We start from the raw sequence: 115,343 nt of genomic DNA on the forward strand, positions 1-115,343 counted from the left end.
CAGCTCATTGTACCGGCCATTGTAGCACGTGTGCAGCCCAAGACATAAGGGGCATGATGACTTSACGTCGTCCCCACCTTCCTCCGAGTYGACCCCGGCGGTCTCCCGTGAGTCCCCAGCACCCCCAAAGGGGGCCTGCTGGCAACACGGGACAGGGGTTGCGCTCGTTGCGGGACTTAACCCAACATCTCACGACACGAGCTGACGACAGCCATGCACCACCTGTACGCCGGCCACAAGGGGGACCCTGTCTCCAGGGTTTTCCGGCGTATGTCAAGCCTTGGTAAGGTTCTTCGCGTTGCGTCGAATTAAGCCACATGCTCCGCTGCTTGTGCGGGCCCCCGTCAATTCCTTTGAGTTTTAGCCTTGCGGCCGTACTCCCCAGGCGGGGCACTTAATGCGTTAGCTGCGGCACGGACGACGTGGAATGTCGCCCACACCTAGTGCCCACCGTTTACGGCGTGGACTACCAGGGTATCTAATCCTGTTCGCTCCCCACGCTTTCGCTCCTCAGCGTCAGTATCGGCCCAGAGATCCGCCTTCGCCACCGGTGTTCCTCCTGATATCTGCGCATTTCACCGCTACACCAGGAATTCCGATCTCCCCTACCGAACTCTAGCCTGCCCGTATCGACTGCAGACCCGGGGTTGAGCCCCGGGCTTTCACAACCGACGCGACAGGCCGCCTACGAGCTCTTTACGCCCAATAATTCCGGACAACGCTCGCGCCCTACGTATTACCGCGGCTGCTGGCACGTAGTTAGCCGGCGCTTCTTCTGCAGGTACCGTCACTTGCGCTTCTTCCCTGCTGAAAGAGGTTTACAACCCGAAGGCCGTCGTCCCTCACGCGGCGTCGCTGCATCAGGCTTGCGCCCATTGTGCAATATTCCCCACTGCTGCCTCCCGTAGGAGTCTGGGCCGTGTCTCAGTCCCAGTGTGGCCGGTCGCCCTCTCAGGCCGGCTACCCGTCGTCGCCTTGGTGAGCCGTTACCTCACCAACCAGCTGATAGGCCGCGGGCTCATCCTGCACCGCCGGAGCTTTCCGCCGCCGCCCATGCGGGCGGCGGCGGGTATCCGGTATTAGACCCCGTTTCCAGGGCTTGTCCCGGAGTGCAGGGCAGATTGCCCACGTGTTACTCACCCGTTCGCCACTAATCCGCCCCGAGGGGCTTCATCGTTCGACTTGCATGTGTTAAGCACGCCGCCAGCGTTCGTCCTGAGCCAGGATCAAACTCTCCGTGAATGTTTTCCCGTGATCGGGAGAGCACCACGAGAGCGGAACCACCGGAGGAATGATCCGGCGGTTCACAGCGTCCTCGCTGTGTTTCTTCAAAGGAACCTCGTCCCGGCCGGACGGCCGGAGACGGGGTATCAACATATCTGGCGTTGATTTTTGGCACGCTGTTGAGTTCTCAAGGAACGGACGCTTCCTTCGTACTCACCCCTGCGGGTTTTCCTCCGGGCGCTTCCCTTCGGTGTTCCCAAACTCTATCAGTGTTTTTCCGACCCCCTGACCACCACCCTGCAGGCATGCAGAAGATGATCTCGAGATAAGATCTGATGAGTTGGGCTGCCGAGAGTCAGGGCGCGCGTGATCGCATCGCTCAGCCCCAGGCAGGTCCCCGACTGTACATGGGGCCGCAGAGCGGGTGCAAATCGCTGCGAGATGTGGTCTAGACCTCTAATTGGTCCTCTCGCGCAAACCGGTACTACCTATGACATACCCTGCATCACAGTGCACCGTCCGAGATAGGCAGTGACGGGCTCCTATAGATCTCCGCCCCTGGGAGGCTTCCCATGACCACCGTGACGTCCCCGCTCGCAGGACGGGCCATCGGACTGGAATCCGTGCCCGATCCCGTCTTCTCCGGGGCCATGGTCGGCCCGGGTACAGCGATCGACCCCGTACGGGAGCCCTCCGCAGTCGTCTCCCCCGTGGACGGTGTCATCGTCTCCCTCCACCCGCATGCGTTCGTCGTCGTCGACGAGAGCGGGCACGGCGTGCTGACGCATCTCGGCATCGACACCGTGCAGCTCAACGGCGAGGGCTTCGAGCTGCTCGTCAACAAGGGCGACACCGTGACCCGTGGTCAGAGCATCGTGCGCTGGGACCCTGCCGCCGTCGAGGCCGCCGGCAAGTCCCCGGTGTGCCCGGTCGTGGCTCTGGAGGCCACCGCGGATGCTCTCTCCGAGCTGCGCGACGACGGCGAGGTGAAGGCCGGCGACAGTCTCTTCCTCTGGAAGTGACGTCGGTGCCGTCCTCATTGACGGCAAGCAGGGCAACCAACCCGGCGGCGTGAGCCGCCGCACTATCGGAGACGGGTGAGATGGAGACAATGCTGCGAGGCGTCGGCGTGAGCCACGGTGTGGCGATCGGCGAGGTTCGACACATGGGAACGGCCGTGCTCGAACCGCCGGCCAGGCAGATCCAGGCGGAAGAGGCTGAGCGTGAACAGGGGCGCGCCCGCAAGGCCGTGGAGGCTGTGGCGGCCGATCTGATGGCGCGCGGCAATCTGGCGGGCGGTGAAGCCCAGGCGGTCCTCGAGGCTCAGGCCATGATGGCCCAGGACCCCGAGCTGATGACGGACGTGGAACGTCGTATCACCGCAGGCAGCACCGCCGAGCGTGCGGTGTACGACGCGTTCGCCGCGTACCGCGAGCTGCTGGCCGCCGCCGGTGAGTATTTGGCGGGCCGCGTGGCCGATCTCGACGACGTTCGGAATCGGATCGTCGCACGGCTGCTCGGGGTACCGATGCCGGGTGTCCCGGACAGTGACGAGCCGTACGTCCTGGTGGCTCGGGATCTGGCGCCGGCGGACACGGCCCTGCTGGACCCCGCCCTGGTGCTCGGCTTTGTGACTGAGGAAGGGGGGCCCACCAGCCACAGCGCGATCCTGGCGCGGGCGCTCGGTGTGCCGGCCGTGGTGGCCCTGCCGGGTGCGGGTGAGCTCGCCGAGGGGGCGATGATCGCGGTGGACGGCAGCACCGGTGAGATCTTCGTGAACCCGAGCGAGGAGAAGAAGGGGCAGCTCGAGGCTGCGGCGGCCGCGCGCAGGGCGGCGCTGAACGCGTCGACCGGGCCCGGTGCGACCGCGGACGGTCACACGGTGCCGCTGCTGGCGAACATCGGCGGTCCGGCGGATGTGGCGGCCGCGGTCGAGGCGGGCGCAGAGGGCGTCGGTCTCTTCCGCACCGAGTTCCTCTTCCTGGACGACAGCAAGAACGCTCCCTCCGAGGAGAAGCAGGTCGCGGCCTACCGTCAGGTGCTCGAGGCTTTCCCCGAGGGCCGTGTGGTGGTGCGCGTGCTGGACGCGGGCGCGGACAAGCCGCTGGACTTCCTCACCCCGGCCGATGAGCCGAACCCGGCGCTGGGTGTGCGTGGTCTGCGGTCACTGCTCGATCACCCGGAGGTGCTGCGTACCCAGCTGTCGGCGCTGGCCAAGGCCGCGGAGGGGTTGTCCGTCCAGCTCGAGGTGATGGCCCCGATGGTGGCGGACCGTGCCGACGCCAAGGCTTTCGCCGACGCGTGCCGTGAGGCGGGCCTGCGTGCGAAGTTCGGTGCGATGGTCGAGATTCCGTCGGCCGCGTTGCGTGCGCGCTCGATCCTGCAGGAGGTCGAGTTCCTTTCGCTGGGGACGAATGACCTCGCGCAGTACACGTTCGCCGCGGACCGCCAGGTGGGCGCGGTGTCCCGGCTGCAGGATCCGTGGCAGCCCGCGCTGCTCGACCTGGTGGCGCTGTCCGCCGAGGCGGCGAAGGCCGAGGGCAAGAGCTGCGGTGTCTGCGGTGAGGCCGCTTCCGACCCGCTGCTCGCTTCGGTGCTGACCGGTCTGGGTGTCACCTCCCTCTCCATGGGCGCGGCGTCCATCCCTTATGTACGGGCGGCGCTGGCGAAGTTCACGCTGGCGCAGTGTGAGCGGGCCGCGGCGGCGGCTCGCGCGACCGACAGCGCCGAGGAGGCCCGTAGGGCCGCTCAGGCAGTGCTGTCGGGCGAATAGCCGACCGCGGCAGGCCGCGCCCGACCGGCTGCTTTTCGTGAGGGGCGCTCCAGGTTCTGGAGCGCCCCTTTTCCTTCCCTTTCCTTCCCTCCGATTCCCCTTTTGCGTTTCCCTTTCGTTTTCAGTGATGGTGGGTCGGGCTCGGGCCCTCGTCCGCGAGGTCGGGCGGCTCGCAGTAGTCGACATTGGACTCGGGCGAGATGAGGTCTCCGGATTCCACGTCGGTGCAGTAGGCGTCGAAGACCTCTCCCGCAGTGAGGGGTTCGAGGCCGTGGGCACGCAGCCGCCAGCCGTGGATGCGGTCGGCGGTTCCTGGTGCGGTGGTCCGCATGACGAGTCCGCCCGGACTGTCGGTGGCGAGGCCGACCGCCAGCACCGTGGTGAATTCGAGGAGCTCGGCGTCGTCCAGCTCCATGTGTCCGTCGTTGTCGTCGGCGTGCAGGACGGCGACCAGGGTCTCGGGCGGTCCGGCGACACTGCAGACGAGGTGCCGGTTGCCGGGTCCCGCGGTGTCGAGGATGCGGACGATCAGCTGGGAGGCGCGGGCGAAGGCCTCGCGGCCCAGGTCCTCACCGCACGAGGCGCAGGCGCCGAGGCGGGCGAGGAGTGTGGTCGCGTACTCCCAGGTCGCCCGGCGGACCGCCTCGTCGACGAGGGCGGGCAGGAGGTCGGCCAACGGCTGCCCCTCGTAGGGGACGGTGGGGCCTGTGGCCGCGAGTTCGGCGGTGAAGCGGGTGCGGCTGGTGCGGCGGTCTGGGTCGAGGCCCGTGTGCGCGCAGAATGCCGCGTACTCCTCGGGGTCGAAGAGGGCCAGTGTGGTGTGGTTGCCCTGCAGGGCACGTGTCCTGAGGACGGCCTCCACGTGTTCGAGGTACGTGGCGTGGTCGTCGAAGACGAAGCTTCGGTAGTGCCGCATGGCGCGGAAGTCGTGCTCGTCCGTCAGCACCCCGATGGTGCCCGCGATTTCCCGGTGCAGGACACGTCGGACGGTTCGGTGGTCGGTGTACGTCATGTCTCCCCCTGTACAGTCGATCAATGCTCACTCACAGTAACCGGGGGCACTGACAACGGCGTCCGGCGGTGACGGTGAGTGGGCGGAACCGCGCCGTGCCGCCACCACGGGCGGCACGGTGGGAGGAGGTCGTACCGGACCGGTCGGCAACCGGCCGGCCGGCGTCCGGGGGTCAGGTGCGTTGGCGGGCCAGGTCCTCGTAGAACGTGAGCAGGTCCAGGTTGTCGACGGACCCCGGGTTGACCGCCTTCTCCAGCGGCGTGCCCTGGAGAAGGCGTTTGACCGGCACCTCGATGCGCTTGCCGGTCAGGGTGTGCGGCACCCCGGGCACCTCGATGATCTCGTCCGGGACATGGCGCGGCGACAGTTGCTCACGGATGGTCCGCTGGATGAGCCCCTTCAGGTCCTCGTCGAGCACGGCGCCCGGTGCCAGGTGCACGAACAGGGGCATCCAGTAGCCGCCGCCGGACTGTTCGACGCCGATGACGAGGGATTCCTTGATCTGGGGAAGGCGTTCGACGGCCTCATAGATGTCCGCCGACCCCATGCGGACGCCCTGGCGGTTGAGCGTGGAGTCGGAGCGGCCGTGGATGACGACGGAACCGCGCGAGGTGAGGGTGATCCAGTCGCCGTGCCGCCAGACGCCGGGATAGGTGTCGAAGTAGCTGTCGTGGTAGCGGCTGCCGTCGGGGTCGTTCCAGAAGTGGATCGGCATGGACGGCATCGGATTGGTGACCACGAGCTCGCCGACCTCGTCGGTCAGGGGTTTGCCGCTCGGGTCCCAGGACTGCAGGTCGGTGCCCAGACCGGGGGCCTGCAGCTCGCCGATGTACACGGGGAGGGTGGGTACGCCCCCCGCGAAGCAGGAGCAGACGTCCGTACCGCCGCTGACGGAGGCGATCCACAGGTCGGCCCCGCTCTCGGCGAACTCGTCGTGCAGCCAGCGGAATCCGTCGGGCGGCAGGGGGGAGCCGGTGGTGGCGACGCACTGCACCGCGGAGAGGTCGAAGTCGCGGGAGGGGTGCACGTCGGCCTTGCGGCAGGCCATGACGTACGCGGCGGAGGTGCCGTAGAAGGTGGCGCCGGTGCGTTCGGTGATCCGCCACTGGGCGCCCGTGTCCGGATAGCCGGGACTGCCGTCGTACAGGACGATCGTCGTTCCGGTGAGGAGGCCGGAGACGAGGAAGTTCCACATCATCCAGCCGGTCGACGTGTACCAGAAGAAACGGTCTTCCGGCCCCAGGTCGCAGTGCAGTCCGAGCTGCTTGAGGTGTTCGACCAGGATGCCGCCCTGGGACTGGACGATCGCCTTCGGCAGTCCGGTGGTGCCGGACGAGTAGAGCACCCACAACGGGTGCTCGAAAGGCACCTGCTCGAATGCCGGTTCGATGTCCGCGGAGGTCAGGGGCGACCAGTCCAGCGCTCCGTCCGGGGTGTCGGTCCCGAGCAGGGGGATGTGCACGACCGCGCGCAGGGTGGGCAGTTCACGGCGCAGTTCGGCGACGACGTCGCGGCGGTCGTGCTCCTTTCCGCCGTAGCGGTATCCGTCGACGGTGAACAGGACGACCGGTTCGACCTGCTGGAAGCGGTCGAGCACGCTGCGGGCGCCGAAATCGGGCGCGCAGGAGGTCCACACGCCACCCACCGCCGCGGTGGCCAGGAAGGCGACGACGGCCTGCGGGATGTTGGGGAGGTAGCCGCTGACGCGGTCTCCGGGACGTACGCCCAGGGCACGCAGCTCGGCGGCGAGGGAGCCGACCCGGCTGCGCAGCTCGGCCCAGGTGACGGGCCTGGGGTCATGGGTCTCGTCGACGTACAGGAGCGCCGGCTCGTCCGCGCGGGTCGCCGCCGCGCGGAGGGCGTGTTCGGCGTAGTTGAGGGTCGCACCGGGGAACCACTGGGCGCCGGGCATCGAACGGTCGCCCAGCACACGCGCGTAGGGGGTCGAGAAGCGGACGTCGAACCACTCCGTGACGGCCTTCCAGAAGGTTTCCGGCTCGTCCACGGACCAGCGGTGCAGTGCCGCGTAACCGCCCTCGGCGGGGGCGCCGTGCCGTTCGGCGGCCCATGCCTGGAACGTGGTGATCCGGGCCTGGGCGATGCGCTGCGGATCAGGCTGCCAGAGCGGCTGGGGGTTCTCGGTCGACATGGGCGGCTCCCGGACTGTGCGCGTCGTGTGCGTCCTGCGCGCACGGGCTGGGGTGTGCGCGTGACGCGGCTGACAGGAACGATGCCATGTGATCGTCTTCCTAACCAGGGTGTGCCTCCGCAGTCCGTGTCGTGAAGATGTGGTCCGACCGTGGGTGAACGGCAGTTGAACGACACTCGTGCGAAGTGCACGCAATGGCAGGGTGAGCACCATGGACGGTCGTGGCCTGGTGCGTTCGGTGAGATCGGTCGGCTCGGTGAGCGCGGCACGGGGGTTGCGTACCGTACGGGCAGCGTGGCGCAGGCGACGGGCCGACGCCACCGGGCTGCCACCCCGGGGGACGGAGCGCGCACGGACGCCCGGACAGGTGCGGGAGGTGGAGCCTGGGCCCGGGGGCGGGATCGTCCGGTTCAGCCGCTCCGAGCTCCGGATCCTCGTCGCCGTGAACGGCGCCGTCTTCTGGGGCTGGGACGGGGCGGCTCCCGAGCCGTCGTACGCGCTGGCCGGCCGCTGTCCCGATCCGGATCCGCGGGCGGTGCTGGAGCCGGACACGGACGGCGGCTGGCGTGTGGTCGCCGAGCGGGTGACGGTCGTCGTCTCACGGCTCGGCTCGGTGGAGGTGCTCACCCCGGGAGGCGTGGTTCTGCGGCGCGATCTGCCGCCGCGCTGGTGGGAGCCGGTGGGACCGGTGGGAGGGGGCACCGCGCGCTGGATGCAGCGGTCGGAGGTGCGGGCCGACGCCCGGTTCTTCGGGCTCGGGGGGCGCGCCTTCGGACCGTGGCTGCGGGACGGCACCTACCGGCTGTGGAACACGGGCCCCGGTCGCGCCTTCGGGTCCGGTGACGGTCCGCTCCCCGTCATGATGCCGGTGCAGCTGGTGGTGGCCGACGCGGGCACGCATCTCGCGTTCCACGACAGTTCGTGGGACGGCACGGTGACACTGCGGGAGGGCGTGGAGGGCGCCGGCTCCGGGCACGACCAGGTCGGGACGAGCACGCTGCGGATGGACGGGGGCCCACTGCGCTGCTGGGTGATGGTGGGTACTCCCTCGCGGGTGCTGCTCGCCTGGGGATCGCTGACCGGTGCCCCCGCGCTGCCGCCCGCGTGGGCCTTCGGCCATCATCACGCGCGGTGGGGCCAGGGTGGCGAGCAGCAGGTGCGGCGGACCGTCGCCCGCTACCGGGAGCACGGGCTGCCGCTCGACGCCGTTCATCTGGGCGTCGACCACCACGACGCGCACCGGGTGTTCACCGTCGACCAGGAGCGGTTCCCGAAACTGCCGGCGCTCGCCGACGAGCTGCGGCGGGACGGGATCCGGCTGGTGTCGGTCGTCGGCCCCGCGGTCGCTGCCGAGGGCGGCAGTGCCGTGCACGACTCGGGGGCGGCGCAGGAGGCGTTCGTGCGGGACGCCTCGGGAGAGGTCGTTCAGGGCGTCTCCTGGCCCGGAGACGTGGTGTTCCCGGACTTCACGCACGCGCGCGTGCGCCAGTGGTGGGGCGGTCTGTACGCGGAGCGACTGGAGCAGGGTTTCGCGGGTTTCTGGCACGACATGAACGAGCCGACGTCGTTCACCGCGTTCGGGGAACCGACGCTCCCCCGCTCGGCACGGCACGCCCTGGACGGGCGGGGCGGCGATCACCGCGAGGCGCACAACGTGTACGCGCTGTGCATGGCCAGGGCGGCCTACGAGGGGCTGCGGACGCTGGTGCCGCAGGAGCGGCCGTTCGTGTTCTCGCGCTCGGGGTGGGCCGGTATGCAGCGCTACGGAGGGACGTGGTCGGGGGAGGTGGCCACGGGCTGGGCCGGACTGCGGGCCTCCCTGGCCCTGGTGATGGGGCTCGGGTTGTGCGGTGTCCCGTATGCGGGGCCGGATGTCGGCGGGTTCGGCGGGGACCTGTCCGCGGAGCTGTATCTGCGGTGGCTCCAGCTGGGTGCCCATCTGCCGCTGTTCCGCACGCAGGCGGGTGCGGGGAGCAAGGAGCCGTGGGAGTTCGGCGCCGAGGTGGTGCGGCGCGCGCGTACGGCCCTCGTCGGGCGTCGCCGGCTGCAGCCGTACTTCGTGACGCTGGCGCATCTGGCCCGGCGCACCGGGGCTCCCTGTGTGCGGCCGCTGTGGTGGTCGGCGCCGGAGGAGCGCGCGTTGCGCGACTGCGGGGACGCCTTCCTGCTGGGTGACTGCCTGCTGGTGGCACCGGTGCTGGCCCCGGGGGTGGGACGGCGTACGGTGCGGCTGCCCGGTGGGCGCTGGTACGAGTCGGCTACGGGACGGGCGTACGACGGGCCCGCCCAGGTGCTGGTCGACGCGCCCCTGGACCGCATTCCGGTCTTCGCCCGCGCGGGCTCCGTGATTCCCGTGCGCGGGGAGGACGGTGGGCTGGAGTTGGAGGTGTGGGCGCCCGTGAGGGGGCGGACCGGGGGCGGGACGGTCGTCGCGGATGTCGGCGACGGCTGGGAGGAGCCGGAGATCGAGCGGTACGGCGTCCGCTGGGCGGGAGCCCGGATCGTCGTCGAGCGGGAGGGTGCGGACGGCGCCCGCGAGCTGCCCTACCCGGTGCGGATGCGCGGGCTCGGGCCGCGCTGAGCCGTGCCGGGTCGGGCCTGGGCGGGCTTGGAGTCAGATGTACCGGCCCTCGAACCAGGCGCGTGCGGCCCGCGTGTGCAGCGGGAAGGCGAGTTCCTCCGCGCGGCGCAGCAGGTGCCGGCCTTCCGTCTCGTCCGTGGCGGCGAAGGGCGGCAGGCCTTCCGCGGGACGTTCCGGAAGGAGACCGAACAGCAGGAGGTGTCCGTCGGGCGAGCTCATGGCGTCCGCGAGTCGCACGTCCCGGCTCGCCGCGTCGATTCCGGTCTCCTCCCGGAGTTCGCGTACGACGGCCTGGCGCCAGTCCTCCCGGTCGTCGATGTACCCGCCGGGCAGGGCCGTGCCTCCGCGCGCGGGGGCGATGGAGCGGGTGATGACGACCAGGGCGGTGCCCTTCGTGTCGTACACGGGTTGGAGGGCGACCGCGACCGGCAGCGGGTTGCGATAGGCGACGGCACCGCATGCCGGGCAGTCCCGGGGCCAGCCGGAGACGCCCGCGCCGAAGGGCGTGCCGCAGCTCGAACAGTGCGAGTCCGGCACGGGGTCGAGGGCCGGGCCGGGGGTTCGGTTTCTGGACACGCGCGGACTGTAGCCGATCACGGCGGGGGCGTCTTCGGGGGCCGCTCACCAGGCGGCTTCGGGGAGCGCTCAGTGGTGACCGGTGAGCGACCCGCGGGACACCGGGAAGTCGAAGTAGGTGTCCGGATGAGCCTCCGGCTTGAAGGTGTAGTGCCACCACTCCTCGGCCAGGTTCACGAAGCCGAGGCTCTCCAGGGTGCCTTTGAGGAGCAGCCTGTTGGCCCGTTGTTCGCCCTGGATGCGGGGGTCGAGGGTGTGGCTGAGCGTGTCGAAGCAGTCGTAGCCGGTGCCCATGTCGACCGAGTTGTCGGGGAACCGCTGGTCCTTGGCCGCGAAGCAGGGGGTGAGGGGCTGTCCCGGGTGGTACGGCCGGGTCGGCTCGGCGGGGAGCCGTACGACGGTGAGGTCCACGGTCGAGCCTCGGCTGTGGCCGGACTTCTCCGCGATGTAGCCGTCGGCGAACAGCCGGTTCTTGTCGACGTTCGGGTAGAACTCCCCCTTCATCGCCTGATCGTCGAGGTCCTTGGCCCAGCGCACGAAGTGGTCCACGGCGCGTTGTGGCCGGTAGCAGTCGTACACCTTGAGGGAGTAGCCCTGTCGCAGCAGCTTGCGCTGGGCCTCGTGGAGGGCCCGGGCCGCGGGGCGGGTGAGGATGCACAGGGGCTGCCGGTAGCCGTCGATGCGCTCGCCCACGAAGTTGTGCGGGGTGAAGTAGCGCATCTCCTGGATGATCGTCGGGTCCACACTGTTCAGCGCAACGAAGTCCTCGGGTGCCTTGGGTTCCGGCTTCTCCGGAGCGGATGCGGCGGGAGCGGATACGGCGGTCGTGGCCGTCAGGGCGGCGAGCGCGGTGATCAGGGCGCGCACCGCGGCGGAGAGTCGTGTCATGTCTCCTGCATCTATCAGGAGTGGAATCCGTCGGGAAGCCCCCTGCCTTGCTCCGGTCACCCGTGACGCACCACTGGCGGCCGTCGCGCTGCTGCCCGCCACCGCGTCGTCGGGGCGGGTGCGGGCCCTGGCCGAGACCCGGGTGGAGGAGGCCCGGGACTCGATCCGCTGACCCGGCTGCCGGGTTCGGGCACGATCACCGGCGAGGTGGACCGGCGCATCGCGGGCGGCGGGGCCTTCGCGCTCAGCCGACTGGACGTCGACCACTTCGAGCAGGTGAACGACGGCGCCGGCTTCGCGGCGGGTGTGACACGTCCGGGCGCGCTTCAGACGGTGACGGTCCGGCGGCGCTGGGCCGCCTGTGCCATGGCGTGCTGGACGACACCGATGAGCACCTCCTTGACCGACTCGCGGTCCCGGGCATCTCCCATCACGAGCGGTACGTGCGCGTCGAGGTCGAGGGCCCGGCGGACGTCCTCGACCGGGTAACGCGGGGCTCCCTCGAAGCAGTTGACGCCGACGAGGAACGGTATGGATCGCCGCTCGAAGTAGTCGACGGCCGCGAAGCAGTCCTCCAGCCGCCGGGTGTCGGCGAGCACCACAGCCCCGAGGGCGCCCTCGGCGAGCTCGTCCCACATGAACCAGAACCGCTCCTGGCCGGGAGTTCCGAAGAGGTACAGCACCAGATCCTCGCGGAGCGTGATGCGGCCGAAGTCCATGGCCACGGTGGTGGTGTTCTTCGCCTCCACGCCGCTGAGGTCGTCGACCGGGCGCCCGGCCTCGGTGAGCAGTTCCTCGGTGCGCAGCGGTCTGATCTCGCTGACCGCCCCGACGAGCGTGGTCTTGCCCACGCCGAAGCCACCGGCCACCAGGATCTTGAGCGTGACGGGCTCGACCGGGGGCTTGCCGCGCTCAGAACGCCCGAAGATCATCGTTCTTCTCTCCTGCTCGGTGGGGATCGGGCGGTGGACCGTATCCTCCACCGCCGGGGGTTTCGATGACGAGTACGTCGTCGGCGCGGACGTCCGCCGAGTCGCTTCCGCCGAGTTCGGTGACGCTGCCGTCCGCATGGTCGACCCGGTTGGCGCCGGGCGCGCCGGGCGCGCCGCCCGCCATGCCGTACGGGGGGACCCTGCGGTGCTGGGACAGCGTGGAGACGGTCATGGGCTCCAGGAACCGGATGCGGCGGACCGCTCCGTCCCCGCCGCGCCATCGTCCCGCGCCGCCGCTGCCTGCGCGCACGGCGAACTCCTCGAGGCGGACGGGCAGCCGCCACTCCAGGACCTCGGGGTCGGTGAGCCGCGAGTTGGTCATGTGGGTCTGCACGACGGACGCTCCGGGGAAGCCCTCTCCCGCGCCCGAGCCGGAGGCGACGGTCTCGTAGTACTGGTGGCGGGCGTTGCCGAAGGTGACGTTGTTCATGGTGCCGGAGCCCTCGGCCTGGATGCCGAGCGCCGCGTAGAGGGCGCCGGTGATGCTCTGGGAGGTCTCCACGTTGCCCGCGACGACGGCCGCCGGGGGCCGGGGCGCCAGCATGGAGCCGGGCGGCACGATGATGCGCAGCGGGCGCAGACAGCCGTCGTTGAGCGGGATGTCGTCGGCGACCAGGGTCCGGAAGACGTACAGGACGGCCGCGTTGACGACGGAGAAGGGGGCGTTGAAGTTGGTGGGGAGCTGTGCCGTGGTGCCGGTGAAGTCGATGGTCGCGGAGCGGTTCTCGCGGTCGACGCGCACGCGCACGTGGATGACGGCGCCCGAGTCGGTTTCGTAGGTGTACTCGCCGTCGTCGAGGGCGTCGATGACGCGCCGTACCGCGTCCTCGGCGTTGTCCTGGACGTGCCGCATGTACGCCTGGACCACGTCGAGGCCGAAGTTCTCGATCATTCGGCCGACCTCGTCGACGCCCTTCTGGTTGGCGGCGATCTGGGCGCGCAGGTCGGCGAGGTTGGTCTGCGGGTTGCGGGAGGGATACCGCGCTCCGGTCAGGAGGCCGAGTGTCTCCTGCTCGCGGAACCGGCCGTTCTCGGCGAGGAGCCAGTTGTCGAAGAGGACGCCCTCCTCGTCGATGGTGCGGCTGTCGGCGGGCATGGAGCCCGGGGCGATGCCGCCGATCTCGGCGTGATGGCCGCGTGAGGCGACGTAGAAGAGGACCCTCCGGTCACCCTCCGTGGTCTCGCCGTCCACGGTGCCGGGGGACGCGGTGTCGGGGGACGCGGTGTCGAAGACCGGGGTGATCACGGTGACGTCGGGGAGATGGGTGCCGCCGTGGTACGGGTCGTTCACGGCGTAGGTGTCGCCCGGACGCATGGCGGCACCGCGCCGCCGGATGACCTCCTTGACGCCGGTGCCCATGGATCCCAGGTGGACGGGGATGTGGGGGGCGTTGGCCACCAGGTTTCCGTCCGGGTCGAAGAGGGCGCAGGAGAAGTCCAGGCGCTCCTTGATGTTGACGGACTGGGCGGTGGACTCGAGGCGGGCGCCCATCTGTTCGGCGATGGACATGAAGAGGTTGTTGAAGACCTCGAGCAGAACCGGGTCGACTTCCGTGTCGAGGTCGGAACTCCGCGTAACCGCGACGCGTTCCATGACCAGATGCCCGTCGTCGGTCGGCGAGGCCCGCCAGCCTTCGTCGACGACGGTCGTGGAACCGGCCTCGGTGACGATCGCCGGGCCGGAGACGGTCTCCCCGGGGGAAAGGTCCTCGCGGTGGTGGAGGGGGACGTCGCGCCAGGTGCCGCCGGTGTGGAGGCGGACGGATCGCGCAGCGGTGGAGCGGCCCCGGTAGGGGGCGAGGGTGGAGAGATCGGGGGGGTCGGTGATGCCGGTGGCTTCGACGGAGAGGGATTCGACGACGATCGGGCGGTCGAGCGTGAAGGAGTACGTGGCGCGATGACGTTCCTCGAAGGCGCGGCGCATGGTGTCGGCCCCGGTCAGTTCGACGGTGAGGGCGGTGTCGGTGCCGTCGTAGCGGAGTTGGGCGCGACGGGTGACCTCGATCCGGTCCTCGGGGACGTCCTCGGCGAGGAGTTCGGCGCGGGCCGCCGCTTCGAGGTCGTCCGCGGTCCGGTGGACGCCGGGCATCGCAGCGGGCTCCAGGGGTGCTTCGGTGGAGCGTTCACGCATGGCCGTGGTGTCGGCGAGGCCGATGCCGAGTGCGGAGAGGACACCGGCCGCGGGTGGCACGAGGACGGTGCGGATACCGAGGGAGTCGGCGACCATGCACGCGTGCTGCCCGCCCGCACCGCCGAAGGTGGTGAGGGCGTAGCGGGTGATGTCGTGGCCCTTCTGGACGGAGATCCGCTTGACCGCGGCGGCGATGTTGGCGACGGCGATCCGCAGATAGCCCTCGGCGACCTGTTCCGGGGTGCGGTCGTCGCCGGTCCGTTCCCGGATCTCGCGCGCGAGGGTGGTGAAGCGGTCGCGGACGAGTTCGGTGTCGAGGGGCTGGTCGCCGTTCGGGCCGAAGACCGCCGGGAAGTGGTCGGGCTGGATGCGGCCGAGCATGACGTTGGCGTCGGTGACGGCGAGCGGGCCGCCGGCCCGGTAGCAGGCGGGGCCGGGGTCGGCGCCCGCCGAGTCGGGCCCCACGCGGTAGCGGGAGCCGTCGAAGTGGAGGACCGAGCCGCCGCCGGCGGCGACCGTGTGGATGTCCAGCATGGGCGCGCGCAGCCGCACGCCGGAGATCTGAGTGGTGAAGACGCGTTCGTACTCCCCCGCGAAGTGCGAGACGTCGGTGGAGGTACCGCCCATGTCGAAGCCGATGACCCGGTCGTGGCCGGCGAGCTGCGACATGCGGGCCATCCCGACGATGCCGCCGGCCGGACCGGACAGGATGGCGTCCTTGCCGCGGAACTGCGCCGCTTCGGCGAGGCCGCCGTTGGACTGCATGAACATCAGCCGTACCCCGTCGAGTTCGTCGGCCACGTGCTGCACGTAGCTGCGCAGCACGGGCGAGAGGTAGGCGTCGACGACGGCCGTGTCCCCGCGCGGGACGAGTCGCATCAGAGGGCTGACCTCGCTGGACAGCGAGATCTGCGGGAAGCCGATACGGGCGGCGAGTTCACCGACCGCCTGCTCGTGAGCGGGGTGGCGGTGGCTGTGCATGCAGACCACGGCGACGGCCCGGATGCCGTCGGCGTGGGCCTGGCGCAGCGGCCCGCTCAGGGAGTCCAGGTCCGGGGCCCGCAGGACGGTGCCGTCGGCGGCGATGCGTTCGTCCACCTCGACGACCCGTTCGTACAGCAGCTCGGGTAGTTCGATGCGACGGGCGAAGATGGCGGGTCGGTTCTGGTAGGCGATGCGCAGGGCGTCCCGGAAGCCGCGGGTGACGACCAGGAGGGTTCGTTCGCCCGTGCGCTCGAGGAGGGCGTTGGTGGCGACCGTGGTGCCCATGCGTACGGATTCGACGGGTTCGCCGGAGCCGGCCAGCAGTTCGCGAATGCCCGCCACCGCCGCGTCGGCGGCGGCGGCCGTCCCACCGGAGCGGCGTCGGGAGGGCGCGAGGGCCGGGTTGTCCGAGAGGAGTTTGCGGGTGAGCAGCCGCCCGTCCGGGCGGCGCGCGACGATGTCGGTGAAGGTGCCGCCTCGGTCCACCCAGAACTGCCAGCCTGTCACGTCAGTACCCCGCTTCCGCGCCGCTCACAGCGCTCGGAGGCCGTTGATCACGTCGCGCAGAATACTCTCGTCCGGCAGTTCGGCGGGGGGAACCGGCCGGTTCACGTGGACGGATTCGAGGTCGACGAGATCTCCGACGAGGACTCGTACCACTCCGGTCGGCAGGTCGAGTTCCGCGGCGAGTTCGGCGACGGTCTGCGGCGTGTCACGGCACAGTTCGAGGATGTCCACGTGTTCCGGGGAGAGGGTGGGGTCCGCCTCCGGATCGTCCGCGTCGGGTTCGGTGACGACCACCGCGATCAGGTCCAGGCGGTGCTGGGCCGCACTCGAGGTGCGGCCCCGCGTCATGGCATACGGACGGACGACCGGTCCGGCCTCGTCGTCGAACCAGTGGCTTCTTCCCTCGCCGTCAGCGCTCATGTCATCCCACTACCCGCCCGGGGGCAGATCGGTGCGTGGTTCGGCGTCCAGATGCGGACCGACCCGCTTCACGAGAAGGGTCATCTCGTAGGCGACCTGTCCGACGTCCGAGTCGGCGTCGGCGAGGACGGCGAGGCAGCTGCCGTCTCCGGCGGCCGTGACGAACAGGAACGCCTCGTCGAGTTCGACGATGGTCTGGCGGACACCGCCTGCCTCGAAGTGGCGGCCCACGCCCTTGGCGAGGCTGTGGAACCCGGAGGCGACGGCGGCGAGGTGCTCGCTGTCCTCGCGGGTCAGTTCCCCGGACGCCCCCGTGGCGAGGCCGTCGCCGGAGAGCACGACGGCCTTCCGTATGCTCGCGACGCGGTCCACCAGGTCGTCGAGGAGCCAGTTCAGCTCCCCCTTGCCGCCTTCGGCGTGACCGGTCGTGTTCGGTGCGGTCATCGACCGTCCCCCTTAGTCATCCTTGATCGTTCCTCGTGGTGCTGCCCCGCCGGGGCCGTCGTCGGCCTCGGCGTTCTCGTCGCGGCCGCGCTGCCAGCCGCGCTGGAGCGAGGCCATGCGGCTGCGTACTTCCTCCGCGTCCCGTTCGACGGGCCGGGATCTTTCCTCGTTCCGTGGTCGCGTGCTCCGTTTGAGCTGTGGGGCGAGGCTGGCCTGCCGTACACGTCGGGGCAGCGATCCGGGGTCGGGCCGGTCGTCCGCGTCCTGCGGGCCGTCCGCGTACTGCGGGGTGCTGCCGGGCTGGGACTCCGCGCTCCGTCGGCGGACGGGCAGGGGCGGCGGTGCGGGCTCCTGCCCAGGGTGGGCGGAGGGGGTGCCGGTGTCGTGGTCCGTCCGCTCCCGGCGGACGTGCTCGTCGCCGACCGGGCGGCCGTGGGAACTGACCAGCTTGGGGACCCTCCTGCGGGGCAGCGGAGCAGGGCTGTTCATCTGCCCGTCCGTGTCCCTGTCCCTGTCCGGTCCGTCGCGGTTCTCGGGAGCCCGCTGATGCGGCTCACGCCGACGGCCCGGCCGCTCGTCCTTGGTGCGGGCCGGGGAGCGCCGGGGGCGGAACAGGCCGCCGTGTCCGTTGCCCTCGTCGTCCTCGTCCCCCGGGGCCCCCGGACAGTCGTCGAGGGCGTCCAGGTCGACGGGGCTCTCGAGTTCGACCGGCCCGTCCAGCAGCGAGGCGGGCAGTCCGGGCAGTTGTACGGACACCTGGGACAGCGCGCGACGGCGGTTCTCCTCTGGCTCCTTGTCCTTGGCGCGCCGGGGCCGGTCGAGGCGGAAGCCGACTCCATTGGTGTCCGGGATGTCGTCCGTCAGGAGCGCGTCCGGGATGAAGACGACCGCGGTGGTGCCGCCGTAGGGGGAGGGCTGCAAGGAGACCCGGACGTTCTGCCGCTGCGCGAGACGGCTGACCACGAACAGTCCGAGCCGGTCGGTGTCGGAGAGTTCGAACTCCGGGGTCTCGGCGAGCCGCAGGTTGGCGTCCAGCAGCGCTTCGGCCGCCATGCCGAGACCGCGGTCGTGGATCTCCAGGGTGAAGCCGTTGGCGACGCGCTCGCCCAGGACCTGGACGGCGGTGTGCGGTGGGGAGAACACCGTGGCGTTCTCCAGGAGTTCGGCCACGAGGTGGGTGAGGTCGGCGACGGCGGGGCCGGTGACGGCGACCCGCGGCAGCCTGCGGACCTCGATGCGCTCGTAGTCCTCGACCTCGGCGACGGCGGCGCGCACGACGTCCATGAGCTGGACGGATTTGCGCCACTGCCGGGAGGGTGCGGCCCCGGAGAGGATGACCAGACCCTCGGCGTGCCGGCGCATGCGAGTGGTCAGATGGTCCAGACGGAACAGGTCGGCGAGTTCCTCGGTGTCCTCGGTCCGGCGCTCCATGCTGTCCAGCAGAGTGAGCTGCTTGTGCAGCAGGACCTGGCTGCGGCGGGCGAGGTTGACGAACACCTCCGAGACCCCGGAGCGCAGTTCGGCCTGCTTGACGGCCGCCTCCACGGCCGCGCGCTGCAGGGTGTTGAGGGCCTGGCCGACCTCGCCCATCTCGTTCCTGTCGTACTCCAGGCGGGGGACCTCGGTCTCGATGTCGACCTGTTCACCCGCCGAGAGACGGCGCATCACACTGGGCAGTCGCACGCCGGACGCCTCATGGGCCTCGAGACGCAACTGCCGCAGGTCACGGATGAGGCCGCGGCCGATGCGCACGGACAGGACGAGGGAGACGAGGAGGGCGGCCAGTCCGAGGACGCCGGCGACGACGGCCCGGGTGATGACGCCCATGGCGACCGGGTGGACGCGCTCCTGATAGCGGTCGGTGGCCTGGTCGTTGAGGGTGCCGAGTTCTTCGAGCACATGGCCGGCGGCGGTGTCCCAGCTCTTCGCGGTGATTCCGTGAGGCGGTCCGGTGCCGGAGGAGACGGCCGCCTCCTCGGCGACGCGCAGCGGAGCGGACGCCGCGTTCTTCCAGAAGCTCTCGTAGCGGTCCCGGTCCGCAGCCGGCAACTGCGGCAGAGCGATGTCGTACAGCAGCCTGCGCTGGGCCACGAGGTCGGAGATGTCGCGTACCTCCGCTCGGGACAGCGTGCCGACGACGAGGGCCGAGCCGAGCAGGGCGTCCTCGCGGGCGAGGAGTTCACGGGCGCGGCTGAGGTTGAGGAGGGCGCGGCCCTGCTGGCCCATCTCCACGTTGTCGATGCCGTCGAGGGAGGTCAGGAGGGCATAGCAGGAGTCCACGAGAAGGTTGTACTGGTTGAGGGCCTCGACGCGGTTCATCGTGCCCTGCTCGACGCTGCCGCGCAGGGAGTCGATGCCGTCGAACGCGTCCAGGACAGCGGTGAGCCGGTCCTCGCCGCCCGTGCTCAGCCCGTCGCGGACGTCGGGGTCGCCCGCGTTCTCACGGACCTTGGCGATGGCGCCGTCGGTGGCCGTGCGAGTGGTGCGGAGCGCGGAGAGCGTGTCCGAGGCCCGCGGATCGGCGAGATGGACGAGGGTCTGGCGGCGTTCCTGCTGGAGGGCGCGGACGGTTTCCCCAATCGGGTAGCCGATGTCCTCGACCGCGGCGGAGACCCGAAACAGCTGAGTGACCGACCGTCCCGTGAATACCGTGGCGAAGCCCCAGATCGCCGTCAGGGACACCAGCGGCACGAGAAGCAGCGCCACGATCTTCCGGCGGATGGACTTCCCGCGAAAGCGCATGGACTCCCCCAGCTCGGCCCCCACCGGCAGGGGGTACGCATGTACGTCACCAAACGGCGCGAGCCTACTACTGGCGCACAGGTAACTCGAAGAATCTTCCGGAGGCAGAGCTTCCGTACGAGCCCGGGAGGATGAGGAGTTGTCCGCTTATTGAGGGAGATTGCTTCCCCGAAACCGGTGGCGGCCCGAAAGCCCGTTCCGGCGGGCGCACGCGGACATTTGGCCGAAATTTTTCGCCGACAGGGAATCTTCATGACTCGCCGCTCGTCCTTCTATACAGGAAATGGGGGGGGCGGAATCGGCCCCAGGAGCCGCACCCTGCACCCGGGCGGCGTAAAACAGCGCAAGCCGGGCAGCCGTAGGAAGATCGGGGCTTCGGACAGGGGTGAGCGGTCCGCCGAGGGTGGGGAGCGACACGGTGATGGGCACGGCACAGCGGCAGGAGACGTCCGGGAAGGACGCGGCCGCACAGGACACGGCACGGCGGGACACCGATGCGCGGGATCTCGGCGTTCGGAGTGAGCGGGAACCCGCTCAGGAACGGTTCCACTACCGGCCGTTGTGGATAGAGGAGTCGGCGAAGCGGCGCAGGCTGCCCGACCCGGTGCGGACGGCAGCCGTGCGGGCGGTGCTCATCATCTCGGTGACGCTGATACAGGCCATGGTGGCGTTCCTGTGCACCTTGGCCGGGTCGTGGCTGGCATTCCCCATGGTGCTCAGCAGCATCGCCAGCACCGTGGTCGCCACCTGGGCCGCGCTCGATGTCTGGGTGACGCGCCAGGTGTGGAACCAGCGCAACGGCGTGGTGTCGGCACCGAGCAGCACCGCCCGGTCCCTGCGGCGCGAGCGGCGCAGGGCACGACGTCAGGCCCAGGCCGCGGAGCGGGCCCAGAGGCGCATACGCCGACAGGGCAAGAGGGAGCAGTTGTCGCACCCTTGAGGGAGCCGAAGTCGTCGAGTGGGCGAGCACCGACCTGTGACCACGAAAGCGGCGAGCCCGAAGGCCCACCCGTTCGCCGACTTGTGCCGGTCAGGCCTTGGCGTACGCCCAGCCGCCGCAGCTGTACGGGGTACCGCTGGATGTGCCCTGGAGGCAGGCGCAGAGCTGGAGTCGTAGCGCCATCGGGCGGAGACGCCGTGGCCGTCGCTCTTCATGTCGAGAGTTGATAGCCGAATGTCTCCGTGCCGCCGACCACGTCCGTCTGCGACTGTGGTCGGCGGCACGGGTCTCCGGCTCCGACGCCGCTACGAAACGTGAGAGCGAGCACGTTCTCCCTGTCACAGGCACCGCCTGCACCCACGCCGCGGAGCCGCGTACCGACACGGTCCCGCGCCCCTAGGGGGTTGCAGGTGCCGGGCGTTTGAACATCCGGGTGGCCGTGATCTCGCTGTGCACGGCTTCCCCGTCCGTGGCCTCCTGGGGCAGGCCCGGCCGCAAGTGCTCCTCGACGCTGATGTACTTCAGGCCCGCCCTCAGGTCGGCGTCGTTGCGCAGGCGGATGACCAGCGGGAACTCCGCCAGTGCCGTCGTGTCGAACAGGCCTGTGGTGTAGAGGAGCTGCACGCCGAGCGCGTCGGCGACGGCCCGCTGGAGCTCCAGCAGGTAGGTGGCGTTGGCGCGGCCGATGGGGTTGTCGAGGAACAGGGTGCCGGCGTGCCGGTGCCGCTCCCGACCCCGGTCGTTGGAGCGCAGCGCGGCCATCGTGCAGTACAGGGCGATGGCCGCGGTGAGCAGTTGCCCTCCGGAGAACACATCGCCCATCTGCCCGACGGGGACCCGCTCGGCGCGCAGTACGGCGTCCGGCTTGAGGATCTCGACGGCGACGCCCTTGGGCCGGAGGGCGGCCGCGACTCCACGCAGCAGCAGGGACATGCCGTCGCGCCGCAGATCGGAGTTCTTGCGCACGGCCGCGCGGGTCGCCTCGTCGATGACCTCACCGAGCCGTTCGGTGAGGGTCACCTGGTCGGGTTCCTCGAAGCGGATGCGGAGGAATTCCTGCCCGGACCACTCGCCCAGCCCCTCGGGCAGCCGGGACAGCCGCTGCGCGGAGCGCAGGGTGGCGAGGGCCGACTCGACGAGTCCTCTGAGCCGGTCCACGATCGAGTCGCGGTTGCGTTCCAGCTGTTCGAGCTCGTCGGTGAGGACCCGGAGCCGGGGCGCGAAGGCGTCCGCCCACTTGTGGGCGTGCTCGGGCAGCGCGGAGGCGGGCAGTTCGCGGATCTGCTGCCGCGCGGGGGTGCGAACCTGCTCGTAGCGGGTGGAGTTGGCGTGCCGGACGAGGATGTCGCTCGCCTCGCGCACCGCGGACTCGGTGGCGGACAGATCGGCGGCGCAGCCCCGCAGTGACCGGCGGGCTTCCGCGGCGGAGCTGCGGGCCTCCGCCAAGCTGCCCGGGTAGGGCTCGGGCCGCTCCGGCTCCTCCTCGGACGCGTGATCACGCAGCAGGTCGCGGAGCATGGCGGCGATCTCGTCGAACCCCCCGGCGGCGTCCTCCGCGGCGTGGTGCGCGTCGAGGAGTTCTCCGTGGGCCTGCCTGGTCCGGTCCAGCTCCTCCGTCCGGGAGGCCAGTTCGGCCGTGGCGGTCCGCAGCAGCGCCTGTGCGTGTTCGGCGTCGCGGGGCACCAACTCCTCGGGGAGCCCGGTGTGTTCCTCGCCGTCCTCGGGCGCGAGCCGCTCCGCCTCGCCGCGCAGCCGTCCGAGTTGCTCGCTCGCGCTCGACATACGGGTCTCCAGGAGCTGCACCAGCTCCTCGGCGCGGGCCGCGGCGGCCTGGCGACTGGGACCGTCCGAACCGTCGGGCGACTGGAGCAGCTGCTCCGCGCGGGTGCGGACCTTGTTGCTCAGCCGGTCCAGCTCCGCGCGTGCCGCGCTCTCGTCGCTCTCGGCGCGGGCCTGCTCGGCGCGCAGATCGGCGCCGACGCCGACCTTCTCGTAGACCTGGGACGCGGCCCGGTACGCCTCGCGCAGGGCGGGCAGGGAGATCTGCGGCGCCTCGGTGCCGTCCTCCGGTACGTCGTCGGGGGCGCCGGCGATCTCGGAGCGCTCGGCGCGCAGCGCCCGCGCGGTGCGCCGGGCGTCGTCGGCGGCCCGCTGCGCGCCGCGCCGGTCCTCGTCGGCTGCCCGCGCGCGCTCCAGGCAGGCCTGGGCGCCGGCCTCCGCCTCGGCGGCGTCGTCGGCCAACTCCCGCAGTTTGGCCTGCCAGCCGCCCCGCTCGCGCAGCCGGAAGGCGAGTCCCGCGAGGGCGTCTGCGGCACGTCGGGCCTTCTGCGCGGTCTCCTGGCGCTCGTCACGCACCCGGGCGGCCTCGGCGGCGGCCTCCTCGGCCTCCGCCCGTACGGCGCGTGCCTCGGCGAGTTCCGCCTCGGACTCCGCCGCGAAGGCGCGGGCATCGTGCGCCGCGCGGGCCAGTTCGGCGAGCCGGCCGGGCGGGCAGCCGGTACGCCAGGAGGTGAGCCGCGCGGTCAGCTCTCGGTCCTTGGCGAGCCGCGCCGCCAGCGCACGGATCTCTTCGTCCCGCGCGGCCGCCCGGACGCGCAGCGCCTGCCGCTCCTCGTCGGCGGCGTGCTCGTCGTGCATGGCCGGGTTCGGCGGTACGAGGAAGACGTCCCCGGTGTCCGCGTCCGGCGCCGGGGTCGGCGCGAGCAGGGCGGCGGCCGTGCCGACGGCGACCGTGGACCGGGGCAGCAGGGCGGCGTCGCTCAGGGCCGCGCGGGCGCGGGTGTGGGAGTCCGGGTCGGTGATGATGACACCGTCGACCAGTTCGGGGCGGGCGGCCAGCACGCGTGCGTGGTCGGCGGGGTCGACGGCCTGGGCGAGATAGCGCCAGCCGGGCAGGGCGGGGATGCCGTGCTCGCCGAGGTGCTCGACCGTGGCCAGCACGTCCGGGCCGGGCGGCAGCAGTCCGCCGTCTCCGAGGGCGCCGAGGATGCGGGCGTCGTCGGCGGCGGCGGTGCGCAGTTCGAACAACTGGCGTTCGGCGGAGGAGACCGCGTCGTCGAGCAGTTCGCACAGGTCGTCGGCGAAGCGGTCCAGTTCCATGGCGGTGAGGGTGCCTTCGGCGGGGCCGCCGTCCGGTTCGGCATCCGAGTCGGGACGGGGCCACGGGACCGAGGGGCGTGCGTCGGTGGCGGTCAGGCCCAGCAGCTCGGCCGGCCGTTCCTCGGCGGCCAGGGCCTGTGCGGTGCGAAGTTCGCTCTCGTGGGCGCGGTCGGCTGCCGTGGCCGCGTCCGCCGCGCGGGCGGCGGTGAGTTCCGCGCGCGCCTGGGTGGCGACGGCCTCACGCGCGTGCTCGGTCGCCCGGCGGGCCGCCTCGCGGGCCGAGTCCCAGGCGGCGACCGCGGTCTTCTCCGCGTCGCTGGCCGCGAGGGCGGCGCGGGCCGGGTCGGCGTCGGGGGCACTGTCGTCGAGCCAACCGGCCCGGACGGCCTCGGTGGTCTCCTGCTCGACCTCGGTGAGGCGCTGCCTGAGGTGGCCGATCTCGCTGCGGGCCCGCTGTGCCTCGGTGGCGGCGGCGGTGGCGTCGCGGTGAGCGGCGTCGCTGACCTCCTGGAGGGCGGCGGACCGCTCCTCCTCCTCGTTGGCGAGGTTCTCGGCGTTCTGCGCGGCGGTGTGCAGGGCGCGTACGAGGTCGACGGCTGCCTTCGCTCGGGCGGCCAGCGCGGGTGCCGCGTCCCGCTCGGCCTCCTGGATCGCGGCCGAGACCCTGGCGGCCCGGTCGGCGGCGGCGCGGTGGCGCAGCGCTGCCTCTGCGGCCTGCCACGCCGAGTACAGGGTGCGTGCGTCGGCGAGTTCCCGTTTCTGGGCGGCAGCGGACTTCTCGGCCGCGGTGAGCGCCAGGGAGGCGTGCCGGTAGGCGATCTCCGCCGAGATCAGTGCGCTGTGTTCGCGTGCCGTTCCGGCCTGGGTGACGGCGTGGGCGGCGGCGGTGACGCGCTGCGCGAGGTCGGCGGCGCGGGCGCGTTCCTGGTTGCCGCGCGCGGAGAGCCTGCGGGCCAGGGTGCGGGTGCGGCGTTCGGCCGCGGTGTGGATCTCCCGCGCCTGGGTGCGGGCACCGGCCGCTTCGACGATCCTGCCGAGCAGTTCGACGGAACCGGCGGTGAAGTCCCGTTCGGCGATCAGCTCGGCGCGTCGGCCCAGCTTGTTGCCGAAGCCGCCGACCAGGTCGGCGAGTCCGTCGGTGTCACGGGTGTCCGTGACGGCGCGCAGCAGCAGATCGGTGAAGTCCGAGTCCTTCTTGACCGCGAAGAGGCCGGCTGCCTCGCCCTCGTCGGCGTTCATTTCCCGCTGGTAGCGGAAGAGTTCGGGGTCGAGTCCCAGATCGCCGAGGTGCTCGGTCCAGCGCTCGTGGGTCTCCTCCCAGTGCACCTCCAGGTGCGGATACGTCCTGCCTGCCTCCGTGAGGGCGTCCCGGAAGCCCTTCATGGTGCGGCGGCGGCCCCTCGCGCCGGACTGGCCGTCGGCAGGCGGCCGTACGGCGGTGGCCTCCGCGACGGGAAGGTTGTCCAGGCTGAGTCCCGGCCCGGGCCGCAGCGAGTACCAGGCCTCGGCGAACTTCCTCGGGTCGTTGGAGACCTGGCGGCCACGCCATTCGCTGGCCTTGCCGACGACGACGCACTCGCCGGTCAGCACGTGCTGCCACTCCAGCGCCACGTGTCCGCAGTCGTCGGCCAGCAGGAACTTGCGCAGCACGCCGGAGCTCGCGCCGCCGAGGGTGTTGCGGTGGCCCGGGAGCATCACGGAGAAGATCAGCTTCAGCAGGACGGACTTGCCGCCGCCGTTCTCCAGGAAGAGCACCCCGGCGGGCGCGGGCCGGCGGGGCGGGCCCACCGGCTCCTCCGCGAAGAACTCCGCCTGCGTCGGCGCGGGTTCGGGCACGGTCTCGCCGACACCGCGCAGGTCGAGCACGGTGTCGGCGTAGCGCGCGCCGGCGGGCCCGATGGAGTAGAGGCGGACCCGGGACAGCTCGTACATGGCGGACTCTCGAAGTCTTCGGCAGGTCGGGGTGGTTCGGAGACGGGGACGGGAAGGAGGGGCGGGAGGGGAGACGGGGACGGAGGCGAGGACGTGCGGCGGCAGGGGACGGCTCAGACGGAATGGAACGGCAGGCCGGCGCCGGCCACCAGTTCCAGGTCCTCATCGCTGTCCGCGGGCAGCAGGGTCGGGGTGCCGTCGGTGACCGGGACGACGCCCAGCTCCAGTAGTTCGGCCATGGCCGCACCGCCCGCGAGGTCGCGCACCTGGAGCTGGTAGCGGGCCGTCGTGCGGTAGGTGCCGCCGTGGTCGTCGCCGGTGCGCTGCAGGAATCCGGAGTCGGTGAGGAACGTGACGGCCTTGGCGACGATGCCGGTGGTCGAACCCGCGAGCCGGCGTGCGTCCTTGGTCGCGCCGGTCGCGCTGCGTCTCGCCCAGACCCGCCAGGCCGTCTCCAGCCCCGGGGCGTCACTGGCCGGGTCGGTGTTCTCGCCCTGTTCCGCGGCCCGCTCCTCCAGACGGTGGCAGGCCTGGCGTACGAAGGCGTCGACGCCGTTGACGGTGACCCGTCCGATGTAGGCGTCGTCGGCGAGGTCCTCGGGACGCGGGAAGGCCATGACGGCGACGGCGAGGTGTGCGAGCCCGTGCAGGAACCGGTCGCCGCCGTCGGCGGAGGTCCGCCGCGCGTAGTCGCCCATGCGGACGGCGAACACCGAGTCCTCGGCGGCGGTCACGGCCATCCCCGCGCGCGGGGACACCTCGAGCACGATCAGGCCGAGGCCGGTGGCCACGGCGTCGGCGAGGCGCGCGAACGGCGGGTCCTCACGGTAGCGGCGCAGCAGGTCCGCGTACTCCTGGTCGCGGGCCGGCTGCAGCTTGGGCTGGAGGCCGAAGGCGACGAGCCGCGCCGCGTCGGCGGCGTCGGCGGGTGTGACGGCGGCGCTCGCCGGTGCGGTGGAGGGCTCCGCCTCGCTCCACTCGGCATGCTCGCTCACGGACACGGTTCCTCCTCGCGCTGGCGAACGACGGTGACGGCGGCAACGACGGTACTGGCGGCCTGCCCGGAGCCGGCGGCCTCCGCAGGCTCCCCGAGGTCCGGCGGAACGCCCATCAGGCCGCCTCCGTCCGGTCCGCCGCCATCCCCGCCGCGTCCAGCAGGGCCGTACCGACGATGAGGTCGGCGCCGCCGAACTCGGGGTCGTCCAGTTCCACACCGTCGTCCACCGCGAAGAGCAGGCGCCGCTCGCCCTGGCGGTAGGCGGTGCCGACCGGCGGGCTGGCCGCGTGGACCGCCAGCAGAGCCACCAGGTACGGGAGTTCGGGGTCCTGGCGGCGGGCCTCGGCGAGCAGTCCGGACAGCCGTCGGGGCGCGTCGGCCGGCAGTTCCAGCAGGGTGGTCGCGGCCGTCAGCTGCTCCTCGGTGAAGCGGCTGTCGTCCGGTGTGGCGATCAGGTCGGGTTCCGGCATCTCGGCGCCCAGGTGCTCCCGTTCCACCGCCGGGGTCAGCAGGATGTCGACGAGGTCGGCGACCCGGACGGACACCGGTGTACGCAGCCCGGTGCCGCGGGCGAAGAAGGCGTCGGTGATCCGCACCGCCTGCTCCAGGGGCAGGGGGAGCAAGGGGGAGAGGAGGTGTCCGTAGAGGTCCGTGCCCGAGGTCGAAGCCGGCGTGGCGAAGGCCTGCCGGTCCTGTTCGGCCCGGAACAGCGGGCCGGCCTCCAGCAGCCGGGACTGCAACTGGGTGTGCCGGCGGATGCAGTCCTTGACGATGTCCACCAGCTCGGCGGCCCTGCGTTTGTGCTCGGGGTCCTCCGATTCGTCACGGGCCTTGCGGATGTTGGTGAGGATCGCGTTCTCATGGCGGTACCGGTCCGCGACGTGGTCCAGGGCCTCGGCGATCATGTCGGGAACGGCGCTCAGCCAGTCCACCGCGCGTACATTGCGCCGGGTGGCGTCCAGGGCGCGGCGCAGCGATTCGGAGTACTGCACGGTCCGGTAGCGGGCCTGCTCGGCGGCGAGCTGGGCGTCGGCGAGCCTGCCCCGGTTGATCAGCACCTCGAGTTTGACCTCGGCGGCGATCTGGGCACTGGTGACATCGGTGTCCAGGGCACCTACCAGGACGTTGACCGCCTCGTCCGTGGTCCGCAGGTAGACAGTGCCGCCGGGGCCGGGGACCTCCTCGATCAGCTTGAAGTCGTAGTCGCGGCGGACATAGCTGCCGTCCGCGCCGAGCACGCCGTACACCGCGCGGAAGCCGCGGTCGACACTGCCGACGTTGATCAGGTTCTCCAGGACCCAGCGGGCCACCCGCTCGTGCTCGGCGGCCGGTCGGCGGGGAGCCTGGGCGGTGATGCGCGGGACGAGCCGGGCGACTATCTGGTCGTGGTCGGCACCGGTGTCGAAGTCCATGTTCAGCGTGACCAGGTCGATGGCCGCCAGGGCGACCTCCGCCATGCCGTACACCGAGTACTCGCCGGCCAGATTGGCCTTGCGGGCGTCCAGGTCGTGCAGCGGCGCGGTGCAGGCGAGTGCGCGCAGCCGCCGGGCCAGCCCCTCGTCGGCCGCCGGGCCCGGCGCGGGCCGCGGGCCCGCGCTGAGCTGGGGCGGAGCACTGTCCGTCGATGCAGGTGAAGTCACGGTGCACAGACTAGGTCCTCGGTCTGACAACGGCCCAAACGACGCAGATGCACTCCGGTGTCACGGTCGTCACACTGCTCCGAGCCCACAGGGGCCGCCGGGGCCCGCTGACGACCCGTTCGCTCCGGACGCGGTGCGCGTCGGGCGGCGCGCGGCCGGACCCGTACCAAAAGGGCCCGGCCCACCTCATCGCCGCACGGCGACCCTCACTGCCGTGCGGCGCCCCTGAACCCCGGGGGCTCCCCCGCCGTCAGCGCGGCCAGTGCCGCCGACACCGCGGCGGAGCTCCGCAGATCGAGCCGGACGCTCGTCCCGCGCGCGCGGTGCCGCAGGTCGTCGGCGGCGAGCGCGAGGAGCTGGGGCAGCAGGTCGGTGCACCGACGGGCCACCCATCCGGTGCCGGCGGTGGCCAGCCACCACAGGCTCGCCGCCAGGGTGGGTGCCGCGGACTCCGGCTCGGGCGAGGGCGCGGGTCCGGGGGCGAGACCCCGTTCCGCCAGCAGCGCGTGGAACCTCACGGCCAGTTGGCGGTGTCCCCGCTCGCCCGGGTGCATCCGGTCCGCACTCCACATCGCACGGTCGGCGACCCAGTCACCGTCGCTCGCGTGCAGGTGCACCGCGCCGTACCGGTCGGACAGCGCGTGGACGACGGTGTTGAGCGCGCGCTGCCGGCGGGCGAGCGGCCTGGCCAGCGCCCCGGGCAGGCCCATGGTGCCGCCGGGGTCGGGCAGGCACGCGGTGAGCAGCACGGCGCCCTGGGCCGCGCAGGCCGCGTACACCTGGTCCAGCTGCCTGGCCACGGCGTGGATGTCGAAGCCCTGGCGCAGGGTGTCGTTGACCCCGACGACGACCGACACGAGGTCGGGCCGCAGGGCCAGTGCCCCGGGGAGTTGGCCTTCGAGCACGTCGTGCGTCTGCGCCCCGCTCTTCGCCAGGTTGGTGAACCGTACGGGCCGCTCGTCCAGCGACCCGGCGAGCAGCGCGGCCCAGCCCCGCCATCCGTCCCCGGCGCGGTCTCCGACGCCCTCGGTCAGCGAGTCGCCGAGGGCCACGAACCGCACGGGTCTCATCTCGGGCCTCCCCGTGCTGCGGACGCGGGCCGGACGGGCGCCACGCCGTCCGGCACGCCCTCCCGCGCGGCCGTCCGCGGGGCCTCGTGGGCGTCGAGGAACGCCGTCACGGCCGCTCCCCACCCGAAGCACTCCGCACGTGCGCGTGCCGCCGCGCGCCGCTCCGTCTCCGGCCGTCCCAGCAGGAGTTCGACGGCGTCCGCGAACGACTCCCCCCGGTCCTCCGCGACCGCCCCGGCGGAGCCGATCACCTCCGGCAGCGCGGACGAGGTGCTCGCCACCACGGGGGTGCCGCACGCCATCGCCTCCAGCGCGGCGAGCCCGAAGGTCTCCGCGGGCCCCGGCGCCAGGCACACGTCCGCGGAGGCCTGGAGCGCGCCGAGGAACGCCCGGTCGAGGACGTGGCCCAGGAAGACGACCGGCAGTCCGCGTTCCCGGGCGCGCTGCTCGAGCCGCGGCCGCAGCGGTCCGTCCCCCGCCACCACCAGCACCGCCCGCCGCCCGCGCCGCAGCAGTGCCTCCAGCGCGTCCAGCGCCGTCCCGGGCCGCTTCTCCACGGACAGCCGGGTACACGTCACCAGCAGTGTTTCCGCCCCGCGCGCGTGGCGGGCCCGCAGCCCGGGGTCGTGCAGCGCGGGATGCCGCTCCGTCAGGTCGACGCCGAGCGGTGCCCGTACGACGTTGCGGGCACCGATCCTGGCGAACTCCCGCTCGGCGAACTCGGTGGTGCACACGACACGCGCATAGGTGTGGGCGGTGCGGGCGTTGAGGGCGTCGGCGGTGCGCCGCGCGACCCCTTCCGGCAGCCCCCAGGTGCGCAGCACGCCGTCGGCGGTCTCGTGGGAGACCATGACCGCGGGTACCCGGGCCCGCCGCGCCCATCTGCCGGTCCAGCGCAGGGTCGTACGGTCGGACACCTCGAGCCGGTCGGGAGCGAGTTCCTCCAGCAGGGCGGCGATCCGCCGCTTGTCGGTGAGGACGCGGTAGCCGCCGGTGCCGGGCAGGAGCGGGCCCGGCAGGGTGATCACCCGCCCCTGCTCGGTCTCCCGGTCGCTCTCCCGCTCACCGGGAACGACGAGCACGGACTCGTGCCCCGCCTCCCGGTAGCCCCTGCCGAGCTCCCGCAACGCGGTGCGCAGTCCGCCGGAGGCCGGCGCGACGAAGTTCGCGAGCCGCACGATCCGCAGCGAGCCGTCGACACCCTGTGGGCGCCCGACGCCCTGCGGACACTCGACGCCCTGCGTGCCGTCGGCACCCGGCACACCGGTCGGCAGGGCCTCCGTTCCCACCGGCCCGTTCACGCCGCCACCGCCGTCCTGCGCCCGGCGAGCACATCCGTGTAGTGGCCGATCAGCCGGTCCCCGACGGCCGCCCAGGTACGGCCCTCGACCGTCGCGCGCCCCGCTGCCCCGTAGGCGGCCCGCCGCCGTGGGTCGGCGGCCAGCGACCACACCGCGTCCCGTACCGCGGCTGCGTCGCGCGGCGGCACCAGGAACCCGGTACGCCCGTGCGCGACCAGGTCCAGCGGGCCGCCCGCGGCGGGCGCGACCACGGGCACGCCGCTCGCCATGGCCTCCTGCACGGTCTGGCAGAAGGTCTCGAACGGTCCCGTGTGGGCGAAGACGTCCAGCGAGGCGAAGATCCTCGCGAGTTCGTCACCGGTGCGTCGTCCCAGGAAGACCGCGCCGGGCATGGCCTGCTCCAGACCCGGCCGGCTGGGGCCGTCGCCCACGACGACGACCCGCACTCCCGGCAGGGCGCTCGTTTCGGCCAGCAGCTCGACCTGCTTCTCGGGGGCGAGCCGGCCGACGTAGCCGACGATCAGCTCGCCGTTCGGGGCGAGTTCCCGGCGCAGTGCCTCGTCCCGCAGTTCGGGCCGGAAACGGGCGGTGTCCACGCCGCGCGGCCACAGTTTGACCCTGGGGACGCCGTGCTCCTGAAGGTCGCTCCGCGCGGCGCCGGACGGGGCGAGGGTGAGGTCGGCGGCCGAGTGCACGGACCGGATCCGACGCCAGGCCGCGGCCTCGCCCGCGCCCATGTACGTGCGGGCGTACCCGGCGAGGTCGGTCTGGTAGACGGCAACGGCCGGCAGGCCGAGACGCGAGGCCGCCGCCATGCCGCGCACACCGAGCACGAAGGGGCTGGCCAGATGGACGAGATCGGCCCGGTGCTCGGTGATTGCCGCGGTGACACGCCTGCTGGGGAGAGCGACGCGGACCTGGGGGTAGCCCGGGAGCGGGAGGGAGGGGATCCGGACGACGGGGCACGGGGCCCGGTCGTCGGGTTCGTCGCCCGCAGCGGTGGGGGCGACGACGACAGGGCTGTGACCGCGGTCCACGAGGTGCCGTGCGGTCTGGAGCGCGCAGTGAGCCACGCCGTTCACGTCAGGGGGAAAGGATTCGGTCACGATGACGACTCGCATACGGGTGTTCTCGCCGCGCCGGACGTGGCCACGTCAACGTGGATCTTTCCGGCCGGGGAACGTCCCATGAGCGTTGCGTCGCACACCCGCAGGGGTCGAACACCGGCCATGCGCTCCTGCCCAGCGGGACATCCGGCGTTCACACCGCGCGCCCCGGGCGGGTCACACGAGGGTCTCCCCGGGACCGATCCGGCTGCGTACGGCGGTCTGCACCTCGGCCTCCTCGGCCGGGTCGACGGCGAGCCGGCGCAGGCGCTCGAAGACTCGGGCGTCGCCGGTCTCTGCGTGCCGCGCGGCGATCTCGCGAGTGGACTCCTCGCAGTCCCAGAGGCACTCGACGGCGAAGCCGCTGCCGAAGGAGGGATCGGTGGCCGCGAGTGCGCGGGCGGCCCGGCCGCGCAGATGGGAGGAGGCGGTCTCCCGGTAGATGTGGCGGAGTACGGGAGCAGCACAGGTGATGCCCAGGCGTCCGGCGCCGTCGACGAGGGTCCACAGGGTCGGCGCGTCGGGGCCCTCGCCCCGTACCGCCTCGCGCAGCGCGGCGAGGACCAGGTCTCGGTCCTGCGCGCCGCCCCGGAGGGCGAGGACACGGCCGGCGGCGGCGCCCAGGGCGTCGGGCCGGTGGGCCCAGCGGCGCGCACGGTCGACGGCGGCGAGACTGCGCATGCGTTCGAACGCGTCGACGGCGGTCTCCACGACGGGCGCCGGCCCGGTGGCCACGGCGCCCTCGATCAGGGCGAGGGCGTCCGGATCATTGCTGTCGGCGAGGTAGCGCAGGGCGGTGCAGCGGGCCCCCTCGGTGCCGTCCTCGGCGGCCCGGACGATCTCGGGCCGGTCCTCCGGGCCCGCCACGGCGCTCAGGCAGCGGGCGGCCGGGACATGCAGGGCGGTGCCGCGTTCGACTCCCTGCTGGGCCCATTCGAAGACGGCCCGCACGCTCCACCCGGGACGGGGACCGGTGGGGCGCATCTGCCGCTGCCAGCGGTCGAAGCAGCCGGCCTCCTGGGCGCCGCGCACACGCGTGGCGACGGATTCGCGCGGATCGTCGGCCCACAGGCGCCAGGGCCGCGGCTCGAAGGCGTCGCGGACGGTGGCGGCCAGTTCGGCCTCGCCCTCGGCGTCGGTGGTGAACCGCGCGAGCACCGGGACGGCGAGGGCGCGCAGACCCGCGTCGTCGTCCCGGAGGGCGAGTTCGTCCAGGGCCCAGGCCCAGTTGGAGCCCTCGGCGGCGTACCTGCGCAGCAGGACGAGCGCGTCCCGCCTGCCGTAGGAGGCGAGGTGCCCGAGGACCGCGAGGGCGAGCCCGGTCCGTGACTCCTCGGTGTCGAGGATGTCCTCGGCCCCGAAGAGGTGCGCCTCGATCGCGTCCAGTTCGCCGTGCAGATCGAGGTAGAGGCGGGCGTAGTAGAGGGAGCGGTTCTCCACCTGCCAGTCGTGGCGCGGATCGCGCAGCACGCAGTGGTTCAGCGCCGCGAGCGTTTCGGAGCGCGGGGCGGTGAGCGCGTGCAGCGTGCCGTCGCCGCGGCCACGCTGAAGCAGGCCGAGCAATGTACCGCTGGGCGCTATGACCGGATCGAACATGGGAAACAGCCTCACATCAAGCGTCGACGCAACCGGGGACGTGCATTACCTGGCCGCGTGCCAACACGTCGGGGCGCCCGCCGTTTCCTGCTTGCTGTAGACCATCTTCCTCTGCCTCTCGTCGGTGGCCCGTGCGGGCCGCGTCACGGCCCGCGCGGTGCGGCAACACCTGCCCAGCCATCGCGTCCGTGAATCACGTCGTCATGATGACCCGGCGGTCACATCTGCCGCGACCGAATTCCGGCGGCCTCGTACCGCCTACTCCGTTTCCCGTGGTTTCCCGCGGTTTCCCGCGGTTTCCCGTGCCCTCGCCGGCCGGAGCGCCGGCGCAACGTCCGGTTCAGCACTCGGCCCGGCTTCGGCCCCCTGTGCGGTTCAGTGTTCACCGAACAGTTCGAGCAGTTCCGCGCGGCCGAACATCCGGGCCGTGTCGACTGCCGAGGGAGTGCCCGCGGCAGGGTCGGCACCACCGTGCAGAAGGGCCTTGACCACCTCGGTCTCGCCCTTGAAGGCGGCCCCGGCGAGCGGGGTCTGCCCCCGGTCGTTGATCCGGTCGGCGTCGGCGCCGCGCTCCAGCAGCGCGCGGACCACTTCGGCATGACCGTGGTAGGCGGCGAGCATCACGAGCGAGTCGCCCCGGTCATTGGTGAGGTCGGCAGGCACACCCGCGTCGACGTAGGCCACGAGTTCCCCGGTCCGGCCGCGCCGGGCCAGATCGAAGATCTTGGTCGCCAGCTCCACGACCTCGGGGTCAGGGGCTTCAGTCATATCGGCCGGACCGCCTCTCACCACGGATCACTCCGCACATCGGGGACAGGGTGTACGTCTGCGAGCGGTGCAGAGCCGTACGGGTGAATCGCCAGGGTACTGGCTCGCGCGGCACATGAGCCGACGTGCCCGAGGTAAGGATCACGGGGCACCCGGTCGGACACAGCCGGATGCGACAGCCCACGTCCGCCGGGTCAGGAACGGTCCGCACCGGTCCGCCGACCGGGCGAAACGCTCACCGATTAACCCAGTTGCACCTTTTGTCGTATAGATACATTCTGTGAGGATGGAAGTACTCATGGTGACTGTCCCCCATGAACCAGGAGAACTCACATGATCCTCTCGATCTCAGGCGTGGTCCTGCTCGGCATCGTCCTCTTCATCTTCTGCCGCAAGGACGGCCTGAAGCCGTTGCACGCCGTGGTGGCCCTGCTGTTCGGCTTCTATCTGGCCAGTACGGCCATTGCGCCGAGCATCAAGGCGGGCGGCGAAAGCCTGGCAGGCCTCCTCGGCGGAATCAGGTTCTGACCCACCGCACCCCCTCTCCCCGACGCACCCGCCCACCCGCACACACTGGAGGCAGCAGTGGCCCGGCGCCCCCTTCCCCACATCCTGAGGAACGGCGGCATCCAGCTCGCCCGGAGCCGGGAGCTGGCCCGGACGGCGGCCGACAGCGCCACGGACGTCCTCCATCCGCTCATCACGATCACGCGCGGACTGCGCCGGCTCGCCTCGGCCGGACGGCGCAGGTGGCTCGCCACCCCCAAGGAGCGGCGCGGAGCGCTGCTCTTCCTGGTGGCATCGGTGGTCCTGGTCGTGGCGCTCCTCCCCTACGGCCCCCTGCTCGCCGTCATCACCCTGATGGCGGCGGCGGCCTGGCAGGGCCGGGACCGTGCCCCGGCCACGTCCGACGGGCCCGACGAGTCACAGATCCAGCGCCTGAGGTCGCTGTACGAAGCCCTGGTGCCGTACTTCTCGTCCGCCGGGGATCCGGACCCCCTCTACACCCACGGCGGCGCGTGGGAGAACGCCTTCCCCGAGTACGAGTTCGACGGCACCGGCCGCATCACCCACCTGCTGATCAGCTATCCCGCGTACTACACCGACGGCGAACCGGAGTCCCGCGCCCGGATCGAGCACCTGCTCGCCGCCAAGTCGGGGCGCGGCCGCGAATACCACTTCGCCTGGGACGAGGAGGGCAACCAGCTCACGGTCCGCGTCCTCGCCCCGCTGCCCGCCGACATCGCCGCCCAGCGCTTCGTCACGTCCCCCGGCGAGACGGTCCTCGGTTTCACCGACCCCACCCGGGTGCGGCGGACCCTGCCGCTCACCCACGGCAAGGAACAGCGCGACGTTCCCCCCGTCGTCTGGCGCACCGGCATCCGCTCCGCCGAGCCCCATCTGCTGGCAGCCGGGCACCCCGGCAGCGGTACCTCCACGCTGTTGCGCTCCATCGCACTGCAGGCACTGGTCCACGGCGATGTGATGATCATCGACGGCGGCGGCACCGGTGAGTACGCGTGCCTCACCGGCCGGGACGGCGTGCTCTCCGTCGAGTGCGGCCTGGCGGGGGTCCTGGCGAGTCTTCGGTGGGCCGCGCACGAGACGGAGCGCCGCCTGATCGTCACCAACCGGGCCCACCAGGCGGGCGACCCGCCACCCGCGGACACCAGGCGGCCGCTCTGGATTCTGCTGGACCGCCCGAGCGCGTTCACGCACCTCGCCACCGCGGACGGCCGCGAGGATCCCCAGTCGCTGCTCCAGGTCCCGCTGCGGCACGGCCGCCCGGTGAACGTCACGGTGGTCGTCGCCGATCAGCTCGACAGCATGGAGGCCCTCACCGACGCGGTACGGCAGCACACCCGCGCGCGTGTCGTCCTCGGACCCGCGACACCGGAGCAGGTGGCGGCCGTCCTGGGCGCTCCCCCGCACACCACACCCGTCGAACACGTCCCCCCGGGTCGCGGCTACGCCCGTCTGGGCACGGGCCCGGTTCACCGGATCCAGGTGCCGGCCACGCCGAACCCGTACGACGACGCGACCAGCGACGCCCACCGGCAGGCGGTACTCGACCTGCTCCCGGCCCGGACGACTCCGGCGGACGCGGAAACGGAGGCGCGGACGCCCGAGCGCCCACGGCCGGTACCCGGCCTCCTGTCCAAGGCGCCTGTCGACGAGACCTCCGTGGACACGGCCCCGGCGATGGCCGACCGGCACACCTAGGACAACGTGCCCGCGGAGGCGGCCGTCGCCGAATCCTCCTGACCGCCCACCGCCCTCGAACACCGCGCGCAGGCGCCGCCCGTCCGCCGTGGCTACGCCACGAAGGAGCGCGGCACCTCCGCCCCCGACGTCCCGCCGGTCTCGACGATCCGTGCCGCCGCGGCCAGCCGTACCGCCGCCTCCTCGGCCACCGCGCCGCCCACGGTGAACGGCAGTCGCACATATCCCTCGAACGCCCCGTCGACCCCGAAGCGTGGCCCCGACGGCGCCCGTACCCCGACCCGCTCCCCCGCTTCGGCGATCCGCGACCCCGAGAGCCCACCGGTACGCACCCACAGAGTGAGCCCGCCGCGCGGGACCTCGAACTCCCAGTCGGGCAGCTCCCGGCGCACCGCGCCGACCAGCGCGTCCCGGTTCTCCCGGGCCTGCGCGCGTCGGATCTCCACGGCCCGCTCCCAGCCGTCCGTGCCGAACAGCCAGTTCACCGCGAGCTGTTCCAGTACGGGCGTGCCCAGGTCGGCATACGCGCGCGCGGCGACGAGACCGCGGATCACGTCGGGGGCCGCGCGCACCCAGCCGATACGCAGACCGGCCCAGAACGCCTTGCTCGCCGAGCCGACCGTGATCACCGTGGAGCCGGCCGGGTCGAAGGCGCAGACGGGGCGCGGCATCTCCACATCCGGATCGAGCCAGAGCTCGCTCATGGTCTCGTCGGCGACCAGCACCGTCCCCGCCGAGCGCGCCGCCTCCACCAGCCGGCGGCGCTGGTCCTCGTCGGCGAGCGCACCGGTCGGGTTGTGGAAGTCCGCGACGACGTACGCGATGCGCGGCGCCGCTTCCCGCAGCACCTGCCGCCAGTGGTCCAGGTCCCAGCCGGCCAGCCCCTCCGCCATGGCGACGGGGACCAGCCGGGCCCCGGCCTCCCGCATCAGCTGGAGGATGTTGGCGTAGGACGGCGACTCGACGGCGATGCGCTCGCCACGGCCTCCGAAACGGTGGCAGATGGCGTCGATGGCACCCATCGCCCCGGTCGTCACCATGATCTGCTCGGGCATGGTCGGGATGCCCCGCGCGGTGTACCGGTCGGCGATCGTCGCGCGCAGCGCCGGCAGTCCGGCCGGGTAGTCGCCGTGGGTGTGCGCATAGGGCGGCAGTTCCTCGAGGGCGCCCTGTACGGCGCGGGTGAGCCAGGGTTCGGGCGCGGGCAGGGCGGCGCAGCCGAGGTCGATCACCGAGCCGAGGGCCTCGGGGGGCAGCGGTTCCAGTCCCCGCGCGGGCACCGGGTTTCCGGCCGGCACGGCGGTCCAGCTGCCGGCGCCGCGTCGTGACTCCAGGAAGCCCTCGCCGCGCAGTGCCTCGTAGGCGGCGGCGACGGTGGTGCGGCTGACGGACAGGGCCAGGGCCAGTTCCCGCTCGGCGGGCAGCCGGGCGGCCACCGGGACGCGTCCCTCGAGCACCAGCAGCCGGATCCCGTCGGCCAGGGCACGATAGGCGGGCGGGCGGCGGGCGCCGGGGCCGGCCTGTCGGCCCTGCTGGGAGCCGAGCAGCCGGGCGAGCTGCGCCGCACCCACCGCCGAGGTCCACTGCGCCATCTGAATCAGTCCACCTTCCTCGAATTGGCCATGGATGGCATTCCCCTCCCTGCCACAGGGTGTCACGGGTCAGTCCACTTCCACCATGGGGGGTATGCCTTGTCCAGCCGATCGCCCCGGCGCGGGCATCTCGCACGGCGCCTGTTCCAGCTCTACACCGGACTGGCGCTGTACGGCGCGAGCTCGGCCCTGCTGGTCAGGTCCGGACTCGGTCTGGAGCCGTGGAACGTGCTGCACCAGGGCCTGTCCGAGCGGACGGGCCTGTCGATGGGCCTGGTGGTGACCCTCCTGGGCGCGGCGGTGCTGCTGCTGTGGATCCCCCTGCGCCAGCGCCCGGGCCTCGGCACGGTCTCCAACGTCCTGGTGATCGGCGCTGCCATGGACTTGACCCTGGCCGTGGTGCCCGAGGCGCACGGCATGGCCCTCCGCGCGCTGATGACGGTGTCCGGCATCGTGCTGAACGGCGCGGCGACCGGGCTGTACATCGCGGCGCGCTTCGGGCCGGGCCCGCGCGACGGGCTGATGACGGGACTGAATCAGCGCACGGGGGCGTCGATCCGGCTGGTGCGCACGGCCATCGAGGTCACGGTGGTCGCCACGGGCTTCGTCCTCGGCGGCACCGTGGGCGTGGCGACCCTCCTGTACGCGGTGACGATCGGCCCGCTCGCCCAGCTCTTCCTGCGGGTGTTCGCCGTCCCCTCGGCATCCGCCGGCCCCGCGGTCGTTGCCACCGGTCAACCGCACGGGGTGATACTGCGTCCGTGACCTCACGGATACGCCACCCCTACCTCGACCATCCCGGCCCGATCGCGTTCGCCCACCGCGGCGGGGCGGCGAACGGCCTGGAGAACACCGTGCGCCAGTTCCGGTGCGCCGTCGAGGCGGGTTACCGCTACATCGAGACGGACGTCCATGCCACGCGGGACGGCCGGCTCGTCGCGTTCCACGACGCGACCCTGGACCGGGTGACGGACGGGGCGGGCCGGATCGCCGACCTGTCGTGGCGGGACGTGCAGCACGCGCGCGTGGCGGGCCAGGAACCGGTGCCCCTCTTCGAGGAGCTGCTGGCCGCCTTCCCCGAGGTGCGGTGGAACGTCGACGTCAAGGCCGAGCCGGCTCTCCTGCCCTTCCTGGACCTGGTCGAGCGGACGGACGCCTGGGACCGGGTCTGCCTCGGCTCCTTCTCCGAGGCCCGCGTGGTACGCGCCCAGCGGCTGGCCGGGCCCCGCCTCGCGACGTCGTACGGCACGCGGGGGGTGCTGAATCTGCGGCTGCGCTCGTGGGGGCTGCCGGCCGCGGTGCGCCGGTCGGCCGTCGCCGCCCAGGTCCCGGAGGCCCAGTCCGGCGTCCCGGTGGTGGACCACCGCTTCGTGCGCACCGCCCACGCGCACGGGCTCCAGGTGCATGTGTGGACGGTCAACGAACCCGAGCGGATGCACCGGCTCCTGGACCTGGGGGTGGATGGCATCATGACCGATCGCATCGACATACTGCGTACGGTCATGGAGGACCGCGGCCTGTGGGTCTGAGACCCGCCCGGCCACTGAGCGCGTTCACGGGGAAGCGAGGGCACGGGTGGGCGACGACACCGTGCGACCACCGGTGGTGGACGAGGCGGCCGGCCGACAGTACGAGCAGCGCGGCTGGTACTTCTACGACTGGGCGTGCTCCGTGTACTCCACGAGCGTTCTCACGGTGTTCCTCGGCCCCTATCTGACGTCGGTCGCCGAGGCCGCGGCGGACGCGGACGGGTTCGTTCATCCGTTCGGCGTTCCGGTGCGCGCCGGGTCGTTCTTCGCGTACTCGGTGTCCCTGTCGGTGATCCTGGCGGTGTTCGTGATGCCGCTGGTGGGCGCCGCCGCCGACCGCACCGGCCGCAAGAAGCCGCTCCTCGCGGCCGCCGCCTACACGGGTGCCGCCGCCACGGCGTGCATGTTCCTCCTCGACGGCGAGCGCTATCTGCTGGGTGGCGCCCTGCTGGTCGTGGCGAACGCGGCGCAGTCCGTGGCGATGATGCTCTACAACTCCTACCTGCCGCAGATCGCCACTCCCCAGGAACGCGACGCGGTCTCCTCGCGGGGCTGGGCCTTCGGCTACGCGGCGGGCGCCCTGGTCCTCGTCGCCAACCTGATCCTCTACTCCGCCCATGACGGTTTCGGACTCTCCGAGGGCATGGCGGTCCGTATCTGCCTGGCGTCGGCGGGTCTGTGGTGGGGCGCCTTCGCCCTGGTGCCGCTGCGGCGGCTGCGCGACCGCCGCGCCCCCGCGCGGGAGGCGTCGTCCGCCCTGTCCGGTTTCCGGCAGCTCGCGGCGACCGTCCGCGACATGCGGCGCCACCCGCTCACGCTCGCCTTCCTGCTGGCGTACCTGGTCTACAACGACGGCATCCAGACGGTGATCTCACAGGCCTCGGTCTACGGCTCGAAGGAGCTGGGGCTCGGGCAGTCCACGCTCATCGTCGCCGTGCTGCTGGTCCAGGTACTGGCGGTGGTCGGCGCGCTGGCGCTGGGCCGGCTGGCCCGGATCCACGGGGCGAAGCGCACGATCCTCGGCTCACTGGTCGCCTGGACGCTGACGCTGGCCGCCGGGTACTTCCTGCCCGCCGGGGAGCCGATGTGGTTCTTCGTTCTGGCCGCCGGGATCGGCCTGGTCCTCGGCGGCAGCCAGGCTCTGTCCCGATCGCTGTTCTCCCACCTCGTGCCGCCCGGCAAGGAGGCCGAGTACTTCTCGGCGTACGAGCTGAGCGATCGCGGGATGAGCTGGCTCGGCCCGCTGCTGTTCGGGCTCACCTACCAGCTCACGGGCAGCTACCGGGACGCGATCATCTCGCTGGTGGCCTTCTTCGTCCTGGGTTTCGCGCTGCTCGCGCGGGTTCCGGTGCGCCGGGCGGTCGCCGCCGCGGGGAATCCCGTTCCGGAGAAAATTTAGTACTCGGCGCGAAAGGGCTGTAGTGTACGCGTTTGGCCTGCCAGGTGTACCGTTACTGCGCGTCAAAGATACCGAAACGCTGTGTTGCATCTGTCATTAGATGTGACAAACCGGGCGCCGGTGGGTACTGCACTGGTTGACAAGGCTGCGGCTACGACGGCGACACATGGCCCGGAACGGGAATCTTTACCGCCGACCGGACGTTGACCGGATGACGACGACAGCGACACCTGTCCTGTGGGCGACAAGCCCGGGAGGCACGATTCATGAGTGAGCGAGCTCTTCGCGGCACGCGCCTCGTGGTGACCAGCTACGAGACGGACCGCGGCATCGACCTGGCACCGCGCCAGGCCGTGGAGTACGCATGCGAGAAGGGGCACCGCTTCGAGATGCCCTTCTCGGTCGAGGCGGAGATCCCGCCGGAGTGGGAGTGCAAGGTCTGCGGTGCCCAGGCACTCCTGGTTGACGGCGACGGCCCCGAGGAGAAGAAGGGCAAGCCCGCGCGTACGCATTGGGACATGCTGATGGAGCGACGTACCCGTGAGGAACTCGAAGAGGTCCTCGAGGAGCGTCTCGCCGTTCTGCGCTCCGGTGCGATGAACATCGCGGTTCACCCCCGGGACAGCCGCAAGTCGGCTTGATCCCGACGGAGGATCGGACGGGAGCACAGCGCACAGCAGCACACAGGACCGCGGGCGCCGCACCACTTGGTGCGGCGCCCGCGGTCCTGTGTGCGTTCGGCGTCCTGTGTGCGTTCGGCTCGGCCCTCAGCGCGGGAGCGGCGGCCGGGGTTCCTGCGGGAAGTCGCCCGGCGGAGTACCGCGCTCGTCCCTGATCACCTCGCCCTGGACCACCTTGCCGTCGGGCCGGTGGATGCGCGCCTGCTGGAAGGCGCCGCCCAGGGAGCCCTGGGCGGCCTCGCGCAGCTTGCGCTCGAAGGTGCGCTCAGCATAGCGGCTCACGGCCTTCTGGACCGGGGGCACCAGCAGGAGCAGACCGACCGCGTCGGAGAGCAGACCCGGGATGATCAGCAACAGCCCGCCCAGCATCATCAGGCCGTTGCCCTCGCTGTTCGGCCGGGGCTCGGGCAGCACGCCGCTCTGTTGCTGCTGCAGCGTCTCGGTGAGGTTCTCGAAGGCACGTCGGCCGGCTCGCTTGATCACCACCGAGCCGAGAACCAGGCCGGCCAGCAGCACCAGGAAGACCACCAGCCCGTTCGACGCCCCGGCGAGGACCGTGAGCAGCCAGATCTCCAGCACCAGCCACGCGGCGACGCCGAGCGGCAGGGCGGTGCGCAGCCGGGAGCGCCGGGGCCGGGCGGGGTTCGGGGTCTGAGCGCCAGTCGTCATGCTCCCAGTCTGCCTGGCCCCTGCTCAGCACGGGATAAGCGGGATCGGCGGGACCTCGGGGCGGTGGACGCACGCGCGGCCCGCCCCTTCCGCCCAGCGGGCCCCTTTGCCTACCCGCCCTGCTTCGTCCGCTCGACCCGCTGCGACTGCTCGGTCCGTTTGGCGTCCTCACGTCCCAGGACCTTGCCGACCCTGTCCCCCACGCCCCACGCGGTGACCCGCCACAACGCCTCGACGACGATGTCGCGGCTCATCTTCGAGTCGCCGAGTTCCCGCTCGACGAAAGTAATGGGCACCTCGACGACGTGATAGCCGGCCTTGACCGCGCGACGGGCGAGGTCGACCTGGAAGCAGTAGCCCTGGGAGGCGACGTCGTCCAGACCGAGGCCCTCCAGGGTCTCGCGGCGGAACGCGCGGAAGCCGCCGGTGATGTCGCGCAGCGGCAGGGCGAGCGCCACACGCGAATAGAGGCTGCCCCCGCGCGAGATGTACTCACGGGACTTGGGCCAGTTGACCACCCGGCCGCCGGGCACCCAGCGCGAACCGAGCACCAGGTCGGCACCCTTGAGGGCGGTCAGCAGACGGGGCAGTTCCTCGGGCTGGTGGGAGCCGTCGGCGTCCATCTCGACGAGTACGCCGTAGTCGCGCTCCGCACCCCAGCGGAAGCCCGCGAGGTATGCGGCGCCCAGGCCTTCCTTACCCTTGCGGTGCAATACCTGGACGTGGTCGTCCGTGGCGGCCAGTTCGTCGGCGAGCCTGCCGGTGCCGTCGGGGCTGTTGTCGTCGGCCACGAGAACGTGGGCCTCGGGAACGGCCTTGCGCACCCGGCCGACGATCGCCTTGATGTTCTCCGCCTCGTTGTAGGTCGGGATGATCACCAAGGCCGTGCCGAGCGGGCCGAAAGTCCTCCCCTGGGCTTCCGCCGCGCGGGTCCCGTCGCCGTCGTTCACAACTGCCCCTTCATGTCATGTTCAGGGTCCCACCATAGTGGTCACAGCCTGCACCGACATGGCATGACGTTCATATGATGGTGCTAATTTCCGAAGATCGGGCAGGAGCGGGCCTTCACTCTGCGGAGAAGGTCCGAGTGCGGTGTACGGCGGATGGGGGCCCGGCGCCCTTCGGTCCGACCTGGGACCCGCCGGCTGCGAGTCGACCTGAAGCCGTTGTCTACTGAGCGCCCGGCCCCACCCGGGGCCACACCTTCCCGACCCACCGGAACGTTCCCTCGCGCCGCGCCGACGCTGAGCCTGGCTCCCGGTGACGGTGCCCGGTGCGGCACACCGTCCCTGACCCAGCGGCGCTGCCTCGAGTGGGCGGAACTTCCCCGGTCGGGCGTCCGATGGTGGACCCCGCCGAACCTAGCTTTCCCCCCGCTGCTTCCCGCCAACAGACGTTTGACCTGCGCAATGCGGTTCAGATGTCCGGCCGGCGAAGAGGATGCGCAGGTCGCGAGACGGGGGCTCGGCACGTGCTCGGCACCGGGCGGTCCGCGTAGATCACTCTCCCGGCCGTACGAAGACCGCGCGTCCGCCGACCACCGTGCGCCGACAGACGGGCAGGTCACCACCCGGGGTCAGGTCCGGCAGTCCGGGGGTGCCGGAGCGGGGGTCGGTGGACCATCGCGCCACCCGGTCGTCGGGTGCCTGTACGACGAGGTCACCGGTGCGCCACACGGCGTAGTCGGCGGGGGCCCCCGGCACCAGGACGCCCGCGTCGTCACGTCCGATCGCCCGCCAGCCGCCCCGTGTGTGTGCGGTGAACGCGGCCCGCACGGAGATCCGGTGTTCGGGCGTGCGGTGGAAGGCGGCGGCCCGGACGGTGCCCCACGGGTCGAGGGGCGTGACCGGGCTGTCCGAGCCGAAGGCGAGCGGGACACCGGCGCGCAGCAGAGCCGCGAAGGGGTTCAGGGAGCGGGCCCGCGCCACGCCCAGGCGCCGGGCGTACATGCCGTCCTCGCCGCCCCACAGGGCGTCGAAGGCGGGCTGGACGGAGGCGGTCAGGCCGAGTTCGGCGAACGCGGCGACGGTCTCGGGGGTGAGCATCTCGGCGTGCTCGACCCGGTGCCGGGCGGCCCGCACGCGCGCGATGCCCACCTTCTCGGCGGCGGCGCGCATCCCGTCGACCACCGCACCGTTGGCGGCGTCGCCGATGGCGTGGAAGCCCGCCTGGAGGCCCGCCTCGGTGCAGTCGACGACATGGGCGGCGACGGCGGCGGCGTCCAGGTGGGCGGTGCCCGTGTGGCCGGCGTCGGCGTACGGCTCGTACAGGCAGGCGGTGTGCGAGCCGAGGGCCCCGTCGGCGAACAGGTCGCCCGCGGCTCCGGTCGCGCCCAGTTCGCGGGCCTTGGCGACGTTCCGCTCGGCCCAGTAGCCGACGACGCGCGGGCCGCCGCCCTCTGCGGCGAGCCGCAGCAGGCCGGTGAAGTCGTCCTCGGAGGAGATCTCCGGGCCACCGCACTCGTGGACGGTGCCGATGCCCAGTGAAACGGCGTGGGCCAGGGCGGCACGCTGCGCCTCGGTGCGCTGGGCGGGCGTGACGGCGCCCAGGGCGGCGGCGCGTACGGCGTGGTGGGCGTCGCCGGTGAGCGGCCGGGCCTCGCCGGGTGCCTCGCGGGCGATCTCGCCGGTGACGAGGTCGAGCAGCGCGGTGGTGACGACCGCGGAGTGGACGTCGATCCGGCTGAGGTAGAGAGGGCGTCCGCCGGTGGCCGCGTCGAGTTCGGCGCGGGTCGGGGGGCGGCCGTCCGGCCAGCGGGACACGTCCCAGCCGTGGCCGAGCAGGACCCGGTCGGCCGGACGGGCGGCGGCGAACTCCCGTACCCGGACCAGCGCGGCCTCCAGGGAGGGGGCGTCGGACAGGTCGAGGCCGGTGAGGGCCAGTCCGGTGGCCGTGGTGTGCACGTGCGCGTCGGTGAACGCCGGGGTGACCAGCGCCCCGTCGAGGTCGATCACCTCGTCCACGCCGTCCGCGAAGGAGTCGGCGGCACCCTCGGAGCCGACCCAGGCGATCTGGCCGCCTTCGACGACCATCGCGGTGGCGAAGGGGTCGGCGGGGCTGTGGACCTCGCCGCGGCGGAGCAGGACGGTGTGCGGCGGGGCGGTGCGTTCACTCATGACCCACAGTGTCGCCCCTCGCGGGGCCGGGCCCACACCCAGGGCCGCCCTTCACGTCACGTCCGCACCGCTGCGCCCGCGCGCCGCACGTCCGGTCGTGCCGCGCACGCGCGGCGTACTCCCGCGCGGGTGCGGGTCAGACGCGCGGTGGACGGGCCTCGTACGGAGTGGACAGGACCACCGTCGTCCGGGTGGAGACGCCCGCCAGCGAGCGCACGCGTGCGAGCAGTTCCTCCAGTTGGCGCGGGGTGGCCACCCGCACCTTGAGGATGTAGTTCTCGTCGCCCGCGACACTGTGGCAGGCCTCGATCTCGGGCACGCCCGCGAGGCGGTCCGCGATGTCGTCGGGGGCGCTGGGGTCGAACGGCTTGACCGAGATGAAGGCGGTCATGGGCAGACCGACGGCATCCGGGTCGACGACCGCGGCATAGCCGCGGATGACGCCGCGCTGTTCCAGTCTGCGCACCCGCTGGTGCACGGCCGACGTGGACAGGCCCGTGGCCTTGCCCAGGTCTGTGTAGCTCATCCGCCCGTCCTTGACGAGCAGCTGCACGATCTGTCGGTCCAGCTCCTCCATGGCGCAAGAACCTACAGTGCCGTCGATCTCCTCGGATACCCGAGCTGTCCAGGGCATGCCCGGTTCGTGATGTGCCGGGCACCCGACCCGAGTCGTGCGGGGGACGGAACCGTCCGCGGGCGGCACCCCCGGGCGATGTGTGACGAACACCACACCCTTCGAACAGTCTCCGTGATGTTCTCGTGATTACCTCCGATGGAGGACGGGAAGTGCTTGCTGTGGTCGAGGCCGCAGTGCCTTCACGGCCCAGCCCGAGGGGGAGAACCCATGCAGAGTCTTAAGCGCCCTGGTCGCACCACGCCCAAGCGGCAGCAGCCCGTCGTCGAGCTTGTCCCCGAGTACGTCGACCCCGACGCTCTCGACGACGAACTCGACGCGTACGACACCTTCGAGATGTACCGGGTCGTCTGCCCGGACTGCGCGCAGCCCATCGCACTGCTCGCGGACGAGGAGGTCCTGCCGGAACACGCGCTGTGCGCCTCGCCGTGGAACCCGTTCGGGCTCACGGTCTGCACCGGCACCGGCCGCAGCGCCGACGAGGCCCGGCCGGCGGACGAGTCCGCCGCGCTCCAGGAGCAGGACGCCGCCCTGCTGTTGACGCTCCCTCAGGGGCTCGACTGGCGCACCCAGCCCTTCTCGCACGTCGGCGGTCCGGCTTCGCGCCCGATCAGGGTGCCCGTCATACGGCACCACGCCGCCTGAGCCGCCCCGGCCGGGCCGGGGCGGCCCGTCAAGCGCACCGCGACGGGATTCCGTGCGCGGTGCGTCACCCGGACGGGCGGCCGGACCGGACGTCCGCGAACGCACGCCCTATTCGGGCGGTCGGTGACCTGCCCGGTCGCTCCCGCGTTGCCCAGGCATGACGACCCCCACGCGCTCGACGACCGGGCGTCAACGCCGTGCCCTCGCTCCGCCGCCCGTACCGCAGCCCGCCGGGCACACCACCTCCCCGCCACCGCCGCAGCTTCCGGATCCGCCGATCTACCGCGATCTGATGCGGGCCTGGGCCGACAAGGGCCGCGCCCTGCCGGGCCGGCACGACCCGGAGTGGGCCCGGCTCGCGGCACCCTGGCGAGGAAGCCGGGTCAGCCCGTCGGCGGCCCCGCGAGATGGCGGGCGATGACCATGCGCTGAATCTGGTTCGTCCCCTCGACGATCTGCAGCACCTTGGCCTCGCGCATGTAGCGCTCGGCCGGGAAGTCCGCGGTGTAGCCGTAGCCGCCGAGGATCTGGACGGCGTCGGTGGTGACCCGCATCGCCGTGTCGGTGCAGTGCAGTTTGGCCATGGCCGCCTGCTTGGCGAACGGCCTCCCGGCGTCCCGCAGTCGGGCCGCCGCGAGGTACAGCGCGCGCCCCGCCTCGATCTGCGTGGCCATGTCGGCGAGCATGAACCGCAGCCCCTGGAAGTCGGCGATGGGCCGCCCGAACTGCCGCCGCCCGGCCGCGTACCCCAGCGCCTCGTCGAACGCCGCCTGGGCCAGGCCTATCGCGCAGGCCGCGATGCCGAGGCGTCCGCCGTCCAGCGCGGACAGGGCGATCGCGAAGCCCTGGCCCTCCTCGCCGATCCGCCGGTCGTCCCCGACCCGTACGCCGTCGAAGTGGACCTGCGCGGTGGGCGAGCCCTTCATGCCCATCTTCTTCTCGGGAACGGCGGCGCTCAGCCCCTCGGCGTCGCCGGGCACCAGGAACGCGGTGATCCCGCGCGGGCCGTCCTCACCGGTGCGCGTCATGGCGGTGTAGAAGTCGGCGATGCCGCCGTGCGTGATCCACGCCTTGGTACCGGTGATCGCCCAGCCTCCCCCCGCCTCGCGCACCGCCTTGGTGCGCAGCGAGGCCGCGTCCGACCCGGAGGACGGCTCGGAGAGGCAGTAGGCGCCGAGCAGGCCACCGCCGAGCATCGCCGGCAGGTGCTCGGCCTGCTGCTCCTTAGTGCCGTGGGTGGCGAGCGCGTAGGAGGCGAGGGTGTGCACGCTGACGCCGAGGCCGACGGTCAGGCGCGCCATGGCGAGTTCTTCGAGGACCTGGAGGTAGACCTCGTACGGCTGGTCCCCGCCGCCGTACGCCGAGTCGTAGGGCAGTCCGAGCAGTCCGGACTCGGAAAGCAGGGAGAAGACCTCGCGCGGGAAACGTCCGGCGTCCTCCTCCTCGGCCGCCTTCGGGGCGATCTCGCGCTGCGCGATGTCGCGGACGAGCGAGATCAGGTCCCGCGCCTCGTCCGTGGGCAGTTGCCGGTCCACCGGCTGCGGGGCGTGGTCGGACATGGCGACGCTCTCCTCCCTGTTCGGGCACATCGGCGGATGTGCGCCTTGGGTCGAGGCGGCTCCGCCGGGTGGTTCCGGTGCCTGGCCGATGCTGTCGCCTCCGGGTCTCGGAAGCTGCTGACCAGCCGCTGTGAGCTGTGAGTATGCCCGATCAACCCGAGCACGTCACTCGTTAACGACCGCTTACTCCAAGAATTTTCCGGACATCGAAACCGGTCCGCACCATCGGCCTCGTCGGCCAGTCCTCCCGCTGTTCCGCTCCGACAAATTCGCCGCGCTCATGTCAATCAACTTCCGCTTCCCCTCCCCATGAGGAGACACCGGATGCAATCTCCCGACGCACCGCAATCGCGGACGTCGGCGTCCCGGGCGTCGAGCCCGCGGACGCCGACGCGTCAGCCGTCGCGGCGGGCGGGCTCCGGGGCCGGGTGCGCGGGGTCCAGTTCCTCGATGGCGCGCATGGCCCCGCCGAGCATCTTCACCAGCAGTTCACGCATGGTCTCGCGGGGCAGTCCGGGATGGTCGATCCAGTCGAGAGTGGCGCCCTCGACGCTGCACACCCAGGACAGCAGACCCATCCGCGCCAGCGGCGTGATGTCACTGGTCCCGTAGGCGCCTTCGGCGATGGTCTCGACGATCACCTCGCGCACCCCGTCCCGGATGGCATGGACCTCGGCGTCGAAGCCGACACCGCCGCTGACGATCGTGCGGTACGCGGCCTGGTTGTGCTCGGCGTAGCGCAGATAGCTGTCGACAGTGCGGTGCACGCGCTCCGCGGGCGGCAGTTCGACGCCGCCCGCCGCGAAGGTGACCAGGCCGGCCACCGAGTCCTGGATGATGGACAGGTAGTAGCCCCGCTTGGAGTGGAAGTAGTAGTAGATCAGCCCCTTGGCGACACGCGCCTGACGTGCGATGTCGTCCATCGAGAGCGCGTCGTACGACGTGTCGGCGAACAGTTTTCGCCCGATGGCGATGAGTTCGGCACGGCGTGCCAGCGAACGCTCGGTACTGCGCGCGCCGGTGCGCACGGCAGGCTGCTGACTGATGTTCAATCTTGACCCAGGTTTCCTGCGGGGGCGGACCTCCGCAGTATGTCAGGTCGTCTCCCTGGTCAGGTCAGAGCATTCCGAGCCGGGTCACGAGCATCGCGACGACCACCACGAGAACCCATCCCATGATGTGCTCGAGGATCTCCGGGCCGTCCTCCTGGGGGCCGCCGGTACGAACGCCGGGGGCGGCGACAGGAGCGGTGACGGTGGCTGCGTTCGCGGTCATGGCTTCTCGCTGATCTCGATCTCGGTGGTGCGCGCTGGACCCCCGCGCGACGTTGTCCACCTTGCCACCGCCGGCGGCTTTTGCGGCCGAGTCCTTGGTCACACGGCGGGGCCCCGTGCGGCGGGCGGAGCCCGCCGCACGGACCGGTTCAGCGCACGCCGACGGCCGCGAGCGCCTTGCGCATGCGCGAGGTGGGACGCGCCGGAAAGTACAGGTAACAGACGCCGCCGGTGCCGGAGACGACCTTGCCCGAGGCGTTGTACCGCTTGGTCCTGAGCCAGATGTTCTCCCACTCGCGCCGCCGGTAGACGCGCCGGACGGCCTCATTGTCCGGGGAGGCCGGGTCGTTGGCGATCACGTCGCCGTCCTCGGTGAACCCGATCACGGTCATCAGGTGCCCGGACGTCCCGTACCCCGCTCCGGTCAGTTCCTCCTCGCGGAAGGACTGGGACGTGATGGCCGGGATGCCCGCCCCGATCAGGGTCTCCAGGTCGCTCAGCGAGCCGAGCCGGGTGACGACGCCCTGGAGGCCCTCGAAGGTGGCCGCGTAGGCCGCGTTGAACGGCCAGTTGCCGCAGCCGGCGTACTGGTGGTCGTAGGTGTGGCGGGCCGCGTGGCACACCTGCGGATCGGCGTAGGACGGGTCGACCCAGGCCAGTTGCTCCTCGGTGAGCCGGCCGCCCCAGTACTCGATGATCATCTGTGAGGAGGTCGGGCTGCACCAGGCCTCGCCGCCGTTGTCGTACTCCGGGTACTGGCCCTTGTGGATCTCCTGCGAGTAGCGCGGGACGATCAGCTCCCGGGCCGGGCCGGGCGTGGAGGCCGGGACGGTGAAGCGGTCGGGGACGTCGGAGCCCATCGCGCCGAGCCGCCACACGGTCGGGGTGAGTGCCGTCCCGGGACGGCGGTGGAGGGTCAGCCGCAGCCGGTACGAGACCAGGCGCAGCCCCGAAGCGGGGGCGTCGACGGCGAGGGTGTCGGTCCACACCGTGCTCCGGCCGTCGCTCTGGCCGTCCACCGAGGTGCGCCGGATGTCCTGGTCGCCGGCCGCCCAGCGGCCCATCACGTACCAGGGTGTGTCGGTGCCGTCCGTGTAGGCGCCCTTCAACTCGACCTGGATCCAGGTGCCGTCGGGGGTGCGCGCGTTCCAGGAGGCGATCGCCTCCGTCGCCGGCACGGTGAGCCGGTGGACGGGCGAGGTCCAGGTCGCGTACTCCCAGACAGCGGTGTCGCCGGTGTGCGGGTCGGTGTGGTCGGTGGTGCCCGCGGCCTTCGCGATCACCAGGCCGGGACGGACGCCCGCGACGGCCCTGGTCCCCTCGGCGGTGCCGCCGCGCCAGTCGCTGTAGGAGGTCCAGGCCCTGTTGTCCACGGGGCGGGCCCCCGCGGCCCGTTCGGGGTCCGCGGAACCGCCTGTCGGGCTTGCGGCGGACCGGCCGGTCGCGGTACCGGCGAACGCCGGGCCGGCGCTCGACGCGGCGGCGGCGACGGCCGCTGCGGCCAGAAGGGTTCTGCGGGACGGCTGTTCGGCTCTGCTCATGGGTGGAGGACCCCCAGGTGTCGGAGTCGGTGCAGGTCCGGAGCGCGGCGGGCCGTACGGCGTACGTCCACCGGGTGGAGCGGATGTCCGCCCACTATGAACACACCGGGGCCGACCCCGCCAGCACCCGGGACCGTGCCGCGCCGACCAATATGGGACTCGACCAATGGCGCGTACGGCGGCGGATCGCGGCACCGACGGATCGTTCCGGGGCGCGGGCGCCGGCCACCGGGTTCCGGTCGGGTTCTAGAGTGTTCGCGTCACCGTCTCTCCGCACGCCGTCCCGCCCCTCCCCAGGAATCAGCCATTCACGATCTCGTCTCCCGCATCCGCGGCCTCTCCCCCTCCTGCGGACCCGTCCGGCTCGTCGGTGTCGACGGGCACGCCGGTTCCGGGAAGTCCACGTTCGCCGGCCGGCTGGCCGGAGCACTGGGCGGCGCTCCGGTGCTGCGACTCGACGACATCGCCAGCCACCAGGAGCTCTTCGGCTGGACCGGACGGCTGCTGAGCCAGGTGATCGGTCCGCTCGGCCGCGGTGAACGGGCGTACTACACCCCCTACGACTGGCGGGCCCGCGTCTTCGGACAGCCGCACCCGCTGCCGCCCGCCCCGGTCATCGTCGTCGAGGGCGTCGGAGCGGGACGCCGGGCGCTGCGGCCCCATCTGGCGCTGCTGCTGTGGATGGAACTGCCCGCGGAAGCCGCCTGGTCTCGGGGGCGGGCACGGGACGGGGCGGAGCAGCGGGAGTTCTGGGAAGGATGGGTCGAGGCGGAGCACCGGCACTTCGCCGAGGACCCTTCACGCCCCTTCGCCGACCTTCTGGTGCGGGAGCGCGGGGAGCTCAAGGAGGGGTACGAGATACTCGCCGGGCCTGCCGGGACGGCTGAGCCCACCTCTCCACTCACGCACGGTGACGGGCCGCCCCCAATGTGCTGAATATGTGAAGGGCCTTGCCGAACAAGTCGCCGAAGTGCTTCAACTTCGCTTGACCAGGGGCCCGTACAGGTCTTACGTTCTCAATGTGCGGCCGTTCGGAGCCGCCCGCAGACGCGAAGCCCCCGGTTGTTCCCCCGTGATCGGGGGCTTCGTTCTGCCCTCGTCGCCTTTTCCGGCTGCCGAGCGGCATATGCCGATCACTCTCGGTCACAACACGTGTCGAAGCTCTCCCGCACGCCTCGATTCCTCGGCGGGTGCGGCACCCCTACGGAGGCGGCGCCACCGCAGGTACGATGCCTTCGGTGCGACCTACGGACGCCGCTTCGCGCACCGTGCAACTCCGGTCCGCAGCGCAGCGGTTCGCCTCACGGCAGCCGGCGGGCGAGGGCCGGTGGGGCGTACCGACGGGGCACGGTTTGTGGGGGAACGTGATGGACTTCGGCACGCAGGGCCCGCAGGCTCCGGCCGACCTCGCCTGGCTGCGGGGCGTGGACGCCTACACCATGGGCGCTTATCCGCAGGCCGAGGAGGAGTTCCGGGCCGCGGTACGGATCGACCCGGGGATGGCGGACGGCTGGCTCGGGCTGCACGCGCTGCGTGTCGACACGACGGCCTCGCTGCTGCGCATGTTCCGGCACCGGGACCGCTTCGGCGAACAGCGCACCCGGCACCGCCGTACCCTCAATTCCTGGTACTGGCTGGGCTGGTGGGTGCAGCCGGTGCTGGAGAGCCCCCGCGATCTGCTGCTCGCGCACGCCTCCCACTGGCTGGACGGCCGCCACGTCCCCGAACTGGACCGCGCGCTCGCCGGCCTGCCTCCCGTGGACACCGACCCGCAGGTCCGCTTCCTGCACGCCTGCCGCGCCTATCTGGTCAAGGACTGGGAGCAGTTGGTCCGGCACACCGACCCGCTGCACGGCGATCCGCTGCTCGGCATCGAGACGGGCCTGTTCGGCGGTATGGCCCGGGTGCGCCTGGAGATGTACGGGCAGGCCGAACCGCTGCTGTCGGCGGCCCTGATGCGCTGCCGCAGCGAGCAGCCGCAGCGCAAGGAGCTGCGGTACTGGCTGGCGCGCGCCCATGAGGGCACCGGCCGCAGCGCCGCCGCGGTCCCCCTGTACCGGGCCGTGCACCGTGTCGACCCGGCCTTCATGGACACCTCGGCCCGGCTCGCCGCCATCGCCGAGGGGGACGGCTACGACGACCCCGCCGATCCCGGCTCGCTCACGCTCGGCGGGGCGGGCCCGGACCTGCTGGACGGCCCGGACACACTCGACCCGCTGTTCGGCACCGAGGGCCGCGATCTGATGCTGTCCGAGCCGGACCCGCAGCCCGCAGCCCCGCGGCCGGCCCCGGGGCCTTCGGTGCGCGAGCGGACCGGCGACCCGGTGCCGTCACTGCCCACGGGCCCCACCGACCCCGCCTTACTGGAGGAAGCGCTCGCCGAGCTGGAGCGCATGGTGGGACTGGAGCCGGTGAAACGCCAGGTCAAGGCGCTGTCGGCGCAGTTGAACATGGCGCGGCTACGGGCCGGGCAGGGGTTGCCGGTGCAACCGCCGAAACGGCACTTCGTCTTCTCCGGCCCGTCCGGTACCGGCAAGACCACGGTGGCCCGCATCCTGGGCCGGGTCTTCTACGCCCTCGGGCTGCTCGGCGGGGACCACCTCGTGGAGGCGCAGCGGGCCGATCTGGTCGGCGAGTACCTGGGGCAGACTGCGGTGAAGGCCAACGAGCTGATCGACTCCGCGCTCGGCGGGGTCCTCTTCGTCGACGAGGCCTACGCGCTCTCCAACTCCGGGTACGGCAAGGGCGACGCGTACGGCGACGAGGCGCTCCAGGTGCTGCTGAAGCGGGCCGAGGACAACCGCGACCACCTGGTGGTCATACTGGCCGGCTACCCGGAGGGCATGGACCGTCTGCTCGGTGCCAACCCGGGACTGTCCTCCCGCTTCACGACGCGCGTCGACTTCCCGTCCTACCGGCCACTCGAACTCACCGCGATCGGCGAGGTGCTGGCCGCGGAGAACGGCGACGTGTGGGACGAGGAGGCGCTGGAGGAGCTGCGGTCCATCGCCGGTCACGTGGTGGACCAGGGGTGGATCGACGAGCTGGGCAACGGACGGTTCCTGCGGACGTTGTACGAGAAGAGCTGCGCGTACCGGGATCTGCGTCTGTCGGCGTATCCGGCGTACCCGGGCACGCTGACCCGGGAGGACCTGGCGACGCTGCGACTGCCGGATCTGATGCAGGCGTACGGGGAGGTGCTGTCCGGGCGGGGCCCACAGGATCCGCCGGCGCCCTGACACCGGCGGATCCCACGACGCCGGAGGTCAGCGGGTGAGCGCTCCTGCCGGGGCATCGTTCCTGGACTCGGTCGGTCCGGCGTCCGCCCCGGTCTCCGGAAGCGTTCCGGCATCCGGAGGCATCCCGGAATCGGGGGGTGCCCCGGTGTCCGGCCGCGCGCCCGGTGTCTCGCGGTGTGCCGGGTCCCGTACCTCGCCGACCAGCAGCTCCAGTACGTCCTCCAGGGCCACCAGACCCTGTGCCCGGCCGGACGCGCCGGCCACCTGGGCCAGGTGGGTGGCGGCGCGGCGCATCACGGTGAGGGCGTCGTCCAGCGGGAGTTCGGGTCGGAGGGTGGGCATGCGCCGCCAGAGCCGCTGCGGCACGGCCCGGTCGGTCTCCTCCAGGTCGAGCACGTCCTTGACATGCAGGTAGCCCATGAAGGCGCCGCTCTGTGCGACGACCGGGAAACGGGAGTACCCGGTGCGGGCGGTGAGTTCCACGATCCGTGCCGGGGTGGCCTCGGGGCCGACCGTCACCAGTGACTCACGGGGCAGCAGGACGTCCGTCACCGGGCGGGAGCCCAGCTCCAGGGCGTCCTCCAGGCGCTCGGCCTCCTCGGGGTCGAGGAGGCCCGCCTGCCCGGCGTCCTCCACCAGCCGGTTCAGCTGCTCGCTGGTGAAGGCGGCCTCGACCTCGGCCTTCGGCTCGACGTGGAAGGCCCGCAGGACGGTCTCGGCACAGGCGCCGAGTGCGGTCGTGACGGGTCGGCACAGCCGGGCGAACCAGACCAGGCCGGGGCCCAGCCACAGCGCGGCCTTCTCGGGGGTGGCCATCGCGAGGTTCTTCGGCACCATCTCGCCGATGACGAGGTGGAAGAAGACCACGGCGGCGAGTGCGACGACGTAGCCGAGCGGATGGATCATGCCGTGCGGCAGCTGGATCCACTCGAACACCGGCTCCAGCAAGCGGGCGACCGTCGGTTCGGCGACCGCTCCGAGGGTCAGCGAGCAGACGGTGATGCCGAACTGGGCCGCCGCCATCATCCGCGGCAGATGCTCGAGCCCGTACAGGACCTGGCGGGCCCGGGCGGTGCCGAGCGGTTCGATCTGGCTGCGGCGCACGGAGACCAGCGCGAACTCGGCGCCCACGAAGAATCCGTTGGCGAGGACGAGCAGGGCGGCGAAGAGGAGGTGCAGCACGCTCATCGGGCTGCCTCCACGAGTGGCGGCGGGGCCGCCTCGACCAGGCGGACGCGCTCGGCGCGGTAGTGGCCGACGCGGCGGACCGACAGCCGCCAGCCGGGCAGTTCCGCGTGATCCCCGACGGCCGGGATCCGGCCGAGCAGGTCGGCGACCAGGCCGGCGACGGTCTCGTAGGGTCCGTCGGGCACGTCGAGGCCGATGCGGAGCAGGGTGTCGACGCGGACGCTGCCGTCGACGTCCCAGGCGGAGTGGCCGTCCTCCTGCGGGACGGCGACGAGTTCGGTGGCCTCTCCGAAGAACTCGCCGTGCTCGTCGTGCTCGTCCAGGATCTCGCCGACGATCTCCTCGACGATGTCCTCCAGCGTGACGACTCCGGCCGTGCCGCCGTACTCGTCGACGACGACCGCGATGGGCTGCTCGCTGCGCAGCCGCGTCAGCAGCGGCCGGACGGGCAGGGTCTCGGGGACGAGCAGCGCCGGGCGGGAGATGTCGCCGACGGGGGTACGCAGCCGGTCCCGCGGGGGCACCGCGAGGGCGTCCTTGAGATGGGCCATGCCGACGACTTCGTCGATCCGCTCCGTGTGGACGGGGAACCGGGACAGGCCGGTGGCCCGGGTCAGGTTCACCACGTCCTCGACGGTCGCGGAGGACTGCAGGGCGCTGACCTTCACACGCGGGGTCATGACGTGCTGCGCGGTCAGCCCGCCCAGGGACAGGGTCCGTACGAAGAGGTCCGCCGTGTCCTGTTCCAGGGCGCCGGCCCGCGCGGAGTGCCGGGCCAGGGAGACCAGTTCGCCGGGTGTGCGGGCGGAGGCCAGCTCCGCGGTCGGCTCGATGCCCAGGGTGCGCACCACCCGGTTGGCCACGGCGTTCAAGCCGGCGATGACCGGGCGGAACAGGCGGGCGAAGACATGCTGCGGGCCGGCGACGAACCGCGCGACCTGCAGCGGCCGGGACACCGCCCAGTTCTTGGGCACGAGTTCGCCGATCACCATCTGCACGGCCGACGCCAGCAGCATGCCGATGACCACGGCGATGGTGGAGACGGCGCCCTCGGGGACGCCCGTGCCGGTGACGGGGCCGCGCAGCAACCCTGCGAACGCCGGTTCGGCGAGCATGCCGACGACCAGGGAGGTGAGGGTGATGCCGAGCTGGGTGCCGGAGAGCTGGAAGGACAGCTCCTTGAGTGATTCGACGACCCGGTGGGCGCGTCGGTCGCCGTCGGCGGCGGCCCGTTCGGCCTCCGGTCGTTCGACGGTGACCAGGCCGAACTCGGCGGCCACGAAGAAACCGTTGGCGAGAATCAGCAGGAATGCGGCTGCGAGGAGCAGCAGGGGGGTGGTCATGATGCCGCCGCTTGCGCACGGTCACGAACCTCGTGGAACGGGTTCGCGCTATGTCGACAGGGGGCGGCGCAGGTACTGCAGGACGATCCGTCCATCGCCGGAGAGGGTCACTCCTCGGTTAGCTGGAGCCCCTGGGGCACCGGGCGGGGCGGCAGGGGCGAAGGCGCTGTCGGCGCGCCTCCGCCCACCAGATTAATCAAGACATGGGCGGCCGCGTCAGGTTGGCCGACCCCGATGTCTCCCCGAGTTGTCCCCCCGGATCAGCCCCGTGACGCATCGGGGTCGGCCAGGGAACGCGCCACGGTGAGCGCTCGCAGGGCCTGCGCGTCGGCGATGGCGCGTTCCCTGGCGATGCCCGGCTGGATGCCGAGCACGGGCATGCTGGTGCCGTCGCTGAGGTCGAGGAAGACCCAGGGGTCACCCGGACGGAGGTTCACCTGAAGGATCTGAGCCCATTCGAGGCGGCGCCTGCCGACGATGTTGACGACGGTGATGCCGGACTCGTCGGCGTCGACCCTGGGCCGGGCCAGCAGCACCAGCCCGCCGGCCAGCAGGGCGCCGGTGAACACGAAACTGATCCGCTCGCCCGGGTCGACCTGTTCCAGCAGCAGGGCGATCAGGGAGAGGGCCCCGAAGAGCGCGACGGCCGCACCGAGCAGCACCGCGCGGGTGCGGCCGGGGCGGAAGGTGACGGGCAGGGCGGGCACGTCGGACGGCTGGTCCGAGGGGGCGTCCGGCATGGTGCGGCTCCGGGGTCGGTCCGGGTCAGAGACGGCAGGCGTGGATGGCCGTGGTGAGGATGGCGCGGGCACCGATGTCGTAGAGGTCGTCCATGATGCGCTGGGCCTCCTTGGAGGGAACCATGGCGCGGACGGCGACCCAGCCCTCGTTGTGCAGCGGCGACACGGTCGGGGACTCCAGGCCCGGGGTCAGCGCGACGGCCTTCTCCAACTGCTCGACCCGGCAGTCGTAGTCCATCATCACGTAGGTGCGGGCGACGAGGACGCCCTGGAGACGCCGCAGGAACTGCCCCACCTTGGGCTCGACGGTCTCGTCGGGCTCGGCCGCGGCGCCGGTGCGGCGGATGACGACCGCCTCCGAGGTCATGATCGGTTCGCCGATCACCTCCAGGCCCGCGTTGCGCAGGGAGGTGCCGGTCTCGACGACGTCCGCGATGATCTCGGCGACGCCCAGTTCGACGGCGGTCTCGACGGCGCCGTCGAGGTGGACCACGGAGGCGTCGATGCCCTGTTCGGCGAGGTGCCGGGCGACGATCCCCTCGTAGGAGGTGGCGACCGTCCTGCCGCCGAGGTCCGCGACGCTCCGCACGACACTGGGCTTGGCGGCGAAGCGGAAGGTGGAGCGGGCGAAGCCGAGGGGCAGGATCTCCTCGGCCTCGGCGCCCGAGTCCACCAGGAGGTCCCGGCCGGTGATGCCGATGTCGAGGCGGCCGGAGGAGACGTAGATCGCGATGTCCCGGGGGCGGAGGTAGAAGAACTCGACCTCGTTGACCGGGTCGACGATCCTCAGTTCCTTCGACTCCCGGCGCTGCTGGTAGCCGGCCTCATGCAGCATCTCCGCCGCAGGGCCTGCCAGTGAACCCTTGTTGGGGAGTGCGATGCGCAGCATGAGGTCGGCTTCCTTTGCGGTGTGGGTGGTGGTGGGGTGGGTGCCTGCGATCACAGGTGGGCGTAGACGTCGTCGAGGGAGATGCCGCGGGCGACCATCATCACCTGAACGTGGTAGAGCAGCTGCGAGATCTCCTCGGCAGCCGCTTCCTTGCCCTCGTGCTCGGCGGCCATCCAGACCTCGGCGGCCTCCTCTACGACCTTCTTGCCGATGGCATGGACGCCCCTTTCCACCAGTTCGGCGGTGCGGGAGGTGGCGGGGTCGCCGTGTGCGGCCTTGTGCTGGAGCTCGGTGAAGAGCTCCTCGAACGTCTTCTTGGACATGGTGGTCCTTACCCTACGCGGTGTCGGGGCCTGCTCACCGCCAGGGTTCGGATACCGAACGCAGCGTGGCCGCGGTCGCCACCGCCGCCGTGACCGCCTCGTGCCCCTTGTCCTCGGTGGAGCCGGGCAGTCCGGCGCGGTCCAGGGACTGTTCCTCGGTGTCGCAGGTGAGCAGGCCGAAGCCGACGGGCACCCCGGTGTCGACGCTGACCTGGGTGAGGCCCTGGGTGACGCCCTGGCACACATATTCGAAGTGGGGTGTGCCGCCCCGGATGACGACGCCGAGGGCGACGACCGCGTCGTAGCCGCGTCCGGCGAGGACCTTGGCGACGACCGGGAGTTCCCAGCTGCCGGGGACCCTCAGCAGGGTCGGTTCGTCGATGCCGAGGTCGTGCAGGGCGCGCAGTGCGCCGTCGACCAGTCCGTCCATCACCTTCTCGTGCCACTGTGCCGCGACGACGGCGACGCGGAGGTCCCCCACATCGCGTACGGACAGTTCCGGTGCACCCTTGCCGCTCACGTCTCTCCTCGGTGTTCTCTTGGTTCTCTTGGTTCTCTTGGTTTTCTGGGTTCTCTGGGTTTTCTGGGTTTTCTGGGTTCTCTCACTGGTTGCCGCAGGCCGGCACGGTCGGTGCGTCCAGCCAGGGCAGGTCGTGGCCCATCCGGTCGCGCTTGGTGCGCAGGTAACGGATGTTGTGCTCGCCGGCGGTGACGGGCATCGGCTCGCGGCCGGTGACCTCGATGCCGTGCCGGACGAGCGCGTCGGACTTGTCGGGGTTGTTGGTCAGCAGGCGGACGCCGCGCACCCCGAGGTCGGCGAGGATCTGCGCGCCGGCGCCGTAGTCACGGGCATCGGCCGGGAGGCCGAGCTCGAGGTTGGCGTCGAGGGTGTCACGCCCGCGTTCCTGGAGTTCGTAGGCGCGCAGTTTGGACATCAGGCCGATGCCGCGCCCCTCGTGTCCGCGCAGGTAGACGACGACGCCCCGGCCCTCCTGCTGGATGCGGTCCAGGGAGGCGTCCAGCTGGGGGCCGCAGTCGCAGCGCTGGGAGCCGAAGACGTCGCCGGTGAGGCATTCGGAGTGGACGCGCACGAGGACGTCCGCGCCGTCGCCGATCTCGCCGTGGACGAGGGCGACGTGCTCGACGCCGTCGACGGTGGAACGGTAGCCGTAGGCGGTGAAGATGCCGTGCGAGGTGGGCAGCCGGACCTCGGCCTCGCGGCGGACGGTGGGCTCGGAGCTGCGGCGGTAGGCGATCAGGTCCTCGATGGAGATGATCGTCAGGCCGTGCTTGCGGGCGAACGGGATCAGCTCGGGCAGGCGCAGCATCTGCCCGTCCTCGCCGGCGATCTCGACGATGGCGCCGGCCGGGCGCAGTCCGGCGAGGCGGGCCAGGTCGACGGCGGCCTCGGTGTGGCCGTCGCGCACGAGCACACCGCCGGAGCGGGCGCGCAGCGGGAAGATGTGGCCGGGGCGGACGAAGTCGGCCGGCTGGGCGGTGCCGCTCGCGAGCAGTCGGAGGGTGGTGGCGCGGTCGGCGGCCGAGATGCCGGTGCTCACGCCGTGGGCGGCGGAGGCGTCCACCGAGACGGTGAACGCGGTCTTCATCGACTCGGTGTTGTCCTCGACCATCTGCGGGAGCCGGAGCCGGTCCAGTTCGTCGCTCTCCATGGGGGCGCAGATCAGTCCGCGGCATTCGCTCATCATGAAGGCGACGATCTCGGGGGTGACCTTCTCGGCGGCGATGACGAGGTCGCCCTCGTTCTCGCGGTCCTCGTCGTCGACGACCACGACCGGGCGGCCGGCCGCGATGTCGGCGACGGCCTGTTCGACCGGGTCGAGCGTCAGGCCCTCGGCGTCCTCGGTGCTGTACAGGATCGGTGCCGTGCTCATGCCGGCGCTCCTTCCAGGGCGGGCCGTGCGTCCCCGCGGGAGCGCAGCCACCAGTCGCGCAGCCCCCACAGGACCAGCGCGCCGTAGATGATGTAGACGAAGCCGGAGAAGGCGAAGCCGTTGGCGAAGTTCAGCGGTACGCCGACGAGGTCGACCAGCAGCCAGGCGAACCAGAACTCGACCATGCCGCGGGCCTGGGCGTACATGGCGACGACGGTGCCGACGAAGATGTACGCGTCCGGCCAGGGGTCCCAGGACAGGGACGGGTAGAGCGTGAACAGTCCCCCCACCGCGAGGGTGCCGAGCGCCGCCGCGCCCGCCAGGATCCCGCGCTCGCGCCAGGTGGCGAACCGGACGGCGATGGAGCCGTCCTGCGCCTGCTGCCGGCCGCGGTTCCACTGCCAGAAGCCCCAGGCTGCGACCAGCATGACGACGATCTGCTTGCCCGCGCTGCCGGAGAGATGGGCGGTGGCGAAGGCCGCGAAGAGGATCAGGCCCGAGACGAACTGGGCGGGCCAGGTCCAGATGGAGCGTCGCCAGCCGAGGGCCAGGGCGATCAGACCGATCACGTTGCCGATCATGTCCGACCACTTGATGTGCTGGTCGAAGAGGGTGAACGCCTCGGAGTTCAGCCAGTTCACCGCGTGGCCCCCTCACCGATGACCCGGTCGCCGATCATCCGCTCGACGTACTTGGCGATGACGTCCACCTCGAGGTTGACCGGGTCGCCGCTCTGCTTGAGGCCGAGGGTGGTCAGGGCGAGCGTGGTGGGGATCAGGCTGACGGTGAAGAAGTCGGGTCCGGCGTCGACGACGGTGAGGCTGATGCCGTCGACGGTGATGGAGCCCTTCTCCACGACGTAGCGGGAGAGTTCGGCCGGGAGCGAGATCTTCACGATCTCCCAGTTCTCGGACGGCTTGCGTTCGAGGATCCGGCCGGTCCCGTCGACGTGTCCCTGCACGATGTGGCCGCCGAGGCGGGCGCCCAGGGCCATGGGGCGTTCGAGGTTGACCCGGGAGCCGACGGCGAGGGCGCCGAGGCTGGAGCGGTTCAGGGTCTCGGCCATCACATCGGCGGTGAACTCGTCGCCCTCGTGGTCCACGACCGTGAGGCAGACGCCGTTGACGGCGATCGAGTCGCCGTGCTTCGCGCCCTCGGTGACGAGGGGGCCGCGCAGGCGGAAGCGACAGGCGTCGTCGAGAGTCTCGACAGCGGTGATCTCGCCCAGTTCTTCGACGATTCCGGTGAACACTTCCCGGGTCCTCCTGCCTCTTCGGGCACGGACTCCGGGGCTGCCGATGACGACAGAAGTACGGGCAGGTACACCGAGGGCGACGCCGGACGGAGTTCGCCCTCAGGGCGAACCGATACGGCGGCGCGCACGAATGCCCGCCCGCCGCGCACTGCCTCCCATCCGGACTTTAACCGTCGGTCCAGGAATTTCACCTGGTCAACCGGCCACTGGAAGCGGCCGGGTCGCGGACTGTAACCGCCGGTTCGGACTTTCACCGACCCCGGAGTGCGCTGCTGCTGGTACAGGGCCCAGTGTGCCATGCCCGGCCGCCACCCATACAGGTGAGGGGTGTGGGGTGTCTCACAGGAGGAGGCGTCGTATGCGTCGTCCGCCCACGGTCGCCCCTCGGCCGCCATGCGCCACCGGCGCACAATCGGCGCACAGCGCCCCAACCCGCGCCCCGCTCTGCCCCCTTGAAGGCCACTGAACGCCGCCGAGCGCCCCCTGAGCGACCCTCACCCATTGACCATAGTGGTCTAGTCCTCTTAGCGTCTGATGCGGCCTCCACACAGACCGGCCCGGCGGCGGTGACGACGGCCCTTGCCCGCCGCCGGGCCTCACCATGCCGTCCGCCGGGATCGCCCGTGATCCCGTGTCACATTCGGGGCCGCCGATCCGTCCCTGTGGACGAGGGTGCTCCAGCGGGGAGCTCCCGCATCTCCCAAGGGGCTGAGCAGCATGACCACGATCCTGGTGACCGGCGGTACCGGAGCCCTCGGCCGGCACCTCACCGAGCGGTTGCGGACGGACGGGCACGAGGTGCGGGTGCTCAGCCGTCACTCCCGTCCGTACGCCGTCGACCTGCGGCGGGGCGGCAGCACGCTGGACGAGGCGGTCACGGGGGTGGACACGATCGTCCACTGTGCGACCACACCGCGCGGCGGAGACGAGCAGGCGGCGAAGAACCTCCTCGCGGCGGCGCGGCGGGCCGGGGTGGGGCACCTCGTGTACATCTCGATCGTCGGTGTCGACCGGCTGCCGTTCGGCTACTACCGGACCAAGTTCGCGGTGGAACGGCTGATCGAGGAGTCGGGGATCGGCTGGACCGTGCTGCGCACGACCCAGTTCCACGACCTGCTGCTCACGGTGTTCCAAGGGCTGGGCAGGCTCCCGGTGCTGCTGCTGCCGTCCCATGTGAAGGACCAGCCGATCGACGTGACCGAGGTCGCGGACCGCCTGGCCGAGCTGGCCCGGGGCGGGCCCGCGGGGCGCGTCGAGGACATGGGCGGCCCGGAGGTGAGGACGTTCGACTCCCTGGCGCGCTCCTACCTCCGGGCGACGGGGCGACGCCGCGCGGTGGTCAGGGTTCCGCTCCGGGGCGCCGCCTACCGCGCCTTCCGCGCCGGCGGCCATCTCGCCCCGGAGCACGCGGTGGGCAAGGGCACCTTCGAGGAGTTCCTGGCGGCACGGGCGGGGCGTGGACGCGTCGGCAAATAGGCGCGCGAGCCGGAGGGGGCCGGGGCGGGCGCCCGGTGGCGGGACGGGGCGCCCTGCATCAGGGTGCGGCGCCGGCGGGCGGGCCGAAGAGCTCGTCCTGGGCGCGGTCCCGGGCCGTCAGGAGGGCACCGCGCAGCACCGCGCCGCCACCCAGGAGGCTCGCACGCACCTCGGTGGACAGCGGGGACATCCGGGCCGTCCGGGCCTGTACACGGGCGGCGAGTTCCGTACCGCCGGCCTGGCCGATCTCCCCGCCGAGCACCACGCATCCGGGATCCAGCAGCGCCGCCACCGCCGCGACCCCCACGGCGACGCGGTCCGCGAGGGCGTCAAGGAAGCGCGCGTCCGCCGAGGCCGGCTCCTCGCGTGCTCTCGCGGCGGCCGCCCGTACCGCTCCCGCCGCCACCGGTTCCGTGTCCGGCTCGGCCACGACCCCGTGCTCCCCCGCCAGTTCCGCGACCGCCGCCGCGGCCGCGAGGGAGTGGAAGCCGCCGCCGCAGTCGGTGGCCGACGGCAGGCCGGGGGTGCCCGGGACCGGCAGGAAGCCGATCTCGCCCGTGCCGCCGGAGGCGCCACGGCGCAGGGAGCCGTCCAGGATCACGGCCGCGCCGGTGCCGTGGCCCAGCCAGAGCAGGACGAAGGTGTCGCGGCCCCGGGCGGCGCCGTCGCGCTGCTCGGCCAGGGCGGCGAGGTTGGTCTCGTTCTCGAGACTGACGCGCGCCTCGGGCAGCCGCTCCTGCAGCGCGGCCACCAGCAGGCGGTGCCATTCCGGCAGCCCCTTGGACACCCGCAGTTCGCCGCTCGCCGGGTCGATCAGCCCGGGGGCGCCGATGCCGACGGTGTGCAGCCGGTCGGCGCCCGCCTCCTTCACCGTCCGCTCGACCAGCGCCACCGCCCGCTCCACGGCCGGACCGGTCCCGGCGTTCACCGCGATCGGCGCGTAGGCCTCGGCCAGAACCGTACCGACGAGGTCGGACACGACCACGGCGACACCCTCGGTGCGCACGTCGAGCGCCGCCAGCTGCGCCCGGCCCGCGACGATCCCGTACACCTTCGCGTTCGGCCCGCGCCGCTGCTCCCCGGCCTCCCCGACCACCGTGATCAGCCCGGCCGCGGTCAGCCGCTCGACGAGGTCGGCGACGGTCGGCCGGGACAGGCCGGTCAGCTGCTTCAACTGCCCTGCCGTCAGCGGGCCTTCCTGCTGGAGCAGCCGCAGGGCGTTCCGGTCGTTGATGGCTCTGGCGGTGCTGGGGGATGCGGCCATGGCGTGATCCTTCCAGATGGCGGCCCGGGCCGGCGGCCGGCGAGCGACGGCCGGCGGGACCGGGTGGTGCGGCACCGGGCGCCCCGGACCGGGCGACTGGCGGAAATTCCCTTATCTATCAGGCAGCCTTCCTGATAGTTTACGGCGGCGCATGAGGGCCACGGCGACCGGAGGGGCGGGAGCATGACCGCAGAGGTGTACGGGCAGCGCAAGGTACGGAGGGCGCGGTACGCCGTGGGCGCCGTGTTCGCCGTGCACGGCGCGGTCACCGGCTCGTTCGCCACGCGCGTGCCCTGGATCCAGGACCATGCCGGCGTGAGCCCGGGGCAGTTGGGGCTCGCGCTCGCCTTCCCCGCGGTCGGCGCCTCTCTCGCGATGCCGCTGGCGGGGCGGGTCAGCCACCGCTTCGGCGCCCGCACCGCGCTGCGCGGACTGATCGCCCTGTGGACGCTCGCGCTGGTCCTGCCGTCGATCGCCCCGAACCTGCTGACGCTCTGTCTGGTCCTGTTCGTCTACGGCGCCACGGCCGGCATGTCCGACGTGGCGATGAACGCCCTGGGGGTGGAGGTGGAGAACCGGCTCGAGCGGTCGATCATGTCCGGGCTGCACGGTATGTGGAGCGTCGGCGCCCTGATCGGCTCGGCGGCCGGCACACTCGCCGCGCACCTCGGCGCGGACGCCCGGCTGCACCACGCGCTCGCGGCCGGTGTCCTGACGGTGGCGGGCGTCGCCGCCGCGGGCCACGTGCTCGATCTGCAGCCCGCCGGGGACGAGGAGCCGCCGCCGAGGTTCGCGCTGCCGCCCCGCTCCGCGCTGCTGATCGGCGCCATCGGCTTCTGCGCGGTCTTCGCGGAGGGTGCGAGCCTCGACTGGTCGGCGGTCTATCTGCGCGACCGGTTGGAGACCTCGGCGGGTCTCGCCGCGGCCTGCACCACCGGGTTCACGCTCACCATGGCGATCGTCCGGCTCGCCGGTGACCGGGTGGTGGACCGCTACGGCGCGGTGCGCACGGTGCGCACGAGCGGTGTCGTCGCCGTCACCGGCGGACTGCTGATCGTCCTCGCCCCGCACCCCGCGACGGCGATGGCCGGGTTCGCGCTGATGGGCCTCGGCATCGCGGTGGTGGTGCCGCTGTGCTTCGCCGCGGCGGGCCGCAGCGGTACCAATCCCAGCCTCGCCATCGCGGGCGTCGCGACCATCACGTACACCTCGGGCCTGATCGCTCCGAGCGCGATCGGCCTGCTGGCCCAGGCGACCAGCCTGACGGTGTCGTTCGTCCTGGTCACCGTGTTGTCGTGCGGTCTGGCCGGCCTCGCGGGCGTGCTGCGCTCCGGTGACCGCGTGAAGGTCATCCGCCCGGACGCAGCAGTTCCCGGCCCGCGGCCCTGAACACCTCGCTCCAGGGCGCCGGGCGCAGGGTTTTCGCGTTCAGCCGTACCAGCACCCGGCTCCCCCGCGCGTAGGTCACCGCCCCGTCCCGCGAGCAGAAGCGGAAACCGTAGGTCAGTCCGGTCGTCCCCAGCCGCTCCAGCCACAGGTGGACGGCGTAGGCGCCGGTCCGGGTCACCGGGGCCTCGTAGCCGATCCGCAGTTCCCTGACCGCGTTGCAGGCGTCGCCGGCCGCCGTCCAGTCGCCCTCGAAGCGGATGCCGTGTTCCTCCCACAGTTCGATCCAGGCCCGCTCGACCATCAGCGGATAGCGCGCGTTGTGCAGCAGCCCCAGCGCGTCGAGGTCGTCGAAGTGGACGGTCACGGGGATCAGCCGGCCGTACGACAGGGCGGGGACGGTCGGGGCTTCGGCGGTCACGGCGGGACTCCTGGTGCGTACGGAATGAGTGCCGCCTACACGAACCAACGGCGCGCCCTCATCCTAAGCAGGCGCTCAGACAGCCGGGGCAAGCCCGTCCAGGTGTACGAAGCACACCTGCTCAGCCCCGACAATGGTCCGGACACGCTGCACGAACGACGAAAGCGACAGCCCATGGATCTCGGCGTCCGCTGGACACTGCACGGAGACGGACGCACCCCGGCTCCCGGCGCGGTGGTCCGCCCCGACGAACGGCTCTCCTGGCCCCGTACCGCGGGGCTCGGCGCCCAGCACGTCGTGGCGATGTTCGGGGCGTCCTTCGTCGCCCCGGTACTGATGGGCCTGGACCCCAACCTCGCGATCATGATGTCGGGCGTCGCGACCATCGTCTTCCTGCTGGCCACACGCGGCCGGGTGCCCAGCTATCTGGGCTGCTCGCTCTCCTTCGTCGGCGTCGCCGCGGTCATCCGGGCCCAGGGCGGGTCGAGCGCCACCGTGACCGGGGCGGTGTTCGTGGTCGGGGCCGCGCTGTTCCTGGTGGGGCTCGCGGTGCGGCGTTTCGGGGCGCGGATCATCCACGCCACGATGCCGCCGATCGTCACCGGCGCGGTGGTGATGCTGATCGGCTTCAACCTGGCACCGGTGACCGCCGCCACGTACTGGCCGCAGGACCAGTGGACCGCCCTGGCCGTGATGCTGTTCACCGGCCTGGCGGTGGTGTGCCTGCGGGGCTTCTGGTCCCGTATCGCGATCTTCCTCGGGCTGGTCTTCGGGTACGCGCTCTCCTGGGTCCTCGACCTGGTCTTCGGCCGGATCCACTCCGCGGACGCGAGCGGCAAGGTCACCGACCACTGGCGCCTGGACCTGTCCGGCGTGGGCCAGGCCGACTGGATCGGCCTGCCGAACCTGCACGGCCCGTCCTTCGAGTGGTCGGCGATCCTGGTCGCCCTGCCGGTCGTCATCGCGCTGATCGCCGAGAACGCCGGACACGTCAAGGCCGTCGGCGAGATGACCGGCGACAACCTCGACGACAAGCTGGGCACGGCCATCTCCGCCGACGGCGTCGGCTCCATGCTGTCCACCGCCGTCGGCGGCCCGCCCAACACCACCTACTCCGAGAACATCGGCGTGATGGCGGCGACCCGTGTCTACTCGACCGCCGCGTACTGGGCCGCCGCGTGCTTCGCCCTGCTGTTCGGCCTCTGCCCGAAGTTCGGCGCGGTCGTGGCCGCGATCCCCGGGGGTGTGCTCGGCGGGATCACCGTCATCCTGTACGGCATGATCGGCCTGCTCGGCGCCCAGATCTGGATCAACGCCAAGGTGGACCTGCGCAATCCGCTGAACCTGGTACCGGCCGCCGCGGGCATCATCATCGGCGTCGGCAACGTCACCATGGAGTTCACCGACACCTTCTCGCTCAGCGGCATCGCGCTCGGCACCCTCGTCGTCATCACCGGGTACCACGCGCTGCGCGCCTTCGCGCCGGCCCACCTCAAGACCCAGCCGCCGCTGCTCGACGCCGGCACCTCCGCCTACGACGAGAACGGGGGCGAGAACGGCGGGGGCGAGGCGGACGGCGGGGGCACTCAGCGCGCCAAGTCGTAGGCGTACGACGGGGTGAAGGTGCCCGGCGCGCCCTTGCAGCCGTCCGACTCCCCCGGCAGTTTCACCCAGAGGTAGGCGTCGATCCCGGCCTCGCCGGTGCTGAGCGTCGGGGTCCGGCCGAGCTTGCGGCCGGCGGGGTCGCACCATTCGCCGTCGGCCGGGGCGCCGTTGCCGTTGCGGCTGGTGTCGATCACCGCGCCCAGGCCGGGCGGGCCGCCGAGCGCGTCGAGCACCTGCCGGTTGTGGGCGATCTCGTCGGCCGTGTCGTGGAAGTTGGAGACGTTGCTGAAGACGCCGTCGGAGGAGGCCGCCGACGCGGCCCCGGCCTGCCTCAGCCAGTCGGCCTGTCGCGCGGGCGCGTTCCAGCCGGAGTGCCCGGCGTCGTAGTAGACGCGGGCCCGGGAGTTGGCCTCCTTCAGTACCCGTCCGGCGCGGGCCAGTGAGGCGAAGCGGTCGGCGCGCTGCCCTGCGGAGAGGCATTCGACCTGGGCGAGGGAGTCCGGCTCCAGGATCACGATGACCTCGCCGGACCCCAGCCCGGCGGCGAACCGGTCGATCCAGCCGTCATAGGCGTCCAGATCGGGCGCTCCGCCCCGGGAGTGCCCGCCGCAGTCGCGGTCGGGGATCGTGTACGGCACGAGGACGGGCACCCGGCCCCGTGCGGCGCCGGCCGAGGTGATCGCGCGCACCCGCGCGGTGACCGTGTCCGGTGAGTGGTCGGCGAACCACACGGCCGCCGGCTGGTCGCCGATGCGGGACTCTATGACCGCGCGGCGCGGATCGCCGGGATGGGCCCGCACCCAGTCCAGGACCTGGGACTCGGGGTGGCGGTAGAGCCGGGGGGACACCGGGGCCGACCGCGGCTCCCGCGCGCTGTGCGACGCGGACGGCGTGGTACTCGTCCTTTTCGCACGGGGCTCGGGAGAGGCCGACGCGGAGGGGGACGGCTCCTCGGGCGACGGGGACACCGACGGCACGACGGGCAGTGCTTCCAACCGCGGCGACGCGGTCACCTCGGGCCGTGCCTCGTCCGAGCCGCGTCCGTCATCCACCGAAGAGACCACCCCGGCGGCGGTGCCGACCGCCACCACGAGGGAGGCGGCCGCCACCATGGCGGCACGCCGGGCCGCGCCTCTGCGCGCGGACCGCCGGGCAGCCAGGCGTTGGGCACGCGAGCCTGACACGGTGCTGCTCCCCCTCCCCCACGACGGGCGCGTTCCCCCGATCCGGGGAAACGTCGAGCCCGCCGCCACTGGCACCACACTAAAGGTGCGACTCTGCGCTCATGGCGCAATGCGAACAAGACCGTCAAGTCCGCACCCCCGTAGACACCGTCGTCTCCCGGATGCGCGCCCTCGACTCCGCCCTGCCCCGCCGGGACGGGATCGCGGTCTTCAACCGCGTCTACCTCGCGGTGACGACGGAGGTGGACCGGCGCATCGACGCCGGTCTGCCGGCGGACGCGCGGGCGGCGGTCACCCTGGACGTGCTGTTCGCCGAGCGCTACCTGGCCGCCGTCGAGGCGGTGTCCGAGGGCCGCCGCCCACCGGCCTGCTGGCGTCCGCTGTTCCAGTTCCGCCATCATCCGGGCGTACGTCCGCTGCAGTTCGCGCTGGCGGGCATCAACGCGCACATCGGCCACGACCTGGCGCTCGCCGTCGTGGACACCTGCCGTACGCTCGGCTGCGAACCCGCCCGGGTGGAGGACGAGTTCGACCATGTGGGCGACCTCCTGGTCACGCTGGAGGAGCGCATCCGCGAGGACCTGATGCCGGGTCCCGACCTGCTCCAGCTCGCCGACCCGATGACCCATCTGCTCGCTGCGTGGAGCCTGGACCGCGCCCGGGACGCCGCCTGGACGGCGGCCCGCGCGCTGTGGGCGCTGCGCGGACTGCCGGACGTCGCCGAGGAGTTCGCCGCGCGGCTGGACATGGCGGTCGGCTTCGCCGGACGCATGCTGCTCACGCCCCTGCCCGACTGACCCGGGCGGTCCGGCCGCGAGCCGGGCGGGCTCCGGGAGTGCCAGGGAGTTCCCGGGGGCCCCGGGGGCCCCGGGGGCCCCGGGGGGGGTGGCTCAGTCGTCGGAGAGTTCCACCGGCGCGATCTCGTCGTAGACGTCACCGGGACCGGGGTTGGTCGCGTCGGTCGCTCCACCGAAGTGGTGCATGACGCCCCAGACCGCGTTCAACGCGGTCTGGACGGCGCCCTCGGCCCAGCCGGCCGTCCAGGAGATGTCGTCGCCGGCCAGGAAGACGCCCCGCTTGTCCTCGGGCAGCCGGTCCTGCATGAAGTGCGTGAACAGGCGCCGCTGATAGCGGTAGTGGCCGGGCAGGTTGGCCTTGAAGGCCCCCATGAAGTAGGGCTCGTTCTCCCAGGAGACGGTCACTGGGTTGCCGATGATGTGCTTCCTGATGTCGACCGTCGGGTAGATCTCGCCCAGCGACTTCAGCATGACCTCCATCCGCTCGTTCGGCGACAGCGGCAGCCACTTCAGGCTGTCGTCGCACCAGGTGTACGAGAGGCAGATGACGGCGGGCTTGTCCGGGCCGTCGTCGAGCAGGTAGGTGCCGCGGGTCATCCGGTCGGTGAGCGTCATCGACATGACGTCCCGCCCTGTCGGGTTCCCGTTCTCGTCGACGGCCTCGTCCAGCCAGAAGGGCCGGTCCACGGGTACGAAGAGCTTGGAGCTCTCCATGTAGTGGGTGCGCTCGATGGCGGTCCAGTGGTCGATGGGGAAGAGCGATTCGTCGCAGGCGATCTTGGAGAGCAGCATCCAGGACTGGGCGGTGAAGACGGCCGCCCGGTAGGTGCGGATGTCCCCGTTCGCGTCCGTCACCGTGATGTGGTGGCCGGCGGTGCGGTGCAGCCGCGTCACCGCCGGGCGGGGCTCGCCGTCGGTGTGCAGGGACTTCAGCGAGGTGCCGTACGGCCAGTGGACGATCTTCTCCGGCTCGCGCTCCCACAGGCGCAGCGGCAGCTGCTGGGAGCCGCCGACGATGCCGCGGTGGTGGTCGTCGGCCTCGGTGTAGACGACCCGCAGGATCTCCAGGATGGAGTTGGGGAAGTCGGTGTCCCAGCCGCCGGTGCCGAAGCCGACCTGGCCGAAGATCTCGCGGTGCCGGAAGGACTTGAAGGCCTCGGAGTCGCAGAGGAAACCGTAGAAGGTCTGGTTGTCGAGCTTCTCCACCAGTCGCGACCAGATCTCGCGGATGCGCGGGACGTCCCGCTCGCGCAGGGCGCGGTTCATGTCGGAGAAGTCGGCGCCCTCCTCCAGGCAGCGGTTCCAGGCGTCCGCCACGTCCCGGTAGACCTGCGGCAGGTCGTCGGGCGTCTCGGCGTAGTGCGACTCGCCCTTGAGGTCGACGACGGTCGAAGGCGTCGCCTCGGCAAGGGGGTTGGGGAAGGGTCGGGTCTCGAGTCCCACCAGGTCGATGTAGTGCTGGAGGGCGGTGGAGGACGGCGGGAAGCGCATCGCGCCCATCTCGGCGGTGAGCGAGGGGTCGCAGCCCTCGAAGCCGACGGTGCGCAGTCGGCCGCCGATCCGGTCGGCCTCGTACACGACGGGCTTGAGGCCCATCTTCATCAGCTCGTAGGCGGCGATGATCCCGGACAGGCCGCCGCCGACGACCGCGACCTCGGTGCCGTGCTCGGTCGCGGGGATCTGGCCGAGGCCCGCGGGGTGGGCGAGGAAGTCGTCGTACGCGTACGGGAAGTCCGGGCCGAACATGGTGATCGGCGGCTGCTGCTCATCGGCGTGCTCGACGGCGTTGGGCACCGTGGACGTCATGGGGTGCGGACTCCTTGCGCGAACGGTCTTCGAGGTGTCAAGGGAGGCGGGGTTCAGCCGCGGGGCCCGTACAGGCCGGGGCGGCGGTCCCGCAGATACGGGTTGTTCTCACGGGAGGCGGCGAGGAGCACGGGGTCCACGTCGGCGAGGACGAGTTCCTCGCCGCGGCCCGCCCGGGTACGGGCGACTCCGTCGGGTCCGGCGAGGGTGGACAGCCCCGCGAACTCCAACTCGTCCTCCTGGCCGACCCGGTTGACGTACGCGATGTACATCTGGTTCTCGAACGCCCGCACCGGCACGACGGATTCGGCGACGAACTGGAACGGGTGCATCAGCGCCGTGGGCACCAGGAGGAGGTCGGTGCCTGCCAGGGCGTGGGCGCGCGCGTTCTCCGGGAACTCGACGTCGTAGCAGATCAGCAGGCCGACGGTGAGGCCGTTGAGCTCCGCCTGGACGACCGGCTGGTCGCCCGGGGTGAAGTGCTCGTGCTCGAAGCTGCCGAAGAGGTGGGTCTTGCGGTAGTTCGCGAGGCGGGTGCCGTCGGCGGAGACGAGCTGGAGGGAGTTGTGGACCGTGCCGTCGGTGCGTTCCGGGTAGCTGTAGGCGATGGCGAGTCCGTGCCGGGTGGCCGTCCGTGCGATCGCGTCGGCCGCGTCGCCGTCGGCGGGCTCGGCGAGCGCCGTGATGTCGTCGCCGATGGCGTACCCCGTCAGGAACAGCTCCGAGGTCACGAGCAGCCCGGCGCCGGCCGCGGCGGCGCGGCCCGCGGCCTCGTCGAGGACCTTGAGGTTCCCGGCGACGGATCCGGGCCGTCCGGAGCTCTGGAGCAGGGCGGTGCGCATGCGTTTTCCTCATCGGTACGCGGGGGTTTCGGGGGGTCGCACAGACGCTACGTCCGGTCTGCTCGACCGGACAAGAAGGAGCCGTTGCGTGCCCATGAGCGAACTGTTGCGTCCGCCGCGGGGTCGGCGGCGATTCGTTGCACGCCCCCGGTTCGGCGCCCGTGCCGGGGAGGTGGAGGCGACGCCGGGGGCCGTCCTGCCCGTCCGTTCCACCTGTGTGAAGACCGTCGTGGACCGCCGTGCGAAGCACCCGGGGGCCGCCGCGTGGACATGGCGGTCGGGCGGCCCCGGGGTCACAGCTCCCGGAGCCGCGCGACGATCTCGCGCAGCAGCTCCGGGTCGGTCGTCGGCCCGCCCGGTCGGCGCGGTGCGCCGATCCACACCAGACCGGCCCCCGCCAGGTCGGCGAGCAGTACGTGGACGACGGTCAGGGGCAGGTCGGCGTGCGCCGCGAGTTCGACGACCGGCAGCGGGCCCCGGCGGCGCACCAGGTCGAGCAGGGCGGCGCGGGCGTGGTCGACACCTGGCCGTGCCAGGCCGGACTCCACGGCGCTGACCTGGGACAGCAGGGTGATGGTGGGCCCTCCCGAGGGCCGGGTCCGGCCCCGCGTGACGGTATAGGGGCGCACCATCGAGCCGGTCTCGTCCTCGTACCAGTGATCGTCGTCGGTCACGGCAGCGGGGACACGCCGTCCGTCTCCTCGAGCACCTCTGGCTCCTGGGACTCCAGGTCCGCAAGCACTCCTCCCGGCAGCAGCACGGTGGCCGTCGTCCCGCCGTACGGGGACTCGCGCAGTGTCACCTCGATGGCGTGACGTGCGGCGAGCCGGCCGACCACGTACAAGCCGAGCCGGTCGTGACGGGACGGGTCGAAGTCGTCGGGGTGGCTGAGGGTGCGATGGGCCTCGTGGAGCGGTCCGGAGCCGAGGCCGGGTCCCCGGTCGTCGATCCGCAGGACGAAGCCGCCGCGCTCCCGGCCGGTGCGCAGGGTCACGCGGGTGTGCGGGGGCGAGAACACCGTGGCGTTCTCCAGGAGTTCGGCGAGGAGGTGGACGACGTCGGCGACGGCGTCCGCCGCGATCCCGACCCGGTCCATGGGCGGCACCTCCACCCGTGTGTAGTCCTCGATCTCACTCACGGCGGAGGAGACGATGTCGGCCACGGGCACGGGCCGGCGCCATCTGCGGCCCGGGGCCGCGCCGGAAAGGATGACCAGGTTCTCCGCGTGACGCCGCATCCGGGTGGTGAGGTGGTCGATGCGGAACAGCTGCTCCAGCATCTCGGGATCGTCCGTGCGCCGTTCCAGCGTGTCGACCAGCTTCAGCTGGCGATGCACCAGGGTCTGGTTGCGCCGGGCGATGGTGAGCAGCACGGCGAACAGCCCGCGGCGCAGGGTGGCCTGCCGGACGGCGGCCTCGACGGCGGCGAGCCGGGCGGCGTTGAAGGACCGGCCGACCTGACCGATCTCGTCGGGCTCCGCCTCCGCCTCGGCCAGCGGCGGTGCCTCGGCGGCCGCGTTCACCTCCTCGCCGGCGCTCAACCTGGCCATCACGTTTGGCAGTTGTCGACTGGTCAGCAGGTCGGCGGAGTCCCGCAGCAGTTCCAGGCGGCGGGAGATACGGCGGGCGCCGCGCACCGCCCACCACAGGGACAGGCCGATGGCCGCCAACCCGAGCCCGCCCACGACGGCTGCCTTGATCAGCTCCTGATGGGCGAAGGCCCGGCCGCGCTCGGCGGAGTTGAGGGCCGCCTGGGTGCACAGCTCCATGTAGCGCTTGACGGCCCGGTCGGTGGTCGTACGCCAGGACTCGGCCGCGACGGCCTTACCGGCGCCCTCCGGCCCTGCCCGCAGCAGTGCGTCCTCGCTCCGAGTCAACGCGCCGTGCAGTTCGTCGTGTTGGAACTCCTCGAACAGTGTCCGTGAGTCGGTCGGTAGATCGGGCACGTACGTCTGCTCGAAGACCCGGCGGTGCTCGATCGTCGCGGTGAGCGTGTCGTACTGCCGGTCGGTCAGTTGGCCGGCCGCGCGCGCCCCGGCGACGAGGGCGTCCTCGCGGGAGACGAACTCCCGTACCCGGACGAGCTCGACGACGACCTGCGCCTCCCGTGCGAGCTGCCCGGCCTGCAGTGCGGTGAGGGCGGACTGGATGTCGAACCCGGGTTCCACCAGCGCACCGTACTCGTCGACGGCCCGGTCCCAGGAGATGTCCCGGGACAGGACCCGGTGGCGCAGCTCCTCGAGTTCGTCGGCGGCGCCGACCATGGCGTCGAGGGCCTGGCGCTGCGGTCCGGAGAGCCGCTCGCGGTCGCCGTTCCGGATCGCGTCGCGCATGGCGTTCACGGCGCGGTCGGTGCGGCGCTGCTGTTCCATGAGGTCCAGGGCCGCGGACGTGCGGTGGCCCGCCCCCAAGTCCCCCAAGTACGCAGCGGCGAGTCGCCGTTCGATCTGGATCTGCCCGATCGCCGTGTCGACGGGCGTGCCGAAGTCCTCGTACACGCCCTGCAGCCGGATCAGGGCGCGCAGTTCTCCGGTGACCGACACCATGGTGAAGGTCCACAGCACCAGCAGGGCGAACGCCGGGGCGAACGCGAGCGCGACGATGCGGGCGCGGACCGTGGTGGGACGGCCGACGAGTCGGCGCATGGCTCTCCCAGGACGCTCGGGTGACTGGGTGGCGAAGCAGCCATCGACCGCTATTACCGGCCGGTAGCGAGTGGCGCACAACCTACGGGATGCCGCGCGACGAGCGCAATGGCCTCACGAGTATCAGGAGCAACGCTGTCATCAGATACGGCAGCGCGAGCACGGCGAAGGCCGTGCTGTGTCCGCCGCGTGAGGCGATCACCGCGTAGCCGCCGAACACCGCGACCGTGGCCAGCTCGGTGGCCAGTCCCGCGACCGAGGTCAGGGTGGCCCGCCCGGTGTCCGTGATCCGCCGCTGGAGCCGCGCGTCGGCCAGTACGGTCGCCGCCTGGAAGCCGCCGAAGGCGAGGGCGACGAGCACGAGCCCGGCCGTCGTGCCCGGGGCGGAACCGACGGCCAGGACGAGCCCGGAGCCCGCGAGCAGGCTCGCGAGTCCGGTCGTGCCGAGGCGTTCGCCCTCCCCGGCCAGCAGGCTTCCGGCGGTGGCACCGGCCCAGATCAGCAGGAGCAGCCAGGGAACCGTCTCGTCCGCGGCGCCGGTGTCCCGCACCAGCAGCGGCGTGTACTCGTCGAGGGCGCCCCAGACGGCACCCACGGCCGGTACGAGCAGCAGCGCGCCGCACACCGACCGGTCGGCCCGGGCCTCGGCGAGCCCGGCGCGCAGGGGCGCGGTCCAGCCCTCGTGTGCGGCTGCCGGGCGGCGGTGCTCCGGAAACCGGAGGGCCGTGGCCGCGGTCAGCACGCACCCCAGGACGCTGGCGGCACCGACGGCGGTGTGGCCGCCCCAGGCCAGCACCGGACCGGCGAGCCCCATGGCCGCCATCACGGCGACCAGTCCCGCCGCGCGGGCGCGGCCCATGACGCGGGCGTAGCGGTCGGCCGCGTCGAGCCGCTCCAGTTCGTCGTGGACGAGGGCCTCCAGCGCACCGGAGGCGAGCGCTCCCCCGGCTCCCCACAGCACGAAGCCGGTCGCGAAGGCACCGTAGGAGGGCAGCAGCACCCACAGGGCGAAGCCCGCGGCGGTGAGCAGCGGGCCGAGCCACAGCAGCAGGCGCCGGGACACGGCGTCCGCCCAGACACCGGAGGGGACCTCCAGCAGGACGCCGGTGACCGACCAGAGGGCGAACAGGGAGGAGATCTGCCAGACCGTCAGACCGGTGTCGCTGAACAGCAGCGCGTACACCGGGTAGAGCAGCACGAAGTCTTCGAGGAACGCGTAGCCGTACAGCGTGGTCGTCAGCCGTCGGACGCGGGGGTCGGGCGCACGCGTGGGCGTGGGAGTCATGAGGCCTTCCCGTAAGGGCGGTTCGGACACCGGACGTGGAGGACGTACGGCTACCGGGGCGGCCCACGGGAGGCACGAGGGGTGGATCAATGTCGCCAGGTCATGGAACCGAGGGTAGACGCCCGGGCCGGATGCGGCCCGGGGTTTTTGCGTCCGACCGCACGGTGACGGCTCCGGGGTGAAGGGCTGAGGGGACAGCCGGTATCCGTTGACCGCGGTGAAGCATGCCCGGACGAGGACCAGGTGCGTCACCTGCCGTTGAAGTGCTCTCCTTCCTCCACAGGATCGGGAAGGAGATCCCTGCCTGCCTTGCGGTGGCGCGCTCGACGCGACGGGCACGCCTGACGACTGCCCTCCCTGCAGCGGGGGCCTCCCCTGCCCGGAGCGAAGCCGAGGGCTGCCGAGAGCTCGGGAGGCATCCTCCACCAGCCGGGCGCCGGTGATCCGGTTGTCCTTCGCCGGACCGGCGCCCCCGGACCGGTTCGTTCCCGAGGTCTCAGGTGGGCGACCCCGACGAGAAGCGGCGCAGCAGCGGTGACAGCACCAGTACGGACTTGGTCCGCTCGACGAACGGCTCCCCCGCGATCCGTTCCAGGACCCGTTCGAAGTGCCGCATGTCGGCGGCGAAGACCTGGGCGACCGCGTCCGCCTCCCCGGTGACGGTGGAGGCGGACACGACCTCCTGGTAGCGCTCCAGGCCCCGCTGGATGGTCTCCGGGGAGGTGTTGCCGCGGCAGTAGATCTCGACGAACCCCTCGGTCTCCCAGCCGAGGGCGGCGGGGTCCACCCGTACCGTGAAACCGGTGATGGCACCGGTGGCGCGCAGCCGGTCCACGCGCCGCTTCACCGCGGGCGCGGACAGGCCGACGAGCTGGCCGATGTCCGCGTAGGAGCGGCGGGCGTCCTCGGCGAGGGCGTGCACGATGCGTTCGTCGAGATCGTTCAGCACTGCGGGTGGTTCACTTCGCTTCTGGGAGGTCCACAACGGGGCCGGTGGGGTCGGGCTGGTACGGAATCGGCCGGGGCGGGTCAGGTCCAGCTGGCGTGCAGCGGCTTGCCCTCGGCGTAGCCGGCGGCGCTCTGGACGCCGACGACGGCCTTCTCGGCGAACTCCTCCAGGGAGCCGGCGCCCGCGTACGTGCAGGAGGAGCGGACGCCCGCGATGACCGAGTCGATCAGGTCCTCGACGCCGGGCCGGGCCGGGTCGAGGAACATGCGGGAGGTGGAGATGCCCTCCTCGAACAGCGACTTGCGGGCCCGGTCGTAGGCCGACTCCTCCGAGGTGCGGTTGCGCACGGCACGCGTGGAGGCCATGCCGAAGGACTCCTTGTAGGGGCGGCCGTCCGCGTCGTGCTGGAGGTCGCCGGGGGACTCGTAGGTCCCGGCGAACCAGGAGCCGACCATCACGTTGGACGCACCGGCCGCGAGCGCCATCGCGACGTCGCGCGGGTGGCGGACACCGCCGTCGGCCCACACGTGCTTGCCGTACTTCCTCGCCTCCGCCGCGCACTCCAGCACCGCGGAGAACTGCGGCCGGCCGACGCCGGTCATCATGCGGGTGGTGCACATGGCGCCGGGGCCGACACCGACCTTGACGATGTCCGCGCCGGCCTCGATCAGATCGCGCACCCCCGCGGCGGCGACGACGTTGCCCGCGGCGACCGGGACCTGCGGATCGAGGTCGCGCACCAGCTTCAGCGCGCTGATCATCGACTCCTGGTGCCCGTGCGCCGTGTCGATGACGAGCGTGTCGACGCCCGCCTCCAGCAACTGCTGGGCCTTGCCCCCGACATCGCCGTTGATGCCGACGGCCGCGGCGATCCGCAGCCTGCCCTGCGCGTCGGTGGCCGGCGTGTACAGGGTGGCCCGCAGGGCGCCCTTGCGGGTGAGGATGCCGGCGAGGCGGCCGTCCTTGGCGACGGCGGGGGCGTAGCGCCGGTTGGCGCCGTCCAGGGTGTTGAAGGCCTCGCGCGGGTCCATGTCGGCGTCGACGAGCAGCAGGTCGCGGGACATGACCTCGGTGAGCTGCGTGAAGCGGTCCACACCGGACAGGTCGGTGTCGGTGACCACGCCGACCGGCCGGTGCTCGTCGTCCACGACGACGCCCGCGTTGTGCGCGCGCTTGGGCAGCAGGGCGAGCGCGTCGGCGACGGTCTGGTGCGGGGCGAGCACGATGGGGGTGTCGAGGACCAGGTGGCGGCTCTTGACCCAGGAGACGACCTCGGTGACGACCTCGATCGGGATGTCCTGCGGGATGACCACGAGACCGCCCCGGCGGGCCACCGTCTCGGCCATGCGGCGGCCGGCGATGGCCGTCATGTTGGCGACGACGAGCGGGATGGTGGTGCCCGTGCCGTCCGGGGAGCTGAGGTCCACGCTCTGACGGGAACCGATGGCGGACCGGTTCGGCACCATGAAGACATCGTCGTACGTCAGGTCGTACGGGGGCTGGATGTCGTTGAGGAAACGCACGTGCTGCACATCCCAGTCGTTCAGAGGTGGCCCCCGGACAGGTCAGCCAGGGGGAAGAGCACGTACCTCATTGTCCCATGACGGCCGGAGCGCCTTCTCCGGTCGGATCGTCCAGGCCGTGCCGCCGGGCACTGGGAGGAATCTCCGAGCGTCCGGGCCACGGTGAGCGGCGGGGTACGCGGGGCCGAGCGGGCAGGCAGGGAGACGGGGACGAGCCGCGGCACCATGCGCCCGATGCCGCCACGCCCGCCCCGGGCCCACGCGTCGTCGGGGTCGGTCAGGGGCCGTCGGGGTCCGAGCGGTTGAGGGCGGACCTGGGGGCCGGTCCCGCCGCCATCAGGTAGTCCGCGGCCGAGGTGTCCGTCACCAGGCTGGTGACGAGCCCGGAGCGCAGCACCGCGTCGATGGCGGGGCCCTTGCGCTGCCCGCCGGCGATCGCGACGACCTCGGGGACCCGGCGGAGCTGGTCGGCCTTGACCGTGATGCACCGCTCGCCCAGGTCGCGGCCGACCCGGCGTCCGTCGGAGTCGAAGAGATGGGCCGACATCTCGGCGGCGACACCGAGCGAGGCGTAGTGCGCACGCTCCTCGTCCGAGAGCATGTCGTGCACCGTCGAGATGCCCGGCTCCCACGATCCGATGGAGACACAGGCGACCGTGACCTTGTCGAAGTACTCGAAGGCCCGCGCGATGCCCGTCTGGTGGCGCAGCGCCTGAGCGGTGGCCGCGTCCGGCAGCAGCATCGGCGCGTAGATGGGGTGGGCGTCGCCGCCCGACACCTGCGCGGCCCGCCGTACGGCCTCCACCGAGCCGCGCTCGGCGGTCCCGGCGTCGTACACGCCCGTGAGCTGCACGACCGTGCAGGGCGGCAGCCGGTCCAGGGCCGCCGCCATGTGGATGGTGGACCGGCCCCAGGCCAGGCCCAGCACATCACCTTCGTCGACCAGCTCGCCGAGCAGATCGGCGGCCACCTCTCCGAGGTTCTCGGGGTCGGGTGTCTCCTCGGCTTCGGCCGGGGACTCCACCACGACGGCGTGCCGCAGGCCGTAGCGGGCACGCAGCGCGTCGGAGCGCTCCGCGTCCAGCTCGGCGGGCACACGGATCTCGATGCGCACGAGATCCCGTTCGAGGGCGGTCTCCAGGACCCGGGCCACCTTGAAGCGGCTGACGCCGAACTCCTCGGCGATCTGGATCTTGGACTTGCCCTCGAGGTAGAAGCGGCGGGCCATGGCCGCCGCCTGCACCAGCTCAGCGGGTCCCATCCGCATGGCTGAACGGCCCGCCGCCGACATACCCGACACGGCGTTCTCCTCACTGCTGTTCACACTCTGGATTCGCCGTTCATCCTCGCAGATCCGGCGCGGTCGATCAGCCCTGCTGAAAGCCGTTCACGTTCTCGTGGCTCAGTGGTCGCATGCCCAGGACGCCCTGCCCGTGGCGGCCTCGGCCTGGCGGCGCAGTGCGCGGACCGCCTCGGCCGGGTCCGCCGCCCCGTACACGGCGGATCCCGCGACGAAGACGTCGGCGCCGGCATCGGCGCACTGCTCGATGGTGGACGCCGAGACCCCGCCGTCGACCTGCAGCCAGAGCTCCAGGCCGTGCTTGCTGATCAGCTCGCGGGTGCGGCGGATCTTCGGCAGCATGATGTCGAGGAAGGCCTGGCCCCCGAAGCCCGGCTCGACCGTCATGATCAGCAGCATGTCGAGCTCGGGGAGCAGGTCCTCGTACGGCTCGATGGGGGTCGCGGGCTTCAGCGCCATGGAGGCCCGCGCCCCCTTGGCCCGGATCTCGCGGGCCAGCCGCACCGGTGCGGCGGCCGCCTCCACGTGGAAGGTGACTGAACCGGCCCCCGCCTCGACGTACTGGGGCGCCCAGCGATCGGGGGCCTCGATCATCAGGTGGCAGTCCAGCGAAGTGTCCGTCGCACGGGCGAGCGACTCCACGACCGGCACACCGAGCGTGAGGTTCGGGACGAAGTGGTTGTCCATGACGTCGACGTGGAGCCAGTCGGCTCCCTCGACCGCCCGCGCCTCGTCCGCGAGGCGGGCGAAGTCGGCGGACAGAATACTGGGGTTGATCTGCGCGGCCATGCATCAAGCCTGCCATGCCCTTCGGGGGTCGGCGGCATCGGTCGGGTACCAATACGGTCGCGTGCGGACCGGCCGCCGCTTCGGGGCGGGGTCAGCCGGTCCGGCGGATGAGCGCCAGATACATGGCATCGGTCCCGTGCAGATGCGGCCACAGCTGTACGTCGGGACCCTCGCCCAGCTCCGGGACTCCGGGCAGCAGCGGCCGGGCGTCGAGGAGCTCGGTGTCCGGGAACTGTTTGAGCAGGTCGGCGACCACGGCCCTGGTCTCGGCGAGGTGGGGCGAGCAGGTGGCGTAGCCGACGACGCCGCCGACCCGTACGGCTTCCAGGGCACCGCGCAGCAGCCCGCGCTGCAGCGGGGCGAAGCCGTCCAGGTCGTCCGGCCGGCGGCGCCAGCGCGCCTCGGGCCGGCGGCGCAGGGCGCCGAGCCCGGTGCACGGCACATCGACCAGCACCCGGTCGAAGCTGCCGGGCCGCCACGGCGGCCGGGTCCCGTCGGCGGCGACGACCTGGTACGGCCCGGGGTTCCCGGCCAGCGCCTTCGCGACCAGTCCGGCCCGGTGCGGCTGCTTCTCGGAGGCCAGCAGGGCGGCACCCCGCTCGGCGGCGAGCGCGGCGAGCAGCGCGGCCTTGCCACCGGGGCCGGCGCAGCCGTCCAGCCACCTGTGGTCCGGCCCGTCCAGCGGGGCGTTGGCGACGGCGAGCGCGACGAGCTGGCTGCCCTCGTCCTGCACTCCGGCCCGGCCGTCCGCCACGGCCGGGATCGCGCCCGGCTCGCCGCCCTCGCTCAGCCGCACCGCGTACGGCGACCAGCGTCCCGGGAGGGCGGCCTCCTCGCCGAGCAGTTCCCCGGGGGTGGCGCGCCCGGGACGAGCGACCAGGGTCACCTCGGGCCGCTCGTTGTCCGCCCGCAGCAGTTCCTCGATGCCGTCACGGCCGCCGCCGAGGGAGTCCCACAGCGCGGAGACGATCCAGCGCGGGTGCGAGTGCACGACGGCGAGATGGTCCTCGGGGTCCTCGTCGTAGGGCGGGGCGACCCGCTCCAGCCAGCCGTCGAGGTCGTGCTGCGCGACCTTGCGCAGCACGGCGTTGACGAACTTGGCCCGCCCGTCGCCGAGCACCACGCGCGCGAGCTCGACGGAGGCGGAGACGGCGGCATGCGTGGGGATCCGGGTCCCGAGCAGCTGGTGCGCGCCCAGGCTGAGCACGTCCAGCACGGGCGGGTCCACCTCCCGCAGCGGCCGGTCGACACAGGCCGCGACGACCGCGTCGTACGTGCCCTGCCGGCGCAGCGTCCCGTACACCAGCTCGGTGGCGAGCGCCGCGTCCCGGGCGTCGAAGTCACCGCCCTCGCGGGCCCTGCGCAGCAGCGGCGGCAGGACGAGGTTGGCGTAGGCGTCCCGCTCGTCCACGGCCCGCAGGGCCTCGAAGGCGAGGATGCGGACGGGGTCCTTCTTGGGCCGACGGTAGGGCTTGCCGGGTTTGCGGGGCCGACGGGACTGGTCGCTCACGAAAAAGGTGCTCCGGGTGTGGGATGAAGTGCGCGGTCCAGCCTACGTCGCCGGGGGCGGGGCGGGACCTGAGCGGGGTGGGGCCTGAGGCCGCGGCCTCAGGCGCCGACCGTCTCCTCCGCGCCGATCCGCGCGCCGCGTGCCCAGTCCGCCGCCCGCATCGGCTTCTTGCCCTGGGCCTGCACCCACAGCAGCTCCACGGCGTGCGAACCGGTGCCGACGTACACGTTGTTCTTGCCCGCGGACACCCGGCCCGGGGCGAGGTCCGTGCGGTCGGGAGCGGGGACGACCTGGACGATCTTGAGCCGCTCGCCCCGGAAGGTGGTCCAGGCACCGGGCGCGGGGGTGCAGCCGCGCACGACCCGGCCGACGCGCAGGGCCGGGGCGTTCCAGTCGACGTGGGCGTCCTCGACGGAGACCTTCGGGGCGAGGGTGACCCCGTCGGCGGGCTGCGGTACGGCCTTCAGGGTGCCGTCCGCGATGCCGTCCATGGTCGCGGCGAGCAGCCCGGCACCGGCGAAGGCGAGCCGGGTGAGCAGGTCGCCGCTGGTGTCGGTGGGGCGGATCTCCTCGGTGACGGTGCCGTAGACCGGCCCGGAGTCAAGCCCTTCCTCGATGAGGAAGGTGGACGCACCGGTGATCTCGTCCCCCGCCATGACGGCGTGCTGCACGGGCGCCGCACCGCGCCAGGCGGGCAGCAGCGAGAAGTGCAGGTTGACCCAGCCCCGCTCCGGGATGTCGAGGGCGGCCCGGGGCAGCAGGGCGCCGTAGGCGACGACGGGGCAGCAGTCGGGGGCGATCTCGCGCAGCCGCTCCAGGAACTCCGGGTCCCGGGGCCTCACGGGCTTGAGCACCTCGATCCCGGCCTCTCGCGCCCGCTCGGCGACCGGAGAGGCCACCAGCCTGCGGCCCCGCCCGGCCGGCGCGTCGGGCCGGGTGACGACGGCGGCCACCTCGTGCCGCTCCGAAGCGAGAAGAGCGTCCAGGGCGGGAACGGCGACCTCGGGGGTACCGGCGAAGACGAGCTTCATGGAGTGGTTCGGGCCTCTCGGGCAGGGACGGGTGCGGGCAGCGCACCAGTCTATGGGGGACCCACGCGTCGGACGAAGCCGAGGCGCACGCTCCCGCACGGGGGCGCACGCATATGCCGCCACGCTCCCACCCCGTGACCCACGGGGCGAATCCGCGTTGGTCAAGAAAGAGTTGACCACATCGGGCCCGGACGCGGCCCGTTCCTTCCAACGCCGGCTCGAGAGGCTTGTTCATGGCCGACCACGCAACCCACGACGCCCAGGCTCGCGCCAGCCTGCACTTGCTGGTGCGGGACATCGAGCGGGTCCGCCGGCAGGTGGACGCACTGCGCACGCTCACCGCCCAGCTGGGCAACGTCTACCGCCCTCGCCGCTCCGGCCCCTCCACGGGCTTCGTCGTCTACGGACGTGCCCCCGCTCCGACGGTCCGTCTCGCCCAGGAGCTGCGGGACAGCGTCGAGACCCTGGTCACCGCGGCCGTCGACTTCGACCGTTCGCTGGGCTTCTCGTGGGACGCGGTGGGCTCCGCGCTCGGCGTCACCAAGCAGGCGGTGCACCGCCGTTACGGCTCCCGCCGTGCCTCGGCCGCCCGGACCGCCCCGGCCGTGGAGGCGGAGCGCACCGCGGAGCCTTCGGGGGCCCGCGCGGTCAACGTGGGCGCCGGCGTCTCCACCGTGCCGACGGTCCCGGCCGCCCGCTCCATGCCGACCCAGCCCACAGCGAGCAGCTCGTCCCTCCGCAACGACCCCCGCCCCACGGCGTTCCCCGCTCCCCCGACCTTCCCGGGCCCCCGCAACGGCTGACCCGACGGTAGTACGGCGCCGTTCAGCCGATGTCGGGTGGGTCGATCCGCACCCATACCGGTGTGTCGCCCCCGCGGGCCATGCGCGCCGCCTGGGCCGACTTCAATGCGCCGGTGAGCGCCGCCCCCCTGCCCGGTGGTACTCGGATCAGCGCCCGCTCCCAGTGTTCCCCGGGCGGCGAACCGCCTGGTCGCCGGGGGCGGCCGGCGGGGGTGAGGGACAGCGGGACGGGTCCCAGTACCTCCGCCTCCGCCGGCAGTTCGACCGCCCGGAGAAACTCCGCCACGGCCTCCCCCGGTCCCGACACGGCCGCCATCCGCGACACCGGCGGAAAGCCCAGCTCGGTCCGCTCGCTCAGCTCCCGCACCGCGTGTCCCACCGGGTCCCACCGCACCAGCGCCTGCACGGGCCGCAGCGTCGGCTCGGCGATCACCACCACCGTGCCGCCGGCCGCCTGCGGACGCACCAGCGCCGCCGCACCGATCCACCGGCGCAGCGCGTCCTCCGCGGCCCGCAGATCGGGCCGGCCCAGCATCGCCCAGCCGTCCAGCAGCAGCGCCGCCGCGTAGCCGCCCTCCGCGACCGGCTCGGCCCCGGGGGTGCTCACCACCAGCGCGGGCGTGCTCGGCACCGTGTCCAGCACATGCTCGCGCCCTGAGGTGCGCACCGGCACAGCGGGGAAGGCCCGTCCCAGCTCCTCGGCGGTCCGGCGGGCCCCCACCACCTGGGCCCGCAGCCGGAACCCGCCGCACTCCGGGCAGTGCCAGCCGACCTCCTCGCGCCCGCACCACCCGCACCGCAGATCACCGGCACCGTGCGCCTCCAGCGGCCCCGAGCAGTGCCGACACCGCGCGGGGGTGCGACAGCCGGCGCACGCCATCCGCGGGACATAGCCGCGCCGGGGCACCTGCACGAGCACCGGCCCGTGCCGCAGCCCCTCCCTGACGGCCTGCCAGGCGAGCGTCGGCAGCCGGGCGGCACGGGCGGCCTCGTCCCGCGCGAGGTCCCCGTCGCCGACGGTCCGCACCAGCGGCGCGGCGGCCCGTACCCGGTCCCTCCCGGAGACCAGCGGTCCGGCCCAGCCGGTCTCGACCAGCTGGGCGGCCTCCACCGTGCAGCTCCAGCTCCCCAGCAGGAAGCCGCACTTGTCCTGCGCCGCCCGCAGCAGCAGCACTTCTCGCGCGTGCGGCTGCGGGGCGTGCTGCTCGCTGTGGCTGGCGTCGCCGTCGTCCCAGAGCGCGACCAGCCCGAGATCCTGGACGGGCGCGAACATCGCCGCCCGGGTGCCGATCACGGCGCGCACGGACCCCCGCCGCACGGCGAGCCACTGCGCGTACCGCTTCTCGGGCCCGGCGTCGGCGGTCAGTACGGCATGCCGCCCCTTGCCCAGGAGCTCGGTGAGCGCGGCGTCGACACGGGCGACGCTCCGTCCGTCCGGCAGGACGACGAGCGCGCCGCGCCCCGAGGCCAGCGTCGCCGCGACGGCACGGGCCAGCTCCTCGCTCCACAGCGGTCCGGGCAGCGCGTTCCACACGGCCCGCGGAGCGCCGCCGGAGGTCAGCGACCGGAGGAAGGTCTCCCCCTGTTCGTACCGGGCCCAGGAGCCCGGCTCGGGTATCGGGGGCGGCGGCGCGGGGTCGGGCGAGGGACGCCGCTCGGCGCGGGCGTTGCGCGGCGGCACGGCGAGCTGAAGCACGTCGGCGAGGCTGCCCGCGTACCGGTCGGCGACCGCGCGGGCCAGCCCCAGCAGTTCCTCGCTCAGGACCGGCTCGGGTGACACCACCTGGGCGAGGGCGGCCAGCGGGCCGGAGTAGTCGGACTCGGCGAGTCGCTCGACGAGGAACCCGTCGATCAGCCCCCCGCCCTCGCGGCGACCCTCGCGCACCCGGTGCCGGCCGGCTCCGAACCGCACCCGGACCCTGACGCCCGGCTGCGCGTCGGCGTCGAGTTCCTCGGGCACCGCGTAGTCGAAGTACCGGTCGAGGTGCAGCACGCCCTTGTCGACCAGGACGCGCGCGACCGGTAGTTCCCCGGCGAGCGCGGCACCCCGCCAGGTCCGCGGCTTGGCCCGGGGCGTGTCCGCCTTGCGCACGGTCTCGCGGATGAGCGCGAGCTGCTCCGGCGGGGCGCCCCGCGCACCACCGTCCACCTGCCCGTTCTCGCTGCTCACGCTTGCATTCTTACCAAACGCGACTGACAACCGGCGGCGTTCCCGCCCCCCGGGAACGCGCCGAGGCCCGGCGTCCCCGGAGGGACGCCGGGCCTCGGCGGACGTGCCATGGGTGCGGGCGTGCGGTCTACAGACCCGCCGCCTTGCGCAGCGCGTCCACGCGGTCGGTGCGCTCCCAGGTGAAGTCGGGCAGCTCTCGGCCGAAGTGGCCGTATGCGGCGGTCTGGGCGTAGATCGGGCGGAGCAGGTCCAGGTCGCGGATGATGGCGGCCGGACGGAGGTCGAACACCTCGTCGATCGCCCGCTCGATCAGCTCGGTGTCGACCTTGGCGGTGCCGAAGGTCTCCACGAACAGACCGACCGGCTCGGCCTTGCCGATGGCGTACGCCACCTGGACCTCGCAGCGGGCGGCCAGGCCGGCCGCGACCACGTTCTTGGCGACCCAGCGCATGGCGTACGCCGCCGAGCGGTCCACCTTGGAGGGGTCCTTGCCGGAGAAGGCGCCGCCGCCGTGCCGGGCCATGCCGCCGTAGGTGTCGATGATGATCTTGCGGCCGGTGAGGCCCGCGTCGCCCATCGGTCCGCCGATCTCGAAGCGGCCGGTGGGGTTGACCAGCAGACGGTACGTCTCGGTGTCCAGCTTGATGCCCTCGTCCAGCAGCGCCTTCAGCTCCGGCTCCACGACGAACTCGCGGATGTCCGGGGCGAGCAGCGACTCCAGGTCGATGTCGGAGGCGTGCTGGGAGGAGACGACCACGGTGTCGAGGCCGACCGCCTTGTCGCCGTCGTACTCGATGGTGACCTGGGTCTTGCCGTCCGGGCGCAGGTAGGGGATCGTGCCGTTCTTGCGCACGTCGGACAGGCGCTTGGACAGGCGGTGGGCGAGGAAGATCGGCAGCGGCATCAGCGTCGGCGTCTCGTCCGTCGCGTAGCCGAACATCAGGCCCTGGTCCCCGGCGCCCTGCCGGTCCAGCTCGTCCTCGTCTCCCTCGACCCGGTTCTCATACGCGGTGTCGACACCCTGCGCGATGTCCGGCGACTGGGACCCGATCGACACCGACACGCCGCAGGAGGCACCGTCGAAGCCCTTCTTCGAGGAGTCGTAGCCGATCTCCAGGATCTTCTCCCGCACCAGCTGCGGGATCGGCGCGTAAGCCTTGGTCGTGACCTCTCCGGCCACGTGCACCAGGCCGGTGGTGATCAGGGTCTCGACGGCGACGCGCGAGGTCGGGTCCTCGCGGAGCAGTGCGTCAAGAATGGTGTCGCTGATCTGGTCAGCGATCTTGTCGGGGTGACCCTCGGTCACGGACTCCGAGGTGAAGAGACGACGGGACACAACGCTCCCTGGGGTTGCAGCGGCTGCTGGCTGATCATTGATGGACGGCGGGGGCTGCACCTCACGCCGTCCGTGGAACAGTTTATCTGTCGCGCCTCGCCGCGGGGCCCCCTGTCTCGCCTCTCGGGAGCTCCGTGGCCTGCGGCACGGGCATTCTGCCCATGCCGAGGCGGGTTGGCCAGAGGCGCCACGCCCCGGCGGGCGGCGTTTCCGGTCCGCACACAGGACGTTCCCGTTCAGCCCAGGCGTCCGGCCACCAGGTCCCAGACCGTGTCGGCCAGGGCTTCCTTGGGGCCGTGGGCCACGGGCGTCTCGCTGCCGTCGGCCCCCAGCACCACCGCCTCGTTCTCCTCCGAGCCGAACGTCTTGCGCTCGCCGACCTCATTGACCACGAGCAGATCGCAGCCCTTGCGCTTCAGCTTGGCGCGGCCGTTGGCGAGTACGTCGTCCGTCTCCGCGGCGAAGCCCACGATCACCTGTCCGGGGCGGGCCCGGTCGGCGGAGATCTCGGCGAGGATGTCCGGGTTGCGCACCAGGGTGACGGGCTCGGGTTCCTGGCCGTCCTTCTTCTTGATCTTGCCGGCCGCGTAGGCCGCGGGCCGGAAGTCGGCGACGGCGGCGGCCATGACCACCGCGTCGGCGTCGGCGGCGGCGCGCAGCACTTCCGCACGCAGCTCCACGGCGGTCCCGACGGGGACCACGTCGACCCCCGCGGGGTCGGGCAGGGACGCGTTGGCGGCGATCAGCGTGACGCGCGCGCCCCGCGCGGCGGCGGTACGGGCGAGGGCGTAGCCCTGCTTGCCGGAGGAGCGGTTGCCGAGGAAGCGGACCGGGTCGAGGGGCTCGCGGGTACCGCCGGCGCTGACCACGACATGCCGTCCCTCGAGGTCGGGCTCGGCCGCGCCCCGGGCCAGCACCCGGCGGCAGACCTCGAATATCTCGCCGGGGTCGGGCAGCCGGCCCTTGCCGGTGTCCACGCCGGTGAGCCGGCCGACCGCCGGTTCGATGACGACGGCACCGCGTCGGCGCAGGATCGCCACGTTCTCCCGGGTGGCCGGGTGCTCCCACATCTCGGTGTGCATGGCGGGGGCGAAGACCACCGGGCAGCGGGCGGTGAGCAGGGTGTTGGTGAGGAGGTCGTCGGCCAGACCGTGCGCCGCCTTCGCCAGTATGTCCGCGGTGGCCGGGGCGACGACCACCAGGTCGGCCTGCTGCCCGATGCGGACGTGCGGCACCTCGTGGACGTCGTCCCAGACCTCGGTGGTGACCGGGTTCCCGGAGAGCGCGGACCAGGTGGCGGCGCCGACGAAGTGCAGTGCGGAGGTGGTGGGGACGACACGCACGTCGTGCCCCGACTCCGTCAGCCGCCTGAGCAGCTCACAGGCCTTGTAGGCGGCGATGCCGCCGGTGACGCCCAGAACGACCTTCGGCTTGTCCACGTCTCTCCGTCCCTCTCCGGTTGTCCGGCTCCCGTGCGCGCCTCGGACGGGCGCACACCTCTCATGCTGCACCACAGCGGGGAACGGCCCCCACGCCCCCAACAAGACCACAGGCCCGGCAGCCGTGCTGCCGGGCCTGTGGAAAAGTCGGTTGAGAGCCGCTGATACGACGTTGCGACTGCAGTACCGAACGACTGTGCGACGGTGCGACTTACTGAGCGGGGCCTTCGACGGCCTCGGAGGTCAGCAGTCCCGCGTTGATCTCACGCAGGGCGATCGAGAGCGGCTTCTCGTGGACGTGGGTGTCGACGAGGGGACCGACGTACTCGAGGAGCCCTTCACCGAGCTGCGAGTAGTACGCGTTGATCTGGCGAGCCCGCTTGGCCGCGTAGATCACGAGGCTGTACTTCGAGTCCGTGGCCTCGAGAAGCTCGTCGATCGGCGGGTTGATGATGCCCTCGGGCGTGGAGATGGAAGAGGACACGCTCTACCTTCCGATGGATGGGAAAGATGGGTGCAGATGAGGTCTGCGTGATCGTGGGACGGCCGCTGGGGAAACGCTGACGATCACACGACGTTCATCAAGGCTAGCAGCTCGCGCGCCACGTCCTCGACGGAGGTGTTGACCAGGGTCGTGTCGAACTCCGGCTCGGCGGCCAGTTCGATCTTCGCGGCCTCCAGCCGGCGCTCGACCACCTCGGGCGACTCGGTGCCCCTGCCCGTGAGCCGGCGCACCAGCTCCTCCCAGGAGGGAGGGGCCAGGAACACCAGCTGGGCCTCGGGCATGGACGTACGGACCTGCCGGGCGCCCTGGAGGTCGATCTCCAGGAGGACGGGCAGGCCCGACTCCAGGTGCTCCAGCACCGCCGCGCGGGGGGTGCCGTAGCGGTTGCCCGCGAACTCGGCCCACTCCAGCAGCTCACCGTTGGCGATCAGCTTGTCCATCTCGTCGTCGGTGACGAAGAAGTAGTGGACCCCGTGCTGTTCCCCCGGGCGCGGCTTGCGGGTCGTCGCCGACACCGAGAGCCAGACCTCGGGGTGGGCCTTGCGCATATGGGCGACGACCGTGCTCTTGCCGACCCCCGAGGGGCCGGAGAGCACGGTCAGCCGCGGACGAGCGTCCGGGGGTACGGGGGTCGTCCCCCGGGGTGTTGCAGCCATACGGCGATTATTCCAGCAATCCCGGGGTGCCCGGGACGCTGGTCCCGGACCGCCCGGCACTCAGGAGCCGGTGCTGCCGAACTCGCGCTCCAGGGAGGCGATCTGGTTGGAGCCGAGGCCACGCACCCGGCGGCTCTCCGAGATGCCCAGTCGCTCCATGATCTGCTTGGCGCGGACTTTGCCCACGCCCGGCAGGGACTCGAGCAGCGCGGAGACCTTCATCTTGCCGATGACGTCGTTCTCCTGGCCCTGCTTGATGACCTCGTGGAGGGAGGCACCGGAGTGCTTGAGTCGATTCTTGACCTCGGCCCGCTCCCGGCGAGCCGCGGCGGCCTTTTCGAGCGCGGCTGCGCGCTGTTCAGGGGTAAGGGGCGGAAGAGCCACGCCTACGTCACCTCGGATGTCGAACTGTCGGATACGGACCGGTGAGGAACCTGGTCGCCCCACACCTGGGAGCCACGGGCACCACACGCTTACCCGTTCACTCTCCGTCGGAGACTAGCGGCCAACTCCGTCAGAGTCAGCGAGAACAGCGGAAAAGTCCAGGTCAGCCTTGACCGGAACAGACATTTAGGGCTAATCGCCCCGGATTTGTCGCCGTATCCAGGCCTCGGCGGGCTCCTGCGTCCCTCGTCGGAGGCTCAAGCCGGTGTCACGGCCGCCCTGATCTCCTCCGCGAACCGCTCCGTGGCGTCACGCAGCGCGACCACATCGGCACCGTGGCGCAACACGCCCCGGCTCACGCTCGGCACGACGTTGCGCACCGCCTTCCCGAAGACCGCCGGGAGATCCGCCGCCGTGGCCCCCTGGGCGCCGATACCGGGCGCGAGAAGCGGACCGTTGATGTCCAGGTCGTACGACGACAGGTCGCCGAGCGTCGCGCCGACCACCGCGCCGAAGGACCCCAGGGGCGCCTCCCCCGCGTTCTCGGCGGCCAGGTGGGCGAGCACGGTCGCCGCGACGCTGCGCCCGTCGGGACGCACCGCGTGCTGCACCTCGCCGCCCTCCGGGTTGGAGGTCAGCGCCAGGACGAACAGTCCCGCGCCGTTCTCCCGGGCCGTCTCCACCGCCGGGCTCAGCGAGCCGTAGCCGAGGTAGGGGGAGACGGTCAGCGCGTCCGAGAACAGCGGGGAGCCCCGGTGCAGGAAGGACTCGGCGTAGGCCGCCATGGTCGAGCCGATGTCGCCGCGCTTGGCGTCCATGACGACCAGCGCGCCGGCCTCCCGCGCCTCGGCGACCGACCTCTCCAGGACCGCGATGCCGCGTGAGCCGAAGCGCTCGAAGAACGCGCTCTGCGGCTTGAGCACGGCGACCCGGTCCGCGACCGCCTCGACGACCGTGCGGCTGAACCGCTCCAGTCCGGCCACGTCGTCGTTCAGGCCCCATTCGGCGAGCAGGGAGGCGTGGGGGTCGATGCCGACGCACAGCGGGCCGCGCGCGTCCATGGCGCGGCGCAGGCGCACGCCGAAGGGGTCGAGTCCGCTCATGCCGTCTTCCTCACGTCGGCGCCCACCGCGTCGGCGAGCGTGCTGTACGGGCTGGTGCGCAGCCGCGCGGCGAGTCCCTTGTGGACGGCACGGCTCCAGAAGGGGCCCTCGTAGATGAGGGCGCTGTAGCCCTGGACCAGCGTGGCGCCGGCCAGGATGCGCTGCCAGGCGTCCTCGGCGCTCTCGATGCCGCCGACTCCGATCAGGGTGATCCGGTCCCCCACGCGCGCGTACAGGCGGCGCAGCACCTCCAGGGAGCGTGCCTTGAGCGGAGCACCGGACAGGCCCCCGGCCTCCGCGACCAGGGCGGGCTCGGAGGCCAGGGAGAGCTCCGCGCGCGCGATGGTGGTGTTGGTGGCGATGATCCCGTCCAGGCCGAGTTCCACGGCGAGGTCGGCGACCGTGTCGATGTCCTCGTCGGCGAGATCGGGAGCGATCTTGACCAGCAGCGGCACCCGGCGGCCGGGGGCGCTGCGGTCGGCGGCCTCGCGGACGGCGCTCAGCAGCGGGCGCAGCCGGTCCGCGGCCTGGAGGTCGCGCAGCCCCGGCGTGTTCGGGGAGGAGACGTTGACCACCAGGTAGTCGGCGTACGGTGCCAGCCGTTCGGCGGACTTCACGTAGTCCGCGACGGCCTCGTCCTCCGGTACCGCCTTGGTCTTGCCGATGTTGACGCCCACCACGGTCCGGAAGACGGGTGTGCGGGAGGCCAGGCGGGCGGCGACGGCCAGCGAGCCCTCGTTGTTGAATCCCATGCGGTTGATCAGCGCCCGGTCCGGCACCAGCCGGAACAGCCGCTTGCCGGGGTTTCCGGGCTGCGGTTCCCCGGTCACCGTGCCGATCTCGACATGGTCGAAACCGAGCATCGCCATCCCGTCGACGCCGACGGCGTTCTTGTCGAAGCCGGCGGCGAGTCCGAAGGGGCTGTGCAGACGCAGCCCGAACGCCTCGGTGCGCAGTTCCTTGATCCGGGGGGCGAGCACGGCGGCGACGAAGGTGCGCAGCACGGGGATGCCCGCGACGCGGCGGATCCAGCGGAAGGCCAGCCGGTGGGCCCGCTCCGGGTCCATGCGCTGGAAGATCAGACGGAAGAAGTACGTGTACATCGGGTGTCCTGTCCCAGGTGGTCCTCATGAAGAGGGGGACACCGTTGACGGTGTCCCCCTCCGGCGGCTCGGCCCTAGTCGCGGGCCGCTGTCAGACGGTGTGCGTGTTCCTGGAGCGAGCGGACGCCCACCTCGCCGCGGTTGAGGGCGTCGATGCCCTGGACCGCCGCGGCGAGCGCCTGGACCGTCGTCAGGCACGGCACGGACCGCGCCACCGCGGCCGTGCGGATGTCGTAGCCGTCGAGACGGCCGCCGGTGCCGTACGGCGTGTTGACGATGAGGTCGACCTCGCCGTCGTGGATCAGCTGGACGATGGTCTTCTCTCCGTTCGGACCGGTGCCCTCGGACTGCTTGCGCACCACGGTGGCGTTGATGCCGTTGCGCTTGAGGACCTCGGCGGTGCCGGAGGTGGCGAGCAGTTCGAAGCCGTGGGCGACCAGCTCACGCGCCGGGGAGATCATCAGGCGCTTGTCCCGGTTGGCGACCGAGATGAAGGCACGGCCCCGGGTGGGCAGCGGCCCGTAGGCGCCGGCCTGCGACTTGGCGTAGGCCGTGCCGAAGACGGAGTCGATGCCCATGACCTCGCCGGTGGAGCGCATCTCCGGGCCGAGGACCGTGTCGACGCCGCGGCCGTGGATGTCGCGGAAGCGCGACCACGGCAGGACGGCCTCCTTGACGGAGATCGGCGCGTCCAGGGGCAGCGTGCCGCCGTCCCCCTGGGCGGGGAGCAGGCCCTCCGCGCGGAGTTCGGCGACGGTCGCGCCGAGGGAGATCCGGGCGGCCGCCTTGGCCAGCGGCACCGCGGTCGCCTTCGAGGTGAAGGGGACGGTGCGGGAGGCGCGCGGGTTGGCCTCCAGGACGTAGAGGATGTCGCCGGACAGCGCGAACTGGATGTTGATCAGGCCGCGCACCCCGACCCCGCGTGCGATGCCCTCGGTGGAGGCGCGCAGCCGCTTGATGTCGAAGCCGCCGAGCGTGATCGGGGGCAGGGCGCACGCCGAGTCGCCGGAGTGGATGCCGGCCTCCTCGATGTGCTCCATGACACCGCCGAGGTAGAGCTCCTCGCCGTCGTACAGCGCGTCGACGTCGATCTCGACCGCGTCGTCGAGGAACCGGTCGACCAGCACCGGCCGGGAGGGGCTGATCTCGGTCGACTCGGCGATGTACGACTCCAGCCGGTTCTCGTCGTAGACGATCTCCATGCCGCGTCCGCCGAGCACGTAGGACGGGCGCACGAGGACCGGGTAGCCGATCTCGTCGGCGATGGCCTTGGCCTCGGCGAAGGTGGTGGCGGTGCCGTGCTTGGGGGCCGGCAGGCCGGCCTCCGCCAGGACGCGGCCGAAGGCCCCTCGGTCCTCGGCGGCGTGGATGGCCTCGGGGGGTGTGCCGACGATCGGCACGCCGTTGTCCTTCAGCGCCTGGGCCAGGCCCAGCGGGGTCTGGCCGCCGAGCTGGACGATCACACCCGCGACCGGTCCGGCCTGCTGCTCCGCGTGGACGATCTCCAGGACGTCCTCCAGGGTGAGCGGCTCGAAGTAGAGCCGGTCGGAGGTGTCGTAGTCGGTGGAGACGGTCTCCGGGTTGCAGTTGACCATCACGGTCTCGTACCCGGCGTCGCTCAGCGCGAAGGAGGCGTGGACGCAGGAGTAGTCGAACTCGATGCCCTGGCCGATGCGGTTCGGGCCGGAGCCCAGGATGATCACCGCGGGCTTCTCGCGCGGGGCGACCTCGGTCTCCTCGTCGTAGGAGGAGTAGAAGTACGGCGTGTCCGCGGCGAACTCGGCGGCGCAGGTGTCGACCGTCTTGTAGACCGGGCGGATGCCCAGTGCGTGCCGGACCTCGCGGACGACGTCCGCGCGCAGGCCGCGGATCTCGCTGATCTGCTCGTCGGAGAAGCCGTGCCGCTTGGCCTCGGCGAGCAGGTCCCGGGTCAGCTCGGGCGCCTCGGCGATCTCGTCGGCGATCTCCTTGAGGAGGAAGAGCTGGTCGACGAACCAGGGATCGATCTTGGTGGCGTCGAAGACCTCCTGGGGGGTGGCTCCCGCACGGATGGCCTGCATGACCGCGTTGATGCGGCCGTCGGTCGGGCGGATCGCCTCGTCGAGGCGGAGCGCCTTGTCCCCGGGGTCACCCACGAAGGTGAACCGGCTGCCCTTCTTCTCCAGCGAGCGCAGCGCCTTCTGCAGGGCCTCGGTGAAGTTACGGCCGATCGCCATGGCCTCGCCGACCGACTTCATGGTCGTGGTGAGGGTGGAGTCGGCACTCGGGAACTTCTCGAAGGCGAACCGCGGGGCCTTGACGACGACGTAGTCGAGGGCCGGCTCGAAGGAGGCCGGCGTCTCCTTCGTGATGTCGTTGGGGATCTCGTCGAGGGTGTAGCCCACGGCGAGCTTCGCGGCGATCTTGGCGATCGGGAATCCTGTCGCCTTGGAGGCCAGTGCCGAGGAGCGCGACACACGCGGGTTCATCTCGATGACGATGATGCGCCCGTCCTCGGGGTTCACCGCGAACTGGATGTTGCAGCCCCCCGTGTCGACGCCGACCTCGCGGATGACGGCGATGCCGATGTCCCGCAGGATCTGGTACTCGCGGTCGGTCAGCGTCATCGCGGGCGCGACGGTGATCGAGTCGCCGGTGTGCACGCCCATGGGGTCGAAGTTCTCGATGGAGCAGACGACCACGACGTTGTCGTGCTTGTCGCGCATCAGCTCCAGCTCGTACTCCTTCCAGCCGAGGATGGACTCCTCCAGGAGCACCTCGGTGGTCGGCGACAGGGTGAGGCCCTGTCCGGCGATGCGGCGCAGTTCGTCCTCGTCGTGGGCGAAGCCGGAGCCGGCGCCGCCCATGGTGAAGGACGGGCGGACGACGACGGGGTAGCCGCCGAGCTCCTCGACGCCCTTGAGGACGTCGTCCATGGAGTGGCAGATGTAGGACCGGGCGGACTCGCCGTGTCCGATCTTCTTGCGGACCTCCTCCACGACCTCCTTGAACAGGTCGCGGTCCTCACCCTTGTGGATGGCCTCCACGTTGGCGCCGATCAGCTCGACGCCGTACTTCTCCAGGACGCCGTTCTCGTGCAGGGAGATCGCGGTGTTCAGGGCCGTCTGGCCGCCCAGGGTGGGCAGCAGGGCGTCCGGCTGCTCCTTGGCGATGATCTTCTCGACGAACTCCGGGGTGATCGGTTCGACGTAGGTGGCGTCGGCGATCTCCGGGTCGGTCATGATCGTCGCCGGGTTGGAGTTGACCAGGATGACGCGCAGGCCCTCGGCCTTCAGCACCCGGCACGCCTGGGTGCCGGAGTAGTCGAACTCGGCGGCCTGGCCGATGACGATCGGGCCGGAGCCGATGACCAGGACGGACTGGATATCGGTGCGCTTAGGCACGCTGGCCCTCCATCAGGGATACGAAGCGGTCGAACAGGTAGGCGGCGTCGTGCGGGCCCGCCGCCGCTTCCGGGTGGTACTGGACGCTGAAGGCCGGCCGGTCGAGCAGGCGGAGCCCCTCCACCACGTTGTCGTTGAGGCAGACGTGGGACACCTCCACCCGGCCGAACGGGGTGTCGGAGACCTTGTCGAGCGGGGCGTCGACGGCGAAGCCGTGGTTGTGCGAGGTGACCTCGACCTTGCCCGTCGCACGGTCCTGCACCGGCTGGTTGATGCCGCGGTGGCCGTACTTCAGCTTGTAGGTGCCGAAGCCGAGGGCTCGGCCGAGGATCTGGTTGCCGAAGCAGATCCCGAAGAGCGGGGTGCCGCGCTCCAGGACGCCCCTCATCACGGAGACGGGGTGGTCGGCGGTGGCGGGGTCGCCGGGGCCATTGGAGAAGAACACCCCGTCGGGGTTGACGGCGTAGACGTCGTCGAGGGTGGCGCTCGCGGGCAGGACGTGCACCTCGATGCCGCGCTGTGTCATGCGCTGGGCGGTCATGCCCTTGATGCCGAGGTCGATGGCGGCGACGGTGAACTTCGCGGTGCCGACCGGGAGGGCAGCGCCGTCGGGGCCGACGGCGGGGACGACGTACGGCTCGGTGGTGGCTACCTCGGCGGCGAGGTCGGCGCCCTTCATCTCGGGGGCTTCCCGCACGTCGGCCAGCAGCGCGGCGTCGTCCCGTACGGCGTCGCCGCTGAAGATGCCGACGCGCATGGCGCCCCGTTCCCGCAGGTGCCGGGTCAGCGCGCGGGTGTCGATGCCGCTGATGCCGACGACGCCCTGGGCGGCGAGCTCCTCGTCCAGGGCGCGGCGGGAGCGCCAGTTGGACGGCACGCGCGCGGGGTCGCGCACGACGTAGCCGGCGACCCAGATCCGCTGGGACTCGGGGTCGTCGTCGTTGACGCCGGTGTTGCCGACGTGCGGCGTGGTCATCACGACGACCTGGCGGTGGTAGGACGGGTCGGTGAGGGTCTCCTGGTAGCCGGTCATCCCGGTGGAGAACACCGCTTCGCCGAAGGTCTCCCCCACCGCCCCGTAGGCACGGCCGCGGAAGACCCGGCCGTCCTCCAGGACGAGTACGGCGGGAAGCACCTTCTTGCGAGAGGTGGTTCCCCGGGTGGAGGTTGTCATCGTTCGGCGCCTTCCGTTGTGACGTTCGTCTTGCTCATGGAGTTGATGGCCGGGACCCACTCGTTGTGGTCGGCCGCGTGGTCGAAGCGGAAGCCGGAGTCGATCAGCCGCTCGCCGTGTGCCCAGGTGACGACGAGCAGACCGCCCTCGGTGAGCACCTTGCCGGCGATGCCCTTGTCGAGCCGGGCCCCGCGCAGCGCGTCGGCCGGGACGAAGAAGTCGCCGGCTCCGGGGCGTACGACGTCCAGGCCCGCGTCGGTGAGGGTGAGCTCCACCCGGCTGCGGGTGCCCAGGCCGTGCGCCACGATGCGGTCGAGCCACTGACCGGCGGTGGTGGAGCCGTGGTAGCGGCCGCTCGCGCTCAGTTTCGCCGGGCCGGGGTCGTCCGGGGTCGTGGGCAGCCCGGGGAGGTCGCCCTGGAGGGTGCCGCGCCACTTCCAGCCCTCGCGCATCAGCCAGTAGACGAGCGCGACGAAGAGGGCGAGTCCGACGACCCAGCCGATCCTGGCCGCCCAGTCGGTCACTTCCGCCGATCGTTTCTCGGCGGCCAGCAGGATTACAGGTGTCACGTGAGCTTCCCGTCGACGAGCGTGGCCGTGCCCCGGAGCCAGGTGTGCGTGACACGGCCCGGCAGCTCGCGGCCCTCGTACGGGGTGTTGCGGCTGCGCGAGGCGAAGCTCGCGGGGTCCACGGAACCACGGTATGCCGTGTCGACGAGGGTGAGGTTGGCGGGCTCACCCACCGAGACGGGACGGCCGTGGCCCTCGGCCCGTCCGATGCGCGCCGGGGCGAAGGACATCCGGTCGGCCACGCCGGCCCAGTCCAGCAGGCCCGTGTCGACCATCGTCTCCTGGACCACCGACAGCGCGGTCTCCAGGCCGACCATGCCCATGGCCGCGGCTGCCCACTCGCAGTCCTTGTCCTCGTGCGGGTGCGGGGCGTGGTCGGTGGCGACGATGTCGATCGTGCCGTCGGCGAGCGCCTCGCGCAGCGCCAGGACGTCCCGCTCGGTGCGCAGCGGCGGGTTGACCTTGTAGACCGGGTTGTAGGTGCGCACCAGTTCGTCGGTGAGGAGCAGGTGGTGCGGGGTGACCTCGGCGGTGACGCGGATGCCGCGGGCCTTGGCCCAGCGCACGATCTCGACGCTGCCCGCCGTCGACAGGTGGCAGATGTGGACGCGGGAACCGACGTGCTCGGCGAGCAGGACGTCCCGGGCGATGATCGCCTCCTCGGCCACGGCCGGCCAGCCGCCCAGACCCAGCTCGGCGGAGACGACGCCCTCGTTCATCTGGGCGCCCTCGGTCAGCCGGGGTTCCTGCGCGTGCTGGGCGACGACGCCGTCGAAGGCCTTCACGTACTCCAGGGCGCGCCGCATGATCACGGCGTCGTGGACGCACTTGCCGTCGTCGGAGAAGACGGTGACACCGGCCGCGGACTCGTGCATGGCGCCCAGTTCGGCGAGCGTGCCGCCCTCCAGGCCGACGGTGACGGCGCCGATGGGCCGTACGTCGCAGTAGCCGTGCTCCTTGCCGAGCCGCCAGACCTGCTCGACGACGCCGGCGGTGTCGGCGACCGGGAAGGTGTTGGCCATGGCGAACACGGCGGTGTAGCCGCCGCTCGCCGCCGCGCGGGTGCCGGTCAGCACGGTCTCGGAGTCCTCGCGGCCCGGCTCGCGCAGATGGGTGTGCAGGTCGACCAGGCCGGGCAGCAGCACCTTGCCGGCAGCCTCGACGACCTCGGCGCCCTCGACGGTCTCGGCGCTCAGTCCGGTGCCGACGGCCGCGACGGTCCCGCCGTCGATCAGCACGTCCTGCGGGTCGCCGCCGAGCACCTTCGCACCGCGGATCAGGGTCTTGCTCATGGTGTTACTTCTCCTCCGTGGTGCGGGTGAGGGCGGGTTCGTTGCCCCCGAGCAGCAGGTACAGGACGGCCATCCGGATGGAGACCCCGTTGGTGACCTGCTCGACGACGGTGCAGCGGCCGGAGTCGGCCACCTCGGCGGTGATCTCCATCCCGCGGACCATGGGGCCGGGGTGCATCACGATCGCGTGCTCGGGCATCCGCCGCATGCGCTCGCCGTCGAGGCCGTAGCGCCGTGAGTACTCGCGCTCGGTCGGGAAGAACGCGGCCTTCATGCGCTCGCGCTGCACGCGCAGCATCATCACGGCGTCGGACTTGGGCAGGGTGCGGTCGAGGTCGTAGGAGACCTCGCAGGGCCAGGACTCGATGCCGACCGGCAGCAGGGTCGGCGGGGCGACGAGGGTGACCTCGGCCCCGAGGGTGTGCAGCAGGTCGACGTTGGAGCGGGCGACCCGGCTGTGCAGGACGTCGCCGACGATCGTGATGCGCCGGCCGGCGAGGTCCCGGCCGATACCGGCGTCCGGGCCGACGAGCCGACGCCGCATGGTGAAGGCGTCGAGCAGGGCCTGGGTGGGGTGCTGGTGGGTGCCGTCGCCGGCGTTGATGACGTGCGCGTCGATCCAGCCGGAGGTGGCCAGCCGGTACGGGGCCCCCGAGGCGCCGTGCCGGATGACTACGGCGTCGACCCCCATGGCTTCCAGGGTCTGCGCGGTGTCCTTGAGGGACTCCCCCTTGGAGACGCTGGAGCCCTTGGCGGTGAAGTTGATGACGTCCGCGGACAGCCGCTTCTCGGCGGCCTCGAAGGAGATCCGGGTCCGGGTGGAGTCCTCGAAGAAGAGGTTGACGACGGTCCGGCCGCGCAGGGTCGGCAGTTTCTTGATCGGCCGGTCGGCGACCCGGGCCATCTCCTCGGCGGTGTCGAGGATCAGGACGGCGTCGTCACGGGTGAGGTCGGCGGCCGAGATGAGATGACGGTGCATCTGTCAGGCTCCGTAAGACGGTTCAATCGGAAGAACGGGAGAATCCGGGCATCCGGAGGCGTGGAGGCGCCCGGGCCGGCGCACGCCGGCGACGTGCGCCCGGATCGCTACGGGGAGGGCCGCTTGGCGCCGAGCAGTACGGTGTCGCGACCGTCCTCCTCGGCGAGCAGGACCTTGACCGTCTCCCGCAACGACGTGGGGAGGTTCTTGCCGACGTAGTCGGCGCGGATGGGCAGTTCGCGGTGGCCGCGGTCGACGAGGACGGCGAGCTGCACCGCGCGGGGGCGCCCGATGTCGTTCAGCGCGTCGAGGGCGGCGCGGATGGTGCGCCCGGAGAAGAGCACGTCGTCGACGAGGACGACCAGCCGGCCGTCGATGCCGTCACCGGGGATCTCGGTGCGGGCCAGCGCACGCGGCGGGTGCATGCGCAGGTCGTCGCGGTACATGGTGATGTCGAGCGAGCCGACCAGGACTTTGCGTTCGGTGACCTGCTCGAGCTTGGCGGCGAGCCGCTGGGCGAGGAAGACGCCCCGGGTCGGGATGCCGAGGAGAACCACGTCGTCGGCGCCCTTGGCGCGCTCGACGATCTCGTGGGCGATGCGGGTCAGTACCCGCGCGATGTCGGGGCCTTCGAGAACGGGCCGCGCATCGACGTGCGTGTCCATGTGAACGGACCTCCTTCTCCGCCTCACGGGACGGACCTTAAAGGACGTCGGAATTGCGCCGCCCACGTTATCAGGTCGGCAGCGACACCCCTGTTCACCCCTTCGCCCGCCGCTCCTCACCCCCCTGGCGCAACCGGTCCGGCGTAGCACGGAAGAGTCGGTGTGGACCATTCGGCTTGACGGGCGAGAGTAACTCTGCGTAACCTCACAGTGAGTTACCAGCCGCGCGGCCTGGAAACATGCCAGCCGCGTCGACACAGTGCCGGGGAGCTATATGTCCAGCGAATACGCCAAACAGCTCGGGGCCAAGCTCCGAGCGATCCGCACCCAGCAGGGCCTTTCCCTCCACGGCGTCGAGGAGAAGTCCCAGGGCCGCTGGAAGGCGGTCGTGGTCGGTTCGTACGAGCGCGGCGACCGCGCCGTGACCGTGCAGCGTCTTGCCGAACTGGCGGACTTCTACGGCGTTCCGGTGCAGGAACTCCTTCCCGGCACCACTCCGGGCGGAGCCGCCGAGCCGCCGCCCAAGCTGGTCCTCGACCTGGAGCGGCTGGCCACAGTGCCGCCGGAGAAGGCGGGCCCGCTGCAGCGGTACGCGGCGACGATCCAGTCCCAGCGCGGCGACTACAACGGCAAGGTGCTCTCGATCCGTCAGGACGACCTGCGCACCCTCTCCGTGATCTACGACCAGTCCCCCTCGGTTCTCACCGAGCAGCTGATCAGCTGGGGCGTCCTGGACGCGGACGCGCGCCGTGCGGTCGCCTCGCACGACGAGGGCTGATCACGGAGCGCTCCGCGGGTTGAGCAGAAACGTACCGCCGGGGTGGCCCGAACCTGTGAGGTTCGGGCCACCCCGGCGGTCTTCGTCCGGCCGACCCGTCATCCCCGTAGTCCGCCCCGTCCCCTCACCGGGGCCCGGGGCACCGAGTACGCCGGAGGGCCCGCAGCGGTCGTGCTGCGGGCCCTCCGGCGTGTCTGTGCCGGCGCGGGTACCTGCCGGGCACCTGTACCGGTTCCTGTCCCGGTGGCGGTGCCCGCTCAGATCTCGTCGCGGCGCAGCGAGGGCTTGAGTTCCTTGAGCCGGCCGAGGAGGCCGTTGATGAACGAGGGCGACTCGTCCGTGGAGAACTCCTTCGCCAGCTGCACCATCTCGTCGAGGACGACGGCGTCCGGGGTCTCGTCGACCCAGATCAGCTCGTACGCGCCGAGACGCAGGAGGTTGCGGTCGACGACCGGCATCCGGTCCAGCGTCCAGCCGACCGAGTACTGGGCGATCAGCTCGTCGATGCGCGTCGCGTGCTCCGCGTAGCCCTCGACCAGCTGCATCGTGTACTCGCTCACCGGCGGCTGCCGGGTGTCGGAGCGGGAATGCCGGACCCAGTCCGCGAGGACCGTCAGAACGTCGGCGCCGCGCTGGTCACCCTCGAAGAGGATCTGGAAGGCGCGCTTGCGGGCCGTGTTGCGGGCAGCCACGGTTAGCTGGTCACCCGGCCGAGGTAGTCGCTGGTGCGCGTGTCGACCTTGATCTTCTCACCGGTGGTGATGAAGAGGGGGACCTGGATCTGGTGACCGGTCTCCAGCGTGGCCGGCTTGTTGCCGCCGGTGGAGCGGTCGCCCTGGACGCCCGGCTCGGTCTCGGCGACGGTCAGCTCGACAGCGGCCGGCAGCTCGACGAAGAGCACCTCGCCCTCGTGCTGGGCGACGGTGGCCTCGAAACCCTCGACGAGGAAGTGGGCGGCGTCACCGACGACCTTGCGGTCGATGTGCATCTGGTCGTAGGTCTCCATGTCCATGAAGACGAAGTAGTCGCCGTCCATGTAGGAGAACTGCATGTCCCGCTTGTCGACGGTAGCCGTGTCGACCTTCACGCCGGCGTTGAAGGTCTTGTCGACGGTCTTGCCGGAGAGCACGTTCTTGAGCTTGGTGCGCACAAAGGCCGGGCCCTTGCCGGGCTTGACGTGCTGGAACTCGACTACGGACCAGAGCTGGCCGCCTTCGAGCTTGAGCACCATGCCGTTCTTGAGGTCGTTCGTGGAAGCCACGTTGCGGAATCTCCTGGACTGACGTGAGACGACCCGGGGCCGGCACTCGGCGCGAGGCTAGAGCGCCAGCAGCTCCTTGGTCGTGATGGTGAGTAGCTCGGGTCCGCCGTCCGCCTCGGGGCGTACGACGAGCGTGTCATCGATCCGGACACCGCCCCGGCCCGGGAGGTGAACCCCTGGTTCGACGGTGACCGGCACACAAGCGTCCAGTTTACCCATGGCCGCCGGGGTCATCTGCGGGTCCTCGTCGATTTCGAGTCCGACTCCGTGTCCGGTGACGTCCGGAAGGGCCTCGGCGTACCCGGCCCCGTTCAGCACCTGACGGGTCGCGCGGTCCACGTCACGGCAGGCGGCACCGGGTACGAGGGACTCCCGTCCGGCCCGCTGAGCGGCGAAGACGAGGTCGTACAGCTCGATCTGCCAGTCCGCGGGGGTGGTGCCGATGACGAACGTACGGCCGATCGCACAGCGGTACCCGCGGTAGGCGGCGCCGAGACAGACGGAGAGGAAGTCGCCCTCCTCCACCCGCCGGTCCGTGGGCCGGTGACCGGGCCGCCCGGAGTTCGGGCCGGTGGCGACGGCGGTGGCGAAGGCGGGGCCGTCGGCACCGTGGTCGACCAGCCGGCGCTCCAGCTCCAGCGCGAGATGCCGCTCGGTACGGCCGACGAGGATCGACTCCAGCAGCTCGCCCAGGGCCTGGTCGGCGATCTCCGCGCCGATGCGCAGGCAGGAGATCTCCTCCTCGTCCTTGACCACCCGGAGCTGCTCGACCGCCGCTCCGACGTCGGCCAGACGCAGCCCGGGAGCGGCCGAGCCGAGGGCGCGATGCCGGGTCACGGTGAGGTGGTGCTCCTCGACGGCCAGGGAGTCGGCGCCCTGGGCGGCGGCGAGACCGGCGGCCAGGGCGGCCGGATCGCCGCCGGCCCTCGGCACGACGTGAACACGCAGCGCCTCGTCGGGCCGGGTCTGCGGGAAGCGGTCGTCGAGGGGCGCGGCGCACACCAGCAGGTCCTCGGCCGGGCCCAGCAGCAGCACGGTGTCCTCGGGGACGGCGCCCGCGAGATAGCGCACATTGGCGGGCCGGGACACCAGCGCCGCCGCGCTGCCGCCCGCGTTGCAGCACTCCCTCAGCCGCGTCCGGCGGACCGCGTACACCTCAGACATGACCCGAGCCTATGAGCGATGGCCGGATATCGCCGGTCGAGAGGTCCGAGCGGGCGGGCCGGCCCGGGGGCGGCGGCGCCGTGGGCGGGATTCACCAGGCCGGAGGGCTGGCGATGGACCGGGCCAGGACGTCGTCCAGGATCGCGGCCGTCTCCGGTATGCCGAGCTGGGAGTTGTCGATGATCGGGAGGCCCGAGCCGTACCAGCCGGCCATGCGGCCGTGGATGCGGGCGACCTCCTCGTCGCCGAGGCGGCGGTTGCCGGACCGCTCCGCGTTGCGTTCCAGGACGATGTCCAGGCCCGGCAGCAGGACGACGGGCAGCAGGCCCGGCCCCACATGCCGTTTCCAGCCACCGAGGCCGACGACGGGGCGGTCGGGGAAGACCGCGTCGTCGAGGATGCAGGAGATGCCGTTGGCGAGGAAGTTGCGCGCGGCGAAGCCACAGGTGCGGCGGGCCAGCCGGTACTGCGCCTCCGAGTGGTCGTTCCACCCGGTCTGCGGGTCGGCGAAGCCCGACCGCACCCACTCCCGTACGTCGTCCAGGCTGATGTGCGCGGTCGGCACCCGGCGGTGGTCCGCCCAGTACTTGGCGACACTGGTCTTCCCCGCTCCCGCCGGGCCTATGAGCAGCACCGCGAGCGTCGTACCGGCCGGGTCGGGGGCCGCGGGGGCCTGCGGGGCGCTGGGCACGGCCACGGGGCCGCCGGGCGGCAGCGGCACATGACCGGTGGCGTCCGGCGGCGGAACCGAGGGATGCCCGGCCTGCGGAACGCCTGCGGGGCGGGGCGTCGGCCCGGGCGGGGGCGCGGGGTACCCCTGGGCCGGAGGGGCCGGAGGGGCCGGAGGTGGTGGGGGCACCGGGGCGGGCCCCTGGTGCGCTCCCGGGTGGTGTGCGGCCGGTGACCAGCCGTCGGCCGGTCCGTGCCCCGGTCGGTGGGGCGGCGGCAGCGGAGAACCCACTGCGTGCTGCATCCGGTGCCACTCCGTCTCGGTCTGCTGGGCTCGGTTCACTCGCCACAGGCGACAAGCACTGAAGGCAGGGTGGGTCCCCGCTCTCCCCCACCCTAGAGCGTCGGGGTGTCTGTTCGAACGGTACGGCCCACTGCCGTTGTCGGATGAACGGCCGGAGGCGTCCCCGAGTGCCCCGATCGCCGGGCCGAACGGCCCGGCGATCGGGGCCGGGGGTCTGCTCCGGGTCTGCTCCGGGGGCTACTCCCCCACTTCTCCGTAAGCGGCGAGCAGCACCGCCGGGTCCGGGCCCTCCAGCACGGTGGGCCGGGCGAGACCGTCGAGGACGATGAAGCGCAGCAGGTCCCCGCGGGACTTCTTGTCGACCTTCATGGTCTCCAGCAGCTTGGGCCACTGGTCGTAGCGGTAGTGCAGGGGCAGCCCCACCGACTCGAGGACGGCGCGGTGCCGGTCGGCGGTGGCGTCGTCCAGACGGCCGGCGAGCCGGCCGAGTTCGGCGGCGAAGTGCATGCCCACCGACACCGCCGCGCCGTGGCGCCACTTGTAGCGCTCGTTCTTCTCGATTGCGTGGCCGAGGGTGTGCCCGTAGTTGAGGATCTCCCGGCGGCCCGCCTCCTTCAGGTCGGAGGAGACGACCTCGGCCTTGACCCGGATCGAGCGCTCGATGAGCTCGGCGGTGTGCGGGCCCGCCGGGGTGCGGGCGGCCTGGGGGTCGGCCTCGATGAGGTCCAGGATCACCGGGTCGGCGATGAAGCCGGCCTTGATGACCTCCGCCAGTCCGGAGACGTAGTCGTTGACCTGGAGGGAGTCCAGGGCGGCGAGGTCGCACAGCACACCGGCGGGCGGGTGGAAGGCGCCCACCAGGTTCTTGCCCTCGGCGGTGTTGATGCCGGTCTTGCCCCCGACGGCCGCGTCCACCATGGCCAGCACCGTGGTCGGGACCGCGATCCAGCGCACCCCGCGCAGCCAGGTCGCGGCCACGAAACCGGCCAGGTCGGTGCTGGCGCCGCCGCCCACGCCGACGATGACGTCGGTGCGGGTGAATCCGGACTGCCCGAGCGCCTTCCAGCAGTACGCGGCGACCTCGGCCGTCTTGGCCTCCTCCGCGTTGGGCACCTGGATGGCGATGGCCTCGTAGCCCTGCTCGGCGAGGTCGGCGCGGAGCACGTCGCCGGTCTCGGCGAGCGCCTCGGGGTGCACGATCGCGACCCGCTTGGCCTTGTCCCCGATCAACCCGCCGAGCTCGCCCAGGAGCTGACGGCCCACCAGGACCTCGTACGGGTCGGTGCCCGCGGTGCCGCCGACGTGGATCCGCGTCACTGCCTCGCTGCTCATGCTTGCTTCATCTCCAGTGCGTCCAGGGCGGAGCGGGTGACTTCTTCCGGCGTGCGGCCGTCCGTGGCCACGACGGCCGTCGCGGCCTCCTCGTACAGATGGCGCCGGGCCTCCATCAGCTCGCGCCACTGCTTGCGCGGATTGACCGCGAGCAGGGGGCGGGCGGCGTTGAGCCCGGTGCGCTTGACCGCCTCCTCGACGTCCATCGACAGATAGACGACCCGCTCCCCGGCGAGCAGCGCACGCGTGTCGGCGTCGAGGACGGCGCCACCGCCCAGGGCCAGGACGCCCTCGTGCTCGGCGAGCGCGGTGCGCACCGCCTGCTTCTCGATCGCGCGGAAGGCGGACTCGCCCTCGTCCACGAAGATCTCGGCGATGCTGCGGCCCTGCGCGGCGACGATGTCGTCGTCGGTGTCCCGGTAGCCGACGCCCAGCCGCTCGGCCAGCAGCCGCCCGACGGTGGACTTGCCCACTCCCATCGGGCCCACCAGCACGATCAGCGGGGTCACCGGACGGCCAGGTTCTCGAGGTAGGACGTCACGTTGCGGCGGGTCTCGGTGACGCTGTCGCCGCCGAACTTCTCCGCGACCGCGTCCGCGAGGACCAGTGCCACCATGGCCTCGGCGACGATGCCGGCCGCCGGCACGGCGCACACGTCGGAGCGCTGGTGGTGGGCGGCGGCCTCCTCGCCGGTGGCGACGTCCACCGTCTTCAGCGCCCGCGGCACGGTCGCGATGGGCTTCATCGCGGCCCGCACCCGCAGCAGCTCACCGGTGGTCAGGCCGCCCTCGGTGCCGCCGGAGCGGCCCGAGGCGCGCCGGATGCCCTCGTCGGTGGGGACGATCTCGTCGTGCGCCTTGGAGCCGGGCACCCGGGCCAGGTCGAAGCCGTCGCCGACCTCGACGCCCTTGATCGCCTGGATACCCATGAGGGCGGCGGCCAGCCGGGCGTCGAGACGCCGGTCCCAGTGCACGTGCGAGCCCAGCCCGACGGGGACGCCGTACGCCAGCACCTCGACCACGCCGCCGAGGGTGTCGCCGTCCTTGTGGGCCTGGTCGATCTCGGCGACCATCGCTTCCGAGGCGCCCGCGTCCAGGCAGCGCACCGGGTCCGCGTCCAGCTTCTCCACGTCGGCCGGGGTCGGGTACACCCCATAGGGCGCCTTGGCGGCGGCCAGCTCCACCACGTGGGAGACGATCTCGATGCCGGCCGTCTCCTTCAGGTACGACCGGGCCACCGCGCCCAGTGCCACACGGGCCGCGGTCTCGCGCGCGGAGGCCCGCTCCAGGATCGGCCGGGCCTCGTCGAAGCCGTACTTCTGCATGCCGGCGAGGTCCGCGTGGCCGGGGCGCGGGCGGGTCAGCGGGGCGTTGCGGGCGAGGCCGGCCAGGACCTCGGGGTCGACCGGGTCGGCCGCCATGACCTGCTCCCACTTCGGCCACTCGGTGTTGCCCACCATGACCGCGACCGGGGAACCGAGGGTGAGGCCGTGCCGGACGCCGCCGAGGAAGGTGACCTCGTCCCGCTCGAACTTCATCCGGGCACCGCGACCGTAGCCCAGCCGCCGCCTCGCGAGATGGTCCGCCACCATGTCCGTGGTGATCGGTACGCCGGCGGGAAGACCCTCCAGCGTCGCGACGAGTGCGGGGCCGTGGGACTCCCCCGCGGTCAGCCAGCGCAACCTGCTCAACGGTGCTCCTCGGTGCTCGCGCCCTGGTACTGCTCTGCGCACGCGCGTCCTCGCGTACGGCTATGGCGCGACGGGGTGCGTGGCCCCGGCCCGCCGTTTCCGATCCTCCCACGTCCGGGCGGTGCGTCCGGCCGCCGGTCCATCAGACGGACGGGCTGCGGCGAAGCGTGGGCCCCGAGGAAGCCGGCCCCGCGTCCCTGCCCGTGTCCGGCCGCCCGCGGTCAGGAGAGGTGTGCCCCTCCCCCGTTCCGCCCCCTGCGGCGCCGGGACGGATCCCTATCGGGCCGCGAGAGCGCGCTCGCCTGCTTCTCGCATGACGGCCACCGGGGCCGGGGCGCGTCCCGTCATCTGCTCGACCTGGAGCACCGCCTGGTGCACCAGCAGGTCGAGCCCGCCGACCACGGCGCCGCCGCACGCCGACCAGCGGGCTGCGAGGGCGGTCGGCCAGGGGTCGTAGAGCACGTCGAAGAGGGCCGCGGGGCGTTCCGGCACGGCTCGGGCGAGGGTGTCGGTGACGCCCGCCGGGGTGGTGGTGATCACCAACGGAGCGTGCAGGGCCTGCTCGGCGTCGTCCCAGTCGGCGATGCGCACCGCGACGCCGAGCCGCTCGGCCCACTGCCCCATCTCGGCGGCGCGTGCCTCGCTGCGCACGTAGACGGCGACCTCGCCGGTGCAGATCCGGGACAGCGCGGCCAGCGCGGACGAGGCGGTGGCGCCGGCGCCGAGGACGGCCGCGGTGTCCACCTTCTCGATGCCGTGCTCGCGCAGGGCGGCGACCATGCCGGGGATGTCGGTGTTGTCACCGGTCCTCCGGCCGTCCTCGGCGAACACGACGGTGTTGACCGCGTCGACCGAGGCCGCGGTCTGGCTGATTCCGTCCAGCAGCGGGATCACGGCCCGCTTGAGCGGCATGGTCAGCGACAGCCCGGCCCACTCGCGTCCGAGCGTCCCGAAGAAGCCCGGCAGGGCCTGCTCGTCGACCTCGAACCGGTCGTACGTCCACTCCCTCAGCCCCAGTTCCGCGTACGCGGCACGGTGCAGCACCGGGGAGAGGGAGTGGGCGATCGGAGAGCCGAGGACGGCTGCCCGTCGTGCCCTGGCCGCCCTAACTGGCATTGAACTTGTCCTTCAACTTCAGGAACTCGTCGTGCGTCTTGGCGAACTCGGTCTTGCTTATTCCGTCGGTGGCCACGAAGTAGACCCAGCCGTCCTTGGTCGGCTTCAGGGCCGCGGTCAGCGCGTCGTCCCCGGGATTGCCGATGGGGCCGGGCGGCAGCCCCTTGTTGGTATAGGTGTTGTACGGGTCCTTGTTTCTGTTGATCTCGGACTCGCTGATGCGGATGTTGCTCGCGCCCTTCAAGTAGTTGAAGGTCGAGTCGAACTGGAGCAACTGGTAGGTCTCGGTATTGCTGGGCTTGAGGCGGTTGTAGATGACCTCGGACATCTTGCGGAAGTCGTCGTGGGTCTTGCCCTCGGCCTGCACCAGACTCGCGACCGTCACCAGTTCCCACGGCCCTTCGAGACCGAGGCTCTCGGCCTTCTCCGGGAACTGCAGTGCCTCGTACTTTTCGGTGGCCCGGCCCACCATCTCCTTCAGCACGTCCGCGGGCTTCGCGTCCTTGCCCACCGCGTAGCTGGACGGGTAGAGGAAGCCCTCCAGTGGATCCTTGACGTCCCCGCCGTTCACCGCCCAGTCGGGCAGGCCGAGCTTCTTCCAGTCCTTCTCGGCGACCTTCGCCGTGGTCCCGTCGTCGAGCTTGAGACGTTCGTCGATACTCTCGTAGATCTTGGCGTTGCGCCAGCCCTCGGCGATGATCAGGTTGCTGCGGCTCTTCGGGCTGAGCATCAGCTCGACCGCGCTCTCGGCCGACATCTCCAGCTCGAGCGTATAGACGCCGTCCTGGATCGTCTTGCCCTGCGGGTTGCTCGCCTGGGCCGCGACGAAGGCGTCGACGCTCTTGACCACGCCTTCCTTCTTGAGCACCTGGCCGATGGCGTATCCGCCCGCGCCCTTGGGGATCGTGACGGTCACCTGCTCGCCGTTCCCGTCGCCCGCGAAGTCCGGGGCGCTGCCGAAACGATCCTGGACGAACTGCCAGCCGAAGTAGCTCACCCCGGCCAGACCGCCGCCGAGGACCAGCACCACCACGAGGCAGGCGGATCCGTTGCGCCGCTTCTTGTCCTTGCCGCCCTTGGCTCCCCTGTCGGCCTTGCCGCTCCTGCCCCGGCGCTCGCCTCGGCCGCGGCGAGCGCCCGGATCGCCGTCACCGTCCTCGTCGTCATCGTCGGCGCCCGAGAAGAAGGCGTGTTCTCCCTGGTCGGGGCCGGGGTCCCAGTCGGTGTCCGGCTCCGGGTCCGCCTCCCGCTCCGGCCGCCGCTCGGGCTCGGCGTTCCGGTGGGCCGGGGGCTCCGGCGGCGGATAGGCCTCCGGTGTGCCGTAGTGGTCGGACTGCTGAGCGCCGTACGCACCGCCCTGCTGCCCGTACGGGTCCGTCGGATCGGCCGCCGCGTACGGGTCCTGCGGGTGGGCGCCGTTGTGCCAGCCGCCGGTGTCGTACGGCTGCTGGTCGGGATGCTGCATCTGCTGGGGGGCGTACTGCTGGTCGTACTGCTGCTGACCGTACTGCTGCGGGTACTGCTGCTGGTCGTGCTGCTGCTGACCGTACTGCTGCGGGTACTGCTGCTGGTCGTGCTGCGGGTACTGCTGCTGGCCGTATCCGCCCTGCTCGGCGCTGCCCCAGTCGCCGTACTGCTGCTGCGGGTAATGCTGCGCTTGGCCCTCGTAGGGGGACTGCTGACCCGGCTGGGCCTGCTGGGCATGCTGCCCGGTCCACCCGCCGTCGCCGTACAACGGGTCGTCCGGGTGCCACGGTTCGGAGCCTTGGCCCCGGCCATACTCAGTCATCGATCCCCTAGAGCCGCGAGGCGGCGGTCGCGCGGCTGTGGGGGCGCCGGCACCCGTCCCGCCTCTCTCTGTGCGGTGGCTGTTCGAACGCCACCGCATCGCGCGGAACGTTACCGTACCGCGATCAGATGACCACTTCGACGCCCTCACCGGGTGGGTTGCCTGACACCCGTTCGGATTCGAGTGCCTGCTGGAGGATGATCACCGCGGCGGCCTGGTCGATGACGGAGCGCCCCTTCTTGGACTTCACGCCCGAGGCGCGCAGCCCCTGGCTCGCCGTCACCGTCGTCATGCGCTCGTCCACGAGCCGCACCGGCACCGGCGCGATCCGGCGGGCCAGCTCCTGGGTGAAGCCGCGGACCTTGGCCGCGGCGGGGCCCTCGCCCCCCTTGAGGGAGCGAGGGAGACCGACCACGACCTCGATCGGCTCGTACTCCTCGACGAGCTGCCGAAGGCGCCGGTGAGCCGCCGGGACGTCCCGGCCGGGCACCGTCTCGACCGGAGTGGCGAGGATCCCGTCGGGGTCGCACGAGGCGACCCCGATACGGGCGTCCCCGACGTCGATCGCGAGCCGGCGCCCGCGGCGCATCGCGGGGCCGTCTCCGCCCGGCGTGGGGTTGGCCACGGGCTCGCTCACTTGGCCGTGTCCGCCACGAGCCGCTCGACGGCGTCGACGGCTTCACCGACGGCGGCCGGGTTCTGGCCGCCGCCCTGAGCGACGTCCGGCTTGCCGCCGCCACCGCCGCCGAGGGTCTTGGCGGCCGTGCGGACCAGGTCACCGGCCTTGAGACCGCGCTCGCGGGCGGCCTCGTTGGTGGCGATCACGGTGAGGGGCTTGCCGTTGTTGACCGTGAACAGGGCGACGACGGCGGCCCGGCCCCCCTGGATGCGCCCTCGTACGTCCAGCACCAGCTTGCGCAGGTCGTCGGCGCCGGTGCCGTCCGGGACCTGGCCGGTCACCAGGGCGACCCCGTGGACGTCCCTGGCGGACTCGGCGAGGCCTCCGGCGGCCTGGAGCACCTTCTCGGCGCGGAACTTCTCGATCTCCTTCTCGGCGTCCTTGAGCTTGCCGAGCATGGCGGAGACCTTCTCCGGGAGCTCCTCCGGGCGGCCCTTGATCAGCTCCTGGAGCTGGGCGACGACAGTGTGCTCGCGGGCGAGGAAGTTGTAGGCGTCCACGCCGACCAGGGCCTCGATGCGGCGCACGCCGGAGCCGATGGAGGACTCGCCGAGCAGCTTGACCAGGCCGAGCTGGGCGGTGTTGTGCACGTGGGTGCCGCCGCACAGCTCCTTGGAGAAGTCGCCGATGGTCACCACGCGCACGCGCTCGCCGTACTTCTCGCCGAACTCGGCGATGGCGCCCTGCTTCTTGGCCTCGTCGATCCGCATGACGTCGGCACGCACGTCGAGGTCACGGGCGAGCACCTCGTTGATCTTCTGCTCGACATCGGTCATCACGGCCGTCGGAACGGCGGAGGGCGAGCCGAAGTCGAAGCGGAAGCGGCCGGGCTGGTTCTCGGAACCGGCCTGGGCGGCCGTCGGGCCGAGGGCGTCACGCAGGGCCTGGTGGGTGAGGTGGGTGGCGGAGTGGGCGCGGGCGATGGCCTTGCGGCGGCGGTCGTCGATGGAGGCGTGGGCCTTGGCGCCGACGGTCACCTCGCCGACCTGGACGACGCCCTTGTGGACGTACACGCCCGGCACCGGCTTCTGGCAGTCGCGGACCTCGATGACGGCACCGGAGTCGGCCCTGATCCGGCCGGTGTCGCCGATCTGGCCGCCGCCCTCGGCGTAGAACGGGGTGCGGTCGAGGACGATCTCCACCTCGTCGCCCTCGGTGGCGGCCGGTGAGGAGACGCCGTCGACGAGGATGCCCACGACGGTGGACTCGCCCTCGGTGTCGGTGTAGCCGGTGAAGTCGGTGGCGCCGGCCCGGTCGGCGATCTCGCGGTAGGCGCCGAGGTCGGCGTGGCCGGTCTTCTTGGCCTGGGCGTCGGCCTTGGCCCGCTCCCGCTGCTCCTTCATCAGCCGCCGGAAGCCGTCCTCGTCCACGGAGAGCCCCTGCTCGGCGGCCATCTCCAGGGTGAGGTCGATCGGGAAGCCCCAGGTGTCGTGGAGCAGGAAGGCCTTGTCGCCGGCCAGGACCGTGCCGCCGGACTGCTTGGTCTCGGTGACGGCGGTGTCGAGGATGTTGGTGCCCGCCTTCAGCGTCTTGAGGAAGGCGTTCTCCTCGGCGACGGCGACCTTCTCGATCCGCTCGCGGTCGGTGATCAGCTCGGGGTACTGCTGCCCCATCATCTCGATCACGATGTCGATGAGGTCCTTGACGACCGGGCCGGTGGCGCCGAGGAGGCGCATGTTGCGGATGGCGCGGCGCATGATGCGGCGCAGCACGTAGCCGCGGCCCTCGTTGCCGGGGGTGACACCGTCGCCGATGAGCATCACGGAGGTGCGCATGTGGTCGGTGACCACGCGCAGCGAGACGTCGGAGGCCTGGGCGTCGCCGTAGGCCACGCCCGTCAGCTCGGTGGCCTTCTTGATGACGGCCATGGAGGTGTCGATCTCGTACATGTTCTGCACGTCCTGCAGAATCATGGCGAGCCGTTCCAGGCCGAGGCCCGTGTCGATGTTCTGGCTCGGCAGGTCGCCGAGGATCGGGTAGTCCTTGCCCGGCCCCTCGCCCCGCTCGTACTGCATGAAGACGAGGTTCCAGATCTCCACGTACCGCTCGTCGTTGACGGCGGGGCCGCCCTCGACGCCGAACTCGGGGCCGCGGTCGTAGTTGATCTCGGAGCAGGGACCGCAGGGGCCGGGGACGCCCATGTCCCAGTAGTTGTCCTTCTTGCCCAGGCGCTGGATGCGCTCCTCGGGCACGCCGACGACGTCGCGCCAGATCCGCTCGGCCTCGTCGTCGTCCTGGTAGACGGTGATCCACAGGCGCTCGGGGTCCAGGCCGTAGCCGCCCTGCTCCTGGGAGCTGGTGAGCAGCTCCCAGGCGAGCTTGATGGCGCCTTCCTTGAAGTAGTCGCCGAAGGAGAAGTTGCCGCACATCTGGAAGAAGGTGCCGTGCCGGGTGGTCTTCCCGACCTCTTCGATGTCCGGCGTGCGGACGCACTTCTGGACGCTGGTGGCGCGGTCGAAGGGCGGCTTGACCTCGCCCAGGAAGTAGGGCTTGAAGGGCACCATGCCGGCCGGGACGAGCAGCAGAGTCGGGTCGTCCGCGATGAGCGACGCCGAAGGGACGACGGTGTGCCCGCGCTCCTCGAAGAAGCTCAGCCAGCGGCGGCGGATCTCGGCCGACTCCATCAGTGGTCCTCATTCCGGTTGTACGGGTGCGTCAGGTACGTCGAGCGCTCGACGTACCGGGGGTCGTGCTTCGGGCTGTTGCGGTTCTCGATGGCGGCGTACCGGCGGGCCGCCGGGAGTTCCCGGTCGGCGGGGGCGTCGAGGCCGAGGGCGTCGCCCAGTTCGGCCTCGCGCCGGGCCATGTTGTCGCGGACGTCGAACGCGAAGTCCACTGCCCGGTCCTTGAGCCGGCCGCCCGCCTCGATCGCCTTGTTCGCCGCGGTCACGGCGAGGTTCTCGGGGGTCAGCTGCTTCAGCTTGCGGTTGACCTTGGTGGTGGCCCACACCCCGGCGGCGACGCCGGTGCTGAACCAGAAGGTACGGCGGAACATCGCTGCGTCAGTCCTTCTTTCCCCGGGTGCGCCCCGCCCGCCGCATGCCCGGGACGGCGCGGCCCACGATCACGGTGCGTCCCGGTGCCCTGGCGGACGTGTCCTCCTTGCGGCCGCTGACGGCCCGGCGCACGCCGTAGCCGAAGGCGGCGACCTTGACCAGCGGGCCGCCGAAGGTGGAGGCGACGGTGGTCGACAGCGCGGAGGCGTTGGAGGTGACCTCCTGGACGTCGGAGGCGATCGCGTCGACCCGTTCGATCTGGGTCTGCGCGGAGCGCACCGCCGAGGAGGCGTCCGCCAGCAGCGGGACGGCCTGGTCGGTCACGTCCGCCACGAGCTTGGTGGTCGCCCGGAGCGTCTGGGCCAGCCTCGCCAGTGCGACGGCGAGGAAGGAGACCAGGATCGCCCAGAACACGGCCACCAGGATTCCGGCCACCTCTCCACCGGACACTGTGCGCACCTGCTCCCTGAGAAACGTGCCTGCCACATCGAAGAGCTTCGAAGAACCTCAAGGAGCCTCAAGGAACATCGAGAACTTCGAGAAACACCGAGAACGTCAAGAAATTCGTGCACCGAGCCTATCGCGCCGGT

At 71.9% G+C, this 115,343-nt stretch carries 95 protein-coding genes, 1 rRNA gene, 1 pseudogene and 1 riboswitch; of the genes and pseudogenes, 20 read left to right on the top strand and 77 right to left on the bottom strand.

Features of this window, described 5'->3' with window-relative positions:
- Positions 1-1,242: ribosomal RNA gene (locus DIZ27_RS17625) — 16S ribosomal RNA — on the bottom strand; the annotation flags it as partial.
- A gap of 554 nt (positions 1,243-1,796) precedes the next feature.
- Here DIZ27_RS17625 and DIZ27_RS17630 point away from each other — a divergent pair.
- Together DIZ27_RS17630 and ptsP are read left to right on the top strand one after the other, a co-directional pair.
- Entirely contained in the window at positions 1,797-2,246 is a 450-nt protein-coding gene (locus tag DIZ27_RS17630; RefSeq protein WP_109379385.1) for a PTS glucose transporter subunit IIA, read from the top strand.
- Positions 2,247-2,326: 80 nt separating this feature from the next.
- Positions 2,327-3,997, top strand: coding sequence for a phosphoenolpyruvate--protein phosphotransferase (gene ptsP, locus DIZ27_RS17635; RefSeq protein WP_109379386.1), 1,671 nt, complete (start codon positions 2,327-2,329; stop codon positions 3,995-3,997).
- Positions 3,998-4,118: 121 nt separating this feature from the next.
- On the opposite strand, the gene DIZ27_RS17640 is transcribed toward ptsP, so the two are convergent.
- Positions 4,119-5,009, bottom strand: a complete 891-nt coding sequence (locus DIZ27_RS17640; protein ID WP_109379387.1) for a hypothetical protein — start codon at positions 5,007-5,009, stop codon at positions 4,119-4,121.
- A gap of 172 nt (positions 5,010-5,181) precedes the next feature.
- Entirely contained in the window at positions 5,182-7,158 is a 1,977-nt protein-coding gene (locus DIZ27_RS17645) for an acetoacetate--CoA ligase (protein ID WP_109379388.1), read from the bottom strand.
- A gap of 211 nt (positions 7,159-7,369) precedes the next feature.
- On the opposite strand from DIZ27_RS17645, the gene DIZ27_RS17650 reads away from it, so the two are divergent.
- Complete coding sequence (locus DIZ27_RS17650) at positions 7,370-9,739, top strand: glycoside hydrolase family 31 protein (RefSeq protein ID WP_109379389.1); 2,370 nt, start codon at positions 7,370-7,372, stop codon at positions 9,737-9,739.
- A gap of 33 nt (positions 9,740-9,772) precedes the next feature.
- On the opposite strand, the gene DIZ27_RS17655 is transcribed toward DIZ27_RS17650, so the two are convergent.
- Together DIZ27_RS17655 and DIZ27_RS17660 are read right to left on the bottom strand one after the other, a co-directional pair.
- On the bottom strand, positions 9,773-10,315 hold the full coding sequence (locus DIZ27_RS17655) for an NUDIX domain-containing protein (protein ID WP_109379554.1): 543 nt from the start codon (positions 10,313-10,315) through the stop codon (positions 9,773-9,775).
- Positions 10,316-10,384: 69 nt separating this feature from the next.
- Positions 10,385-11,203 carry a M15 family metallopeptidase gene (locus DIZ27_RS17660; RefSeq protein WP_109379390.1) on the bottom strand — a complete coding sequence of 273 codons (819 nt, stop codon included), beginning with the start codon at positions 11,201-11,203 and terminating at the stop codon, positions 10,385-10,387.
- Between the two features lie 118 nt (positions 11,204-11,321).
- Here DIZ27_RS17660 and DIZ27_RS17665 point away from each other — a divergent pair.
- A pseudogene (locus DIZ27_RS17665) lies at positions 11,322-11,509 on the top strand (diguanylate cyclase); the annotation flags it as partial.
- Between the two features lie 20 nt (positions 11,510-11,529).
- Here DIZ27_RS17665 and DIZ27_RS17670 read toward each other — a convergent pair.
- From DIZ27_RS17670 to DIZ27_RS17690, 5 genes are read right to left on the bottom strand one after another with little or no spacing between them, the layout of a single operon-like run.
- Positions 11,530-12,135, bottom strand: coding sequence for an ATP/GTP-binding protein (locus tag DIZ27_RS17670; protein ID WP_109379391.1), 606 nt, complete (start codon positions 12,133-12,135; stop codon positions 11,530-11,532).
- On the bottom strand, positions 12,116-15,817 hold the full coding sequence (locus DIZ27_RS17675) for a hydantoinase B/oxoprolinase family protein (RefSeq protein WP_109379392.1): 3,702 nt from the start codon (positions 15,815-15,817) through the stop codon (positions 12,116-12,118). The genes DIZ27_RS17670 and DIZ27_RS17675 overlap by 20 nt, the downstream gene beginning before the upstream one ends.
- A gap of 24 nt (positions 15,818-15,841) precedes the next feature.
- Positions 15,842-16,237, bottom strand: coding sequence for a DUF742 domain-containing protein (locus DIZ27_RS17680; RefSeq protein WP_109379393.1), 396 nt, complete (start codon positions 16,235-16,237; stop codon positions 15,842-15,844).
- Positions 16,238-16,246: 9 nt separating this feature from the next.
- Positions 16,247-16,681: a roadblock/LC7 domain-containing protein gene (locus DIZ27_RS17685; protein WP_109379394.1), complete on the bottom strand. Its 435-nt coding sequence runs from the start codon at positions 16,679-16,681 to the stop codon at positions 16,247-16,249.
- A gap of 12 nt (positions 16,682-16,693) precedes the next feature.
- Positions 16,694-19,423 (bottom strand): nitrate- and nitrite sensing domain-containing protein, encoded by a 2,730-nt coding sequence (locus tag DIZ27_RS17690; RefSeq protein ID WP_109379395.1) that lies wholly within the window; start codon positions 19,421-19,423, stop codon positions 16,694-16,696.
- A 421-nt stretch (positions 19,424-19,844) separates the two neighbouring features.
- On the opposite strand from DIZ27_RS17690, the gene DIZ27_RS17695 reads away from it, so the two are divergent.
- The gene (locus DIZ27_RS17695; protein ID WP_109379555.1) at positions 19,845-20,363 is read left to right on the top strand and encodes a hypothetical protein; all 519 of its coding nucleotides are present in this window, start codon (positions 19,845-19,847) and stop codon (positions 20,361-20,363) included.
- Positions 20,364-20,759: 396 nt separating this feature from the next.
- On the opposite strand, the gene DIZ27_RS17700 is transcribed toward DIZ27_RS17695, so the two are convergent.
- The 8 genes from DIZ27_RS17700 to DIZ27_RS17735 form a co-directional block, all read right to left on the bottom strand.
- Positions 20,760-25,394, bottom strand: coding sequence for a hypothetical protein (locus tag DIZ27_RS17700; protein ID WP_109379396.1), 4,635 nt, complete (start codon positions 25,392-25,394; stop codon positions 20,760-20,762).
- A gap of 113 nt (positions 25,395-25,507) precedes the next feature.
- The gene (locus tag DIZ27_RS17705; protein WP_109379556.1) at positions 25,508-26,389 is read right to left on the bottom strand and encodes a hypothetical protein; all 882 of its coding nucleotides are present in this window, start codon (positions 26,387-26,389) and stop codon (positions 25,508-25,510) included.
- 115 nt (positions 26,390-26,504) lie between these two features.
- Positions 26,505-28,031: a hypothetical protein gene (locus tag DIZ27_RS17710; RefSeq protein WP_109379397.1), complete on the bottom strand. Its 1,527-nt coding sequence runs from the start codon at positions 28,029-28,031 to the stop codon at positions 26,505-26,507.
- 206 nt (positions 28,032-28,237) lie between these two features.
- Positions 28,238-29,101, bottom strand: coding sequence for an SGNH/GDSL hydrolase family protein (locus tag DIZ27_RS17715; protein WP_109379398.1), 864 nt, complete (start codon positions 29,099-29,101; stop codon positions 28,238-28,240).
- Positions 29,098-30,288, bottom strand: coding sequence for a glycosyltransferase (locus tag DIZ27_RS17720; protein ID WP_258308437.1), 1,191 nt, complete (start codon positions 30,286-30,288; stop codon positions 29,098-29,100). Before DIZ27_RS17720 ends, DIZ27_RS17715 begins: the two co-directional genes overlap by 4 nt.
- Before the next feature lie 110 nt (positions 30,289-30,398).
- Positions 30,399-31,523, bottom strand: a complete 1,125-nt coding sequence (locus DIZ27_RS17725) for a glycosyltransferase family 1 protein (RefSeq protein WP_109379399.1) — start codon at positions 31,521-31,523, stop codon at positions 30,399-30,401.
- 162 nt (positions 31,524-31,685) lie between these two features.
- Complete coding sequence (locus DIZ27_RS17730) at positions 31,686-33,104, bottom strand: hypothetical protein (protein ID WP_109379558.1); 1,419 nt, start codon at positions 33,102-33,104, stop codon at positions 31,686-31,688.
- Positions 33,105-33,479: 375 nt separating this feature from the next.
- Positions 33,480-33,872, bottom strand: a complete 393-nt coding sequence (locus tag DIZ27_RS17735) for an ankyrin repeat domain-containing protein (RefSeq protein WP_109379400.1) — start codon at positions 33,870-33,872, stop codon at positions 33,480-33,482.
- Between the two features lie 333 nt (positions 33,873-34,205).
- Here DIZ27_RS17735 and DIZ27_RS17740 point away from each other — a divergent pair, with 333 nt between their 5' ends.
- Both DIZ27_RS17740 and DIZ27_RS17745 read left to right on the top strand, forming a co-directional pair.
- The gene (locus DIZ27_RS17740) at positions 34,206-34,400 is read left to right on the top strand and encodes a hypothetical protein (protein WP_109379401.1); all 195 of its coding nucleotides are present in this window, start codon (positions 34,206-34,208) and stop codon (positions 34,398-34,400) included.
- Positions 34,401-34,457: 57 nt separating this feature from the next.
- A complete protein-coding gene (locus DIZ27_RS17745) occupies positions 34,458-36,095 on the top strand; it encodes a hypothetical protein (protein WP_109379402.1) in 1,638 nt (545 codons plus the stop codon).
- Between the two features lie 92 nt (positions 36,096-36,187).
- Here the strand turns inward: DIZ27_RS17745 and DIZ27_RS17750 are convergent, their stop codons facing one another.
- Positions 36,188-37,687, bottom strand: coding sequence for a PLP-dependent aminotransferase family protein (locus DIZ27_RS17750; RefSeq protein ID WP_109379403.1), 1,500 nt, complete (start codon positions 37,685-37,687; stop codon positions 36,188-36,190).
- A gap of 99 nt (positions 37,688-37,786) precedes the next feature.
- Between DIZ27_RS17750 and DIZ27_RS17755 the strand changes: the two genes are divergently transcribed.
- The 4 genes from DIZ27_RS17755 (at position 37,787) to DIZ27_RS17770 (ending at position 41,256) form a co-directional block, all read left to right on the top strand.
- Positions 37,787-38,452, top strand: coding sequence for a YitT family protein (locus DIZ27_RS17755; protein ID WP_109379404.1), 666 nt, complete (start codon positions 37,787-37,789; stop codon positions 38,450-38,452).
- A complete protein-coding gene (locus tag DIZ27_RS17760) occupies positions 38,449-39,216 on the top strand; it encodes a glycerophosphodiester phosphodiesterase (protein WP_109379405.1) in 768 nt (255 codons plus the stop codon). The genes DIZ27_RS17755 and DIZ27_RS17760 overlap by 4 nt, the downstream gene beginning before the upstream one ends.
- 46 nt (positions 39,217-39,262) lie before the next feature.
- Positions 39,263-40,615 carry an MFS transporter gene (locus tag DIZ27_RS17765; RefSeq protein WP_109379406.1) on the top strand — a complete coding sequence of 451 codons (1,353 nt, stop codon included), beginning with the start codon at positions 39,263-39,265 and terminating at the stop codon, positions 40,613-40,615.
- A 266-nt stretch (positions 40,616-40,881) separates the two neighbouring features.
- Positions 40,882-41,256: an RNA polymerase-binding protein RbpA gene (locus DIZ27_RS17770; RefSeq protein ID WP_109379407.1), complete on the top strand. Its 375-nt coding sequence runs from the start codon at positions 40,882-40,884 to the stop codon at positions 41,254-41,256.
- Between the two features lie 126 nt (positions 41,257-41,382).
- Here DIZ27_RS17770 and fxsA read toward each other — a convergent pair whose 3' ends face one another.
- The 4 genes from fxsA to DIZ27_RS17790 all read right to left on the bottom strand — a co-directional run bounded on the left by fxsA (position 41,383) and on the right by DIZ27_RS17790 (position 45,657).
- Entirely contained in the window at positions 41,383-41,964 is a 582-nt protein-coding gene (gene fxsA, locus DIZ27_RS17775) for an FxsA family membrane protein (RefSeq protein WP_109379408.1), read from the bottom strand.
- A gap of 110 nt (positions 41,965-42,074) precedes the next feature.
- Positions 42,075-42,914, bottom strand: a complete 840-nt coding sequence (locus DIZ27_RS17780) for a polyprenol monophosphomannose synthase (protein ID WP_109379409.1) — start codon at positions 42,912-42,914, stop codon at positions 42,075-42,077.
- A 549-nt stretch (positions 42,915-43,463) separates the two neighbouring features.
- A complete protein-coding gene (locus tag DIZ27_RS17785; protein WP_109379410.1) occupies positions 43,464-45,080 on the bottom strand; it encodes an amidohydrolase in 1,617 nt (538 codons plus the stop codon).
- Positions 45,081-45,216: 136 nt separating this feature from the next.
- Entirely contained in the window at positions 45,217-45,657 is a 441-nt protein-coding gene (locus DIZ27_RS17790; RefSeq protein WP_109379411.1) for an Lrp/AsnC family transcriptional regulator, read from the bottom strand.
- A gap of 267 nt (positions 45,658-45,924) precedes the next feature.
- Between DIZ27_RS17790 and DIZ27_RS17795 the strand changes: the two genes are divergently transcribed.
- Positions 45,925-46,359, top strand: a complete 435-nt coding sequence (locus tag DIZ27_RS17795) for a hypothetical protein (protein ID WP_109379412.1) — start codon at positions 45,925-45,927, stop codon at positions 46,357-46,359.
- A gap of 383 nt (positions 46,360-46,742) precedes the next feature.
- Here the strand turns inward: DIZ27_RS17795 and DIZ27_RS17805 are convergent, their stop codons facing one another.
- From DIZ27_RS17805 to DIZ27_RS17820, 4 genes are all read right to left on the bottom strand, one after another.
- Positions 46,743-47,918: an acyl-CoA dehydrogenase family protein gene (locus tag DIZ27_RS17805; RefSeq protein WP_109379414.1), complete on the bottom strand. Its 1,176-nt coding sequence runs from the start codon at positions 47,916-47,918 to the stop codon at positions 46,743-46,745.
- A gap of 395 nt (positions 47,919-48,313) precedes the next feature.
- Positions 48,314-48,970, bottom strand: a complete 657-nt coding sequence (locus tag DIZ27_RS17810; RefSeq protein ID WP_109379415.1) for a TetR/AcrR family transcriptional regulator — start codon at positions 48,968-48,970, stop codon at positions 48,314-48,316.
- 64 nt (positions 48,971-49,034) lie between these two features.
- Entirely contained in the window at positions 49,035-49,193 is a 159-nt protein-coding gene (locus tag DIZ27_RS17815) for an SCO1431 family membrane protein (protein WP_109379416.1), read from the bottom strand.
- Positions 49,194-49,341: 148 nt separating this feature from the next.
- Positions 49,342-50,733, bottom strand: a complete 1,392-nt coding sequence (locus DIZ27_RS17820; RefSeq protein WP_109379417.1) for a peptidase C39 family protein — start codon at positions 50,731-50,733, stop codon at positions 49,342-49,344.
- A 306-nt stretch (positions 50,734-51,039) separates the two neighbouring features.
- On the opposite strand from DIZ27_RS17820, the gene DIZ27_RS17825 reads away from it, so the two are divergent.
- Both DIZ27_RS17825 and DIZ27_RS17830 read left to right on the top strand, forming a co-directional pair.
- Entirely contained in the window at positions 51,040-51,669 is a 630-nt protein-coding gene (locus DIZ27_RS17825; protein WP_109379559.1) for a uridine kinase, read from the top strand.
- Positions 51,670-52,100: 431 nt separating this feature from the next.
- Positions 52,101-53,972, top strand: coding sequence for an AAA family ATPase (locus DIZ27_RS17830; protein WP_109379418.1), 1,872 nt, complete (start codon positions 52,101-52,103; stop codon positions 53,970-53,972).
- 27 nt (positions 53,973-53,999) lie between these two features.
- On the opposite strand, the gene DIZ27_RS17835 is transcribed toward DIZ27_RS17830, so the two are convergent.
- The 9 genes from DIZ27_RS17835 to DIZ27_RS17875 all read right to left on the bottom strand — a co-directional run bounded on the left by DIZ27_RS17835 (position 54,000) and on the right by DIZ27_RS17875 (position 61,599).
- On the bottom strand, positions 54,000-55,160 hold the full coding sequence (locus tag DIZ27_RS17835; RefSeq protein ID WP_109379419.1) for a hemolysin family protein: 1,161 nt from the start codon (positions 55,158-55,160) through the stop codon (positions 54,000-54,002).
- Complete coding sequence (locus DIZ27_RS17840; protein WP_109379420.1) at positions 55,157-56,503, bottom strand: hemolysin family protein; 1,347 nt, start codon at positions 56,501-56,503, stop codon at positions 55,157-55,159. The genes DIZ27_RS17835 and DIZ27_RS17840 overlap by 4 nt, the downstream gene beginning before the upstream one ends.
- 260 nt (positions 56,504-56,763) lie before the next feature.
- Positions 56,764-57,243: a PH domain-containing protein gene (locus DIZ27_RS17845; protein WP_109379421.1), complete on the bottom strand. Its 480-nt coding sequence runs from the start codon at positions 57,241-57,243 to the stop codon at positions 56,764-56,766.
- A gap of 25 nt (positions 57,244-57,268) precedes the next feature.
- Entirely contained in the window at positions 57,269-58,132 is an 864-nt protein-coding gene (gene hisG, locus DIZ27_RS17850; protein WP_109379560.1) for an ATP phosphoribosyltransferase, read from the bottom strand.
- Positions 58,133-58,182: 50 nt separating this feature from the next.
- Complete coding sequence (locus DIZ27_RS17855; protein ID WP_109379422.1) at positions 58,183-58,455, bottom strand: phosphoribosyl-ATP diphosphatase; 273 nt, start codon at positions 58,453-58,455, stop codon at positions 58,183-58,185.
- Positions 58,456-58,489: 34 nt separating this feature from the next.
- Positions 58,490-58,975 (bottom strand): 6,7-dimethyl-8-ribityllumazine synthase, encoded by a 486-nt coding sequence (gene ribH, locus DIZ27_RS17860; protein WP_109379423.1) that lies wholly within the window; start codon positions 58,973-58,975, stop codon positions 58,490-58,492.
- Positions 58,976-59,057: 82 nt separating this feature from the next.
- Entirely contained in the window at positions 59,058-60,347 is a 1,290-nt protein-coding gene (locus DIZ27_RS17865) for a bifunctional 3,4-dihydroxy-2-butanone-4-phosphate synthase/GTP cyclohydrolase II (protein ID WP_109379424.1), read from the bottom strand.
- Positions 60,344-60,988 carry a nicotinamide mononucleotide transporter family protein gene (locus DIZ27_RS17870; RefSeq protein WP_109379425.1) on the bottom strand — a complete coding sequence of 215 codons (645 nt, stop codon included), beginning with the start codon at positions 60,986-60,988 and terminating at the stop codon, positions 60,344-60,346. Before DIZ27_RS17870 ends, DIZ27_RS17865 begins: the two co-directional genes overlap by 4 nt.
- The gene (locus DIZ27_RS17875) at positions 60,985-61,599 is read right to left on the bottom strand and encodes a riboflavin synthase (RefSeq protein ID WP_109379426.1); all 615 of its coding nucleotides are present in this window, start codon (positions 61,597-61,599) and stop codon (positions 60,985-60,987) included. Before DIZ27_RS17875 ends, DIZ27_RS17870 begins: the two co-directional genes overlap by 4 nt.
- Before the next feature lie 144 nt (positions 61,600-61,743).
- A riboswitch (FMN riboswitch) is annotated at positions 61,744-61,874 on the bottom strand.
- Between the two features lie 445 nt (positions 61,875-62,319).
- Here DIZ27_RS17875 and DIZ27_RS17880 point away from each other — a divergent pair.
- Complete coding sequence (locus tag DIZ27_RS17880; RefSeq protein ID WP_109379427.1) at positions 62,320-63,078, top strand: SDR family oxidoreductase; 759 nt, start codon at positions 62,320-62,322, stop codon at positions 63,076-63,078.
- A gap of 58 nt (positions 63,079-63,136) precedes the next feature.
- Here DIZ27_RS17880 and DIZ27_RS17885 read toward each other — a convergent pair whose 3' ends face one another.
- Entirely contained in the window at positions 63,137-64,342 is a 1,206-nt protein-coding gene (locus tag DIZ27_RS17885; protein WP_109379561.1) for an ROK family transcriptional regulator, read from the bottom strand.
- Positions 64,343-64,525: 183 nt separating this feature from the next.
- Here DIZ27_RS17885 and DIZ27_RS17890 point away from each other — a divergent pair, with 183 nt between their 5' ends.
- A complete protein-coding gene (locus DIZ27_RS17890) occupies positions 64,526-65,731 on the top strand; it encodes an MFS transporter (protein ID WP_109379428.1) in 1,206 nt (401 codons plus the stop codon).
- Here the strand turns inward: DIZ27_RS17890 and DIZ27_RS17895 are convergent.
- Complete coding sequence (locus DIZ27_RS17895) at positions 65,691-66,149, bottom strand: thioesterase family protein (protein WP_109379429.1); 459 nt, start codon at positions 66,147-66,149, stop codon at positions 65,691-65,693. The genes DIZ27_RS17890 and DIZ27_RS17895 overlap by 41 nt on opposite strands.
- 174 nt (positions 66,150-66,323) lie before the next feature.
- On the opposite strand from DIZ27_RS17895, the gene DIZ27_RS17900 reads away from it, so the two are divergent.
- Positions 66,324-67,754: a uracil-xanthine permease family protein gene (locus tag DIZ27_RS17900; RefSeq protein WP_109379430.1), complete on the top strand. Its 1,431-nt coding sequence runs from the start codon at positions 66,324-66,326 to the stop codon at positions 67,752-67,754.
- Here DIZ27_RS17900 and DIZ27_RS17905 read toward each other — a convergent pair.
- Positions 67,736-68,866: a glycoside hydrolase family 6 protein gene (locus tag DIZ27_RS17905; RefSeq protein WP_109379431.1), complete on the bottom strand. Its 1,131-nt coding sequence runs from the start codon at positions 68,864-68,866 to the stop codon at positions 67,736-67,738. The genes DIZ27_RS17900 and DIZ27_RS17905 overlap by 19 nt on opposite strands.
- Before the next feature lie 173 nt (positions 68,867-69,039).
- On the opposite strand from DIZ27_RS17905, the gene DIZ27_RS17910 reads away from it, so the two are divergent.
- Complete coding sequence (locus DIZ27_RS17910) at positions 69,040-69,735, top strand: DUF5995 family protein (protein WP_109379432.1); 696 nt, start codon at positions 69,040-69,042, stop codon at positions 69,733-69,735.
- A 93-nt stretch (positions 69,736-69,828) separates the two neighbouring features.
- Here the strand turns inward: DIZ27_RS17910 and DIZ27_RS17915 are convergent, their stop codons facing one another.
- The 11 genes from DIZ27_RS17915 to fmt form a co-directional block, all read right to left on the bottom strand.
- Positions 69,829-71,541, bottom strand: coding sequence for an NAD(P)/FAD-dependent oxidoreductase (locus DIZ27_RS17915; RefSeq protein ID WP_109379433.1), 1,713 nt, complete (start codon positions 71,539-71,541; stop codon positions 69,829-69,831).
- Positions 71,542-71,594: 53 nt separating this feature from the next.
- The gene (locus DIZ27_RS17920) at positions 71,595-72,383 is read right to left on the bottom strand and encodes a carbon-nitrogen hydrolase family protein (protein ID WP_109379434.1); all 789 of its coding nucleotides are present in this window, start codon (positions 72,381-72,383) and stop codon (positions 71,595-71,597) included.
- 293 nt (positions 72,384-72,676) lie between these two features.
- Positions 72,677-73,057 carry a DUF742 domain-containing protein gene (locus tag DIZ27_RS17925; protein ID WP_258308428.1) on the bottom strand — a complete coding sequence of 127 codons (381 nt, stop codon included), beginning with the start codon at positions 73,055-73,057 and terminating at the stop codon, positions 72,677-72,679.
- Positions 73,054-75,027, bottom strand: a complete 1,974-nt coding sequence (locus DIZ27_RS17930) for an ATP-binding protein (protein ID WP_109379435.1) — start codon at positions 75,025-75,027, stop codon at positions 73,054-73,056. The genes DIZ27_RS17925 and DIZ27_RS17930 overlap by 4 nt, the downstream gene beginning before the upstream one ends.
- A gap of 82 nt (positions 75,028-75,109) precedes the next feature.
- Complete coding sequence (locus tag DIZ27_RS17935) at positions 75,110-76,312, bottom strand: MFS transporter (protein WP_109379436.1); 1,203 nt, start codon at positions 76,310-76,312, stop codon at positions 75,110-75,112.
- Between the two features lie 496 nt (positions 76,313-76,808).
- Positions 76,809-77,261 carry an Lrp/AsnC family transcriptional regulator gene (locus tag DIZ27_RS17940; RefSeq protein WP_109379437.1) on the bottom strand — a complete coding sequence of 151 codons (453 nt, stop codon included), beginning with the start codon at positions 77,259-77,261 and terminating at the stop codon, positions 76,809-76,811.
- 80 nt (positions 77,262-77,341) lie between these two features.
- Positions 77,342-78,784 (bottom strand): GuaB1 family IMP dehydrogenase-related protein, encoded by a 1,443-nt coding sequence (locus tag DIZ27_RS17945; RefSeq protein ID WP_181383580.1) that lies wholly within the window; start codon positions 78,782-78,784, stop codon positions 77,342-77,344.
- A 277-nt stretch (positions 78,785-79,061) separates the two neighbouring features.
- Positions 79,062-80,108 (bottom strand): sugar-binding transcriptional regulator, encoded by a 1,047-nt coding sequence (locus DIZ27_RS17950; protein ID WP_109379439.1) that lies wholly within the window; start codon positions 80,106-80,108, stop codon positions 79,062-79,064.
- Between the two features lie 78 nt (positions 80,109-80,186).
- Positions 80,187-80,873, bottom strand: a complete 687-nt coding sequence (gene rpe / locus DIZ27_RS17955; protein ID WP_109379440.1) for a ribulose-phosphate 3-epimerase — start codon at positions 80,871-80,873, stop codon at positions 80,187-80,189.
- 91 nt (positions 80,874-80,964) lie between these two features.
- The gene (locus DIZ27_RS17960; protein WP_109379441.1) at positions 80,965-82,383 is read right to left on the bottom strand and encodes an RsmB/NOP family class I SAM-dependent RNA methyltransferase; all 1,419 of its coding nucleotides are present in this window, start codon (positions 82,381-82,383) and stop codon (positions 80,965-80,967) included.
- Positions 82,384-82,481: 98 nt separating this feature from the next.
- Positions 82,482-83,414: a methionyl-tRNA formyltransferase gene (fmt, locus tag DIZ27_RS17965; RefSeq protein ID WP_109379442.1), complete on the bottom strand. Its 933-nt coding sequence runs from the start codon at positions 83,412-83,414 to the stop codon at positions 82,482-82,484.
- A gap of 233 nt (positions 83,415-83,647) precedes the next feature.
- Here fmt and DIZ27_RS17970 point away from each other — a divergent pair, with 233 nt between their 5' ends.
- A complete protein-coding gene (locus DIZ27_RS17970) occupies positions 83,648-84,217 on the top strand; it encodes a hypothetical protein (RefSeq protein ID WP_109379443.1) in 570 nt (189 codons plus the stop codon).
- Positions 84,218-84,239: 22 nt separating this feature from the next.
- On the opposite strand, the gene DIZ27_RS17975 is transcribed toward DIZ27_RS17970, so the two are convergent.
- From DIZ27_RS17975 to pyrR, 14 genes are all read right to left on the bottom strand, one after another.
- On the bottom strand, positions 84,240-86,387 hold the full coding sequence (locus DIZ27_RS17975; protein WP_109379444.1) for a primosomal protein N': 2,148 nt from the start codon (positions 86,385-86,387) through the stop codon (positions 84,240-84,242).
- Positions 86,388-86,514: 127 nt separating this feature from the next.
- The gene (gene metK / locus DIZ27_RS17980) at positions 86,515-87,723 is read right to left on the bottom strand and encodes a methionine adenosyltransferase (RefSeq protein WP_109379445.1); all 1,209 of its coding nucleotides are present in this window, start codon (positions 87,721-87,723) and stop codon (positions 86,515-86,517) included.
- Between the two features lie 236 nt (positions 87,724-87,959).
- Positions 87,960-89,162, bottom strand: a complete 1,203-nt coding sequence (gene coaBC / locus DIZ27_RS17985) for a bifunctional phosphopantothenoylcysteine decarboxylase/phosphopantothenate--cysteine ligase CoaBC (protein ID WP_109379446.1) — start codon at positions 89,160-89,162, stop codon at positions 87,960-87,962.
- A gap of 211 nt (positions 89,163-89,373) precedes the next feature.
- Positions 89,374-89,646, bottom strand: a complete 273-nt coding sequence (rpoZ, locus tag DIZ27_RS17990) for a DNA-directed RNA polymerase subunit omega (protein ID WP_006382157.1) — start codon at positions 89,644-89,646, stop codon at positions 89,374-89,376.
- Between the two features lie 83 nt (positions 89,647-89,729).
- On the bottom strand, positions 89,730-90,323 hold the full coding sequence (gene gmk, locus DIZ27_RS17995) for a guanylate kinase (protein ID WP_109379447.1): 594 nt from the start codon (positions 90,321-90,323) through the stop codon (positions 89,730-89,732).
- A 60-nt stretch (positions 90,324-90,383) separates the two neighbouring features.
- The gene (locus tag DIZ27_RS18000) at positions 90,384-90,707 is read right to left on the bottom strand and encodes an integration host factor (protein WP_003977346.1); all 324 of its coding nucleotides are present in this window, start codon (positions 90,705-90,707) and stop codon (positions 90,384-90,386) included.
- 257 nt (positions 90,708-90,964) lie between these two features.
- A complete protein-coding gene (gene pyrF, locus DIZ27_RS18005) occupies positions 90,965-91,810 on the bottom strand; it encodes an orotidine-5'-phosphate decarboxylase (protein WP_109379448.1) in 846 nt (281 codons plus the stop codon).
- Positions 91,807-92,913 carry a quinone-dependent dihydroorotate dehydrogenase gene (locus DIZ27_RS18010; protein ID WP_109379449.1) on the bottom strand — a complete coding sequence of 369 codons (1,107 nt, stop codon included), beginning with the start codon at positions 92,911-92,913 and terminating at the stop codon, positions 91,807-91,809. The genes pyrF and DIZ27_RS18010 overlap by 4 nt, the downstream gene beginning before the upstream one ends.
- A 74-nt stretch (positions 92,914-92,987) precedes the next feature.
- Positions 92,988-96,296: a carbamoyl-phosphate synthase large subunit gene (gene carB / locus DIZ27_RS18015; protein ID WP_109379450.1), complete on the bottom strand. Its 3,309-nt coding sequence runs from the start codon at positions 96,294-96,296 to the stop codon at positions 92,988-92,990.
- Positions 96,289-97,470 carry a glutamine-hydrolyzing carbamoyl-phosphate synthase small subunit gene (gene carA, locus DIZ27_RS18020; protein ID WP_109379451.1) on the bottom strand — a complete coding sequence of 394 codons (1,182 nt, stop codon included), beginning with the start codon at positions 97,468-97,470 and terminating at the stop codon, positions 96,289-96,291. The genes carB and carA overlap by 8 nt, the downstream gene beginning before the upstream one ends.
- A complete protein-coding gene (locus DIZ27_RS18025; RefSeq protein WP_109379452.1) occupies positions 97,467-98,039 on the bottom strand; it encodes a hypothetical protein in 573 nt (190 codons plus the stop codon). Before DIZ27_RS18025 ends, carA begins: the two co-directional genes overlap by 4 nt.
- Entirely contained in the window at positions 98,036-99,331 is a 1,296-nt protein-coding gene (locus DIZ27_RS18030; protein WP_109379453.1) for a dihydroorotase, read from the bottom strand. Before DIZ27_RS18030 ends, DIZ27_RS18025 begins: the two co-directional genes overlap by 4 nt.
- Positions 99,332-99,335: 4 nt before the next feature.
- Positions 99,336-100,310 (bottom strand): aspartate carbamoyltransferase catalytic subunit, encoded by a 975-nt coding sequence (locus DIZ27_RS18035; protein WP_109379454.1) that lies wholly within the window; start codon positions 100,308-100,310, stop codon positions 99,336-99,338.
- 107 nt (positions 100,311-100,417) lie between these two features.
- Positions 100,418-100,975 (bottom strand): bifunctional pyr operon transcriptional regulator/uracil phosphoribosyltransferase PyrR, encoded by a 558-nt coding sequence (pyrR, locus tag DIZ27_RS18040; RefSeq protein ID WP_109379455.1) that lies wholly within the window; start codon positions 100,973-100,975, stop codon positions 100,418-100,420.
- Positions 100,976-101,249: 274 nt separating this feature from the next.
- Here pyrR and bldD point away from each other — a divergent pair, with 274 nt between their 5' ends.
- Positions 101,250-101,753: a transcriptional regulator BldD gene (bldD, locus tag DIZ27_RS18045; protein ID WP_109379456.1), complete on the top strand. Its 504-nt coding sequence runs from the start codon at positions 101,250-101,252 to the stop codon at positions 101,751-101,753.
- Between the two features lie 257 nt (positions 101,754-102,010).
- Here bldD and nusB read toward each other — a convergent pair whose 3' ends face one another.
- From nusB to DIZ27_RS18115, 13 genes are all read right to left on the bottom strand, one after another.
- Positions 102,011-102,445: a transcription antitermination factor NusB gene (nusB, locus tag DIZ27_RS18050; protein WP_109379457.1), complete on the bottom strand. Its 435-nt coding sequence runs from the start codon at positions 102,443-102,445 to the stop codon at positions 102,011-102,013.
- Positions 102,446-102,447: 2 nt separating this feature from the next.
- Positions 102,448-103,014 carry an elongation factor P gene (efp, locus tag DIZ27_RS18055; protein ID WP_109379458.1) on the bottom strand — a complete coding sequence of 189 codons (567 nt, stop codon included), beginning with the start codon at positions 103,012-103,014 and terminating at the stop codon, positions 102,448-102,450.
- A gap of 57 nt (positions 103,015-103,071) precedes the next feature.
- Positions 103,072-104,178, bottom strand: coding sequence for an aminopeptidase P family protein (locus DIZ27_RS18060; protein WP_109379459.1), 1,107 nt, complete (start codon positions 104,176-104,178; stop codon positions 103,072-103,074).
- 91 nt (positions 104,179-104,269) lie between these two features.
- Positions 104,270-105,151: a Pro-rich N-terminal domain-containing protein gene (locus tag DIZ27_RS18065; RefSeq protein ID WP_109379563.1), complete on the bottom strand. Its 882-nt coding sequence runs from the start codon at positions 105,149-105,151 to the stop codon at positions 104,270-104,272.
- A gap of 237 nt (positions 105,152-105,388) precedes the next feature.
- Entirely contained in the window at positions 105,389-106,483 is a 1,095-nt protein-coding gene (aroB, locus tag DIZ27_RS18070; RefSeq protein ID WP_109379460.1) for a 3-dehydroquinate synthase, read from the bottom strand.
- The gene (locus tag DIZ27_RS18075; RefSeq protein WP_181383581.1) at positions 106,480-106,962 is read right to left on the bottom strand and encodes a shikimate kinase; all 483 of its coding nucleotides are present in this window, start codon (positions 106,960-106,962) and stop codon (positions 106,480-106,482) included. The genes aroB and DIZ27_RS18075 overlap by 4 nt, the downstream gene beginning before the upstream one ends.
- Positions 106,963-106,988: 26 nt before the next feature.
- Positions 106,989-108,173 carry a chorismate synthase gene (gene aroC / locus DIZ27_RS18080; protein WP_109379462.1) on the bottom strand — a complete coding sequence of 395 codons (1,185 nt, stop codon included), beginning with the start codon at positions 108,171-108,173 and terminating at the stop codon, positions 106,989-106,991.
- Positions 108,174-108,449: 276 nt separating this feature from the next.
- Complete coding sequence (locus DIZ27_RS18085; protein WP_109379463.1) at positions 108,450-109,289, bottom strand: shikimate dehydrogenase; 840 nt, start codon at positions 109,287-109,289, stop codon at positions 108,450-108,452.
- On the bottom strand, positions 109,279-111,078 hold the full coding sequence (gene mltG / locus DIZ27_RS18090) for an endolytic transglycosylase MltG (protein ID WP_109379464.1): 1,800 nt from the start codon (positions 111,076-111,078) through the stop codon (positions 109,279-109,281). Before mltG ends, DIZ27_RS18085 begins: the two co-directional genes overlap by 11 nt.
- A gap of 124 nt (positions 111,079-111,202) precedes the next feature.
- Entirely contained in the window at positions 111,203-111,667 is a 465-nt protein-coding gene (ruvX, locus tag DIZ27_RS18100) for a Holliday junction resolvase RuvX (protein ID WP_109379564.1), read from the bottom strand.
- Between the two features lie 44 nt (positions 111,668-111,711).
- Positions 111,712-114,381, bottom strand: coding sequence for an alanine--tRNA ligase (gene alaS / locus DIZ27_RS18105; protein ID WP_109379465.1), 2,670 nt, complete (start codon positions 114,379-114,381; stop codon positions 111,712-111,714).
- Positions 114,381-114,752, bottom strand: a complete 372-nt coding sequence (locus DIZ27_RS18110; protein WP_109379466.1) for a hypothetical protein — start codon at positions 114,750-114,752, stop codon at positions 114,381-114,383. The genes alaS and DIZ27_RS18110 overlap by 1 nt, the downstream gene beginning before the upstream one ends.
- Before the next feature lie 7 nt (positions 114,753-114,759).
- Positions 114,760-115,203, bottom strand: a complete 444-nt coding sequence (locus DIZ27_RS18115; RefSeq protein ID WP_109379467.1) for a DUF948 domain-containing protein — start codon at positions 115,201-115,203, stop codon at positions 114,760-114,762.
- Positions 115,204-115,343: the final 140 nt, after the last annotated feature.

The organism is Streptomyces sp. NWU339 (genome assembly GCF_003143855.1).
GTDB lineage: Bacteria > Actinomycetota > Actinomycetes > Streptomycetales > Streptomycetaceae > Streptomyces.

What these genes read in the sequence shown, in the direction of transcription:
- ruvX (WP_109379564.1), bottom strand. Translation starts at nt 111,667, where the DNA reads ATGCGCCGCGGGCGCCGGCTCGCGATCGACGTCGGGGACGCCCGTATC.
- alaS (WP_109379465.1), bottom strand. Translation starts at nt 114,381, where the DNA reads ATGGAGTCGGCCGAGATCCGCCGCCGCTGGCTGAGCTTCTTCGAGGAG.
- fmt (WP_109379442.1), bottom strand. Translation starts at nt 83,414, where the DNA reads ATGAAGCTCGTCTTCGCCGGTACCCCCGAGGTCGCCGTTCCCGCCCTG.
- DIZ27_RS17880 (WP_109379427.1), top strand. Translation starts at nt 62,320, where the DNA reads ATGACCACGATCCTGGTGACCGGCGGTACCGGAGCCCTCGGCCGGCAC.
- DIZ27_RS17685 (WP_109379394.1), bottom strand. Translation starts at nt 16,681, where the DNA reads ATGACCGCACCGAACACGACCGGTCACGCCGAAGGCGGCAAGGGGGAG.
- DIZ27_RS17650 (WP_109379389.1), top strand. Translation starts at nt 7,370, where the DNA reads ATGGACGGTCGTGGCCTGGTGCGTTCGGTGAGATCGGTCGGCTCGGTG.
- gmk (WP_109379447.1), bottom strand. Translation starts at nt 90,323, where the DNA reads ATGGCTGCAACACCCCGGGGGACGACCCCCGTACCCCCGGACGCTCGT.
- DIZ27_RS17900 (WP_109379430.1), top strand. Translation starts at nt 66,324, where the DNA reads ATGGATCTCGGCGTCCGCTGGACACTGCACGGAGACGGACGCACCCCG.
- DIZ27_RS17920 (WP_109379434.1), bottom strand. Translation starts at nt 72,383, where the DNA reads ATGCGCACCGCCCTGCTCCAGAGCTCCGGACGGCCCGGATCCGTCGCC.
- DIZ27_RS17715 (WP_109379398.1), bottom strand. Translation starts at nt 29,101, where the DNA reads ATGAGACCCGTGCGGTTCGTGGCCCTCGGCGACTCGCTGACCGAGGGC.
- DIZ27_RS17885 (WP_109379561.1), bottom strand. Translation starts at nt 64,342, where the DNA reads ATGGCCGCATCCCCCAGCACCGCCAGAGCCATCAACGACCGGAACGCC.
- DIZ27_RS17725 (WP_109379399.1), bottom strand. Translation starts at nt 31,523, where the DNA reads ATGCGAGTCGTCATCGTGACCGAATCCTTTCCCCCTGACGTGAACGGC.
- DIZ27_RS17820 (WP_109379417.1), bottom strand. Translation starts at nt 50,733, where the DNA reads ATGAGCAGAGCCGAACAGCCGTCCCGCAGAACCCTTCTGGCCGCAGCG.
- carA (WP_109379451.1), bottom strand. Translation starts at nt 97,470, where the DNA reads ATGACAACCTCCACCCGGGGAACCACCTCTCGCAAGAAGGTGCTTCCC.
- DIZ27_RS17930 (WP_109379435.1), bottom strand. Translation starts at nt 75,027, where the DNA reads ATGCGCCGACTCGTCGGCCGTCCCACCACGGTCCGCGCCCGCATCGTC.
- pyrF (WP_109379448.1), bottom strand. Translation starts at nt 91,810, where the DNA reads ATGAGCGGACTCGACCCCTTCGGCGTGCGCCTGCGCCGCGCCATGGAC.
- DIZ27_RS17790 (WP_109379411.1), bottom strand. Translation starts at nt 45,657, where the DNA reads ATGGAGGAGCTGGACCGACAGATCGTGCAGCTGCTCGTCAAGGACGGG.
- aroB (WP_109379460.1), bottom strand. Translation starts at nt 106,483, where the DNA reads ATGAGCAGCGAGGCAGTGACGCGGATCCACGTCGGCGGCACCGCGGGC.
- DIZ27_RS17690 (WP_109379395.1), bottom strand. Translation starts at nt 19,423, where the DNA reads ATGCGCTTTCGCGGGAAGTCCATCCGCCGGAAGATCGTGGCGCTGCTT.
- DIZ27_RS18030 (WP_109379453.1), bottom strand. Translation starts at nt 99,331, where the DNA reads ATGAGCAAGACCCTGATCCGCGGTGCGAAGGTGCTCGGCGGCGACCCG.
- DIZ27_RS17700 (WP_109379396.1), bottom strand. Translation starts at nt 25,394, where the DNA reads ATGTACGAGCTGTCCCGGGTCCGCCTCTACTCCATCGGGCCCGCCGGC.
- DIZ27_RS17855 (WP_109379422.1), bottom strand. Translation starts at nt 58,455, where the DNA reads ATGTCCAAGAAGACGTTCGAGGAGCTCTTCACCGAGCTCCAGCACAAG.
- DIZ27_RS17805 (WP_109379414.1), bottom strand. Translation starts at nt 47,918, where the DNA reads ATGTCCGACCACGCCCCGCAGCCGGTGGACCGGCAACTGCCCACGGAC.
- DIZ27_RS17845 (WP_109379421.1), bottom strand. Translation starts at nt 57,243, where the DNA reads ATGCCGGACGCCCCCTCGGACCAGCCGTCCGACGTGCCCGCCCTGCCC.
- DIZ27_RS17645 (WP_109379388.1), bottom strand. Translation starts at nt 7,158, where the DNA reads ATGTCGACCGAGAACCCCCAGCCGCTCTGGCAGCCTGATCCGCAGCGC.
- DIZ27_RS17750 (WP_109379403.1), bottom strand. Translation starts at nt 37,687, where the DNA reads ATGGCGCAGTGGACCTCGGCGGTGGGTGCGGCGCAGCTCGCCCGGCTG.
- bldD (WP_109379456.1), top strand. Translation starts at nt 101,250, where the DNA reads ATGTCCAGCGAATACGCCAAACAGCTCGGGGCCAAGCTCCGAGCGATC.
- DIZ27_RS17910 (WP_109379432.1), top strand. Translation starts at nt 69,040, where the DNA reads ATGGCGCAATGCGAACAAGACCGTCAAGTCCGCACCCCCGTAGACACC.
- DIZ27_RS17680 (WP_109379393.1), bottom strand. Translation starts at nt 16,237, where the DNA reads ATGAGCGCTGACGGCGAGGGAAGAAGCCACTGGTTCGACGACGAGGCC.
- DIZ27_RS18035 (WP_109379454.1), bottom strand. Translation starts at nt 100,310, where the DNA reads ATGCACCGTCATCTCATCTCGGCCGCCGACCTCACCCGTGACGACGCC.
- DIZ27_RS17630 (WP_109379385.1), top strand. Translation starts at nt 1,797, where the DNA reads ATGACCACCGTGACGTCCCCGCTCGCAGGACGGGCCATCGGACTGGAA.
- DIZ27_RS17835 (WP_109379419.1), bottom strand. Translation starts at nt 55,160, where the DNA reads ATGAGCGTGCTGCACCTCCTCTTCGCCGCCCTGCTCGTCCTCGCCAAC.
- DIZ27_RS17735 (WP_109379400.1), bottom strand. Translation starts at nt 33,872, where the DNA reads ATGACTGAAGCCCCTGACCCCGAGGTCGTGGAGCTGGCGACCAAGATC.
- hisG (WP_109379560.1), bottom strand. Translation starts at nt 58,132, where the DNA reads ATGCTGCGCATCGCACTCCCCAACAAGGGTTCACTGGCAGGCCCTGCG.
- ptsP (WP_109379386.1), top strand. Translation starts at nt 2,327, where the DNA reads ATGGAGACAATGCTGCGAGGCGTCGGCGTGAGCCACGGTGTGGCGATC.
- DIZ27_RS17915 (WP_109379433.1), bottom strand. Translation starts at nt 71,541, where the DNA reads ATGACGTCCACGGTGCCCAACGCCGTCGAGCACGCCGATGAGCAGCAG.
- DIZ27_RS17695 (WP_109379555.1), top strand. Translation starts at nt 19,845, where the DNA reads ATGGGCACGGCACAGCGGCAGGAGACGTCCGGGAAGGACGCGGCCGCA.
- DIZ27_RS18075 (WP_181383581.1), bottom strand. Translation starts at nt 106,962, where the DNA reads ATGGGAGTGGGCAAGTCCACCGTCGGGCGGCTGCTGGCCGAGCGGCTG.
- DIZ27_RS17730 (WP_109379558.1), bottom strand. Translation starts at nt 33,104, where the DNA reads ATGTTCGATCCGGTCATAGCGCCCAGCGGTACATTGCTCGGCCTGCTT.
- DIZ27_RS17970 (WP_109379443.1), top strand. Translation starts at nt 83,648, where the DNA reads ATGGCCGACCACGCAACCCACGACGCCCAGGCTCGCGCCAGCCTGCAC.
- DIZ27_RS17660 (WP_109379390.1), bottom strand. Translation starts at nt 11,203, where the DNA reads ATGACACGACTCTCCGCCGCGGTGCGCGCCCTGATCACCGCGCTCGCC.
- DIZ27_RS18085 (WP_109379463.1), bottom strand. Translation starts at nt 109,289, where the DNA reads ATGCCAGTTAGGGCGGCCAGGGCACGACGGGCAGCCGTCCTCGGCTCT.
- DIZ27_RS18010 (WP_109379449.1), bottom strand. Translation starts at nt 92,913, where the DNA reads ATGTACACGTACTTCTTCCGTCTGATCTTCCAGCGCATGGACCCGGAG.
- DIZ27_RS17865 (WP_109379424.1), bottom strand. Translation starts at nt 60,347, where the DNA reads ATGAGCACGGCACCGATCCTGTACAGCACCGAGGACGCCGAGGGCCTG.
- pyrR (WP_109379455.1), bottom strand. Translation starts at nt 100,975, where the DNA reads ATGGACACGCACGTCGATGCGCGGCCCGTTCTCGAAGGCCCCGACATC.
- mltG (WP_109379464.1), bottom strand. Translation starts at nt 111,078, where the DNA reads ATGACTGAGTATGGCCGGGGCCAAGGCTCCGAACCGTGGCACCCGGAC.
- DIZ27_RS17905 (WP_109379431.1), bottom strand. Translation starts at nt 68,866, where the DNA reads ATGGTGGCGGCCGCCTCCCTCGTGGTGGCGGTCGGCACCGCCGCCGGG.
- DIZ27_RS17670 (WP_109379391.1), bottom strand. Translation starts at nt 12,135, where the DNA reads ATGATCTTCGGGCGTTCTGAGCGCGGCAAGCCCCCGGTCGAGCCCGTC.
- DIZ27_RS18065 (WP_109379563.1), bottom strand. Translation starts at nt 105,151, where the DNA reads ATGCAGCACGCAGTGGGTTCTCCGCTGCCGCCGCCCCACCGACCGGGG.
- DIZ27_RS17770 (WP_109379407.1), top strand. Translation starts at nt 40,882, where the DNA reads ATGAGTGAGCGAGCTCTTCGCGGCACGCGCCTCGTGGTGACCAGCTAC.
- DIZ27_RS17830 (WP_109379418.1), top strand. Translation starts at nt 52,101, where the DNA reads ATGGACTTCGGCACGCAGGGCCCGCAGGCTCCGGCCGACCTCGCCTGG.
- DIZ27_RS17815 (WP_109379416.1), bottom strand. Translation starts at nt 49,193, where the DNA reads ATGACCGCGAACGCAGCCACCGTCACCGCTCCTGTCGCCGCCCCCGGC.
- DIZ27_RS17935 (WP_109379436.1), bottom strand. Translation starts at nt 76,312, where the DNA reads ATGACTCCCACGCCCACGCGTGCGCCCGACCCCCGCGTCCGACGGCTG.
- DIZ27_RS17795 (WP_109379412.1), top strand. Translation starts at nt 45,925, where the DNA reads ATGCAGAGTCTTAAGCGCCCTGGTCGCACCACGCCCAAGCGGCAGCAG.
- rpe (WP_109379440.1), bottom strand. Translation starts at nt 80,873, where the DNA reads ATGGCCGCGCAGATCAACCCCAGTATTCTGTCCGCCGACTTCGCCCGC.
- DIZ27_RS17640 (WP_109379387.1), bottom strand. Translation starts at nt 5,009, where the DNA reads ATGACGTACACCGACCACCGAACCGTCCGACGTGTCCTGCACCGGGAA.
- DIZ27_RS17890 (WP_109379428.1), top strand. Translation starts at nt 64,526, where the DNA reads ATGACCGCAGAGGTGTACGGGCAGCGCAAGGTACGGAGGGCGCGGTAC.
- DIZ27_RS17740 (WP_109379401.1), top strand. Translation starts at nt 34,206, where the DNA reads ATGATCCTCTCGATCTCAGGCGTGGTCCTGCTCGGCATCGTCCTCTTC.
- fxsA (WP_109379408.1), bottom strand. Translation starts at nt 41,964, where the DNA reads ATGACGACTGGCGCTCAGACCCCGAACCCCGCCCGGCCCCGGCGCTCC.
- DIZ27_RS18110 (WP_109379466.1), bottom strand. Translation starts at nt 114,752, where the DNA reads ATGTTCCGCCGTACCTTCTGGTTCAGCACCGGCGTCGCCGCCGGGGTG.
- DIZ27_RS18060 (WP_109379459.1), bottom strand. Translation starts at nt 104,178, where the DNA reads ATGTCTGAGGTGTACGCGGTCCGCCGGACGCGGCTGAGGGAGTGCTGC.
- DIZ27_RS17785 (WP_109379410.1), bottom strand. Translation starts at nt 45,080, where the DNA reads ATGAGTGAACGCACCGCCCCGCCGCACACCGTCCTGCTCCGCCGCGGC.
- DIZ27_RS17840 (WP_109379420.1), bottom strand. Translation starts at nt 56,503, where the DNA reads ATGACCACCCCCCTGCTGCTCCTCGCAGCCGCATTCCTGCTGATTCTC.